Consider the following 84,733-nt stretch of genomic DNA (forward strand, 5'->3'; position numbering starts at 1 on the left):
TTCCTAGAATGGTTGTATTCATGAATAAAGTGGATATGGTTGATGATGAGGAATTATTGGAGCTTGTTGAAATGGAAATTAGAGACTTATTGTCTTTCTATGAATATGATGGAGACAATTGTCCAGTTATTCAAGGGTCTGCTCTTGGAGGATTGAATAATGATCCAGCTTGGGTACCAAAAATCATTGAATTAATGGAAGCTTGTGATACATGGATTGAAGAACCAATTCGTGATACGGCAAAACCATTCTTGATGCCAGTTGAAGATGTGTTTACAATTACTGGTCGTGGAACTGTTGCTACAGGTCGTATCGAAACTGGTATTGCTAATACAGGAGATGCTGTTGAAATCATTGGTATGGGAGCTGAAAAATTAACTTCTACTATTACAGGAGTTGAGATGTTCCGTAAAATCCTTGATAGAGGTGAAGCAGGAGATAACGTAGGTTTATTGTTGCGTGGTGTTGATAAAGAATCTATCAAAAGAGGAATGGTTATCATTAAGCCAGGTTCAGTTAAGCCACACGCTACTTTCAAAGCAGAGGTTTATATCTTGAAAAAAGAAGAAGGTGGTCGTCACACACCATTCCATAATAACTACCGTCCACAGTTTTACGTACGTACAACTGACGTAACAGGGGTTATTACTTTACCAGAAGGTGTAGAGATGGTAATGCCAGGAGACAACTTAACTATCAATGTTGCTTTGTTAAGCCCAATCGCAATGAGCGTTGGTTTACGTTTCGCTATCCGTGAAGGTGGTAGAACAGTAGGTGCTGGACAGGTAACTGAAATTGTAGGATAATCTACTAAAATAAATTCAAAAAATAGTGTCGTTTAACGATGACACTATTTTTTATTCTACGGGCGTAGTTCAAGGGTAGAATAGCGGTCTCCAAAACCGTTGATGGGGGTTCGAATCCCTCCGCCCGTGCAAAAAAAAATAAATCATAATGACAAAAGTTGTTAATTACATATCAGAAGCATTTGAGGAATTAAAGTCAAATGTGACTTGGCCAGCTTGGGCTGAGGTGCAACGTCTAACGATTGTTGTTGCTGTTTTTTCAGTATTATTCGCTTTGGCAACTTGGGGAGTAGATGAAATTTTCGCAAAAGCTTTGGCTGGATTTTTTAACTGGATAAAAGCATAATTTTTTTGTTATGGCAGATAATAATATTAAGAAGTGGTATGTCGTTAGAGCGGTAAGCGGGCAAGAAAATAAAGTGAAAGCTTATATTGAAACCGAAATTGCGCGACTAGGAATGGGAGATTATGTTTCGCAAGTTTTAGTGCCTACTGAAAAAGTAGTTACAGTAAAAGAGGGGAAAAAAATAATCAAAGACAAAGTTTATTTTCCTGGTTATGTTATGATTGAAGCTAATCTTATTGGAGAGATACCTCATATTATTAAGTCTATAACAAGTGTTATTGGTTTTCTAGGTGAAATCAAAGGTGGAGAGCCTGTGCCGTTGAGAATTTCAGAAGTAAACAGAATGTTAGGTAAAGTAGATGAGTTAGCTGTGAATACAGATACTCGTTCTATTCCTTTTAACATCGGTGAAACTATTAAGGTTGTTGACGGACCTTTTAATGGTTTTAACGGTACTGTTGAAAAAATTAATGAAGAAAAGCGTAAACTGGAAGTGATGGTTAAGATTTTCGGAAGAAAAACACCATTGGAATTGAGTTTTATGCAAGTTGAAAAAGTATAATTTTTTGTTACATCTATAATATCCATTACAATCGCTTCCAATGATTGTAGTGTTAAATTTTTTAAAAAATGGCTAAAGAAATTAGTAAGGTAGTTAAACTACAAGTTAAGGGAGGTGCTGCGAACCCGTCGCCACCGGTTGGACCTGCTTTAGGAGCTGCTGGGGTAAACATCATGGAATTCTGTAAGCAATTTAATGCTAGAACTCAAGATAAACCCGGCAAAATATGCCCAGTACAAATTACTGTGTATAAAGACAAATCATTTGATTTTGTTGTAAAAACTCCTCCAGCGGCAGTCCAGTTATTGGAAGCTGCAAAGCTAAAGTCCGGATCTGGTGAACCAAATCGTAAAAAAGTAGCTAGCGTTACTTGGGATGTTATTAGAACAATCGCCGACGACAAAATGGTAGATCTAAATGCATTCACAATCGAATCTGCTATGAGCATGATTGCTGGAACAGCTAGATCTATGGGTATAACTGTATCAGGAGATTCTCCTTTTTAATTAAGAGAAAGACATGGCAAAATTGACAAAAAAGCAAAAAGAGGCTGCTTCGAAAATTGAAAAGAACAAATTATACTCTTTAAAAGATGCTGCGGCATTGATAAAAGTTATTGCTTCTGCAAAATTTGATGAGTCTGTTGATATCGCAGTTCGATTGGGTGTAGATCCAAGAAAAGCGAATCAAATGGTAAGAGGTGTGGTAACATTACCTCATGGAACTGGTAAAGATGTTAAAGTATTAGCATTAGTTACTCCAGATAAAGAAGCGGAAGCTTTGGCAGCTGGTGCAGACTATGTTGGTCTTGATGATTACCTTCAAAAAATTAAAGACGGTTGGACAGATGTTGATGTTATCATCACTATGCCTGCTGTAATGGGTAAATTAGGTCCATTAGGTCGTATATTAGGACCTAGAGGTTTGATGCCAAACCCTAAAACAGGTACTGTAACTATGGATGTTGCTAAAGCTGTTGCAGAGGTTAAAGCTGGTAAAATTGACTTTAAAGTTGATAAAACTGGTATCGTACATGCAGGAATTGGTAAAGTTTCTTTTGGAGCTGAGCAAATTTATGACAATGCACACGAAATTATTCAAACATTAATCAAACTTAAACCAACTGCTGCTAAAGGTACCTATATTAAAGGGATTCACCTTACAAGCACGATGAGTCCTGCAATTGCATTGGACCCAAAAGCAGTATAATTGGTAGTTAATAATTTTTAGTATGACTAGAGAAGAAAAATCAATCGCGATTGAAGAATTAACTGCACAGTTAGCTGGTACAAATATCATTTATGTATCTGATATTTCTGGATTAAACGCAGAAACAACTTCAAACTTGAGAAGAGCTTGTTTTAAAGCAGGTATTAAATTAGAGGTAGTAAAAAACACTTTGCTTGCAAAAGCAATGGAAGTTTCAGATAATGATTATGGTGATTTACCTTCTGTATTGACAGGTAACAGTGCGATCTTTATTTCTGATATTGCAAACGCACCTGGAAAAATCATTAAAGATTTTAGAAAAAAATCTGACAAGCCTGTATTAAAAGGAGCTTATATTAACTCTGAAATTTACATCGGTGATGATCAATTAGATGCATTAGCAACTATTAAATCTAAAGAAGAGCTTATCGGCGAAATCATTGGATTGCTTCAATCACCAGCTCAAAGAGTTATTTCTGCACTTCAAAACCAATTCGCAAAAAGCGAAGAGGCTACAGAAGAAGTAGAAGCATAATAAAACCGACTTTATAGTCTAAGTTTTATTTTAAAAAGCGCACAATAAATAAATTATATTTTTACAAATCATTTTAAAACGATAGAAAAAATGGCAGATTTGAAACAATTCGCAGAACAATTAGTTAACCTAACGGTAAAAGAAGTTAACGAATTAGCAACAATATTAAAAGATGAGTACGGAATCGAACCAGCTGCTGCAGCTGTAGTGGTTTCAGGTGGTGGAGAAGCTGCTGCTGAAGAAGCTCAAACGGAGTTTACAGTTGTATTGAAAGAAGCTGGTGCTTCTAAATTAGCAGTTGTAAAATTAGTTAAAGAACTTACAGGTTTAGGTTTGAAAGAAGCTAAAGATGTAGTTGATAGCGCTCCAAGTAACGTTAAAGAAGGTGTAACTAAAGAAGAAGCTGAAGGGCTTAAAAAATCTTTAGAAGAAGCTGGAGCTGTTGTTGAGCTTAAATAGTTAAACTCAGTTTAAAGAATTAGGTTTAGGTCTTGGGTTTAGTCTCCCAATGACCTAAACCATTTTTCGTATAACAAAAGTCTACCTTGTATAATTACATAATAGTCTTTGAAAACAAATTCATTTTACCCATTACGAGGAAAAAAAATTAACAGATAATAAGAAAGTAGTTATCTTAAATTGGTTTTTAAAGATGTAATGGTTGTAAAAGAAAAGTATAAATAGATCAATATTTGTACAAAAAAATTACTTTTTTAATCAAAATTTTGTCCATTGATGATAACAAATCAGACCGAAAGATTGAATTTTGCCTCAACAAAAAATATTCCTGATTATCCAGATTTTCTAGATGTTCAGGTTAAATCGTTCAAAGATTTTTTTCAATTAGAAACTAAATCTGACGAAAGAGGCGACGAAGGGCTTTACAATACCTTCATGGAAAACTTCCCAATTACTGATACAAGAAATAACTTTGTATTGGAATTCCTTGATTATTTTGTAGATCCACCACGTTATACAATTCAAGAATGTATAGAAAGAGGTCTTACCTATAGTGTGCCTTTAAAAGCAAGGTTAAAACTATATTGTACAGATCCAGAACATGAAGATTTTGAAACTATTGTTCAAGATGTTTATCTTGGTACAATTCCTTATATGACGCCGAGCGGTACCTTTGTTATTAATGGTGCTGAGCGTGTAGTTGTTTCTCAATTACACAGATCTCCAGGTGTTTTCTTTGGTCAATCATTCCATGCAAATGGTACAAAATTGTATTCTGCCAGAGTAATTCCTTTTAAAGGTTCTTGGATAGAATTTTCTACAGATATTAATAGTGTAATGTACGCTTATATCGACAGAAAGAAAAAATTACCAGTTACCACTCTTTTTAGAGCAATTGGTTTTGAAAGAGATAAAGATATTCTAGAAATTTTTGATCTTGCTGAAGAAATTAAGGTTTCTAAAACAGGTCTAAAAAAATATATCGGTAGAAAATTAGCTGCCCGTGTATTGAATACATGGCATGAAGATTTCGTAGATGAAGACACTGGTGAAGTAGTTTCTATCGAACGTAACGAAATAATCCTTGATAGAGATACAATTATCGATAAAGATAATGTAGAGGAAATCATTGATTCTAACGTTAAATCTATTTTGCTGCATAAAGAAGATGCTAATCAAGGTGATTATGCGATCATTCATAATACGTTGCAAAAAGATCCAACAAACTCTGAAAAAGAGGCTGTTGAACATATCTACAGACAATTACGTAATGCTGAACCGCCTGATGAAGAAACGGCTCGTGGTATTATAGATAAATTATTCTTCTCTGACCAACGTTACAACTTAGGTGAAGTAGGTCGTTATAGAATAAATAAAAAATTAGGTTTAGATACTCCAATGGAAAAGCAAGTCTTGACCAAAGAAGATATCATAACTATTGTGAAATATTTGATCGAATTGATCAACTCTAAAGCAGAGATTGATGATATTGATCACTTATCAAACCGTCGTGTAAGAACAGTTGGAGAACAATTGTCGCAACAATTCGGTGTTGGTTTAGCGCGTATGGCGAGAACTATTCGTGAGAGAATGAACGTTAGAGATAACGAGGTGTTTACACCAATAGATTTGATTAATGCTAAAACATTATCATCTGTTATCAACTCTTTCTTTGGAACAAACCAGTTGTCTCAGTTTATGGATCAAACGAATCCACTTGCCGAGATTACGCACAAGAGAAGATTATCTGCACTAGGACCAGGTGGACTTTCGAGAGAAAGAGCAGGTTTTGAGGTACGTGACGTTCACTATACGCATTACGGACGTTTATGTCCAATTGAAACTCCTGAGGGACCAAACATTGGTTTGATTTCATCTCTTGGTGTTTATGCTAAAGTAAACGGAATGGGTTTCATCGAAACACCGTATCGTAAAGTAACAAACGGAACTGTAGATCTAGTGTCTACTCCAGTTTACTTAAGCGCAGAAGAAGAAGAAGGAATGATGATTGCTCAGGCAAATATTCAAATGGATGCTACAGGAAAAATTACTGCCGAAGACGTAATTGCGCGTCAAGAAGGTGATTTCCCAGTAATTGAACCAACAAAAGTTGATTATACGGATGTTGCTCCAAATCAAATTGCTTCTATCTCAGCTTCTTTGATTCCTTTCTTGGAACATGATGATGCGAATAGAGCCTTGATGGGATCTAACATGATGCGTCAGGCCGTACCATTAATTCGTCCTGAAGCTCCAATTGTTGGAACTGGTTTAGAGCGTCAAGTAGCTTCTGATTCTAGAGTATTAATTAATGCTGAAGGAGATGGAGTTATAGAATATGTAGATGCCAATATCATCACTATCAAATACGACCGTTCTGAGGAAGAAAGAATGGTAAGTTTTGAGTCGGATGAAAAAACATACAATCTAATTAAATTTAGAAAAACCAATCAAGGTACAAGTATCAACCTTAAACCTATCGTAAGAAAAGGGGATAGAGTGGTTCCTGGACAAGTATTATCTGAAGGATATGCGACTCAAAATGGTGAATTAGCTTTAGGTCGTAACCTAAAAGTTGCGTTTATGCCATGGAAAGGGTACAACTTCGAGGATGCGATTGTAATTTCTGAAAAAGTGGTTCGTGACGATATTTTTACCTCTATTCACGTGGATGATTATTCATTGGAAGTTAGAGATACTAAATTAGGTAACGAAGAATTAACGAACGATATACCGAACGTTTCTGAAGAAGCTACTAAAGATTTAGATGAAAATGGTATGATTAGAATTGGAGCCGAGGTTAAACCTGGTGACATTCTTATCGGAAAAATTACTCCAAAAGGGGAATCAGATCCTACTCCGGAAGAGAAATTGCTTCGTGCAATCTTCGGGGACAAAGCAGGTGATGTAAAAGATGCTTCATTAAAAGCCTCTCCTTCTTTACATGGTGTTGTTTTAGACAAAAAATTGTTCGCAAGAGCGGTAAAAGATAAACGTAAACGTACTCAGGATAAAGATGCTTTAGGAGCACTTGAAATGGAGTTTGAAGTTAAATTTGTTGAATTAAAAGACAAATTAGTGGAGAAACTTTTCTTGATCGTAAACGGAAAAACATCTCAAGGTGTAATGAATGATTTGGGTGAGGAAGTTTTACCAAAAGGTAAAAAATACACTCAAAAAATGCTTTATGCTGTTGAAGATTTTGCTCACTTAAGTAAAGGTCAATGGGTTGCAGATGATGCAACTAATAAAATGGTTAATGATTTAATTCATAACTATAAAATTAAATTGAACGATTTACAAGGTGCTTTACGTAGAGAGAAATTCACTATTACTGTTGGAGATGAATTGCCAGCAGGAATCTTGAAATTAGCGAAAGTATATATTGCCAAAAAACGTAAGTTGAAAGTTGGGGATAAAATGGCGGGACGTCACGGTAACAAAGGTATTGTTGCTCGTATCGTTCGTCATGAAGATATGCCTTTCTTGGAAGACGGAACGCCAGTTGATATCGTGTTGAACCCACTTGGTGTACCTTCACGTATGAACATTGGTCAAATTTATGAAACAGTTCTTGGTTGGGCAGGACAAAACTTGGGTAGAAAATTTGCTACACCAATTTTTGACGGAGCAACTTTAGATCAAATCAATGAATTGACTGACGAAGCTGGAATACCACGTTTTGGACATACACATTTATATGATGGTGGTACAGGAGAACGTTTCCACCAAGCTGCAACAGTAGGAGTTATCTACATGTTGAAACTTGGACACATGGTTGACGATAAAATGCACGCACGTTCTATAGGTCCATACTCGTTGATTACTCAACAACCATTGGGTGGTAAAGCTCAATTTGGAGGTCAGCGTTTTGGAGAGATGGAGGTTTGGGCACTTGAAGCTTATGGAGCATCAAGTACTCTTAGAGAAATCTTGACTGTGAAGTCTGATGATGTTATCGGTAGAGCAAAAACTTACGAAGCAATCGTAAAAGGTGAATCTATGCCAGAACCAGGATTACCTGAATCATTCAATGTATTGATGCATGAATTGAAAGGTCTTGGACTTGACATTCGTTTAGAAGAATAGTACTCAGTGATCAGTGATCAGTTGTCAGTTTCAAACTGAACACTGAACACTGATCACTTTTTTAAATTAGTTTTCAGGATTTATACCCGTAACCCGTTCCGATTTTTTATTTAGAGCCAAAAGGTTTTATAATTAGCACTTCAAAATTTTTATTTGAAGTTTAGAGAAGTAATTCGAGGTAATAGTTTAATGATTTAAATCTTTTTTTGAGCGATTCGCTTAAAAGTAAATCATAAATCTAAAATCAATTTTTAATTGCAAATAAATCAATAGTAAAAACTATGATGAATAATAGAAATAATAACAATAAAGATAAAAACCCTATAAAAAGGTTTAATAAAATCTCAATAGGACTTGCTTCTCCTGAATCTATCTTGAAAGAATCAAGAGGTGAAGTATTAAAGCCGGAAACAATCAACTACAGAACGCACAAGCCTGAGCGTGATGGTCTTTTCTGTGAACGTATTTTCGGACCAGTAAAAGATTTTGAATGTGCTTGTGGTAAGTATAAAAGAATACGTTACAAAGGTATTATCTGTGACCGTTGTGGTGTAGAAGTAACTGAGAAAAAAGTACGTAGAGACAGAGTAGGTCACATCAATCTTGTTGTGCCTATTGCTCATATCTGGTATTTCCGTTCACTTCCAAACAAAATTGGTTATATCCTTGGACTTCCATCTAAGAAATTAGACATGATTATCTACTACGAAAGATACGTAGTAATCCAAGCAGGTATCGCTAAAAATGCAGAAGGTGAATCAGTACAAAGATTAGACTTTTTGACAGAAGAAGAATATTTAAATATTTTAGACACTCTTCCTGTTGACAACCAATATCTTGATGATTTTGATCCTAATAAATTTGTTGCCAAAATGGGAGCAGAATGTATTATGGATTTATTGGCAAGAATTGATTTGGATCAATTGTCTTATCAATTGAGACACAATGCTAACAATGAAACGTCTAAACAACGTAAAACGGAAGCGTTAAAAAGATTACAAGTTGTTGAATCTTTCCGTGAGTCTAACTTGAACCGTGAGAATCGTCCTGAATGGATGATTATGAAAGTGGTACCAGTTATTCCACCAGAATTACGTCCACTTGTGCCACTTGATGGTGGTCGTTTTGCAACTTCAGATTTAAATGATTTATACCGTCGTGTAATTATACGTAACAACCGTTTGAAAAGATTAATGGAGATTAAAGCTCCGGAAGTTATCTTGAGAAACGAAAAACGTATGTTGCAGGAATCTGTAGATTCACTTTTCGATAATACTCGTAAGGCATCTGCAGTAAAAACAGAATCAAACAGACCATTAAAATCATTATCTGATTCCCTTAAAGGTAAACAAGGACGTTTCCGTCAAAATTTACTTGGAAAACGTGTGGATTATTCTGCTCGTTCGGTAATTGTTGTTGGACCTGAATTGAAATTATCTGAATGTGGTATCCCAAAAGATATGGCGGCAGAATTATACAAACCTTTCGTTATCCGTAAATTGATAGAAAGAGGAATTGTAAAAACGGTTAAATCTGCTAAGAAAATAATAGATAAGAAAGAGCCTGTAGTTTGGGATATCCTTGAAAATGTAATCAAAGGTCACCCAATATTACTGAATCGTGCTCCTACATTGCACAGATTAGGTATCCAAGCATTCCAGCCAAAATTAATTGAAGGAAAAGCAATCCAATTGCACCCTTTAGTTTGTACTGCATTTAATGCGGATTTTGATGGGGATCAAATGGCAGTTCACTTGCCGTTAGGACCAGAAGCTATTTTGGAAGCACAATTGTTAATGTTGGGTTCTCATAATATCTTGAATCCTGCTAATGGTGCTCCAATTACGGTACCTTCTCAGGATATGGTTTTGGGTCTATATTATATGACCAAAGAACGTTTATCTACGCCTGAGCTTAAAATTTTAGGAGAAGGAATCACTTTTTATTCTGCTGAAGAAGTAAATATTGCTTTGAATGAAGGTAGATTAGAATTGAATGCTTCTGTAAAAATTAGAGCAAAAGATTTTAATGAAGCAGGTGAGTTGGTTTACCAAATCATCAAAACAACTGCGGGTCGTGTATTATTTAATGAAGTAGTACCGGAAGCAGCTGGATATATCAATGATGTATTGACTAAGAAAAACCTTAGAGACATTATCGGTCACGTTTTAAGTTCTACTGATGTACCTACAACAGCGGCTTTCTTGGATAACATGAAAGACATGGGGTACAAATTTGCCTTCAAAGGTGGTTTGTCATTCTCTCTTGGGGATATTAGAATTCCAGATCAAAAACCAAAATTAATTGCAGACGCCAGAGAACAAGTTCAAGGTATTTCTGTAAATTATAATATGGGTCTTATTACCAATAACGAACGTTACAACCAAGTTATTGATGTATGGACTTCAGCAAATGCTCAATTGACAGAGTTAGCAATGAAAAACATTAGAGAAGACCAACAAGGTTTCAACTCAGTGTATATGATGCTTGATTCTGGAGCAAGGGGTTCCAAAGAACAAATTCGTCAGTTAACTGGTATGCGTGGTTTGATGGCCAAGCCAAAAAAATCTACTGCTGGTGGTGGTGAGATTATTGAAAACCCGATTCTTTCTAACTTTAAAGAAGGTCTTTCAATCCTTGAGTACTTTATCTCTACTCACGGGGCGCGTAAAGGTCTTGCGGATACGGCATTGAAAACTGCCGATGCAGGATATTTAACAAGAAGATTGCATGATGTATCTCAAGATGTTATTGTTAACATTGAAGATTGTGGTACTCTTAGAGGTGTTGAAGTTTCAGCATTGAAGAAAAATGAGGAAATTGTTGAATCATTAGGAGAAAGAATTTTAGGACGTGTTGTTTTACAAGACGTAGTTAATCCTTTAAACAATGAAGTTTTAATTCAATCTGGACAACAAATCACAGAAGTTATAATGAAAGCAATTGACGCTTCTCCAATCGAGAAAGTGGAAGTGCGTTCACCATTAACTTGTGAAGCGTTAAAAGGTATTTGTGCAAAATGTTACGGTAGAAATTTAGCTACTGGTAAAATGACACAAAGAGGAGAAGCAGTTGGTGTTATTGCAGCACAATCTATTGGAGAACCTGGTACACAGTTAACATTACGTACATTCCACGTTGGTGGGGTTGCGGGTGGTATTTCTGAAGAATCAAGCATCGTTACCAAATTTAATGGTAAACTTGAAATCGAAGATTTAAAAACTGTTAAAGGAGAAGATAGCGAAGGTAATGCAGTTGATATTGTTGTATCTCGTTCTACTGAATTGAAATTAATTGATGAAAGAACAGGTATCTTATTAAGTACAAATAATATTCCTTACGGTTCAAGTATTTTCGTTAAAGACGGTCAATCTGTCGCTAAAGGAGATGTGATTTGTAAATGGGATCCATATAATGGAGTTATCGTTTCTGAATTTACCGGTAAAATTGCTTACGAAGATTTAGAGCAAGGTCAATCATTCATGGTTGAAATTGATGAGCAAACTGGTTTCCAAGAAAAAGTAATTTCTGAATCTAGAGCTAAAAAATTAATTCCAACTTTATTGGTTTACGGTAAAGAAGGAGAACTAATTCGTTCTTATAACTTACCAGTTGGAGCCCACTTGATGGTTGAAAACGGTGAGAAAATTAAAGCAGGTAAAGTATTGGTGAAAATTCCACGTCGTTCTTCTAAATCAGGAGATATTACAGGAGGTTTACCTAGAATTACAGAGTTGTTAGAAGCTCGTAATCCTTCAAATCCAGCCGTTGTTTCTGAAATCGATGGTGTTGTTTCTTTTGGAAAAATCAAAAGAGGTAACCGTGAGATTGTTATCGAATCTAAATTTGGTGACGTTAGAAAATACTTGGTTAAATTATCAAGCCAAATTCTAGTTCAAGAAAATGACTTCGTAAGAGCAGGGGTGCCTTTATCTGATGGTGCAATTACTCCGGATGATATTTTAAGAATCCAAGGACCAGCCGCTGTTCAACAGTATTTGGTTAATGAAATTCAAGAAGTATACCGTTTGCAAGGGGTAAAAATCAACGACAAACACTTTGAAGTAGTAATACGTCAAATGATGCGTAAAGTAAGAGTACAAGATCCAGGTGATACTTTATTCTTAGAAGATCAATTGATTCACACTAAAGACTTTATCGTTCAAAACGATAAATTATATGGTATGAAAGTAGTTGAAGATGCTGGAGATTCTAGTGCTTTAAAAGAAGGTCAAATTATTACGCCTCGTGAGTTGCGTGATGAAAACTCTTTATTGAAACGTACAGATAAAAATCTTGTTGTAGCTCGTGATGTTGTTACTGCAACTGCAACACCAGTTTTACAAGGTATTACAAGAGCGTCGCTTCAAACTAAATCGTTTATTTCTGCTGCCTCTTTCCAAGAGACTACTAAAGTATTGAACGAAGCTGCTGTTGCAGGTAAAATCGATTACTTAGAAGGATTGAAAGAAAATGTAATTGTAGGACATAGAATCCCTGCCGGAACTGGTATGAGAGAATATGACAATACAATTGTAGGGTCAAAAGAAGATTATAACGATATGATGGCTAACAAAGAAGAATATATTTATTAAAATATGAGTAATTCTAATCAACAACAAGAGCAAATTAATATTGAGCTTGATGAAAAAATTGCTGAAGGAATTTATTCCAATTTGGCAATAATAAATCACTCTTCATCAGAGTTTGTTTTAGATTTTGTAAGCATCATGCCTGGTATTCCTAAAGCTAAGGTGAAATCAAGAATTGTCTTGACGCCACAACATGCTAAAAGATTGTTGAAAGCAATAGGAGAAAATATTCACCGTTTTGAAGTCGCTCATGGCGAAATAAAAGACACTGAACAAGCACCGATTCCGCTTAATTTTGGTCCTGCGGGACAAGCATAATATTCTTTAAAAGGCTCCAGAAATGGAGCCTTTTTTGTTTTATCAAATGCAAATTTGGATTTTATTATTTATTTTTTGAAAGCATTAATACTACAAATTTATACCGTTTTTTTTGGAGTCTCTAGTGTACGGTATCATAACTCACAATAAATTTTATTCACAAATTGATTATTAACTCACCATTAAATCTTATGCGTGAATAACAAATTTGTGCTTTAAACGAGTATTACGGTGCTTCATCGAAAATATTTTTTATTAAAAATTTAATGATTTAGTTTCGTCCAAGAATAAGGGAAACATATTATTAAATTTCTAATAAAAAACATAAAATGAATTATTTTTCAAAACATAATGACACTAAAAAGAGTAACAACACCTTTATGTTGTTAGTTATTATTTTATTGTCTAATGTTGCTGTTTTTGGTCAATCAACTGAAAATAATGTTGCTGCTAATGCTACTGAAGTTATTAGTGTTGCAAAACAAGAAAATATTTCAACAAGTACTTCTTCTTCAAGTAGTATGAATTTTGTGTTATGGTTTATGGGTTCGAAACAAGATCCAAACAGTACGATTTCTACACAAGGAACAAATACAAAAAAACAGGTTATCACTTCTGGAGCGGCTCCAAACCGTCTTTTGATAAAAACTTTTTTGAAAAAAGCAGTAAATTTGGAGAGTATGGTTGCTTAATCTTAAATTAATTTTATGATATAAAAAAAACGCTAATTTTTAAATTAGCGTTTTTTTATGCAACGTTTTATGAGAATATAATTTTACTCAAATTCTGAAGTAAAATATAATTTCACATTTGGATATTTATTCTGTGTCATTTGGATCGTAAAGTCAGAATCAGCTAAAAACACTAATTGTCCGTATTTATCATGCGCCAAGAATTTCTGTTTGATTCTTCTAAATTCTTTAAACTCATCGCTTTTTAGATCATTTGGTTTTACCCAACATGCTTTGTGTACCGGAAAGTTTTCATACGTACATTTTGCGCCATATTCATGTTCTAAACGGTATTGGATAACCTCGTATTGAAGTGCGCCAACCGTTCCAATGATTTTTCTGTTGTTCATTTCCAGCGTAAATAATTGTGCTACACCTTCGTCCATCAATTGATCGATTCCTTTGTCCAATTGCTTGGCTTTCATCGGATCAGCGTTGTTGATGTATCTGAAATGCTCCGGAGAGAAACTTGGAATTCCTTTGAAACTCATGATTTCTCCTTCGGTCAACGTATCACCAATTTTGAAATTTCCGGTATCATGCAAGCCTACAATATCACCTGGATAGGAGATGTCTACAATTTCTTTCTTTTCTGCAAAAAAGGCATTTGGACTGGAGAATTTTAAATTCTTCTTTTGACGAACGTGATAATACGGTTTATTTCTTTCGAAAGTTCCAGAAACAATTTTTATAAAGGCCAGACGGTCTCTGTGTTTTGGATCCATATTGGCATGGATTTTAAAAACAAATCCAGTCATTTTTTCTTCTTTGGGATCTACTAATCGTGTTTCAGAATCTTTAGGTCTTGGCGATGGAGCAATTTGTACAAAACAGTCCAGTAATTCTCTAACTCCAAAATTATTCAATGCTGAACCAAAAAATACAGGTTGCAGTTTTCCGTCTAAATAGTCCTGACGATCAAATTTTGGATATACTTCATCTATTAGTTCTAATTCTTCTCGTAATCTGTCAGCGGGTTTTTGACCGATAATTTTTTCTAATTCCGGATTTTTAACATCGGAGAAAGCGATAGTTTCTTCAATATTCTTGCGGCTGTCTCCACTAAATAAATTGATATTTTGTTCCCATAAATTATAAATTCCTTGAAAATCATAACCCATTCCTATTGGGAAACTTAATGGAGTAACTGTTAAACCCAGTTTTTGTTCCACTTCATCCATCAAGTCAAAAGCATCTTTTCCTTCTCTGTCTAATTTATTGATGAACACGATAATTGGAATTTTTCGCATTCTACAAACAGCCACTAATTTTTCTGTTTGTTCCTCCACACCTTTGGCAACGTCAATTACAACAATAACGCTGTCAACAGCGGTTAAGGTTCTAAAAGTATCCTCGGCAAAATCCTTGTGTCCGGGAGTATCTAGAATGTTTATTTTTTTGTCTTTATAATTGAATGCCAAAACCGAAGTAGAAACCGAAATCCCTCTCTGGCGCTCAATTTCCATAAAATCACTGGTAGCGCCTTTTTTGATTTTGTTATTTTTTACCGCACCCGCTTCTTGAATTGCACCACCAAAAAGGAGGAGTTTCTCAGTAAGTGTTGTTTTTCCGGCATCAGGATGTGAGATAATCCCGAAAGTTCTTCTGCGTTGTATTTCTTCTAAAAAGCCCATGTTTATATAAATAGTTTGCAAAAGTACTATTTATAAATGCCAATTAAAAAAATTGTATACTCTAAATGGAGTAGGCGAGTTTTGAAGTTACAATTCTGGGGGTTTTAAATCAATATTAGAATTGAGAATATTTAACAACTGATAAAAAAAGAAGGCTGTCTTTTTCAGACAGCCTTTATGATATTTATGTGTTACATGTTGATTGACCAAACAGAATATCCATTTGGCGGACACTGAATTTTAACCCATTTATCACCTTGTGTTGTAGGAAACCAAGTTGAATTTCCTGTGAAATCTTTGATTTGGGCATTAGCCCAATTTGTCTGGATCCATCTTTCTTGCCAAGTTGAAGAGTTATTAATGTAAACCACTAAACCAGGATTTCCATTATAGCCATTTCTTCTGGCGATATATTCATCAGTATCGGTGTATAAAATAGAAGTAGTTCCGGTTCCTTTATTGTTGTGAATCCAGATAAGATTATCCAGTTTCGCTTTATTCAACCATTCTTCATAATCTCTGTAAAAAATAGTTGGATATCCTTCGTGAGTTAAAATATAAGCGTACGCTAACTCTTTTTTCCAAATTTCATCGGTGTCATGATTGGAGACGAAAGTAACCGCTTTGTAAGGGTTTCTTTTCCACATCATGTCATCATTTAAAATATTTAGATTGTTTCCGTCAAATGCATCGTTCATTTTATAGTAACATGCAAAATCAAAAACAGAACTATTGGCATTATTCGCCCAATCATTCAGTATGTTTACGTTAGAATCCCATAACTCACCAACGGAGAATCCACCAACGTTTGCATTCCAATCTTTTATTACCCAAGGAGCAAAACCTTTCACGTAATCAAATCTCCAGCCATCAAACTTCATGGTGTTTTTATAATATTTCCCTACACCATCTGCTCTTTTCCAAAGCCAGTCTTGAACATTAGGCACAACATGAGCTAAGTCAGGAAAGCCTCCAAAAGCACCTTCATCGTTATTTCCGTATGAATTTTTGTAAAAATCAGCGCTGGTTCTTGGGAATTTCCCTGAAGCGACGCCAGTAAAGTTAGTATAGGTTTGTGTTCCTGTAAAAGGATTGTTTTCTAATTGTCCGCCGCTATTGTGATTTAATACCATATCAGCATATACTTGCATGTTTTCGGCGTGCACTTTAGTTATCAGACTTTCTAATTCTGTGCGGGAACCAAATCTGGTTTCTACAGTGCCATTTTGATTGTAATTTCCAAAATCGAAATAATCTGTAGGGTCGTAACCCATAGAAAATGGTCCATTTTGAGCTTTTGAAACCGGAGGAAGCCAGATGGAACCAATACCTGCATTTGACCAAGCAGTTATTTTGGCGTTAACAGTATTCCACCAGTTTCCGCCAGCAGGAACGTCCCAATAGAAAGCTTGCATCATGACGCCACCGCCAGGATTAGCAACGTATCTTCCGGTTGTTGAAGTAGTCGATTTTCCGGTACTGAATGGTTGTCCATCGTGATGTGTAACGTTGATTACTTTGAATTGTGAAGCTGCAGCAGCTGAATCTGTTAACAGATCGTCATTCGAATTGCACGAATACATACCAACTAATAATGCTGATAATAGATACGCTTTAAAATTTTGTTTTTTCATAAATGAATACATTAGGTTAGGTAATAGATTTTGGGGTAACAATTGAAAAATAGAAAGTGATATGATTTCTAGAAATTTAATTTTTATGGAGTGTTTTTTTAAGATTAGAAATAAAAACTCGTTTTATCAAAATCAAATAAATTAGTATAAATTTATTTTTATGTTTAATTTTTTGATAAAACATTACTTTTTTAGCTAATTTATGCAAATTCTTACGCGAGTAGCATGTGAATTTTTTTAACCCTTAACGAAAACGTTGTAGTGTTTACAACTTTTTGAATAGAGCGTTAAAAATGAGAATTTTAAGCCCTGTTTTTTTTGTTTTTAGGAGTGATTTTTTTAATTATAAGTTCATTTTGAATGAATGAAATATTAGAAAAAGGAAAAACAGTTCTCGCAAAAAAGTAGGATGTTTGAAAAAGCAAAATAAATTTATACTGGAATCATTCAATACTATACAATGAAGATTTTAATCTTTTTCACTTCTAACCTTCAGTTTCTTTACGATTTAGAAGCGAAACAGGACAATAAATAAATCCGTTTATAATTTTTTGTTAATAGTAGGTAGGAAACTTGTATTATGTAATTGAATTGTTATTTTTGTTCGTTTTAAATTTAAAGAATGCTAAGGAATTGTATTATAAATTCAATTCGCTTCTTGATTCTTAAAGTGTATATTTGCCAAGATTAACAGAACATTTATAGGACCAGATTTAAAAACAGGAAAATAACGATCTTACGATAAAAAATAAATTAAAAAAATGCCATTAAAAAAAATACAAATGAAATCCATTAATAATAAAATTGCACTTACTTTTTTTCTTTTGCTTTTTTCAACTGTTGTAGCAAGTGCGCAAGAAATTATTAAGGATAGTGTAGTTACTCCAGTTAAAAAAATACAAGCTACTGGAAAACAAAAAATTGATGGTGTTATTGCCACTGTAGGAGACTATATTGTATTAGATTCAGATATTGACAAGTCGTATCTTGAAATTTCTGCAGGGGGAGGTTCTGTAAAAGACATTACAAGATGTCAAATGCTAGGAAAATTACTCGAAGATAAATTATATGCGCACCAAGCAATACAAGATAGTATTGTAGTGACAGATGCTGAAGTTAAAGGCATGATGGAAGATCGTTTGAGCTATATGATAGAGCAAATAGGATCTTTGGACAAAGTAGTGAAATATTATAAAAAAGATTCTGAAGAAGAATTTAGAACTTATTTTTCTGATATTTTGAAAGAAGGTAGGTTAAGTACAGCAATGCGAAATAAAATTGTTGATGCTGTAGAAATTACTCCTGAAGAAGTCCGTAATTATTTTAAAACAATACCTACTGCAGATCTTCCTTTTTTTGGTGTAGAATTGGAAGTGGCTCAAATTGTGGTTGCTCCTAAAGTTTCGGATGCCGATAAACAAAAAGTAATTGATAGACTAAATGGTTTCAAAAAAGAAATAGAAGAAGGTTCTAGTTTTTCTACTAAAGCTGTTTTATATTCTCAGGATCCGGGTTCAAGATCAAATGGTGGGTTTTATAAAATGAATCGTAAAACACCATTTGTAAAAGAATTTAAGGATGTGGCTTTTAGTCTTGCTGAAGGAGAAATTTCGGCTCCTTTTGAAACAGATTTTGGTTTTCATATCATTTATGTTGAAAAAATTAAAGGGCAAGAAGTAGAATTGCGTCATATATTATTGACACCAACCGTAACTGAGGACGCATTGAATGAAGCTAAAGAAAAAATTACTTTGATCAAAAAAAGAATCGAAGATAAAGAAATCACTTTTGCGGAAGCGGCCAGAACACTATCTGATGAGAAAGAAACAAGAGTTAACGGCGGTGCTTTAATCAACCCTAAAACACAAGATACTCGTTTTGAGTTGACAAAAATGGATCCGGCTTTTTACAGCCAAGTATCTAATTTGAAAGAGGGTGAAGTTTCGGCTCCTATATTAGAACAAGGAGAAGAAGGAAAGAAAAAATTCAAATTAATTACCGTGACGAATAGGATAGATGAGCATGCGGCAGATTATGCTAAAGATTACATCAAGATAAAAGATTTGGCTTTAAAAAGCAAACAGATTACTGCTATTGGGAAATGGTTTGATGAAAAGATTAAAGAAACCTACATCAAAATCATTGGAGAATACAGGGATTGTGATTTTACAAACAATTGGCTTAAAAAATAGTATTCTTATTCCTTTACCAGATTAGAATTAGGAATAAAAATTTTCCGATAAATAAATAAAAAGAGTTAGTTTTATGATTTCATAACGCTAACTCTTTTTAATTTTAAATACTTAATACATGTCAGACGTAGCAGCAATACATAACTTAGTTCAAAAAAGGAATGAGCTAAAAACGGAGATAGCAAAAATCATTGTTGGTCAAGATGGCGTGGTAGATCAAATTTTGCTTTGTATATTTTCTGGGGGGCATGCATTATTAGTTGGAGTTCCTGGATTAGCCAAAACGTTGATGGTGAATACGCTTGCACAAGCACTGGGACTTGATTTCAAAAGAATTCAGTTTACTCCGGATTTGATGCCGTCAGATATACTTGGGAGTGAAATTCTTGATGAGAACCGTCATTTCAAATTTATAAAAGGACCCATTTTTTCGAATATTATTCTGGCCGATGAGATCAACAGAACGCCTCCAAAAACTCAAGCTGCTTTGCTGGAAGCCATGCAGGAACGTTCCGTTACCATTGCTGGTGAGAACTATAAATTAGACTTGCCTTATTTTGTTTTGGCAACTCAAAATCCTATTGAGCAGGAAGGAACGTATCCTTTACCTGAAGCGCAATTAGACCGATTTATGTTTGCCATAAAACTGGAATATCCTTCTTTTGAAGAAGAAGTTCAGGTAGTAAAAAGGACGACTTCAGTTTTGAATAATACGATTAATCCATTGTTTACAGCACAAGAAATTATTGATTTCCAGCAATTAATCCGTAGAATACCTGTCGCTGATAATGTAATCGAATATGCAGTAACATTGGTGAGCAAAACAAGACCGGACAATTCTTTGTCTAACGAGTTTGTAAAAAATTATCTGGATTGGGGAGCAGGACCAAGAGCTTCTCAAAATTTAATTTTGGCTGCTAAAGCGAACGCGGCTTTCAATGGAAAATTTTCTCCTGATATTGAAGATGTAAAAGCCGTGGCAACTGGAATTTTGCGTCATAGAATTATCAAAAATTACAAAGCTGATGCCGAAGGAATTACGGAAGAAATGATTATTGCGAAATTAATTTAATTGAGAAGGCTAATTTAGAAAGGTTCTTTATTCAATTGCGAATAAAGAACCTTTTTGTTTTTAGGAATGAATTTCGACTTTGTTGGAAAAAAGATCTTATATTATTGATTGTTTAGTTTTTTGATAAAAATCCGTGTTTTTATTAATATAGAGCAATAAAAACGATTATTTTACAATAATAATTTTTCAAAAGGCGACTTCTATTAAATTTTTTTTATTCTCATCTTTAATTATTAAATTTGCTCCACAAAATAAACTAATATCTATTTATTATGGCTTTTGATATTGAAATGATCAATGAAATCTGCCTTTAAAATTGAAAAGACTTCTATATATGAACACTTATAAGGATTACATCCAAGAGATTGAAGAACGAAAAGGCCAGGGGCTTAACCCGAAGCCAATTGATGGTGCTGAATTGCTAAGCGAAATCATCGAACAAATTAAAGATTTGAATAATGAGTACAGAGCGGATTCTCTTAATTTTTTTATTTATAATGTTGTACCCGGGACTACTAGCGCTGCTGGTGTAAAAGCTAAATTTTTAAAGGAAATTATTCTGGGGGAATCAGTAGTTGCTGAAATTAAGCCAGCTTTTGCTTTAGAGTTATTATCTCACATGAAGGGTGGAACTTCTATTGAGGTGTTACTTGATTTAGCTTTAGGTAATGATGTTGCTATTGCTAAAGAAGCAGCAGCCGTTTTGAAAACACAAGTTTATCTTTATGAGGCGGATACAGATCGTTTAGAAGCAGCATTCAAAAATGGTAATGAAATAGCTGCAGCTATTCTAGAGAGCTATGCTAAGGCTGAGTTCTTTACTAAATTATCAGACATACCAGAAGAAATTAAGGTAGTTACTTTTATTGCTGGTGAAGGGGATATCTCAACTGATTTACTTTCTCCAGGTAATCAGGCACACTCAAGATCTGATCGTGAACTTCATGGTAAATGTTTAATTTCTCCTGAAGCACAAGCTGAAATCAAAGCATTAGGAGAAGCGCATCCTGATAAGAGTGTGATGCTAATCGCTGAGAGAGGTACTATGGGTGTAGGATCATCAAGAATGTCAGGTGTAAACAACGTGGCATTATGGACAGGTAAACAAGCAAGTCCATATGTTCCATTTATCAATATTGCTCCAATCATTGCGGGTACAAACGGTATTTCACCGATTTTTCTAACGACTGTAGGGGTTACAGGTGGAATTGGAATTGATCTTAAAAACTGGGTAAAAAAGTTAGATGCACAAGGTAATGTTGTATTTGATGCAGCAGGAGAAGCAGTTCTTGAAGAAGTTTACTCTGTTGCTACTGGAACTGTTTTTACAATCAACACGAAAACGAAGAAACTTTATAATGGAGATAAGGAATTGATTGATATGTCATCTTCTTTAACTCCTCAAAAAGTTGAATTTATTAAAGCTGGTGGATCGTATGCTATTGTATTCGGTAAAAAACTACAGACATTTGCAGCAAAAACTTTAAATATAGATATACCTCAGGTATATGCTCCATCAAAAGAAATTTCTATCGATGGACAAGGTCTTACAGCAGTAGAAAAAATATTCAATAAAAACGCTGTTGGAACTACTCCAGGAAAAGTGTTGCACGCAGGTTCAGATGTACGTGTGGAGGTAAATATTGTAGGGTCTCAGGATACAACTGGTCTTATGACATCTCAGGAATTGGAGTCTATGGCTGCTACTGTGATTTCTCCAATAGTGGATGGTGCTTACCAATCAGGTTGTCATACTGCTTCAGTTTGGGATAATAAGTCTAAAGCAAATATTCCTAGATTAATGAAGTTTATGAACGACTTCGGTTTGATTACGGCTCGTGATCCTAAAGCAGGATATCATGCTATGACCGATGTAATTCACAAAGTATTGAACGATATTACCGTAGACGATTGGGCTATCATCATTGGTGGTGACTCTCATACAAGAATGTCTAAAGGTGTTGCTTTCGGCGCTGACTCAGGAACAGTTGCTCTTGCACTAGCTACAGGTGAAGCTACTATGCCAATCCCTCAATCAGTGAAGGTAACGTTCAAAGGGGAGATGAAGCATTACATGGATTTCCGTGATGTGGTTCATGCTACTCAAGCACAGATGCTTCATCAGTTTAAAGGAGAAAACGTATTCCAAGGTAGAGTTATTGAGGTGCATATCGGTACACTTAATGCGGATCAATCCTTTACATTTACGGATTGGACTGCCGAGATGAAAGCGAAAGCTTCTATCTGTATTTCTGAAGATGATACTTTGATTGAATCCTTAGAGATAGCAAAGAGTAGAATCCAGATCATGATTGATAAGGGGATGGATAATGCAAAACAAGTTCTTAAAGGTTTGATTGCGATAGCGGATAAGAGAATAACTGAGATCAAAACAGGTGTGAAACCAGCTTTGACTCCGGACGCAGATGCTAAGTATTATGCTGAAGTTGTTGTTGATCTTGATGTGATTGCTGAGCCAATGATTGCAGATCCAGACGTAAATAATATTGATGTTTCTAAGCGATATACTCACGACACCATCAGACCTCTTTCTTTTTATGGTGGAGATAAAAAAGTAGATCTTGGTTTCATTGGATCTTGTATGGTGCATAAAGGAGATATGAAAATTCTAGCTCAAATGCTTAAGAATATAGATGCGCAACAAGGTAAGGTGGAGTTCAAAGCACCACTAGTTGTGGCTCCTCCAACCTATAACATCGTAGATGAACTTAAAGCAGAAGGAGACTGGGAAATTTTACAAAAGTACTCTGGTTTTGAATTTGATGATAACGTACCTAAAGCAGTAGCGCGTACAGCATACGAAAAAATGTTGTATTTAGAGCGTCCAGGATGTAATCTATGTATGGGTAATCAGGAAAAAGCAGCAAAAGGAGATACTGTAATGGCGACTTCTACTCGTCTTTTCCAAGGAAGAGTTGTTGAGGATACTGAAGGTAAAAAAGGAGAGTCTTTGCTTTCGTCTACACCAGTTGTAGTTTTATCAACAATCTTAGGTAGAACTCCTACTATGGATGAGTACAAAGCTGCAGTAAAAGGGATCAACTTGACTAAGTTTGCACCGCCTCATAAGCAATTGGTAAGATAATTACAGATTGTTGTCAAATATAGTAAGAAGCCTGAGTAATAAACTCAGGCTTTTTTTATTAGCTATTCTATTTTTTGTATCTTGTAGTGTTCAAAATGAAATAACAAAAAAAAATATTATTATGGCATTTGATATTGAAATGATTAAAAAAGTGTACGACAACATGACAACTCGTGTTGATAAAGCACGTGAGATAGTTGGTCGCCCACTTACTTTAACAGAGAAAATTTTGTACAATCACCTTTGGGACGGATCTCCATCTGTCGCTTTTACAAGAGGTGCTGATTATGTTGATTTTGCTCCAGACAGAGTTGCTTGTCAAGATGCAACGGCTCAAATGGCATTATTGCAATTCATGCATGCAGGTAAATCTAAAGTAGCTGTTCCTACAACAGTACACTGCGATCACTTGATTCAAGCTAAAGTTGATGCTGCAACCGATTTGGCAAGAGCAAAAACGCAAAGCAATGAAGTATTTGAATTTCTTTCTTCAGTATCTAATAAATACGGAATTGGTTTCTGGAAACCGGGAGCGGGAATTATTCACCAAGTAGTTTTGGAAAACTATGCTTTCCCAGGTGGAATGATGATTGGTACCGATTCTCACACTGTAAATGCAGGTGGTTTAGGAATGGTAGCAATTGGTGTTGGTGGTGCTGATGCGGTTGATGTTATGTCAGGAATGGCTTGGGAATTGAAATTCCCTAAATTGATTGGAGTAAAATTGACTGGAAAACTTTCCGGTTGGACAGCTCCAAAAGATGTTATCCTTAAAGTAGCTGGAATTCTTACTGTAAAAGGTGGAACAGGTGCTATCGTTGAATATTTTGGTGAAGGTGCTACTTCTATGTCTTGTACAGGAAAAGGAACTATCTGTAATATGGGTGCCGAAATTGGTGCGACTACTTCTACATTTGGTTACGATGCTTCAATGGGACGTTATTTGCGTTCTACTAATAGAGCTGATGTAGCTGATGCTGCTGATAAAATTGCGCCTTACTTAACAGGTGATGCTGAAGTATATGCAAATCCGGAATTGTATTTCGACCAAGTTATCGAAATTAACTTAGACGAATTAGAGCCACATTTAAATGGACCATACACTCCAGATTTAGCTACTCCAATTTCTAAAATGAAAGAGGAAGCGATCAAAAACAACTGGCCTTTAAAAATTGATGTGGGTTTGATTGGTTCTTGTACGAACTCTTCTTACGAAGATATTGCTCGTGCAGCTTCTTTGGCTAAACAAGTTACCGATAAAAACTTAAAAATAAAATCTCAATTTACCATTACTCCGGGATCTGAAGTAGTGCGTTATACAATAGAACGTGACGGATTTATCGATATTTTCGATAAAATGGGAGCAACTGTTTTTGCTAACGCTTGCGGACCATGTATCGGAATGTGGGATAGAGAAGGTGCTGAGAAAGAAGAACGCAACACAATCGTTCACTCTTTCAACCGTAACTTTTCAAAACGTGCCGATGGGAATCCAAATACTATGGCTTTCGTAGGTTCGCCGGAATTAGTAACGGCGCTGGCAATTGCTGGAGATTTAGGTTTCAATCCGTTGACTGATACTTTAATCAATGAAAATGGAGAAGAAGTAAAATTAGACGCTCCAACAGGAAATGAATTGCCTCCAAAAGGTTTTGATGCGGAAGATCCAGGTTTTCAAGCGCCAGCCGAAGATGGTTCAGGTGTTCAAATCGCAGTTAGCGAAACTTCAGAAAGGTTGCAATTATTAGCTCCGTTCTTACCTTGGGATGGAAAAAACATCACAGGTGCTAAATTGCTTATCAAAGCTTTCGGAAAATGTACAACAGACCACATCTCTATGGCTGGTCCATGGTTGCGTTTCCGTGGACATTTAGATAATATTTCTAATAATATGTTGATTGGTGCTATCAATGCATTCAACCAAAAACCAAATACAGTTAAAAATCAGTTGACTGGTACGTACGATGCAGTTCCTGCTGTAGCGCGTGCTTATAAAGCAGCTGGTGTTCCTTCAATTGTTGTTGGGGATCACAATTACGGAGAAGGATCTTCTCGTGAACATGCGGCTATGGAACCTCGTTTCTTAGGTGTGAAAGCGGTATTGGTAAAATCATTTGCTCGTATCCACGAAACAAACCTTAAAAAACAAGGTCTTTTGGGATTGACATTTGCTACTGAAGCAGATTACGATAAAATCCAGGAAGATGACACCATCAACTTCACAGATTTAGTTGATTTTGCTCCAGGAAAACCGTTAACTCTAGAATTCGTTCATGCTGATGGAACCAAAGATATTATCTTGGCAAACCATACCTATAACGAAGGACAAATTGGTTGGTTCGTTGCAGGTTCGGCATTAAACTTGATTGCTGCCGCTGGAAAAGCATAAGTAAATTAAATATTTTATATTCAAAACTCTCAAGGTAACTTGGGAGTTTTTTTTGATTCATTCCAAATTTATTTTAGGAGCTATTTCCTGCTGTCCGTTTCAAGCTTTTTCGCGCAATTGCTTTTTTCCAAGATAAAAAAGGAGCTTCCGTTGGTCGCTCTTTTTTCTCAGGAAAAATAGGCAATTCCACTTCAAAAGGCTTTCCACTTTCATCAGGGCTAGAAATCAGAAGCAAAAATTTCAATCCATTTTATTTTTTTACACAGATTTACAATTTTAAAAGATTTCTCCAATAAATCGAATTCGCTTTTTCTTTAATCTGTGGAAACCCTTTATCCCGAAGCTTCGGGAGTGGTAAAAATTAGTACAGGGATTAGATACGGATAGTCGTAAAAAGGAAAGAGGTTTAAATCGAAAATAGGAACAAAATTCAAAAAACAGGGCGGAATTTTATTTTTTGAACGTTAAAATTTAAAAAAAGACGGTGTTTTTTGATTAAATCACTTATATTAGCTTTTTTGAAAAATTAAATTTTCAAAGAAGCTTTTTTCGATTGTTTCTAGAATCAACCTTCTTTAGAATTTTTATTTTCAACGCAACACTGCATTAGTAGTGTACGGCGTAACGGTTTCAGCTGCTTTTGCAACTGAAATAAAAAATCAACTAGAATTTAAAATGAACACATTCTGACTCTCTTTTTTTAAAAGAGATAAGGATTATTTTTACAATTTTTTAAATAGAATAGTAAAAAAGCAAACCATAGCGAGATTTAATAATTATATCCCGAAATCGCTGTGTAGAATAAAAAAGGGATACGTAATTTGAAATAAATGAATATGAGTTTAAGATTAATTGTAACATTGTTTTTATTGAATAGTATCGTTCTTTTTTCTCAGGAAAAAAGCATGAAACACACCATAGTAAAAGGAGAAACAATTTCTAGTATTGCTGAGAAATATGATGTAAAACAAAGTGCTATTTTCAAATTAAATCCAAACGCAAAAAATCTCTTAAAACTCAATTCCATTTTATTAATTCCTGTAGCAGCCTCAAAGAAAACAAATACTAAATCCAAGGTCGCAACAAATTCCTCCGCAAAAGAACACGAAGTACTTGCCAAAGAAACGCTTTACGGAATTGCCAAACAATACGGAATCTCCCTAAAAGAATTAAACGAACTCAATCCAACATTAGAATCTGCAGGATTGAAAATTGGTCAAAAAATTATAATTCCAGCGAACACATCTTCAACGGAAGTAGCTGTGACTCCTCAAACCAAAATGGGCTCCCAAAAAGCTGCATTAATAGTTGCTCCCCAGGTAATTGAAGCTGAAAAATCCACTACGGAACAAACCACAATAGAAGTACTGCCCAAAGAATCAAAATATTCTATCGCAAGAAAATACGGAATTATGGTTAAAGAATTAGACAAAGCCAATCCAACTTTAGGAACTAAAGCACTTAGAGTAGGTCAAAAAATAACTATTCCGGGAAATGGAATACCAGTAACTGAAGTAGCGGTTGTGCCACAACAAAGCAAAGAATTACCAAACGAAGCAGCTGTAGTTATTGCTGAACCCGTTACAATTGTACCGAAAATAGAAGAAGCGGTAGTTTTACAGCCAAAAATAAATTCGCCAAGTGAAGAATCAGTAGATATTGCTCAACCTGTTACAATTGTACCGAAAATAGCAGCAGCAGTAGTTTTACAGCCAAAAATAGATTTACCAAAATCAGAATTTACAGCTCTTCCTCAACCAAATGAAACGGTTAGCGCAACTTCAGAGAATATTGTTCGGGAAGTGTTGCCTAAAGAAACTAAATACGGTATTGCTAAACAATACGGAATTACGGTTCGGGAATTAGAAAAACAAAATCCAGAAATTAAAAACGGACTTCGTGTAGGATATAAATTGAACATTCGTGCGAATAATGTACCAGCAGAAAACAGTGCTGTTGTCAGCACTGATAGCGATAATACGACTACTATTGAAAACACTAAAATTGATTTTAGCAATTCAGTAAAACCTATTTTTAGCCATGCTCTTCTGGATCAATTGATAGAACGCGCTTCAGAAAATATAGGAACCAGATATCGTACTGGTGGAACTTCAAAAGAAGGATTTGACTGCTCCGGTTTAATGTGTACTACTTTTGGGGCATTCGACATTAAGTTACCAAGAACATCAAGAGAACAATCTGGTATTGGCACTAAAATAAATACCGAAGAAGCTCAAAAAGGCGATTTAATTTTCTTTAAAACGAATGGTAGACGCCAAATTAATCATGTGGGTATGGTGGTAGAAGTTTGCGAAGGAGAAATAAAATTCATTCACTCTTCAGTGAGTAATGGAGTTATTATTTCCTCAACTAAAGAGAAATACTATGAGAAAAATTTCTCCCAAATAAATAGAGTCCTACAATAATTCTAAATAGTAAAATTCAATAATAAAGAATAAAAAAAGCGAAACTCCTCAGGCAACTAAGGAGTTTCGCTTTTTTAGTTTAATGATGTTCTGCACTATTTATTTCAATCCAACATCATTTGAATACTTGAACGTATATTTGTTTGATTCCGTCTGCTCTTACGGTTATGGTGTCAAGTTTTCCTGGCCCATCAGATGTTATTGTATTTTAGTTTTTATTTTGCTAAAAAAGTATTTGTTGTTTTGTATTTAAAATTAATTCTTGCCAAGAATGGTATTTATAATCTTTATCCATTCATCAATAGTGCTAGTATTGGTGTTTATGGCCACACTATTATTGTTGTAAGGCAGGTACGTGCTTTGATTATTACGAGAAAATAGCCCAACAGTAGGTGTTTGCGCAGCACTGGCTAAATGCATAATTCCACTGTCTGCACCAATAAAAATGCGGGTATTTGCAATTACAGATCCAATTTCTCGAATATCTTTGCTGTAAAATGTTGGCGCTTTAAATCCTATTTTTGAAATATTTTCGACGGGCAAAACTTCTATAATAGTGTAGTCTTCATATTCCGTTTTTAATCTCTCATAAAATTCTTCCCACCAAGTTTCCGAGTAGCATTTATCATCAGTTGCATAGGTGAAAATGGAAATAGTTTTTTTGTCATTAAGGACTATTTTGTCTACTGTTTTTTTGCCTTCAGCCAGTTCAGAAAGGCTTAACTTAAGGTCTAAGGATGGAACTGGATTATCGTTTTCCTCGAATCCTAATTTGGTTAAAAAACTTCTGAATTCATACACCGGATATTTTGCAATGTGTTCGTAATCCTTGTGTTTCAATTGAATTGTTTCGTCTTCCTCGCCAAAAAATTTATATTTTGCATTAGCAAACTGCGCTGACAATCTCCCTGATGAAGAACCTTTGGCGACATTTATTGCAATGTCATAGCGTTGTCTTTTGATTTTTGTCCAAACTTGAAAATAACGTATTAAATGTTTAAAAGGTTTTTTGGGAAGTTCAATGATGTAATTGATGTTCGTGTAATTTTTAAATATAATAGGTGCTAAACCGCCTTTTACAAACAAATCAATTTTGCAATCAGGAAAAGTAGTTATTACATCTTGAACCAGTGGCGTAATTAATAACAGGTTTCCTAACCTGTGATTCGGTCTGGAAATTAAAATTCTTTTTATTTCAATTTTGTGAGTCAAATCTATTTTTTGCTCAAAGTGTGAACTGCCGATGTTTTTAGTCAAACTACGCGTTAAAATCCTTCGGAATACATTTACTTTTTTTAAGATACTCATACTTTTAAAAATATTAAATAGTTTTGAACCCGTTTTTGGTTAAAAAAAAGATTATGGATATTCATTATGTTGTAAAACATAAAGGAATCAAATCGTCTATAAGTAGGCTATGTATCAGACAAATGTACGATATTGATGGGATCATTCTGCCTGTATCATAAAATTAAAAGGAACAATGAATCAGAATTCAGTTTGTTGAGATTGCAAATTGTATTCTATGTTGTACGAAGTTTACGCTGAATTTTGCATTATCCTTTCTTTTGTGATCTGGTTCGGTTGGCTACTATTGCTTCATCATTTAAATTAATATAGAATTAATGTAAATTAGCTTTCTGTATCATAAAAAATAGCGCTATTGCTGAACGTTCAGCATATATTTTGCAATCTTTGAGCTCTAAAAAATTAAATAGCATTATGAGTAAGACGAAACTAACAATTAATCGCAACGGATCTATAAAAATAGAAGGTGATTTCGAAATAACAGATTGTGAAGGAAAAGTGTACGGATTAGAAGGAAGAACTGCCTTGGGTCTATGCCGTTGTGGATTATCAGTGAACAAACCTTTTTGTGATGGTTCACACCGCAACAATTTTGAACATGAATCAGCCGCATTTGACTTGCCGCCAATGAAAACCAATTAAAAACACATTTTCTCCATACATGTGAAAATGTACTAAGATTATGTAGATTGTTTTGTGTTTATAGGAATCTAATTTAAAGTACGATATAAAAAAGTTACATCTTCATGGGTGTAGCTTTTTTCTGTTTTTCTTGTCTGTCGTTGTGGGCACGGAAAAGATTTCCGCCTATCGAACCGAGAGCAATTATAGACATCCAAGTGAAAAAGAAACATGATGACTGAACTCTCAAGGCAACTTGGGAGTTTTTTTGGTTGTCAAGTTGGTATTAAGTTTTGATTGACCTGCAAGTTTTTAAACGTGCTGCGGAAAATCCGGAGACTTTGAGGAGGTGTTTCTCGGTCTCCGACCGATATGTTTAAATAATTTCATGATTTATTTGCGGTCGGGAGACCGTTTGTCGTTTCCTCAAAGTCGCAGACTTTGCGGAGCGGCTAACTCTTCGTAGAGCGGGAGCCGCTGTTATGCGAAAATTAAATCGTCTGTAGTCAATTTTATTTTTGGTTTATTCAATTTTGAAATAGCATTTTTCACTCTAATTTGTTCATTTTTAGGTAAGAAAACGGGAATTAATTCACTAATGTCAATTTTTAATAATCGATTAATTAGAATTAAATCTTTTAAAGAAAAAGGACTAATTCCGTTCATTAATTCTGACATGTGAGTTTTACTTTTATGCCCTAGAATAGATCCTAATTCTTGTTGATTTAGATTAAGATCTTTTAGTTTATTTTTGATTATAGTCTTCCTGTTTTCTATGAATTCTCTTTCTTTTTCGGCAATTAATTCTGCAATGTCACTTTCTTTAATTTTATCTTCATCAATTGCATTTTCATCAGACCAATTATTGGTTTCATATATTTCAATAATGTCTCTTAACTTTTTTCTTAAAGTTTTGAAATGAACTGATTCCCTGGAAAGAAGACGTAATTTTCTATCTGCGATTAAAGCTCTTTCAAAATCTAATTCATTTTCTATTTTACCTTTAAGAACAAATTCTTCAATGTCAAAATGTGTTTTCATGGCTATACGTGGTTTCGTGATTTTAACCATTTTTCAATAGTCTTTTTGTTGTTTTTAAATGTTCTTTCATAATCTTGATGGTCGCCTGTCCATATAATTGTTGCTTCTCCATCTTCATCAAACTCCAATAAAATCATTGTTCGATGTATTGCAATATCAAAAAAGTAAAATCCATCATTATGAACACAATCAGCATCGTTTCTAATGATCTTTAGTTCAGCCTCATTCTTCCAATTGTTATTTTCAATATCTGAAATTAATACATCAATTGCTGTACATAAAGATTTGCTTCCAAGATTCTTTACTTTTAGTTTCGTTAATCTGTTTTTTCCGATTAATCTCATAAGTATATACAAATATAAAAAAAAGTTCGGAATAAAACCAAACTTATATAATGAATTTCAATAAGTCTTTAATGTCCGAAGGCAGAATTTGTCGCAACGAGATTTTGTCACCAGAAATAATTTGGAAAATGTCGTATGGAGGTAGTTTCATTTTGTTAGTTATTTTGTAAATATAAATAAAAAAACTACAATGTAAATTGCGCTTTACTTTGTAGTTTTTTGTTTGGTGGCTTGTTGTTGTGGGGACGGAAAAAGTCTGGAGACTTTTATACGTTTACGAGTTTCAAGGCAATTTAAAAAAACGCAAAGTCTGAAGACTTTGCGGAGCGGCTAACTCTTCGTAGAGTTGGAACCCTGAAAATTCCCTTTCCACTTAATTTCGCTTCCTACTTTCCAATCCGAATGGGCTTCGCAATTAAACATAAATTGTTTAGTGTATTCCGGATTTGTTAATACCTCCCAAACTTTGTCTACCGTTGCGTTAAGTTTTAATTTGCGTATTATTAATTGATCTGAATTCATTTTGCTATTGATTTTTTTTCAATTAGTTCGTTTATCGATTGGTCGAAATACGCAATAATCTTTTCCTGATACACTTCCTTAAATTCAGATTTCATAATCATGGCGTGTTTTGCCTTTTCAATGGTCCATAATTCTGATTGCACATTACAGTTTAGATGCAATCTTTCTCCCATTGACACAGTTGTCCAATCATCCGTTAACGAATAAATGAATAGTATGGACTGGAGCTTCTTGACTTCTTTAATCCGGTCAATCATTCTGATTTTTTTTCTGTAACTAGGAAAGAAAACGTTGAGTATCTTTAGTGTTTTATGGGCAACCGGAAAATGCACCCAAAATTCATCTAGTGTTGTTGCGGCACTTTCAACGATTGCAAAATCATAATTATGCGATTCGTCTGCAAACGCGATAGTTGCCCATATTCCGCCTAAAGAAATGCCGTGATAGCCTATTGGCAAATCGGGTGTTAGTTTTTTAGCCTCCATGCCGATGGCAATAATATCATCGAAATACGAAAAATTACCATGGGCACTTTCCCCAAAACCGTTGATGTCAAAAAGCAGTACATTGTATCCGTGCGCTCTTAAAAGATTGGTGTATCCGTTTTTGATAAAATATCCTTTGGCCTCTTTGCCCATCGGGTGCCCCAATACGATTGTTGCTTTTGCATTTTCAGTTTTAGCTAAAGCAAATAATCCTGCGATAAGCCCGCCCGATTTACTTTGTACTTCAATTTGTTGCCATTCTTTTTTTTCTTCTTCGGATAACGGATTTACCCATTCGACCATAAAACGCCCAAAAAAAGGCTTTTTACATAATTTATAAAAATTCATATCGCAAATTTTAAACTTAGTGTATCTAAAAGTTTTCGGAGTTTAAGGAACGACCTTAAACTTCCTTTGCAAAGATGCTTAATCCAAATGGCTTTAAAAATAACCTATGTTAGGCAACGATAAATTTTCGAATACGGCTCAGACTTTCGGGATGAATTCCTAAATACTTGGCAATTTTATTTATGGATATTAACGAAACGATATCGGGTCTGTTTTGCAAGAGTTCTATGTAACGTTGTTCTGCAGTTTTTGTCAATAAGTCCTTCTCTCTTTTGGTATTATTTATAAACAACCGTTCGGTAACATACCTGCCTAATTGATTCGCCAGTAAAGAAGTTTTATAGGCATTTAGTATGTCTGCACCATCAATGACATCTAATTCAACCTTTGTCAAGGCAATTAATTGAACATCGGAAGGAAGCTTTGTCAAAAAGGAGGTATAGGAGTTGAGAAAACTGTTTTCGAAGAAAAAATCAAGTATTCTTTCATCATCATAATAAAGCAGTGAAACCTGTACGATACCCCTTTTCAAGAAGTAGACTTTAGTTTCAATTTCATCATAATTTGTAATTATTTGCCCTGCCTCTATTTCTTTTTCGGTAATTTTAAATGGAATCTCGTCATTGCTTTTTAGATCAATGTCAAGTAGCTGGTTTATATATTGCAGTGTGTTCATTTCAGTTGCAGGCAGCTGTTCCGCTGTTTTTAGAAGTTGGAAAGAATAGGACCAAAACTTCAATTAATCATTGATTTCAAAAGTACACAATAAACTTTAAACTAAACATGGAACACATTATTTAACAAAATAGCCTGCTTATTGTACAACTCAATTTCGTTAATTAAATCTGAAATTGTTGTTTTATTTATTCCGCTAGTATATCCACCTTTATAGAACAAAACTGAAATAATATACTATTTCACTTAGATGATTTGTCTTTGGTTAAAGTCTACAATTATTTATAAAAAAATCAAGTCAAATCCCTCTTTTAATTAAACTGCTTACCTATTTTTGTTTATGAATAAATAATTTACAAAACATGACAACAATAAAAAGAACAACTTCCTCAGCTATCGATTTCCAGAACCTTGTCGTTTTACTCGATAAAGATTTAAAGATAAAAGATGGCGAAGAACACGATTTTTATGCACAGTTTAATAAAATAGACAAAATCAAAAATGTTGTGGTTTATTACTCCAACAATGAAGCTGTTGGTTGCGGTGCATTCAAGGAATTTGATACCAATACCGTTGAAATTAAGAGAATGTTTGTTCATCCTGATTTTCGTGGGAAAGGAATAGCAGGATCGGTTTTAAAAGAATTGGAAAACTGGGCCGGGGAAATAAACTATACCGCATGCGTTCTGGAAACCGGAAAAAACAACCCAGAAGCTATTGGGCTTTATGCCAAATATGGCTATGAAATAATCCCGAACTATGGTCAATACGAGCATGTTGAGAATAGTGTTTGCATGAAAAAAATCAACAAACAATAGCATTCTATATGACTCCACGAATTGAAACTTTGTCTGAAAAGAAATTGATTGGCAAGCGAATTCAAATGTCGCTTATAGCTAATAAGACTTTCGAATTATGGAAAAGTTTTATGCCCAGACGAAAGGAGCCAAAACGCAAATTCCTATGAAGACTAATTTTATGGGTAAGGGAACTTGTGTTCAAAAGTGAAGAAAAACACGAAACCAAACCCAAAATACTTCTCAAAAAAAAGAGGACAGTAAATCCTCTTATAATTCTCTCTCATGATTTTACGAAAACTCCATAGTGTTAACGGACGTGCAATAGGTTCCGTTCAACACGAGTTTCATTGTTCGTGCTACGCACGCAACGAAACTCTAACTGTTATGTGTAGATTTTTTTAATTGTATATGAAATCATCAAAATGAATTATTGGTTTTATATCTTGAAATGTAGAAATGCAAATTCCATCAATTTCATTGTCAAGCATCTCTTCTTTCGTTTCATAAGGATTATAAATAAAATATGTAAAATGTAAATATTTTATTGGGCGATATTCTACAAATCTAGATGTTATTGAAGAATACATCCAACTTGCATACATTTGCTTCTCAAAATCTTCAGCGTTGTCAATTATATTTTGAGTTATTTTTGCTATCCCAAAAGGTTTTTCTTCATCAGCATAAGACACTCGACAATCTATAGGATGATTTTTATCTCCTTTAAATACCAATGATATGGAAACAATATTAGTGTCTTCTGAATCTGTTGTGAAAATTACAGTAGCATTTGAAAACTTATATTTATAATAGTGAAATTTATACTTTTCTTCAAGGTATTCTTTTTCTAAATAATCTGTTCCTTTTGCGATTGGTTGCCCAAAGTCTTCTATGATTTTTTGAATTGTTATTTCACCAGGGACATAATTGTAAAGAAAATCTTTAGCAAGAAATCTATTTTTAGATACACCTAACAATTCTTTATTTTTAGCTTCCTTATTTCTATTTATTTTATCGGCAATATATTGGATTAAGTAGATAACACCTCCTGATATTATTCCACTGATGATTCCTGTTACTACTGTTTCTTGAAAATTTGTCATCTTGTTTGGATAAATTTACGCACAACTTGCATATAGGCGAAACAAACCCTCGTATATACACCCAAATATGGGTAGATTGGCGAAGGTTTCTTTCGTTTTATGTTTTTCAAATATATTAAAATTTTCTTACAAATTTTCTTGAAATAAATGAATACCATTGTTATTGCGGTTTGCGTGAGGGAGGGTAGCGGCATCCTTTATTTTCTTTCTTTAAGAAAATAAAGATACAGCGTACAGCCCGACCCGAAGTTGCGAGGAGGAACGACGAAGCAATCTGCAGGGGCACGCCCAAACTAAAAACCTATTTGTCATTTTCTACTCCACTTTATGAAATTTCCAAAAAAAGTATATCTTTAGCCAACTAAAAACCAAAAATCCAATATATGGAAGACCAAAAACCAGAAGATTTTAAAAGAGAATTAGGATTACTTGACGGAACCATGCTTGTGGTGGGTTCTATGATAGGTTCCGGGATATTTATTGTAAGCTCAGATATGGTGCGCCAGTTGGGTTCGGCCGGTTGGCTGATTGCTATGTGGGTGCTTACGGGTGTAATTACGGTGATTGCCGCCGTGAGTTATGGCGAATTGAGTGCTATGTTTCCTAAAGCCGGAGGGCAGTATGTGTATATCAAAGAAGCCTACGGGAAACTGGTGGGTTTTCTATACGGTTGGAGTTTCTTTGCGGTGATTCAAACCGGGACAATTGCTGCCGTGGGTGTGGCTTTTGCTAAATTTGCTGCTTATTTGTACGCGCCTTTAAGCGATAAAAATATTTTGTATGAGATTGGCGATTTCAAACTCAATGCTGCTCAGATTGTTTCTATTTTTACCATTATTTTGTTGAGTTACATCAATAGCCGCGGGGTAAAAAACTCTAAGATCTTACAAACGGTTCTTACCGTAATCAAAATTCTGTCGTTGGCAGGTTTGATTATTTTTGGTTTCATGGCTGCAAAAGCAGAAGTGTGGGATGCCAACTGGACCAACGCTTGGGCTTCACAATCTATGGATGTGACTAACGGATCTTGGATGCCTATAAGCGGAACGGCAATGATTTCGGCAATTTCGGCAGCTTTAGTGGGTTCGTTGTTCTCGAGTGTGGCTTGGGAAGGGGTGACTTTTATTGCAGGTGAAATTAAAAACCCAAAACGCAATGTGGGATTGAGTTTGTTCTTAGGAACCTTAATCGTTAGTGTTATTTATATTGTGGCCAATATTATGTATTTGGCTGTTGTGCCTTTGCAAGGTATTGCCACGGCCGAGTCAGATCGTGTGGCGGTTGTAGCTTCACAAGTTATCTTTGGATCCGTTGGGACTTTGATTATTGCTGTGATGATTATGATTTCGACTTTTGCCTGTAACAACGGATTGATTATGGCAGGTGCCAGAGTCTACTATACGATGGCTCAAGACGGTGTTTTCTTTAAAAAAGCAGCCGAATTGAATAAAGCCAGTGTCCCGGCATGGTCTATTTGGGCGCAGTGTATCTGGGCTTCGGCTTTGTGTCTGACAGGGAAATATGGCGATTTATTGGATTTTGTGGTAATCATCGTTTTGATATTTTATATTCTGACCATCTTGGGAATATTTATTCTTCGCAAGAAAATGCCCGATGTAGAAAGACCGTATAAAGCTTTTGGATATCCGTTTTTACCGGGACTCTATATTGTTATTGCAAGTGCTATTTGTTTGGCGCTGTTATACACTAAAACAAGTACAAGCGGTTGGGGTGTTTTGATTATGCTGATTGGAATTCCGGTGTATTATTTGACAAAACCTAAGGAGTAGTTAGTTATGAATTATAAGTTATGAGTTTGCGGATGTATTAGTTTCATGACTTTTAAAAAATCCATGAAAATCGGATTGATCCGCATCATCTGCGAGCCATTACATTTACACATAAAAAAATCCGTCTCGTTTTCATAACGCGACGGATTTTCTATTTAATTCAGGTTGGGTTGCTGCTTTTTTCAATCTAAATCTAAAAACTAAAAAACTAAAAATTACAACCCGCAACCCACAACCTGTAAACGATATGCTAGTAATACGTAAAACGTCTTACTTTGGCAATGTATTTTGCTAATCGGATTACCTGGTGGCTGTATCCGTATTCGTTATCGTACCAAATGTATAACACGATATTTTTTCCGTCGGCAGAAACGATTGTGGCGTTACTGTCATAAATTGCAGGAGCTGATGTTCCCACGATATCCGAAGAAACCAATTCGTTATTCAAAGAATATTTGATTTGTTCTACCAATTCGCCTTCCAATGCATATTTTTTCATGATGGCATTGATTTCTAAAAGCGATGTTTCTCTGGAGACTTCAAGATTCAAGACTACCAATGAACCGTTAGGAACCGGTACCCGAATCGCATTTGATGTTAATTTTCCGGCAAGGCTTGGCAATGCTTTTGCAACAGCACTTCCGGCACCCGTTTCGGTAATGACCATATTCAAAGCAGCGGCTCTTCCACGACGGTATTTTTTGTGCATATTATCCACAAGATTCTGGTCGTTCGTATAGGCATGGATCGTTTCTAAATGTCCTTTTACAACTCCTAATGTGTCTTCAACAGCTTTCAATATTGGCGTAATTGCATTGGTAGTACACGACGCAGCCGAAAAAATGTTGATTTCGTCAGGATTGTATTCGTTTTGGTTTACGCCATGAACAATATTTGGAACTCCTTTTCCCGGAGCGGTAAGCAATACTTTATCCGCACCTTTAGAAACTAAATGTCTACTTAACGCTTCGTGTGTAGTAAAAGCGCCTGTGTTGTCAATTACCAACGCATTGTCGATTCCAAAATGAGTATAATCAATTTCTTCTGGTCCGTTGGCAGTAATGACGTGAACGGTTGTTCCGTTGATAATCAAAGCATTGTTTTCAGGGTCGGCAGTTACCGAGCCTTGAAAATCGCCGTGAATAGAATCGTATCGTAATAAGGACGCTCTTTTTTCAAGAGTAGTGGCGTCATTTTTATCACGTGTCACGATAGCGCGCAATCGCAATTGACTTCCTTTTCCTGTTTTGGACATTAATTCTCTAGCCAATAAGCGACCAATTCGACCAAAACCATACAGCACAACATCTTTCGGTTGGATTTCCTCAGAGTCTTTTGCGTATTTTAATTTATCAATAACAAAATATTTGGCGTCAGGGTATTTTTCATCTTCCAAACGATATTCGTAAGTCAGTTTGCCAATGTCGAGTTTAGAAGGCGGTAAATCCAATTCTAAAACAGCTCTGGCTATTTCTACAGAATCAAATACCGAAATAGGTTTGCTCACAAATTCTCCCGCATATTCATGTAGGTTGATGATGTCGCTTACATTTCTATCAATTAATTGATTTCTAAATAAGACCATTTCTATGGATTTATCATACCATAAATCGCTGATGATTTTAATCAATTCTACTCCTGCACGTCGCCTGTCGGCTTGAAAAGTAACTTCCTTTTCGTATAAAGTTGTGGTTGCCATGTTGAAAATTTAATGAAAATAAGTGATTGTATTTTTTACAAATTTTGCGCAAAAGTACCCATTTCAATCGATTTCGTAATACATTTTATGAATTATTTATAAAATAAAAAAGCCACCTTGTTTTTTCAAGATGGCTTTGGTTTTTTTAAAATTCGAATACCTTAGAGGATCACTCGGATTACCTCTCCGTTTTTATTAATCATTTCGATGCGTACCGTCTGGTTTTCCTCTTTTTTACTTAAAAGTTTAGAAACCGTTTCCACATCCGTAGCTTTTACATTGTCAATACTCAAGATAATATTTCCTATTAATTCCGCTTCGTATTGTTTCAAGTTTTCGCTGGTGATTGATTTAATTTTTACACCATAATCAATTTTGAATTTCTTTTTGTCAGCGGCCTCGATGTTTTCTAATTCGATGCCTTTAAATTCAGCATTGAAAAACTCATTTTTGCTCAAGATAACAGGAACCACTCTGGTTTTTCCATCTCTGATATAGGTAACCTGTATTTTGTCATTGGGTCTTTTCGTATTGATGTATCTGGAAAGATCAGCAAAAGTCGTCACACTTTGTTCGTCTAATTTGATGATGACATCGCCTTTTCCAAGTCCTGATTTTTCGGCACCGGAATTTTTGGTTACTTTATTAATGTAGAATCCTTGCGTTTGTGTTATTCCTAATTCTTTGGAAGTAATACTATTTAATTCGCCTCCTTCAACACCAAGAATTCCTCTTTGCACATTGCCAAATTCCATAAGATCTTCAATGATTTTTCGGGCAATATTTGAAGGAACCGCAAACGAATAGCCTACATAAGAACCCGTCATGGAGGAAATCATCGTGTTGATTCCTATCAGTTCACCACGCGTGTTGACTAAGGCGCCACCACTGTTTCCCGGGTTTACCGCAGCATCTGTTTGTATGAAAGACTGGATTCCGCTAGTGTCTAAATCTCTGGCTTTCGCCGAAACAATTCCGGCGGTTACCGTGGAAGTTAAATTATACGGATTTCCGACTGCCAAAACCCATTCGCCAATTTTCACCGAATCAGAATTGGCAAAAACGGTATATGGTAATTTCTCCTCTGCGTCAATTTTCAATAAGGCAATATCCATTTTAGAATCGGTTCCAATGAGTTTTGCCACATATGATTTTTTATTGTTTAGGGTAATTTCAATTTCTGATGCACCTTTGATTACGTGATTATTGGTCACAATATAACCGTCTTCAGAAATGATTACTCCGGAACCCGTTCCTACTTGCTCCTGGGATTGTCCTCCTTTATATCCATAAAAATATTCTAAAATGGGATTCGTAATGATTCTGCGGGAAACGTTTTTTACGTGCACAACCGTATGGATGGTTTTTTCTGCAGCCTCAGTAAAATCAAGTACATCCGATGATAATCCTACTTTCTTTCCGTAAGAATCGGATGCCGTTGTGACTCCTGAATTTTTATCATTAGAAAAATATCCATTGGTGTCAAATAATAATTTGTATGAACCCAGTGTTACTACTCCGCTCAACAGGGAAACCAAAAAAAGTGTTGAAAATTTTTTCATAATTAAATTCGTTTTTTTAGATATTTACTCGTAAAAATAAAACTAAATTAGCTTCGTAAAATGCAGTTTAACGCTCTTTAACAATGATTAACATTTCATTAATAGTTCGTACTTTTGTATAACTCAATTCAATTAAAATGCAACTAGAATTTTATAAATACCAAGGAACAGGAAATGATTTTGTCATGATTGATAATCGTTCATATTTTTTTCCAAAAGAGAATACTCAACTCATCGCGCATTTATGCGACAGACGTTTTGGAATAGGAGGCGATGGTCTTATTTTACTGGAAAATGACACGACTACTGATTTCAAAATGGTCTATTACAACTCTGATGGAAACCAAAGTTCCATGTGTGGTAACGGTGGAAGATGTTTAGTGGCTTTCGCCAAAAAGCTGAACGTAATCCAAAATGATACTACTTTTATTGCGACAGATGGTTTGCATCACGCAACAATTGGGGACGACGGATTGGTTTCACTACAAATGATTGATGTTGCTGAGGTAAAAGTAAGTTCAGATCATGTGTTTCTAAATACAGGTTCGCCACATCATGTACAATTGGTTGACGATTTAGAAAATTACAATATAAAGGAAAACGGAGCAGCTATTCGCTACGGAGATTTGTATGGAAAAGCAGGAAGCAACATCAATTTTGTAAAACAAATTGACGACACCACTTTTTCGTTAAGAACCTATGAAAGAGGTGTAGAAGATGAAACGCTTTCATGTGGAACAGGAGCGACAGCAGTTGCTATTGCGATGAATGTTTTAGGAAAAACGGATGCTTCGGCAATAGATTTGAATGTAGAAGGCGGAAAATTAGTCGTTTCTTTTGATAAAAAAGAAGGGCAGTTTACCCATGTTTTTCTGAAAGGACCTGCGGAATTTGTATTTAAAGGAGCAATTGAGATTTAAAAAATAATCACTCTGAAACTTGAGGAGTCAATTTGGCGTCTCAAGCCTTTAACCCCTAACCTATAACTTCTAACCCCTAACTTCCAAAATGAAAACATTAAAAGGCGAAAACATCTATATTCGTGCATTAGAACCCAATGATTTGGAGTTTGTTTATGCCATAGAAAACGACCAGAGCATTTGGGAAGTCAGTAATACGCATACGCCTTACAGCCGGTTTTTAGTCAAACAATATTTAGAAAATGCCCATCAGGATATTTATGAAGCCAAGCAATTGCGATTGGCTATTTGTCAAGATAAGGATTTTCCAGCCTTGGGTTTAATTGATTTATTTGATTTTGATCCAAAGAATAATAGGGCAGGAGTAGGTATCGTTATCCAAGACAACGAAAACCGAAAACAGAATATTGGTTCAGAAGCTTTGGGGTTATTAATCGAATATGCTTTTTGTAATCTTAATTTGCATCAATTATATGCAAATATAGGAACCGAAAATGAAGCTAGTAAAGCTCTTTTTACTAAATTTGGATTCGAAATGATAGGCGTAAAAAAAGATTGGACCTTTGTGAACGGCATTTATAAAGACGAAGCTATTTTTCAATTAATCAATACTAAATTTTAAATTTTTTAGTTTTGAATCAGTATCGTTTCAAAATCAAATAAATAGGAAGAATGATCGTGTCATGATTCCATGAAAAAAAAAATAATACCACCTATGAATATTAAGAAAATCATCACCATTGCTTCTGTTGTTTTAATATCAATATTAATGATTTATGGATTAATACTATTGAAACAGATTTTTTCTGCGAACACAAAATTTACGGATAAAGAAGTTTATATCTACGTTCCAACCGATTCTAAATACGAAGATGTCAAGAAGATAATCGCGCCGTACATAGAGAATATGGATCGTTTTGAAATGGTGGCAAATAAAAGAGGCTATTCTGATAATGTAATTCCGGGTCGTTTTCTATTCACAAAAGGAATGAACAGTTATGAATTGGTAAAAACCTTGAGACTTAATTCGCCTGTGAAATTGGCTTTCAATAATCAGGAGCGTGTGGAGAATTTGGCTGGACGTGTAGGTTCTCAAATAGAAGCCGACAGTTTATCATTATTAACTTCGTTTAAAGATTCTATTTTCCTGAAAGAAAACGGGTTCAATGAAGAAAATGTTTTGGTAATGTTTATTCCTAATACGTATGAGATTTATTGGAACACTACGGCTGAAAAGTTCCGCGATAAAATGATCAAAGAATACCGTAATTTTTGGAATAAAGAAAGAGTTGCCAAAGCGCAAAAACAAGGGTTAAGTCCAATTGAAGCAACGATTCTGGCTTCAATTGTACACAAAGAATCCGTTAAAAAAGACGAGAGACCTAGAATTGCAGGTGTGTATTTGAATCGTTTAAGAGCGGAAATGCCATTGCAAGCTGATCCAACAGTTATTTTTGCGATGAAAAAGAAATCGAATGATTTTGACCAAGTTATCAAAAGGGTTTTTTACAATGATTTGACGATGAGTCATCCCTACAATACGTATATGAACGTTGGACTTCCTCCGGGGCCTATCGCCATGCCTGATATTACAGCATTAGAAGCTGTTTTAGATCCTGAGAAAAATAATTTCATTTACTTCTGCGCCAGTGTGGAGCGTTTTGGATACCACGAGTTTGCAGCTACATTAGAGGAACACAATAAAAACGCCAAAAAATATTCGGATTGGATCAACAGTCAAGGCGTAAAAAGATAGTTTTGGGATTTAAAGTATTCCTTATATTTTTACTCTTTGTCGGATTTCAAATTGGCCATTCACAAAATACAGCGGATAGTTTCTTTAAATCCTCCGATTCTTTACACCTAAAAAGGCAAAATACAGTTATCATTTCTGAAGCTGTTTTGGCTACGGGGACTTTAATAGGTTTAAACCAAGTTTGGTACGCCGATTATCCCAAATCTGATTTTCATTTTATAAATGATAATTCAGAGTGGCTTCAAATGGATAAAGCCGGTCATGTATTTTCTTCGTATCATTTGGGTCGGTTTGGTGCCGAAATGCTACAATGGAGTGGTGCCAATACAAAAAATAAAATGCTGTATGGAGCGGGCTTAGGCTTTGCGTTTTTAACTGCAGTTGAGGTTTTAGATGGATATTCCTCTGAATGGGGCGCTTCATTAGGAGATGTTGTTGCTAATGCTTCCGGGACAGCTTTATATGTTTCACAAGAATTAATATGGAAGGAACAGCGTATTACCCCTAAATTTTCTTTTCATACTACAAAATATGCCGGCTACAGACCAGAGGTTTTAGGAAGTTCATTTACAGAGCAAATTCTAAAAGACTATAATGGACAAACATATTGGCTTTCGGTCAATTTACATTCTTTTGCTAACGGCTCAAAAATACCAAAATGGCTCAACTTGGCTTTGGGTTATGGGGCTGATGGTATGATAACTGGAAATAAAGAAGATACTCCCCCCGTTTTAACTTCGAATCCACAAAGATTCAGACAATTTTACCTGAGTTTGGATGTCGATTTGACAAAAATTAAGACCAAATCCCATTTTTTAAAAACCGTTTTTTCCGTTCTTAATACCGTTAAAATTCCTGCGCCGACAATCGAATTTGTGCGCTTTAACGATATAAAATACCACTTAATCTATTTTTAGAAAAGTTTAACTTGCTGATTATCAGTATAATTATTTTTATCGTATCTTTGCGCATAGAAATTTCTTAACGGGACAGCGTTTTGAAGAAAAACAATTTATGATAAAGAAGTGGTATTTTTACACTAGTCTGACTGTAATTACAGTTTTTTTAAGCTCAGGTTTTAAACCGTTTAACTTAGAAACCAGCCCTTGGTTTCTTATCAATGAAGAAGAGGGAACACACTACTTATTTCCTTCTGAAAAGCAAGAAGATTACATCAATCTGAACATCCCTTTTACTGGAAATTTTTTCGTTGGCTTTAAGGAAGCAATCGGATACAGAGAATCTGAAAGTAAATATAAAAAAATCAATTCTTTAGGATATTTAGGTAAATACCAATTTGGTATTGAGACCTTAAAGTCTGTTGGGGTTCGGAATAGTTCTACTTTTTTAAATAGCCCTGAATTACAGGAAAAAGCATTTATTGCACTTTTGGCTAAAAATAAATGGGAGTTGAAAAAGGAAATTGAAAAATACGAAGGAACAATACTCAACGGAATTCATGTTACTGAATCTGGGATTTTAGCTGCTGCTCATCTTGGCGGTGCAGGATCAGTAAAAAAGTACTTTAAAAATAAGGGTAAGCGTTATTTTAGAGATGCTTACGGAACTTCCATAAGAACTTATATGAAGCTATTTGGCGGTTACGATACTTCATCTATTGTTGCTGACGGCAATGCAAACGTAAAAAATATACAGATTTAATAGTTAATAAAACAAAAAAGGCTGTCTGAATTATTTTTGGCAGCCTTTTTTTTATTCTAAATCGAATTATTTCGCTTTAAGAATTTCCCCATTGGGACGCACCACTAATTTTATGGTTTCCTTATCTTTTTTGATTTTTATGTTATATTGTTTTTTGATTATATCCCCTTCTTCCTGTGAATAAAGAAAGCTGTCATTTACAATTGACCAACCGGGATATGTTCTGTAAATAGAATAGATAACCTCACTGGGAAGTCTTACATTTTTGAATTCTTCCACAACGCGTATTAATTTTCCGTTTTCATTATAAGTAGCGGTCAAAGAACCGTTTTTCACTTCCATTACCACAAGGTATTCTTCAAACCCTTCAGCATCTTTACCTAAATCATATGCGATAAATTTTTCTTCTACAACTCTCACCCTTTGGTCAGGATTATTATCAGGTATATAAACAGAAAAATCTGTTCCAACTCTTTTAATAACCACACCGGGTAATTCTTCGATTTTAATTTTACCTTTTTCAGTTACTTGGGAATATGATGCTATAGTAGTACATAAGAAAAGTAAAATAATAAGAGATTTCATGACATTTAGTTTTAAATTAATAAATGAGTTTCTATTATTCCAATAAACAAATAAATCATAAGGCATGTTGTTTTTGCTTCCCCTTTTATTTAGATTTAAATGCTTATGTATCAATGTTTTATAATTTATATTTTTAAAAAATAAATAAATATGCTTATGTAAATTTAGCTTTTTAATTTAGTTTTTAGCGTTAATGTATACCATAAGTTATGTTAATAAAATCAATTAAATTGCCTCTTTTTTAATAGGAATAGTATATTTTTAATCTGTAAAATAAAACAAAAAAGCACCAATCTTTTGATTAGTGCTTTAGATAGAATTGACAATTCTGTTGTTCTTTTTTATTCGAAACTGTCCATTAAAATTTCTAATATTTTAATGGCAGCTTCACTGATTTTTGTTCCAGGTCCAAATACGGCAACCGCACCGGCATCAAATAAAAACTGGTAATCTTGTGCAGGAATAACTCCGCCTACAACCACCATAATATCTTCCCGACCGTATTTTTTTAGCGCTGAAATTACTTGCGGGACAAGGGTTTTGTGTCCTGCCGCAAGAGAGGAAACCCCCAGAATATGAACGTCGTTTTCTACTGCTTGTTTGGCAGCTTCGGCTGGGGTTTGAAAAAGTGGACCAATGTCTACATCAAAACCTACATCAGCATAACCGGTAGCCACAACTTTTGCCCCACGATCGTGCCCGTCTTGTCCCATTTTGGCAATCATTATTCGAGGGCGACGTCCTTCTTGTTTAGCAAATTCATCTGCTAATTGTTTTGCTTTTTCAAAACTTTTGTCGTCTTTTATTTCTTTACTATACACACCGCTAAAGGATTTAATTTGTGCTTTGTATCTTCCAAAAACCGCTTCCAGTGCATCACTGATTTCTCCTAATGTTGTTCGGTTTCTAGCAGCCTCAACGGCAATTTCCAGTAAATTGCCTTCTCCTGTTTGCGCACAAAGGGTTAGTTTTTTTAGTGAATTTTGTACTTTTTCTGTATCTCGGGTCGCTTTGATTCGGTCTAATTGTTCCAATTGTTGCTTGCGAACCATTTGGTTATCCACATCCAGAATCTGTAAAGGATCTTCTTTGTCTAATCGGTATTGATTTACGCCCACAATAATATCCTGACCGCTGTCAATCCTGGCTTGTTTTCTGGCCGCCGCTTCCTCGATGCGCAATTTTGGAATTCCAGATTCAATGGCTTTGGTCATTCCGCCCAGTTCTTCCACTTCTTCAATAAGCTTCCAAGCATTTTCGGCAATTTCATTCGTCAAGCTTTCTACGTAATAGCTGCCTGCCCAGGGATCTACTGTTTTAGTGATTTTAGTTTCTTCTTGTAAATAAAGCTGTGTGTTTCTGGCAATTCTTGCCGAGAAATCCGTTGGTAAAGCTATGGCTTCATCCAAAGCATTGGTATGTAAAGATTGTGTTCCTCCAAAAGCGGCTGCGGCTGCTTCAATACAGGTTCTGGCTACATTGTTAAAAGGATCCTGCTCTGTTAAACTCCAACCCGAAGTTTGACAATGGGTTCGTAATGCTAAAGATTTATCGTCTTTTGGTTCGAATTGTTTCACCAATTTCGCCCATATCATTCTACCGGCACGCATTTTGGCAATTTCCATAAAATGGTTCATTCCAATCGCCCAGAAAAAAGATAATCTTGGAGCAAACTCATCAATTTTCATTCCGGTTGCTAATCCTGTTCTAATGTATTCCAATCCATCAGCCAGAGTGTAAGCCAATTCAATATCAGCAGTGGCTCCCGCTTCTTGCATGTGATATCCAGAAATAGAAATCGAGTTGAATTTGGGCATTTTTTTGCTGGTAAATTCAAAAATATCAGCAATGATTTTCATCGAAGGGGTTGGCGGATAAATATACGTATTACGCACCATGAATTCTTTCAGAATGTCATTTTGTATCGTCCCGGAAAGTAACTCAGGTTTTACGCCTTGTTCTTCGGCGGCAACAATATAGAAAGCCATAATAGGCAAAACAGCGCCATTCATCGTCATGGAAACTGACATTTCATCCAACGGAATCTGGTCGAATAATACTTTCATGTCTTCCACGGAGTCAATAGCAACTCCCGCTTTTCCGACATCGCCTACCACACGTTCATGATCGGAATCATAGCCGCGATGTGTCGGTAAATCAAAAGCGATGGAAAGTCCTTTTTGACCCGCAGCCAGGTTTCTTCTGTAAAAAGCATTGCTTTCTTCGGCAGTCGAAAATCCTGCATATTGACGCACAGTCCAAGGTCGGCGGACGTACATCGTAGCGTAAGGTCCACGTAAATTTGGTGCAAAACCAGCTCCAAAATCAAGATGCTTGAGATCATCAATATCTTGTTCCGAATACGTTGGTTTTAGTTCGATTCCCTCTGCGGTGAGAAATGCATCAGCCAAAGAATTTTCATTCTCCACTTTCAACGGTGTACTTTCTAATTTTATATGTTGTAAATCTTTTCTTTTCATTTGTTTTATCACAAAGATTATAGGTTTTTTGAAATTTTTAATTCCTTTCAATCCATATTTCAGTATTTCTAGATGTATGAAAAATAGCTTTAATTACAATTTTGTTATTGTAACTATTGAAATGAATTAAGTATGGAAAATTTTCAATCAAAGCCACTCTGGTATTGTCATATCTTATTTGAAACAGTAGCGGATTTAACTTAATTATTTTTAAACTTTCTCTAAAAGACTTGGTGAACCTCTCTCCTAGTTTAGGCTGAATGCTTTTGTACCAATCCAAAGTTGTTTTGAAATCAAGTTTAGCTTCCTCTACAATTACAATTTTATATTTCACCGTCAATTTCTTTTAGAAAATCATCAATGTCTTGAGCTGAAGAAGGATTTTTAAGATATTTCTCCGTTCTTTCTCTAACTTGGTCCATTTGCCATTGAGGGATTTCCACATTATTCGATTTAGGAAGAATAATCACTTCTACTTCATCAGCATTAAAATCATCGGGCAGTGTGATATTTATTTTGTGATTTTTCACCTTAACGATTTGTCTTATGGCTTCCATTATTTTGTTTTTTTAGTAAAGTAAATATACTCTTTTCCAATGGTATTAAAATCAAATAACAAAGTCTGACTGACTATTCAAGATCCAATCGTTCCTGTTCTATTTTTTCTGCCAGACGTTTTTCGATTATTGGTGTAATCAATGTTTTTCTTGGTTTGACTTTTACAAAAGGGAACAGCTCTAAATCATGTTTCATCTTATCCTGTTTGTTGGGATGTTTGTTTGTTCCCAATAAAATTTCTTTCCCAGTATCAAATAATTCCTGAGCTGTATCTGCACTTTCCTGAATTTTTCTTTTGATGATTCCATCATTAAGTTGTTTCAGGAAACCGCCATTAGCCTCAATATCTTTGAATAAAGCCAATGCTTTTTCAGCTAATTGATTGGTAAGATTTTCTATATAATAACTGCCGTCAGCCGGATTATTAACTTTGTCAAAGTAACTTTCATTTTTGAGAATCAACAATTGATTTCTCGCGATTCGATCCCCAAATTCATTGTCTTTATGATACAACGCATCGTAAGGTAAATTAGCAATAGCATCAGCTCCGCCAATAATCGCACTCATACATTCAGTTGTGGTACGCAACATGTTTACATTATAATCGTATAAGGTTTTGTTTCTTTTTGTAGGCGAAACGATGATGTTACAATCTAAGTTGTGGTTGTATTCTTTGGCAATCACATTAAAAAGTAATCGCAACGCGCGTAGTTTTGCAATTTCAAAAAAGTAATTTGTCCCAACGGCAACTTCAAAAACAATAGGTTTATTTATAGCTTCAATTCTATTAAAATATTCATTGGCCTGTCCTAAACTATAGGCAATTTGCTGCACCATGTTGGCACCGGCATTTTGATACAATGCAGCATTGATACTTATTAACGATACAGATGTTGTTGTTGCCGAAAGTAAATTCAGGGTGTCAAAATTGCTTTTTTCTTTGGTTGCAAACCAGTTTCCGTCTTTGGCTAATTGCCCAATCGGATCCAGATTACAGAAAATGGTAGTGTTGTTTTTCTTTGCAAAAGCATCAATTTTTTTGACGAAATCGATTGAGATAAAACTCAAATGAAAGTAAACGGTAACTTTTTCTAAAGGTAATTTCTCCAATAGATTGGTAACATCAATCGATTCGTTTTCTATTGTAAAACGAAGGCTGTCAGCACCGCGACTCAAGGAATCTAATGCTCTTTCGATTGATTTATCAATATCGTAAACAAATATGTTTTGGCAAATTCTGAAATTTGTCGCTTTTGTAGTTACCGAAAAAACTTTTGAGAACTCATCTTTGTGATAAAAAGGTTTCACCTGGATGTCTTCGGGAGAATTCCAAACTAAGGTTTCATTATAATCAGCTCCATTGAGTTCAAACTGAATTTTTTGTTTCCATTGTTTGGAGGAAATGGGATTGAAATCATCGAAAAGATTTGTTGTCATTTTGTTTATGGTTTTCCTAATCCCAGCCTTCTCCAAAGAAGAACGAACCGAAACTTGGTGTTTTATTTTTCAATCGTGTCGCCTTCGAATTCAATGATATAAATATCTTCACTATCTTTTTTCATATAGTATTTTTCTCGGGCGTATTTTTCTATCTGTTCTGAATTTTTTAATTGCTTGATATTCTCTTGGTCTTTTTTTATTTCTTCTTTATAATAATTTGCATTGTCTTCCAATTCGTTGATTTGTTTGTCTAAAACACGATGTCCGAAATAAGAATAGTTATCCAGAAAAATCATCCAAGTAGCAAAAAATAACAAGACCCAGACATATTTGTTACTTAAAAATTTAAACCAAGGTTTGTCTTTATACGGATTTGTCATTTTTTATTTTTTTTAGCCCCGATTACAGTGAAAATCCTTTTAGTAGGTGATGATGACGAAGGAAGATTCACATCCTAAAAGATTGAAACGGAAAGCGGGAAATAGCTCCTAATAATTATTACACTAAAATTACAACTAAATTATAGAATTTTTTGATTTATTACCGCACGAACTACATCAATGGCGACCGTATTGTATTTGTCGTTTGGTATAATAATGTCTGCAAATGCTTTGGTTGGTTCTATAAACTGTTCGTGCATTGGCTTCAATGTTGTTTGGTATCTGTTGATTACTTCATGCATATCTCGGCCACGTTCAGCGATATCGCGTTTCATACGTCGGATTAATCGTTCGTCAGAATCAGCATGAACGTATATTTTTACATCAAATAATTCCCTTAATTCGGGATTTGCCAAAATTAAAATCCCTTCCACAATCATCACTTTTCGGGGATGTGTGAAAACGGTATCGTCCGTTCTATTGTGCGTTACAAACGAATAAACGGGTTGATTAATGTTGTTTCCTTCTTTTAATTCTTTAAGGTGATTTACCAATAATTCGAAATCAATGGCACGCGGATGATCAAAATTAATTAATGCTCTTTCATCAAATGACAGTCCGTGATTTTCTTTATAATACGAGTCTTGCGAAATAATTCCTACTTCGGTTTCTGGTAATTCATTCATAATTTGATGTACAACGGTTGTTTTTCCGCTTCCTGTACCACCTGCAATTCCTATAATGAGCATAATTTTTTTGTTATGTATTTTATCCCGACAAAAATAGGAATTTAATTGGGAGTGGATTTTGTTTTTTGTGGAAATCTTGCTAATTTAATATATTTATTGGCGGTTATTAATTGACATTTTTTTCTATCTTTAGTTTCTAAAACAGACTGCTTTGTATTCACAAATCAATAAAAACATAAGTCGCTATGTCACTTTTGAACCGAAAGAATTAGAAATTTTTAATTCTTTATTGGAATATAAATCCGTTCCTAAGAAAACGATTTTGCTCCATGAAGGCGAGATGTGCAATTTTGAAGCTTTTGTTATCAAAGGTTGTGTCCGGAAATATTATATTGATGCGAATGGTTTTGAAGTTATTCTACAATTTGCCATCGAAAATGCCTGGGTGAGCGATATTTCTTTTAGTATTTATGAAGATAAACCGAGTCGGGTATATATTGAAACATTGGAAGATTGTGAATTTTTTATGTTTAGTCCAGACACAAAAGAAGAATTATTTGCCAAAGCACCCAAGTTTGAACGCGCTTTCCGGATCCTAATGCAACGCAATCTTGCGGTTACTCAAGAACGCTTATTCAATACCATTTCTAAAACTGCCACCGAGAAATATTTGGAGTTTCTCGACCATTATCCCACACTTTCACAGCGCGTTGCCCAGCATTACATTGCTTCCTATTTGGGTATTTCTGCCGAGTTTTTAAGTAAAATAAGAACCAGAATCACCAAACACTAAACTCTCGTTATTTTTCATTTCTTGTCCTAGTTCAATGCATGCGCCTTTTTTTTGACGCAACTTTGCATCATACTATTAAACAACAGAACAATGGAAAATACAGATAAAATAACAGACGGAACAATTACGCATTCCATTTTGCATAAAGCAAATACCCGTGGTCATGCTAATCACGGTTGGTTAGAATCCTATCATACTTTTAGTTTTGCAAATTATCAAAATCCGGAGCGTATGAATTTTGGCGTGCTGCGCGTTCTGAATGATGACAGAGTCAATCAGGGAATGGGTTTTGGGAAACATCCGCATGACAATATGGAAATTATTTCTATTCCGCTCGAAGGTGATTTAGAACATCAAGACAGTATGGGAAATACTACCATAATCAAAGAAGGGGAAATTCAGGCGATGAGCGCCGGTACCGGAATTTTTCACAGTGAGTACAATAAAAACAAAGATCAGTTGGTTAAATTTTTGCAGATTTGGATTTATCCAAATCAGAAAAATGTAACGCCTCGTTATGACCAAATCACTTTAGATTTAAATGATCGTCACAATAAATTACAGCAAATTTTATCTCCAGATCCAGAAGACGAAGGGGTTTGGATTCATCAGGATGCTTGGTTTCATATTGGGAAGTTTGACAATGGTTTTTCTACTTCGTATGAATTGAAAAAACCAGGAAATGGAATATATGCTTTTGTTTTAAAAGGGGATTTCACGATTGGAAACATCGCTTTAAATGAACGTGACGGATTAGGAATTTGGGATACCAATTCGATTAAAATTACCGCTAATTCAGCTAATGCCGAAATCCTATTGATGGAAGTACCGATGAAATTGTAATCAAATAAATGAATAATAGAATAACTAATAATAAATAAGAATACTATGTCAACAACAAAATGGGTAATTGACCCAGCACACTCAGAAATTGGTTTTAAAGTGAAACACATGATGTTCACTACTATTTCAGGTAAATTTTCAAAATTCGATGCAACGATTGAATCAGAAGACGATGATTTTGAAAATGCAAAAATTGAATTTACCGGAGCAATTGATTCCATAACAACAGGAAATGCAGATAGAGATACGCATTTATTGAGTCCGGATTTTTTTGATGCTGCACAATTTCCAGAAATTAAATTTAGTGCTACTTCTTTCACTAAAATTAATGAAGGTGAATATGAATTGGTTGGAGATTTAACCTTACACGGCGTTACAAAATCGGTAAAATTAGCTGCAGAATATGGAGGATTAATGAAAGATCCATGGGGAAATACCAAAATGGCTCTTTCATTAGAAGGAAAAATTAACAGAAAAGATTGGGGATTAAACTGGAATTCTGCTCTTGAAACAGGTGGTGTTTTAGTAAGCGAAGAAGTTCGTTTGAATATCGAATTGCAATTTTTGCAACAATAATTTAAAGTAAACAAACACAGATCTCAAAAGGTTATTTCTTTTGGGGTTTGTGTTTTTTAAAAGTGGAATGATGGAAACCATAAATATTTTATACATAGGAAGACATCTGGAAATTTTGGCAACTGTAGTTCGATTAATAAATGCAAACGAGAATTGGAATGGAGTAGGCGTTATGAATGATGAAGAAGCGAAGGATATTTTTCTAAAAAAATTTTTTTCCCTTGTATTGTTGGGTTCCGGAATTCAGGAAGAAAGCGAAACTAATTTATGTGCTTTTTTCAATAAGCAGAATCCAAATATAGTTATTGTTCAGCATTATGGCGGTGGGAGCGGCTTGCTGAAAAGTGAAATTTTACTTGCCTTGGAGAATAATGAAAATTAGCAGAAACAAAAAAGAGAGCCATGTGACTCTCTTTTGTTATTTTATAAAAAACTATTATTTATTCTTCTTTGCTTTGATCATCATTTCCAACTGATCCCAAAGTTCTTCAGGAATAGCCTCCAGAATATTAAATTGTCCGGCGCCTTTCAGCCATTCGCCACCGTCAATAACAACGACTTCCCCATTTACATACGCTGAAAAATCAGAAACTAAATAAGCCGCTAAATTGGCTAATTCCTGATGATCTCCTACACGTTTTAACGGTACTTTTTTAGCCATATCAAATTTCTCGGCTAAATCGCCTGGTAACAATCGGTCCCAAGCGCCTTTAGTAGGGAATGGTCCCGGTGCAATTGCATTAGAACGAATTCCGTATTTTGCCCATTCTACCGCAAGACTTCGTGTCATGGCCAAAACTCCAGCTTTTGCAGTAGCGCTAGGCACCACATAAGCAGAACCTGTCCAAGCGTAAGTCGTTACAATATTTAAAATGGTAGATGATTTTTGTTTGGTGTCAATCCAATGTTTTCCAAAAGCTAGTGTACAGTTTTTGGTACCTTTTAAAACAATATCAATTACAGTATCAAAAGCATTGGCAGATAATCTTTCGGTTGGAGAAATGAAATTTCCGGCAGCATTATTCAGTAAAACATCAACTTTGCCAAAAGCTTTTAAAACTTCTTGGAGCATATTTTCCACTTCTTCATAATGACGCACATCACATTGAATTGGAAGACATTTTCCGCCTGTTTCAGTTTCCAGTTCTGCAGCGGTGTTTTTTAGTTTTTCTAAATCTCTGGAAGTAATGGCAACATGTGCACCTAATTCCAGAAAATATTTAGTCATTGCTTTTCCTAAACCGCTTCCGCCTCCGGTTACTACAATCACTTTGCCTTTCAGGGCATCGTCACGTAACATTTTATCTGTATAACTCATATTTTGATATTTTTTTTATTGTAAATATAATAAATTAAATAGTATGCATGCATAATAAAAAAACAAAATCGTTTCTTTTAAATAACACACAATCTTTTAGCGGCTTCTTCCAGCGTTGTATTGTCTTTGGCAAAACAGAAACGTATTAATTTGAGGTCTTTTCCATCGGCATAAAAAGTAGAAATAGGAATTGCAGCCACGCCATGTTCAATAATGAGACGTTTGCAAAAATCAATATCATTCTCATTTGAAATAGTAGCATACGAAGCCACCTGAAAATAAGTTCCCTCGCACGGCATGAGTTCGAAGCGGCTGTCTTTTAATAATTGTCTAAAGTAATCCCGTTTTTCCTGATATAATTTCCCGATTTCAGCTATAGAAACGATGTCCAAATACTCGCTAATGGCAACCTGACAAATACTATTAACGCTAAAAACTAAAAACTGATGTACTTTTTTGATTTCCTTCATTAAGTATTCAGGAGCTACTAAATAGCCCACTTTCCATCCCGTAACATGGAATGATTTTCCAAAAGAGGAAACTATTACACTACGATTTAATAGTTTTTCCCGCGTATGAGCCGAAATATGTTTTTCCTCGAAAGTGATGTATTCATAAACTTCATCAGAAAGAAGTACGATATCAGGATATTTTTCCAACAGGATTTCCAAGGCTTCAAAATCGGAATCCGTTAAAATTTTTCCCGTTGGATTATGCGGATTATTAATGATAATCATTTTGGTTTTTGACGTACACGCTTTTTCGATAACTTCCCAATTTGGAGTATAATCATCGTTCAGTGCCACTCGAACCGGATTTGCGTTGCACAATAATACGGGTGCTTCATAGCAATCATAACTTGGATCTAAGATAATTACTTCATCATTATTTTTTACTAAAGCCGTTATAGTGGTGAAAATGGCTTGGGTGGCTCCGGCGGTAACTAACAATTCCGTTTCCGGTTGCATGGTTCTTCCGTAGGAGGTATTAACCAGTGTCGCTATTTTTGATAATAATGGCGCGTAACCAGACATTGGTGTGTATTGATGAACATTTTCTTTAGCCAGTTTGGCTACTATATCAGTCAATCTTTCGTCAACAGGAAAGTTTGGAAAACCTTGTGAAAGATTGATGGCGTTATATTCAGCTGCCATTTTTGACATAACCGTAAAAATACTCGTGCTGATATTGGGTAGTTTACTCATTAAAAATAACATTGATTACTTTTATAAAAGTACTGGTTTTATCCTAATTTTAATTTTTTACGGACTGATAATTATCAAAAATTTGAGTTCTTGCCTTTCTTATTTATTTGCTAAATCGTATTCTAAAGGAAAAGCTACCAATTCGGTAGCTTTTCCTTTATGGTTATTAGTAGTTTAATTTTCTTTAACAATTTCACCATCTGGTTTGACAATTAATTTACGAACTTCATTACCTTTCTTTATTTTAAGATTGTACTCTTTTTTAATGATATCACCTTCTTTTTGAGAATATAAATACTTGTCATTTACAATCTGCCAACCTGGATATGTTTTGTAAATGGAATAAATTACACTATTTGGAAGTTTTATATTTTTATAATTTTCAATAACACTAGTCAATTTACCATTTTCATTATATGTTGCAGTCAATGATCCTTTACTGGTTTCCATAATTACCAAATAATTTTCAAATCCTTCATAATCTCTCCCTAAATCATAGGCAATGAATTTTTCTTCAAGTGCTCTTACGCTTTTATCGGGGTTTCTATCAGGTAAGTATATGGAAAAATCTTTACCGGCACTTTTAATTACAACTCCTGGTAAATTTACCATTTTAATATTCCCTTGCCCTGAATCAATTACTTTATCCTGAGAATAAATGGTACTTATGCTTAAAAAAAATAAAACAATTATATATGATTTCATGATATTTTGCTTTTAAATTAATGATCTTATACACAATACATTAATGATTAAATGAACTGTTAAGGCTTAATTCATTTCTTCCCCTTTTTGTTTTTTGCAATTTATTTAAGTCATTATAATTCATAACATCAGTAGTTTTATTTTTTTTGAATTTTAAATCAAAAAACGACTGTGGGCAGTAGTAAAGTTACCTTTTTTTCATAGGTACACGGGTTAACTTTTTTGTAAATAATGTTAATGTAAACAGGGATTTTGTTCGAATTTTTTAGCAGGAAAATCCATTTGCAATATCGAAGAAATAACGAAGTATTTGCTATTTCGAAATAAAAATGAACCTTTTGGGAAGTAATCCTTTAGGTTATTTAATAAGCAGGAGGAAACCTTTCGAAAAGTTTAATTTTTAAATGAAATTGTAGCGCTAAAAAAGAAGTATTTTAGGGTTGTTTTGATAGCGATTGATCCCTAAATAAGATTTTGAACTCGGTTTTAAAGTCAAAAATCAGAAATATTACATTTTGTGAATGATGAAAATAGTAGGACGGTTGTGTAAATCCACTTTTGTTTTTTTCCAATCAGAAGCTCGCATGGTTTTGATATATTCTGAAGGTAAAGTAATATCAGTTGCAATACAAAGATGAGTTGCGGGATTTATAGCCTGTAAAATATCTTCCAGCATTTTATTATTTCGATACGGAGTCTCTATAAAAATTTGAGATTGGTTTTTATCCTGAGATAATTTTTCCAAATTTTTCAGAGCTGTCTTTTTTTCTCCTTTTTCAATAGGCAAGTAGCCATTAAACGTAAAACTTTGTCCATTCATTCCAGAAGCCATCATAGCCAAAAGAATAGAAGAAGGCCCAACTAACGGTACAACTTGGATTCCTTTTTCATGTGCCAATTTTACAATAACGGCACCGGGATCAGCAACACCAGGGCAGCCTGCTTCGCTCATTAATCCCATGTTTTTCCCTTCTAATAAAGGTTTTATGAAATCTAAATGCTCTTTGGTTTCGGTATGTTTGTTTAATACAAAAAGTTTTAGCTCCGATTGTTTCTTTTCAGGATTTACACCTTTAATGGATTTTCGGGCTGTTTTTTCATTTTCAACAATATAATAATCTATGAAATCAATACTTCTTTTTACGGTTTGAGGCAACACATCCATTGGATCGCAATCGCCCATTGTAGTAGGGATTAAGTATAGTTTTCCTAATAAAGTAGTTGTTTGCATTGCTGTAGTTTTACGTTTCTAGAGTAAATTTTTATTGATTTTTTCCTATGGAAATTTTTAAATCCAAAGGATTATTGATGTTTGTCTATTAATTTTTTTGCAATTATATCGCAAACTTCATCAAGCATGTTATAAACTATTTCAAATCCATTGGGTAAACCAAAATACGGATCTGGAACATCTACCTTTTCGTTGGGAAATAATTCATTTAAAATCAGTTGTACTTTTTGTTTTTGTTCTTGGGTTTCGGCAAGCTGAATAACATCGTCATAATTAGAATTATCCATTACATAGATGTAATCAAATGAATCGAAATCAGATTTACTGAATTGTCTTCCTTTTTGATCTGAAATACTTATTTTGTTTTTTTTTGCTACAGCAATGGATCGGTCATCCGGAGTATGGCCAACGTGCCAAGGTCCAGTTCCTGCTGAATCAACTTTGAATTTATTTTTTGGGAGCTTTGAGGCTAATATGCCTTCGGCTAAGGGTGATCGACAAATATTGCCCAAACAGACCATTAAAATTTTCACGGACATGATGCGTTTACAGCGTTAATTTTTTATTGATATCTTCAACAAATTTCTTGAATTGTTTGTCGGTAGCAACTAAATTATCAACGGTTTTACATGCGTGTAATACGGTAGCGTGATCTCTGTCCCCAATTTGAGAACCAATATTTGCTAAAGATGCTTTTGTGAATTTTTTTGCAAAAAACATTGCCAATTGTCTGGCTTGAACAACGTGTCTTTTTCTGGTTTTTGATTGCAATGTTTCTAAATCCAATTGGAAGTAATCCGAAACAATTTTTTGAATGTAATCGATAGAAATTTCTCGTTTTACATTTTTAACAAATTTTTCAACAACACTTTTAGCAAGTTCCAGCGTAACTTCTTTTTTATTAAATGAAGATTGCGCAATCAAGGAAATGATGGCTCCTTCCAGTTCTCTTACATTCGATTTGATGTTACGGGCAACATATTCTATTATTTCTTCAGGGATTTCAACACCATCTCTGTACAATATATTTTTTAGGATAGAAATTCTGGTTTCATAATCCGGTTGGTGCAATTCTGCAGACAATCCCCATTTGAAACGAGATAATAATCGTTGTTCAATATCTTGCATGTCAACTGGCGCCTTGTCAGATGTCAAGATTACCTGTTTGCCATTTTGATGTAAATAATTGAAAATATGGAAGAAAACATCCTGAGTTCCAGATTTTCCGGAAAGGAACTGAACATCATCAATAATTAAAACATCAATTAATTGATAGAAATGTATGAAATCATTTCGGTTGTTTTTCTTTACCGAGTCAATATATTGTTGCGTGAAAATCTCCGCTGAAATGTATAAAACAGTTTTTTCCGGGTATTTGTCTTTTATTTCCACACCAATAGCATGTGCTAAGTGTGTTTTTCCTAGACCAACTCCTCCAAAAATCAACAACGGATTAAAGGAAGTTCCTCCAGGTTTATTGGCAACAGCCATACCCGCAGAACGGGCTAATCTATTAGAATCTCCTTCTAAAAAATTATCAAAACTGTAATTTGCATTCAGTTGGGATTCGATTTTTAAATTTCGGATTCCCGGGATTACAAATGGATTTTTTAATTCTGGGTTTAAGTTTTTGAATGGAGCATCAACTTCTTGAGGCTTCATAGGAACTCTATTGGCACTTGGCAATTGTTCCGTAAACGGTTGTTTGTTGCCATAAGTGTTTTCCATTCTAATTTTATAAAGTAACTTAGCGTTTTTTCCAAGTTCTTTGGTAAGTGCCACTTTTAGTAATTTTACATAGTGTTCTTCTAACCATTCGTAGAAAAATTTACTTGGAACTTGAATATATAATGCGTTATCGGTTAGCTCAACTGATTTGATTGGTTCGAACCAAGTTTTGTAAGCTTGATCCTGAATGTTGTCTTTTATAAAAGACAAACAGTTTTCCCATACTGATTGAGCAGTTTTGTTCATATATTCTGTTAAATTATTTTTAATTGGTAATTGTTATCTTACAAAAAAAAAGATGTTTTCTTATTATTTATCGGGGTAACAAATATGTGAACAAATTTCTGTAAAAAAAAATATATTGGACAATAATTTTCCGAATTATTGTTGTAAGGAGCTTTTTAAATTTAAAAATTTTAATACATAATTAGTGAAAGATCATCAAATACAAGTTAGGGTACGCTACTCTGAAACGGATCAAATGGGCGTTGTATATCACGGAAATTACATCCCTTATTTTGAGATAGGAAGGGTGGAATGGCTTAGAGACAAAGGGATTTCCTATAAAAGCATGGAAGAAAGTGGGATTGCGCTTCCTATTGTTTCCATGAATATAAATTATAAAAAATCAGCTCGGTATGATGAGTTGCTTACGGTTCACACTGTTTTCAAAAGTCAGAGTTCTGTGAAGATAGAATTTGATTGCGCTATTTATAATGACTCTGATGAGTTATTAACAACTGCCCAATTTATTTTGGTTTTTGTGTCTTTAAAAACAGGTCGTCCTACCGCTCCGCCGGATTATATTTTAGAACTCTTAAAAACAATAGAATAAATTATAAAAAAAGCAATTTTTAGTAGAAATTAGAGTCGTTTTATGTCGATTTCAAACATTGAATTAAAAATGTCGAATACCATTTCGGCATTTTTTTTTCGGGTTTTTAGCTCTATTTTCCCCATTGGAAGTGCTGAAATTTCATTTATTTCCATTTCTTGACTTACAATTTCCAGCTTTTTTTCCTTGATTACCCGCATTACTTTATTCATATTTTTATAATCAAATGTGATTGTAAAATGAATATCTATCGTTTTTTCGACAATTTCACAGGTCTCAAGAACCATTTGTGCGGTCGTTTTATAAGCAGAGATTAATCCTCCAGCGCCTAATTTCACACCACCAAATATTCGGACTACAACAATAAGTAGATTGGTCACTGAAAAAGACTGAATTTGTCCATAAATAGGCATTCCTGCGCTATTGCTGGGTTCGCCATCATCATTTGCTCTATAAGTTACCGTATCAGCCCCTATTTGGTACGCATAACAAAAATGTCCTGCATTGGGATGTTGTTTTCGTAAGGTTTCGATTAGTGGTTTTACTTCTTCTTCAGATTGAATTGGAAATGCATAACCAAAAAATTTACTATTTTTTTCTTTGAATAATAATTCTTTAGAAGAAAATTCAATAGTGTTGTAGGTGTCTTTCAAGTTCAAGTTCAATGGCAATATCAATATCAATATCAATTTCAAAAATCAATTTCAATTTCAAAACGTCATTGTCATTGATTTTTTTAAATTATTTTTTCTAAATTATTTTTTTGTCAAATAAATGAACGACATCTTCTTTTCCCACTTGCAAATTCCAAACTTGAAATCCTAATGCAAGTGCCGCATCTGTATTTTCTTTTTTGTCATCAATAAATAAAGTGCGTTTTGGAGTTAACTCATGTTGCTTTACCAAGTAATTGAAAATTTCGGCTTCGGGTTTTCGCATACCTAACTCAAAAGAAAAATAAACTCTTTCAAAACATTGATAAAATTCTCTGTAAAAAGTTATTCCGGCTTTGTGCTGAAATCTATCGATGTGGATTGCATCCGTATTGCTTAACAGAAACAAACGGTATTTTTGCGAAAGCATTTGCAAAAATTCAAGTCTGTACAATGGAAAATCCAATAAAATGGTATTCCATGCATTCCTGATCTCATCTATTGAAGCTTTAGGCATATGTTTCTGGAAGCCTTCAATGAATTGAAGTTCAGAAATTTTTCCTTTTTCAAATGATAGGTTGAGTTGATCTAAATCCTCAGTCCATTCTTTTAAACCTAATTTAGAAAACTCGACAATAGGAGCTTCTTTGTCTAAATTGATAAAAATATCTCCAAAATCAAAAATTATAGTATTAATCATAGTTTCTAGATAGTATTAATTCATCATTACCAATCGATTGCTTTTTGAACTGGTTTTTATCTAGTATCGGGGCTTTAATTCCTTCCTTAAATTGTACGTTTCCAACAAATATTCTAGCTTCGTCCCAAAGATTGGCATCAATAAATGTCTGTAAGGTTTGTCGTCCTCCTTCAATAATAATGGATTGAATTTGATGTTGATATAGCGATTGTATTATTTGGGTTGCTATATTTTGTTCAAAATCAATATACTCAAAGATACTATTTTCTTTTTCAATAGGTTGTTTTGATTTAGAAAATAGGATAGTTTTAACGTGATTGTCAAATATATGATTGTCTTCAGGAATGCGATTATTTTGGTCTAAAACTACTCTAATCGGATTGTTTCCGGACCAATCCCGTGCATTTAATTTTGGATTATCATCAATGGCAGTTTGAGTTCCCACCAGAATGGCTTGCTCGTCTGTTCGCCATTTATGTACCAATTGTCTCGAATAAGAATTTGTAATCCAGACGGGTTTTTTTTCTGATTTTTCCTTAGGTGCGATAAAACCATCTTGACTTTCGGCCCATTTCAAAATAATATAAGGTCTTTTCTTTTCGTGAAATGTAAAGAACCTTTTATTAAGTTCATGACATTCCTCTTCAAGAATACCTACGGTAACATGTATTCCGGCTTCCATTAGTTTTTTGATTCCGTTTCCCGCCACTTTTACATTGGGGTCAACAGTTCCTATAACGACATTTGGAATTTTATTTTTTATAATCAAATCACAACAAGGCGGCGTTTTGCCAAAATGACTACACGGTTCTAAACTCACATAAATAGTCGCTTTTTTCAACAACGATTTGTCTTTTACGGAATTCACAGCGTTTACCTCGGCGTGTGGTTCTCCCGATTTTTTATGCCAGCCTTCGCCAATGATTTTGTCTTCATAAACAATGACACTGCCTACCAAAGGATTTGGATACGTTGTTCCCAAACCATTTTTGGCTAATTCGATGCATCGTCGGATGTATTTTTCATGTATTTTCACAACACAAAAGTAGTTATTTTGGGTTTAGCCCCGAAACTTCGGGATTAGTTTTGAAACTTTCTAAAATAACACTAAACAATTTCTACTTTTGCATATAAAATTAGTTTTTGATAAAAATGGAAAATTACAGCATTAGAAAAATAAAAAAAGAGGACAATCAAGCGGTTGCTGCATTGATAAGAGCAGTTTTTGACGAATTAAATATTCCAAAAGTAGGAACGGCCTATGAAGATCCATATTTGGATTTAATGTTTGAGGAATACAATAAACCTAAATCCGTTTATTATGTTGTAGAAAAGGACGGGAAAATTGTTGGTTCTGCCGGTGTTGCGCCACTTGAAAATGAAGCTGAAAGCATCTGCGAACTTCAAAAAATGTATTTTCTGCCGGAAACCAGAGGTCTTGGAATAGGTAGCCAAATGATGGACAAGTGTTTACAAAGTGCCAAAGATTTTGGTTTTGAAAAATGCTATTTGGAAACAATGCCTTTTATGCTTGATGCTCAAAAACTGTACAAGAAAGTAGGTTTTGAAAACATTTGTTCTCCAATGGGAAGCACTGGGCATACCAGTTGTCCTGTTTGGATGCTGAAAGAGTTATAAGTTTTGAATTGATTACTTTAATCCAGACAATCTACACCTTAAAATGAAAATTAAAGAATACAGAACCCAATTTATTCAAGAACTGACTCCAATTTATGATGCTGGAGAAGCGGAGAGTTTTTTCTATTTAATTTTAGAAGAAAAACATAAACTGAAAAGAATAGACTTGGCGTTGCATACTGATTTGGTTTTTTCGGAAGCGGAAATTGTAGTTTGGAATTCCATTTTAGAACAATTGAAACAGGAAATTCCAGTACAATATCTTTTAGGGAAAACGAGTTTTTATGGATTGGATTTTGAAGTCAATGAGAACGTTTTGATTCCAAGATCCGAAACCGAGGAATTGGTTGATTGGATTATATCTAATAATCTAATAATCCAAGAGTCTAATCCCGAAACTTCGGGACTAAGGATTCTGGACATTGGAACTGGAAGCGGTTGTATTGCCATTTCATTGGCAAAAAATCTTCCAAATGCTACAGTTTTTGCAATTGATGTTTCTGAAAAGGCTTTGGCTACAGCCCAAAAAAATGCCGAGATAAATGCCGTAAACGTTACTTTTATCAATCAAAACATTCTTGATGTTGTCTCCCTGGGCGATCTCGAAATTTCGGGAGAAAGGTTAGGGCAACAATTTGATATTATTGTTTCTAATCCGCCTTATGTTCGCAATTTAGAAAAAGAGGAAATCAAGAAAAATGTATTGGACAATGAACCGCATTTGGCGCTTTTTGTTGAAGACAATGACGCATTAATTTTTTATAGAAAAATAGCTGAATTGGCTCAGAAAAATCTATCTGAAAACGGACAATTGTATTTTGAAATCAATCAATATCTAGGCATAGAAATGATTGATTTACTTGAAAAAATGAATTTCAAAAACATCGAATTACGAAAAGATATTTACGGAAATGACAGAATGCTTAAGGGGGATAATTGAATTATAGTGCGGGTGCGGATTGCAAAATCGCATGTAGATATGTACGCGTTGTCTAGGGGTTTTATTAGTAAAAAATAAAAAGATATGGGATATTATAGTGGTTTAGATTTTGATTTTATAAAAGCAGGTAAAAACCCATTTATTGCCGATGTACTTGGTATTTCCTATGAAGAATTATTATTTTTAGAATGTGAATTCTTTATTGATACCTGTAAGAATGGACTAATCCAAACTTATAGAGTTGTATTTGATAAAGACTCATTGAAAGAAATTTTATTGAAGATTGACCGTTTAGAATCTGGATTTACTGCATATATCCAACCTTATGAATTGAAATTCGAGGATTATTATCAGAGTGAATACGAATCCATTTCTAAAAACAATAGACACTTAGAAAAATTTAATTTAGAAATTGACAATTTAAAAGAACTAAGTAAATTAAAAATAGAACCTACTAATCTTACAAATGTCTTACATCGGCAAATTTGTATTGGAGTTATTGGAACGATGGAAACTTTTCTTTCTGAAGTTTTTATTAACCTAACAATGAATAATCCAGATAATTTTCAAAGGTTTGTTGAAAATCATCCAGAATTTAAAAAAAGAAAGTTTGAATTACGTGAAATCTTTAATCAACAAGATAGAATTAAACAAACTGTTATGGAAGTAATGCTTGATACTATTTATCACAATTTACCTTCTGTTAAAAACATGTTCATCTCAACTTTCAAAATTAATTTTCCAAATATAGGAGAAGTTTATGAATATGTTATGATGCGACATGATTTAGTTCATAGAAATGGTAAAACCAAAGATGGTAAAAATGTAGTAACTGATGAGGATGCCATAGAAAATATGATTAGGTGTATTTCTGAATTTATTATTGAGATTAGCAAAGAATTAAATCTAGATTAGCCCTACCCTCTCTGCAAAGTTTTCTAAATTTTGCTCGTTTTTAAAAGTTTTCTATCTTTTTCTGTTAATGTCTTTAATAATTCTATTTGTTTCCAGAAGAATATGTTTTAAACGGAATGTGCGTGAGGGGTAGGAGCTAGTTACCTTGTAACGTGGATGACCCGACCGCATTAAGAAAAGGGGCAACTAGCACGTATGATTAGTTGCCCCTTTTTTTAATGGGGTCACGCCCAAATTGTTTTCGAAAATACTGAATGTGATTGCTTTGCTTCGTTCCGATAGCTATCGGAACTCGCAACTCCTCGTAATGACTTTGACCACTGCAATCTACTCATATCGCAATGCCTCAATTGGGTCCAGTTTCGCCGCTTTTACAGCTGGATATAAACCGGAAACGATTGCCACGATAAAACTGGTTATAAACGCGGACATAATGGCGCCCCACGGAATTACAAAATCGAAACTCATTGCTGTTGCAATACCAAAACCAATTAAGATTCCAAAAATTATACCCACCAATCCGCCTAATTGACCAATAAGTAAAGTTTCTATAAAAAACTGAAAAGCAATTGTCGTTTTTTTGGCTCCCAAGGCTTTTCGAACCCCTATTTCCCGTGTGCGCTCCGTTACAGAAACAATCATAATATTCATCAAGGCAATCGAAGATCCAAGAACGGTGATGATGCCGATAAGCCAAGATGCAAGCCCCAGATATTGTGTGATTCCAAGGATTTTGTTGATGAGGTCATCACTACGAACTACTCCAAAATTATTGTCTTTTACCGGACTTAATTTACGAACGCGGCGCATAGTACTTGTCGCGTTGTCTATTGCCTTATCTAAAAATTCTTTTTTAGAAACCATGACGCTCATGGTGTAATTTATGTTTGGTGCTGTAAACAAGGAACGTGCCACTTGAATAGGTATTAAAATCCTTAAATCTTGACTGTTCCCAAAGGTTGATCCTTTCTCTTTTAGGACTCCAATAACTTTAAATTTGGCTCCTCGAATCGAGATAATTTTATCAATAGGATTTACATCTTTTAATAATTCTTTTTCAAAATCAGAACCTACAATACACACATAAGCATTGTTATCGATGTCAAATCCAGTAAAATTACGTCCGGAGCTGATTTCTAATCCGGAGTTGGTGACAAAAAATTCATCGACACCAACAACCGTATTTTCGGGATCCGTTTTAGAAGATTCATATTTTACTTCGGCAGCAGTAGTTGCGGTAAAAGAAAGCGAAGTTTCAGTAAAAGGATATTTGTATTTGTTTTTAAAAGCGACCGCTTCAGGGTAAGAAATGATTGGATTTATTATTTCTCTTTCTCCGCCACCGCGATTTCGAGTTGTGTTTTCGTATTGATTGATATTAAAGGTATTGGCTCCCATTGATGCGAAATCAGAGGAAATAGTGTTTTCCAGAGCAGAAACAACAGTAAGAATACTAACTAAAGCCGTGATACCAATAGCGATAATCAACACGGTAAGAACGGTTCTCAACAATTGAGTTCTGATGGAACCGAATGCAATTCGAATATTTTCTTTGAATAATTTTAACATCATAGCAGTTTGACACGAAAATACAATTTTTGTTACAAGTTTGTTTTAGAAGAAGCATTATTTATTTTAAAAATAAGATATTTGCACCCAAATTTATGATTTACGTCCCGATAGTTATCGGGATTGATTTACGATTAGTTTTTTGAGCGTATTCGAAGATCTAAAAATCCAATAATCTAAAAATCCAAAAAAATGGCATCAAAACCGAGCATTCCAAAAGGAACCAGAGATTTTTCACCAACTGAGGTGGCAAAACGTCACTATATCATTCAGATTATAAAAAGTAATTTCGAGAAATTTGGTTTTCAACCGATAGAAACTCCTTCGTTCGAAAACTCCGAAACCTTAATGGGGAAATACGGAGAAGAAGGCGATCGTTTGATTTTTAAAATATTAAATTCAGGAGATTATTTGGCAAAAGCCAATGCGACTCATTTAGAAAATAAAGACAGCACTAAATTAACGTCAAGTATTTCCGAAAAAGCCTTGCGTTATGACTTAACCGTTCCGTTTGCCCGTTACGTAGTGCAACACCAAAATGATATAGAATTTCCATTCAAAAGATACCAAATTCAACCCGTTTGGAGAGCTGACCGCCCGCAGAAAGGACGTTTCAGAGAGTTTTTTCAATGTGATGCGGATGTGGTAGGTTCTAAATCGTTGTGGCAAGAAGTAGAATTGGTTCAGTTGTATGACACTGTTTTTTCTGCTTTAGGATTAGAAGGAGTAACCATCAAAATCAATAACCGAAAAATATTATCTGGTATTGCGGAAGTGATTGGCGCATCAGATAAATTAATAGATTTCACCGTTGCGTTAGACAAACTCGATAAAATAGGCGAGGACGGCGTGAAAAAAGAAATGATGGAGAAAGGAATTTCGGAGGAAGCGATTCTGAAAGTACAGCCGTTATTTAATTTCACAGGAACTATTTCAGAGAAAATGAATCAACTTTCGGTTTTGCTAGCTGAGTCTAATGAAGGAATGAAAGGAGTTGAAGAGTTGCGTTTTATTTGTGATAACGTTACGGAACTAGGATTGTCAACAGCAATTTTAGATTTGGATGTAACCTTGGCCAGAGGATTGAATTATTACACAGGCGCCATTTTTGAAGTGGCTCCGCCAAAATCAGTTGCCATGGGATCCATAGGCGGTGGTGGAAGATATGATGATTTGACCGGAATTTTCGGATTGAAAAACATGAGCGGAGTGGGAATTTCTTTTGGATTGGATCGAATTTATTTGGTAGTCGAAGAATTGAATTTATTTCCTGAAACCGTAACCGCAACATCCAAAGCGTTGTTTATTAATTATGGTGATACAGAAGCTTTTTACGCGATGAAAGCGATAAAAGAATTAAGGAATTCAGGTGTAAAAGTAGAATTGTATCCGGATAATGCGAAAGTGGCGAAGCAGTTTCAGCATGCTGATAAAAGAGGGATTCCTTTTGCGGTAATCGCAGGGGAACAAGAAATGGCTTCCAATTCTTTTTCTCTTAAAAATTTAGTGACTGGGGAACAGGTTTCAGTCGATTTTGAGGGTTTAAAAAACGCATTGTTATAGTTTTAGTTGTAAAAGCATAAAAAAAGCTCCGTTTTAGAAAACGGAGCTTTTTTTAATATAAGTCAATGGTGAATTAATAATTTTCAGGAGGTAATCTTTTTTTAACCTTAACAAAGCTAAATAATCTATATCGAGATAGTCTTAAAATTATATTAAAATTTTGAATCTATTAAAAACTTCTTTTTTGGTTTACAGATTAATATTTTTACTTTATTACATTCACGGCAAATGACAACGTCTGAACAAGATTAGTTTTATTATTGACTAATACATAGACATCTTTTCGCTGCCATCCTTGGAGATCTTTAGTATTGAATTTTGCTTTTATTATTCCTTGTCCACCAGTGGCTATCGCTTTTTTGGGTTTGTCAACCACGGTGCAATCACAACTTGTCGTAACGTTCGCGACAATCAATGGTTTATTGCCGGTGTTTTTAAAACGCCAACTCACTTCCACCTGTTTGCCTTCTTTTACGGTATCCAATTCTTTGTACATAGCGTCCATCCAACTAATGGTTGTGCAATTGGCAGGATCATTAATGTAGTTTCTCACTTTAGCAAACGCCAAAGAGTCCTTGGTCCAACTTTCGGTCTTTTTGGATTCCTTCTTTGAGCAGGCAAGCGGTAAAATGCCCAACATTATGAGTAGTAAATATCTCATGCTAATATTGTTATTTGCCTCTATAACCCGCCGGTAGACAAGAATCAGATTTTGGTGAACCTGGTAGAAAACCAAACATTACATTGAGTCTGGCGGAACATTCTGTCATTGAGCATGAAATAGGATGGGAAGAACAAAAGCGATTGCTATCAAATGGATCCGCTATTTCTCCAGGAAGAACTACAAGAGGTGCTCCTCCATAACATTTTCTTTCAAAGGCTACTTTACAATCTGGCCCAACAAGCATAGTTGTTGCAGCTATTTTTGTGGCTGCTTGATTTTTTTTGGGAGGCATTATAGATTCATTTTCTTTGAAACTTGGACTGGTCAATACCCCTAGGGCAAGACAAATAAATAGTATTGTTTTCATTTTGTTAAAGGATTTAATGGGTTTCATGATTTTCAATCTTTTTATTCTATTGACGTTTTTATCAGTACTATTTTCGTTTAAATAATTTACTAATAATTCCGTTAGATATCAAATTGATGCTAATTGGCATCAAAACCAGATAAAAAAAATTATCTTCTTAGATATGGGGCGAAATGTTTTTATTGATAAAAGTAGGTTGCTGTACGGGATACTGTATGATATAATCCCGGATGATAGTTATTGTATTTACCTGGGGAAGGTTGATAAATAGTGAATTAAAACATTGCTTTTTTAATTTAAAATGCTGTAATACAATACTTTGTTTTAAATTTTAAGATATAAAATTATTGAGATATTAACGAAATAGTCTTAAAATTATATTAAAATTTTTGTGTTATCCATTTTGTCATTTCGAAGAAAGAGAAACGTAAGTTCAGCGGAGCTAAATCATAATCAAAAGATTCAGATTACAAGACTTCTCCTTCGAAATGACAAAACAATGGGCAATGCTTGTTCATGAAATAATAGTATCGGCTTAGAAATAGTATTAGTTATAAGCTGATTTTCTAAAAAAAGGTGACAATTTGACATTTTAAAAGAATTGGCAGTACTTTTGCAATCCAAAGAAAAGAATAAAAATGAAGTTTAAGAATATTTTTAAAAATACAAGCAATATGACTACTGAAAATACAGAAATCGATCAAGAAATAGATGAGGCAACATTAGAGAATAATGCCAATGGAGAGCAACTTATTATTGAGGAATTGGGTGTAGAAGAGCAATTAACACAAGACTTAGCCAAAGAGAAAGACAAGTATTTACGATTATTTGCTGAATTTGAAAATTACAAACGAAGAACTACAAAAGAACGCATCGAGTTATTTAAAACGGCTAATCAAGAAGTTTTGCTTGCTATGTTGCCTGTTTTAGATGATTTCGACAGAGCGATTGTAGAAATAAGCAAATCAGAAGATGAACTGTTGCTAAAAGGAGTGGAGCTTATTCATGAAAAATTAAAAAACACTTTAGTTTCTAAAGGATTAGAGCAAGTTGAGGTAAAGGCTGGAGACGCTTTTGATGCGGATTTTGCTGAAGCAATAACTCAAATTCCTGCGCCGTCAGACAAAATGAAAGGTAAAATTGTCGATGTTCTTGAAAAAGGATATAAATTAGGAGACAAGATCATTCGTTTTCCAAAAGTAGTTATCGGTCAATAATAGATCCTGAATTAATACTGTCTTTATATTACGCGTAGAGGCGCCTTGTAGTGTGTCTTTATAAAAGAAAAAATAAAAATGAAAAAAGATTTTTACGAAATATTAGGCATTTCAAAGAATGCTGATGCTGCTGAAATTAAAAAAGCATACCGAAAAAACGCACTACAGTTTCATCCTGACAAAAATCCTGGAGACAAATCGGCAGAAGATAAATTTAAATTGGCTGCTGAAGCTTACGAAGTATTAAGCGATCCTCAGAAAAAAGCAAAATACGACCAATATGGTCACCAAGCTTTTGATGGTTCAGGCGGTTTTGGCGGAGGTGGTCACGGCGGAATGAATATGGATGACATTTTCAGTCAGTTTGGTGATATTTTCGGAGGCGGTTTTGGTGGTTTCGGAGGCGGTGGAGGCGGCGGAGTTCGTCGTGCTAAAGGAAGCAACCTTCGTATCAAAGTAAAATTAACATTGGAAGAAATTGCCAATGGCGTGGAGAAAAAAGTAAAAGTAAAACGTAAAGTTCAAGCACCTGGAGTTACCTATAAAACATGTTCTACATGTAACGGTCAAGGACAAGTGATGCGCGTTACGAATACAATTTTGGGCAGAATGCAATCGGCTTCTACATGTCCAACATGTAGTGGTTCGGGTCAAATTTTAGATAGAAAACCATCAGAAGCAGATTCACAAGGAATGATTCTTGAAGACGAAACGGTTTCGATAAAAATACCTGCGGGTGTGGTTGACGGAATGCAATTGAAAGTTTCTAATAAAGGAAACGATGCTCCGGGAAACAGTATTCCGGGAGATTTGATTGTTGCTATTGAGGAATTGGAGCATGAGTTCTTGAAACGTGAAGGGGAGAATTTGCATTACGATTTATACATCAGTTTTGCTGAAGCTGTTCTTGGGATTTCGAAAGACATCGAAGCTATAAACGGAAAAGTGAGAATCAAACTGGAAGAAGGAATTCAATCGGGTAAGATTCTGAGATTAAAAGGAAAAGGAATTCCTAGTATCAATGGTTACGGAAACGGCGATTTATTGGTGCATGTGAATGTTTGGACTCCAAAAACGTTGAACAAAGACCAAAAACAGTTTTTCGAAAAAAATCTTACGGATGAAAATTTTATTCCAAATCCGGAAAAATCAGACAAGTCATTTTTCGAGAAAGTGAAAGACATGTTTTCATAATAAAAAGTTAGATGCTATTTATCGCGTCTAATTTAAAAAATATATTCCCCATCCTTGTTAAAATAAGGATGGGTTTTTTATGTAACTATTCTAAGTATTTCGGTACTAATTATTTACTTTTACACCAATTAAAAAATGAGCATGAGTAATATTCTTGAAGTGAATAAAGTTGTCAAGCAATACGGTGATTATGTGGCGCTTAACGAGGTTTCATTAATGGTTCCCAAAGGAAGTATCTACGGACTTTTAGGTCCAAATGGAGCCGGAAAAACATCACTTATCCGAATTATAAATCAAATTACATTGCCTGACAGTGGTGAAATTATTTTGGATGGTGAAAAACTGCAACCCAAACACGTTCAATATATAGGCTATTTACCGGAAGAAAGAGGATTGTACAACACGATGAAAGTGGGAGAACAATGCTTGTATTTGGCTCAAATGAAAGGACTTTCTAAGGCTGAAGCCAAAAAACAACTGGAGTATTGGTTCGAAAGATTAGAAATTCAAGGCTGGTGGAACAAGAAAATCCAAGAACTTTCTAAAGGAATGGCGCAGAAAATTCAGTTTGTGGTATGCGTTTTGCACAAGCCAAAGCTGTTGATTTTTGACGAACCTTTTTCTGGTTTTGACCCCGTAAATGCCAATATTATCAAAGATGAAATTCTGGCGTTGAGAGAAGAAGGAGCTACCATAATTTTTTCGACACACCGCATGGAAAGCGTAGAAGAATTATGTGATCATATTGCGCTGATTCACAAATCCAATAAACTGATTGAAGGAAAACTGGACGATGTAAAAAGACAATTTAAAACCAATAGTTTTGAAGTGGGTATTTTATCGGAGAATGTAGAAGGTTTGATGTATGCTATTACGCAGCAATTTACCGTTGGTCCAGCTAATTTTAAATCACTGAACAACGAATTAAAACTGGAAATTCAACTCGGAAATGCCACGCCAAACGAATTGTTGAATATCCTGACACAATGCGGTCAGGTAACGCATTTTGTAGAAAAAATCCCAAGTGTCAATGATATTTTCATTCAAACAGTAACACAATAGATGGTTAGACTTCTTAGATTGTTAGACTTTTTACAGTCTTCTAATCTAATCGTTCTAAAAAATCTAAGTAATCTAAAAATCTAAGCAGTCTAAAAAATGAGCATCATATCATTAATTATAAAAAGAGAGTTTATTGCCAAAGTTCGTAATAAATCTTTTATTGTTATGACTTTTTTAAGTCCGTTACTATTTGTGGGAATAGCCGTTTTTGTGGCCTATTTAAGTTCCATGAAAGCAGATACCAAAAGAATCGCTATTCATGATGAATCGGGTATGTTTGTAAAGGAATTTACGTCGCAAAACAATAAAAATAAAGCGTACAAATACCTTGATTTGTCTTTAATAGATTTAAAATTCCTTAAAGACAGTATCACAAATGAAAGCTATGAAGGATTGTTATACATTCCAAAAGCGAGTAATTCCAAGGATTTCGAAAGTAAAATCCAGTTTATTTCAAACAGCAGTCCCAGTATGTCATTCATTGAAAATGTTCAGGATGTAATAGCAAGTAAACTGACCAAAAACAATTTAGAAAAAGCACATTTAGATACATTGGCTATTAAAAATGCCCAGTCAAAAGTGAATATCAGCTTGACAAAAGCATCTGGTGAAGAAAGCGTCAAAGGGCTTAACGAAATCAAAATAGGCATCGGCGGCGCATTTGGATATCTTATTATGATGTTCATAATCATCTACGGAAACATGGTGATGCGAAGCGTCATCGAAGAAAAAACCAGCCGAATAGTAGAAATCATAATTTCCTCGGTGAAACCCTTTCAATTGATGATGGGTAAAATCATAGGAACTTCATTAGCAGGATTGCTGCAATTCTTTATTTGGGCAATAATCGGAATGTCATTAATGTTTGCTGCCTCCGTATTTTTTGGGGTAAATGTGGGACCAACAGCCAGCGTTTCACCTGAATTGATGCATACTGCACAGCAGGAAATGACCGGAACTGCCCAAATGTATATTAAGGAATTATGGAATTTACCCATTATAAGTATCCTTGTTGGCTTTGTGATTTATTTCATTGGCGGTTATTTTCTGTACAGTTCCTTTTATGCGGCAATTGGCGCTGCAGTTGATAATCAAACGGATTCGCAGCAGTTTCTTCTGCCTATCATTATGCCGTTAATGTTGAGCGTTTACGTTGGATTTTTCACTGTTATCAATGATCCGCACGGGACAATTGCAGTCGTTTTTTCAATGATTCCGCTTACCTCACCAATCGTAATGCTCATGCGAATTCCGTTTGGCGTACCTTTGTGGCAAATTGCAATATCAGTAACATTATTATTCGGAAGCTTCTTTTTTGTAGTTTGGTTTGCCGCAAAAATATACCGAATAGGAATACTCATGTACGGCAAAAAACCAACGTGGAGTGAAATGTACCGCTGGTTGAAATATTAAATTTAGATTAATTCGGTTATTTGGTTATTCGTTTAATCGATTAAACAAATAACCAAATTAACGATTAAACAAATTATTAAAATATGTCAAAAATACTAATCATAGAAGACGAAGCCGCAATTCGAAGAGTACTTACAAAAATACTCTCTGAAGAAAACGACACCTATCAGGTTGAAGAAGCCGAAGATGGTGTTGCAGGTTTTGAAAAAATAAAAAACAACGATTACGATTTGGTTTTGTGCGACATCAAAATGCCCAAAATGGATGGCGTTGAGGTTCTGGAAGCAGTCAAAAAAATCAAACCCGAAATCCCAATGGTTATGATCTCTGGTCATGGCGATATGGAAACGGCAATCAATACGATGCGTTTGGGTGCGTTTGATTACATTTCAAAACCACCGGATTTAAATCGATTGTTGAATACGGTTCGCAACGCTTTAGACAAAAAACAACTCGTAGTAGAGAATAAAATTCTGAAGAAAAAAGTCAGCAAAAACTACGAAATGGTTGGCGAAAGCGAAGCCATTAATCACATTAAACTGATGATTGACAAGGTTGCCCAAACGGAAGCCCGAGTTTTAATCACGGGACCAAACGGAACCGGAAAAGAATTGGTTGCGCATCAATTGCATGAAAGAAGTGAAAGAGCTAACTTTCCTTTAATTGAAGTGAACTGCGCTGCTATTCCATCTGAATTAATAGAAAGCGAATTATTTGGTCATGTAAAAGGGGCCTTTACATCGGCAGTGAAAGATCGTGCTGGAAAATTTGAAGCCGCTGATAAAGGAACTATTTTCTTGGATGAAATTGGGGACATGAGCCTTTCGGCACAAGCCAAAGTATTGCGTGCTTTACAAGAGAGCATGATTACCAGAGTGGGAGCGGATAAAGACATTAAAGTTGATGTTCGTGTCGTAGCGGCAACGAATAAAGATTTGAAAAAGGAAATTGCCGAAGGTCGTTTCCGTGAAGATTTATACCATCGTTTGGCAGTAATTTTGATAAAAGTTCCTGCGTTGAATGATAGAAGAGAAGATATTCCGATGTTGATTTCGCATTTTGCTGATAAAATTGCCTCGGAGCAAGGAAATGCAGTCAAAAAATTCTCAAAAGAAGCGATTAATTTATTGAAGGAATACGATTGGACGGGAAACATCCGTGAATTACGAAATGTAGTGGAACGCTTGATTATCCTTGGCGGAAGCGAAATTTCCGAAAATGATGTAAAGTTATTCGCAAGTAAGTAAATAGTTATAGGTTATAAGTTGTAGGTTATTTGTTTAACCTTATATCTTATATCTTATAACGTACAACTAAAAATATGAAACTAAAAAAAATAAACGAAGAGTTACAACAAGCCCTAATTGAAAACGGTTTGACTGAGGCCAATGCGATGCAAAAAGAAACATTTTCGACAATGAAAAGTGGTTCGGATTGTATTATTATTGCACCAAAAGGAAGCGGGAAATCGACAACAATTGTGCTGAATGTAATTCAGAAATTGGCAGGCGCAAACGAAGAATCACCAAGAGCTTTAATTATTGTTGAAGACAAAGCTAAAGTATTGGAAATGGAATCACTTTTTGAAAAATACGGAAAGAATTCTAATTTAGAAGTCTATGGTGTTCATGATAAAGGGGATATGGAATACGATAAAAATTATATTTCTAGCGGAATTGACGTGTTGATTGGGACTCCAAATAAGTTAAGTGAAATGTTTACCACAGCTGGATTTAATGTAAACCGATTGAAAATGTTTATTTTGGATGATGCAGACCCAATTTTGAAATTGCGTCATGAAACTAAAATCATGCGTATTTCGAATAGCATTGTTAGAACCCAACGTATTATATTCTCGGAACAATTTACAGATCGAATAGAAATCCTTGCTGAAAAAATGCTAGTGGAGCCTTTTGAATTCGATTTTGATGGAACCGAAGAGGATGAGGACGAAGATTTTGAAGAGGAAGAAAACTTTGAGGCAGATCAAGATGAAGATTTTGAGGAGCAAGAAGGTGATGAGGAAAACGGGAATAAATAATTAAAAATACAATACGATGGGATTAATGAAAGTGTTTTCGGGAAGTGAAATTTTAGCAATGGCGTTGAAAGAAAAAATTGAAGCAATTGGTGTAGAAACCGTTTTGAAAAATAATATACAATCGGCTCGATTGGCAGGTTTTGGAACTTCGGGACAAGCAGTGGAATTATTCGTTCAAGAAACCGAGTTTGCAAAAGTGAATCCAGTTATTGAAGAATTTAGAATGAGTATTTAACGCATTCGCAAAAAAAATTAGATGAAATATAAAATGTTGGTTTTGGACATGGACGACACTTTGTTGACCGATGACCATACCATTTCAAACGAGAATAAAGAAATGTTGTTTAAGGCACAGGAATTGGGGGTTTATGTTATTCTGGCATCCGGAAGACCAACGCCTGCAATGACTGCTTATGCCAAAGAATTACAACTAGATGATTCGTATATGATATCGTATAATGGCGCTGTCATTACGGATTTAAAGCAAGATAAAGTCATTTTTGAGCAAACGTTAACCCAAGAACAAATTCATGAATTGTATGATTACAGTTTAAAAAGTAATACACATATTATTACTTACGTTGATGGGAAAATTGTGAGTGAAACGGATTCTGAATTTATCGAAATTGAAAAGAACATCACAGGTTTAGAACATAATAAAGTACTTAGTTTTAAAGATGAGGTTCAGTCTTCAGCTGTAAAATGTATTTTATTAGAGGAGCCAAGCTATTTAAAAGAAGTAGAAAAAGATTTGAAAGCCGCTATGCCACATCTTAGTGTCAGCATGTCAAAGCCTTTTTTTCTTGAGGTAGCACAAAATGGAATTGATAAAGGAGCCAGTATCAAATTTTTGGCAGAAAAACTGGATATACATCAAAGTGAAATTATAGCTGTTGGAAACGCAGGGAATGATTTAACCATGATTGAATATGCAGGATTGGGGGTTTGGGTCGATAATGTAGATCCTGAATTGAGAGATAAAGGAGATTTTATTGTAGCTTCCAATAACGATCACGGTGTGGCTGAAGTTGTGAGCAGGTTTATTTTGAATTAATTTTTAATCAGTTAATAGTTAAATCCGAAAAATAAAAAATAGCCGATATTTTACATTATAAACTGTGTAAAATATCGGCTATTTTTGTTTGTGTGATATGCAAAATATCCTTTCTACTCAAAATTGTCTTAATTTACCTTTGGAATTTTGGTAGTAGGAAAAAATGGATTTATTATTAAAAACTTATAAGAAGTTAGATATATTTATTGGTTTTCAATCAGGATATTCTATTAATCCATCGTGATTTAAGTTTGTTATTAATCTTGTAAATATAGCCTTCATTTCAAAACATATTTTCCAATTTATTAATAAAGACTCTTCTTGAATAACAAGTTCTTTACCTTTTGCAAAAATAAATTTTGATCCAAAATATTCTTTTTCATGTCCGTTTTTATTAAAAATCCCATTGTTATGGATAAGACAGTTTCTGTAATCTGAAATAAATTCAATAAAGGTTAAATCGTTTTCCCTTTCTTCATAACATCCCATTTTTTTTGTTATAAAACGTATTTTTTTATGAAGCGAAATATCTGGTGTCAATTTTTTAATTATTGCCTCTTTTTGGGCATTACTAAAATCATTATTATTTATAAATGAATTTTCGTCCTTTATTTTCTTTGCTACATATGTATTAAATTCATCTTTGTTGCAAAGTTTTTCAAAAATTAGATTGATACAAGTTTCAAAAGTAGCAAAGCTTCGTAAAATCAAATTACCATTTAAATTTCTTTGATATGTTTCTTTGGGTTTTGCATCTTGAATAAAAAATAGTTTTTCAATATGATTTTTTTTAAATTCATCTAAATTTTCATCGAAATACAATTTGTATATTTTTTTTGAGTCTACTTCTTCAAAGAAAAAAAGAATATTCCATCCTAAGTAATATTGATTTACAGTATTTTGAAACAGCCCATAAAAATAATATCTAACATCATATTCTAAAAAATTCAAATCAAAAGATAATTTTTTTGCTTCTATTGGAATATTAAAAACGTCTAATTTAAATTTATCCAATATTTCTACTTTTGTCATTTTTTATTTTTTCTATCTTAACAAATTTAAGGGATTTATATTAACTCTTAAGTTTTTGTTCGTAAATTTGCGCACTTAAATTTTTTGACAACGATTTCATTAGTTTAAGATAAATTATGGAAAATAGAAAAAAAGTTGCTTTTTATACGCTGGGTTGTAAGCTGAATTTTTCGGAAACTTCAACGATTGCCCGTAATTTACAGGATGAGGGTTTTGATCGCGTCGATTTTGAGGAAGTGGCTGATATGTATGTAATTAACACGTGTTCAGTGACGGAAAATGCAGATAAGCAGTTCAAGCAAGTCGTGCGAAAAGCAATGAAATTGAATGATAAAGCATTTGTTGCAGCAGTAGGTTGTTATGCGCAATTGAAACCGGAAGAATTAGCGAGTGTAGATGGAGTGGATTTAGTTCTTGGAGCAACTGAAAAATTTAAATTGGCGGATTATATTAATGATTTGTCTAAAAATGATTTTGGTGAAGTGCATTCCTGTGAGATTGCCGAAGCTGATTTTTATGTGGGAAGTTATTCGATAGGAGACAGAACGCGTGCTTTCTTGAAAGTTCAGGACGGTTGTGATTACAAATGTACCTATTGTACCATTCCGTTAGCAAGAGGAATTTCGAGAAGTGATGAACTGGAAAATGTATTGAAAAATGCCTCTGAAATTTCGAAACAAAATATTAAAGAAATTGTTCTTACTGGAGTAAATATTGGTGATTACGGAAAAGGGGAATTTGGAAATAAAAAACACGAACATACCTTTTTAGAATTAGTTCAGGAATTGGATAAAGTAGAAGGAATCGAAAGATTGCGAATTTCGTCTATTGAACCGAATTTATTGAAAAATGAAACGATAGAATTTGTATCGAAAAGCAGAACTTTTGTACCGCATTTTCATATTCCGTTGCAATCCGGAAGTAATGATCTTTTGAAGTTAATGAAGCGTCGTTATTTGCGTGAAGTCTATACGGAAAGAGTAAATAAAATTCGGGAAGTGATGCCACATGCTTGTATTGGTGTGGATGTGATTGTTGGTTTTCCTGGCGAAACAGACGAACATTTTCTGGAAACCTATCATTTCTTGAATGATATGGAGATTTCATATTTGCATGTTTTCACGTATTCAGAGCGTGATAATACCGAAGCTGCTGACATGAGCGGAGTTGTTCCTACCAATGTTCGTGCAAAACGCAGTAAAATGTTACGAGGATTGTCGGTTAAAAAACGTCGTGCTTTTTATGAAAGTCAATTGGGAACCAATAGAACCGTTTTATTTGAAAGTGAAAATAAAGAAGGGTACATTCACGGTTTTACCGAAAACTATGTGAAAGTAAAAACACCTTGGAATCCAGAATTAGTAAACACCTTGCATGAAATCAATTTGACAAAAATCGATGAAGACGGAAGTGTGCGAATGGATTTTGTTTCGACTTTGGTTTAAATCAATTATTAAACATATAAGTCATTTAAGTTTTTAGGACTAACAAGGACTTTAATAAACAAAGAGATTAGGAGAATAAGAGTGATATTTAAGTAAGTAACTCGAAAGTTTTTTAAACCATTAAGAGATTAAGAAAATTAAGCGCAAAACTTAATGAAACTTAATTTCTTAATGGTTTTTATATTTTAAGCTTATATGCCTTATATGTTTAAAAACAAAAACAAAAACAAATTACGGATTCGTAGACCAAATACTGCTGTTTTTGATAAATACGCGTCGGTTTAGTTTGAGTTGTGCGATGATTAATTCGGCCATGTCTTCTGCCTGCATGACTTTTTCCGGATTTCCATCAGTCAGTTTTAAATCTTTTGCCATATCAGTGGCAACAGTACTTGGTGTTAATGCCGTTACACGAATATTATGTTTGCGTACTTCCTGCATCAACGATTCCGTTAATCCTAAAACAGCAAATTTTGAAGCGCTATAAGCACTCGTTAACGCATTTCCGCTTAATCCGGCTGTTGAAGAGATATTGATGATATCGCCAGTTTGTCTTTCAATCATATTAGGTAACACGGCACGGGTCACATAATACGTTCCCATAAGGTTTACCTGAATGATGCGTTCCCAATCGGTTGGTTCTAATTCTAAGAATTTTCCAAAAGCGGCTATTCCGGCATTATTAATTAAAATATCAATAGTTCCAAATTCAGCTAATGCTTTGGCAACGGCAGCATTTACCGAATTGATATCAGCAACATCAGCGGTTATTGCCAGTGCTTTTACTCTTAACGAACGCACTTTTGCCGCTACACTGTCTATTTCGTCCTGTGTTCGTGCTACCAAAATTATGTTTACGCCTTCTTTGGCTAAGGCCAAAGCAATCGCTTTTCCAATTCCTTTTCCTGCGCCGGTGATTAGGGCATTTTTATTTTTTAAATCTGTCATTTTATGAATTATTTGATGCCTATAAAAGGCTGATTTTACTGTAAAAGTAGTGTGTTTTGCATTTGAAATCTATTTTGATTTTCTATTTAATCTAAATTTAACGTTCTGTTATTTTGGATGAAATGAACATCATTTTTTGTCCAAAGTCAATTTATAAATAGCTGTTTCTAAGATTTCGGTGTCTTTGTCTTCACAAAGCAGGAACTCTATTTTTTCTTTTGAATTGGTGTATAAAGTCAATCCTTCGAATTTATGGGTACTGCTAATTTTTTGAGTGAAATCGATTTTCATGGTTTTCAGATTGATTCTCCCTATAAGACTTCCTAAAACTTCGCCATCATCATAAGTAGATTCGGTATCTTCGGCTGTGGCCAAAAAATAAATGCTGTTGTCAACTAAAACGGCATCCGTAAAACTACTGCGCACTCCTTTTATTTTTGGGAGTTTGTAGGCGTTAGAAAGAATAGTGAAATCGTTGGTCAGGTTTTTTCCTTCGATGGTGAAAAGAACATTTTTATTGGAACTGCCGTTGCCGCGATTCAATAAAAACCAACTTTCGCCATTATAGATGGCGCCTTCGATGTTGAAATCTTCGGGTTTTATTTCTCCAAAATTTTGCATTACTGCATACAAATCGGCGATGTCATTTGTGGCAATTATCTTTTTATCGCTGGAGTTGAGTTGTATCATTTTGTTCCTTTTTTCGGTGGAACCGGAGCCAAAAACATACAAACTATCATCAAAATGGGTTATGGCTTCAAAATCAGCTTTGTCTTTTTTTAGTGTGTTTTCGGTGGGGTTTTCCAGTAACGGATGGCGTTTTAAATCCTGGGAATCTATGTGGTATTCGTAAAGAAAACCGCTGTTGTCCCCAATAATCAGTAGGGAATTGTCTTTGTAAATGAGTCCTGATGCTGAACCAATGCCGATGATTTGAAAGAGTAATTCGAGTGTGAATTTTTCCATTGTATTTGTTTTGAAAACGAGTGCCTAGCCCTGATGGTCGAATTACTCTTGCAATTCCCTTTTCCTTTTTTTCTTTAAAAAAGGAAAAGATACAAGTGTACAGCAGGAAAATGCTCCTGAAATTCATCAGGATTAATCCTCATTATTTGTTATATTTGAGTTCACAAAGATAAAATATTTCTTATGAAGTCTATAAATCCCGACGATTTTAAAGTGATTGGCAAAATTGATTTGTCCAACATTCCTACGAACCTATTTAATGGAAATAGTGATGATGAAAAGGAAGATAAATTAGATAAAGTGCAAGTAAAATTGAGTGAAATACAGGATGTGATGTATGCGCACAATCGCTATGGCGTTTTGATTTGTTTGCAAGGTATGGACACATCGGGAAAGGATAGTTTGATTCGGGAAGTTTTCAAAGAGTTTAATTCCCGTGGTGTGGTGGTGCATAGTTTTAAAACGCCGAATTCAACGGAGTTGGAACATGATTATTTGTGGAGACATTATTTGGTTTTGCCTGAAAAGGGAAAATTTACGGTTTTTAACAGATCGCATTATGAAAATGTTTTGGTCACCAGAGTGCATCCTGAATATATTATGAATGAAAATTTGCCAGGTATTGAAACCGTAGACGATATTACACCACAGTTTTGGGAAAATAGAATGCAGCAAATAAATAATTTTGAGAAGCACATTACGCAAAACGGGACTATTATGTTGAAATTCTTTTTACACATGAGTAAAGAAGAACAAAGACAGCGCTTGTTACGCCGACTGGAAGAACAAAAACACAATTGGAAATTCTCGACAGGCGATTTGAAAGAAAGGGATCGATGGGATGATTATATGCATTATTACGAGGAAGCAATTAACAATACAAGTTCAGAATATGCACCTTGGTATGTCATTCCTGCTGATGATAAGGAAATGGCGCGGTATATTGTTGCCAAAATTATTTGGGAAGAAATGCAAAAACACACTGATATTCAAGAGCCTGAAATGGATGAGAAAGTTAAGGGAAACATCGAAATGTATAAAGAGATGTTGAAGAAAGAGTCTTAAAGTCAAAAACTAAAATCAGTAAAATAGCACTCAATAGCTTAAAAGATTTTTTGAATGTTTGTGAGAAAAATCAATATCTTTGAGAAATGTGAAATGAAAAAAACCTTCGCCAATCTGTCCTGATTTGGGTGTATAGGCGAAGTTTTTTTTCGTTTATAGAATAGTAGACAAACAGCTTAGGGAAATTGTAAAAAAAAATATAAATGGCAGAAATTAAGCAATCTGAAAAGTTAATGATTGAAAAAATATTAGGAATGGATAGCGGTTATGTTCTAAGTTTTTCAAACACTTCTTTTCAAGAAATTATATTTAATCTTACAAAAATAGATATTTATCAAAGTAAATTTGAAATTTATGGAGATTCAAAAGCGAAAAGATTAAGAGCTTTTTGGCAACTTGAATCAAATATTAATGTTGGAAACGTTATTAAAGAACTAATTGAATGTTGGAAAACTCAAAAATTATTAAACAATCATCAAATAGAAAATAATGAAGATTTACTGGCAAAAGAATGTATGAAAATTGCAAATCGTTTGTTAGGAGTTAAAAATGAAGAAATAAAAAACGAAACAACGACAATAAATGAATTTCTTAACAAAGAGTTTAAAGAAATTTCTTTGTACAAATTAAATATCGACAATACTGTAACCGAAATTTTAAACAAAAGATTGATTGAAATCAATAAAAGTATCCAAAATGAAGCACCTTTATCTGTAATAATAATGTGTGGAAGTGTCCTCGAAGGAATTTTATTAGGTGTAGCAACTTCCAAAATGCGAGAATTTAACCAAAGTAATTCAAGTCCCAAAAATAAAGAAACGGGTAAAGTATTACCATTTCACGATTGGACGTTGAGTAATTTTATTGATGTATCACATAGTATTGGAATTTTAGGACTGGATGTAAAAAAAATACAGTCATAGTTTAAGAGATTTTAGAAATTATATTCATCCTTATGAACAAATGAGTAGTGGCTTTAATCCAGATATTGATACAGCAAAAATATCGTGGCAAGTTTTAAAAGCTGGGATTACTGATTTAACCAAAAATATAAATAAATAGCCCGGTCTACTAACAGGTGTTTTGCATGACTGGGAATTTAGTGGCTTAAGTTGTTTTCTTACGAAAGTTATTTGAAGTTTATCATTACGATACGATTAGGACGTGAAATTATTGTTTTTTATAATGTTCCTGAAAAACAATCCCTTAAAAAATAAAATTCAACAATTCGAATTGTATTTGTATCTTTGTATGGAAACAAAAAGTAAATTGAATGAATAAATTTGAAGTTGTTTTTTTGACAGAGGCTAGAGAATTCCTTCTTGAATTAGACGAAAAAAGTCGAGACAAGATTATTTTCAATATAGACAAATCAAAAATTAAAAACGACAACGAACTGTTTAAAAAACTAAAAGGTGAAATTTGGGAATTTAGAACTTTGTATAACAAAACTTATTTCAGAATTTTTGCGTTTTGGGATAAAACCGAAAAAACTGAAACATTAGTTTTAGCAACACACGGAATAATTAAGAAAACGGGCAAAACACCTGAAAAAGAAATTGAAAAAGCCGAAAATATAAGGTTGAAATACTTTGAAATAAAAATTAAGCGAAATGAAAAATAAAGAAAAAGAATTAGAAATGTTCACTTTTGACCAAATTAAGAATGAATTTATTGGTGAAATTGGAGGTGTAAAAAGAACGCTTTATGAACAAGAACTTCAAATGGAAATTTTAGGAGACTTAATCAAAAAAGTTCGCCTTGAAAGAAATATGACCCAAGAAGAGTTAGGGAAATTAATTGGTGTTCAAAGAGCCCAAATTTCAAAACTTGAGAATAACACAACGAATGTGACGGTTGAAACAATATTAAGAGTTTTCAGTGCATTAAAAGCAAAAGTAAATTTCAATGTTGAATTACTGAACAGTAACATAAAGATTGCGTAATAAAGCTACTTCTGCTAACAGCTAATTTTTTCGTTGCACAAGCCCTAAAAAATACAAATCGGTAGAAAATAGCATGAAAAAAACAACCTCGTTTTGCACTGCCCCCAAAAAGTTAGACACTATTTGGGGTATTTTTATGGAAAGAAAATCAAAATATGATTATGCATTTAAGAAAGAATGTGTTGAGTTAGTTTTAAATAATGGCTATTCAAGTAGACGTGTTTCTAAATTGAAAGGTCCAG

80 protein-coding genes and 1 tRNA gene (1 of these 81 cut by a window edge) are annotated in these 84,733 nt (G+C 34.5%); 47 read left to right on the forward strand and 34 right to left on the reverse strand.

The features are described 5' to 3' along the window. From tuf to ACNQGX_RS02590, 12 genes are all read left to right on the forward strand, one after another. Positions 1-806 carry the 3' portion of an elongation factor Tu gene (gene tuf / locus ACNQGX_RS02535; protein ID WP_131916706.1) on the forward strand. It extends 382 nt beyond the left edge of the window, so only the last 806 of its 1,188 coding nucleotides appear in the window; its start codon lies off the left edge, out of view; the stop codon is at positions 804-806. A gap of 58 nt (positions 807-864) precedes the next feature. Next, a tRNA-Trp gene (locus ACNQGX_RS02540) sits at positions 865-935 on the forward strand. Between the two features lie 19 nt (positions 936-954). Further along, positions 955-1,152, forward strand: coding sequence for a preprotein translocase subunit SecE (gene secE / locus ACNQGX_RS02545; RefSeq protein ID WP_039109059.1), 198 nt, complete (start codon positions 955-957; stop codon positions 1,150-1,152). Between the two features lie 10 nt (positions 1,153-1,162). After that, positions 1,163-1,714, forward strand: coding sequence for a transcription termination/antitermination protein NusG (nusG, locus tag ACNQGX_RS02550; RefSeq protein ID WP_126455879.1), 552 nt, complete (start codon positions 1,163-1,165; stop codon positions 1,712-1,714). A gap of 68 nt (positions 1,715-1,782) precedes the next feature. Then, entirely contained in the window at positions 1,783-2,220 is a 438-nt protein-coding gene (rplK, locus tag ACNQGX_RS02555) for a 50S ribosomal protein L11 (protein ID WP_131992152.1), read from the forward strand. Positions 2,221-2,233: 13 nt separating this feature from the next. After that, entirely contained in the window at positions 2,234-2,923 is a 690-nt protein-coding gene (rplA, locus tag ACNQGX_RS02560; protein ID WP_072944426.1) for a 50S ribosomal protein L1, read from the forward strand. A 22-nt stretch (positions 2,924-2,945) separates the two neighbouring features. Beyond that, positions 2,946-3,458 carry a 50S ribosomal protein L10 gene (gene rplJ / locus ACNQGX_RS02565; RefSeq protein ID WP_417973733.1) on the forward strand — a complete coding sequence of 171 codons (513 nt, stop codon included), beginning with the start codon at positions 2,946-2,948 and terminating at the stop codon, positions 3,456-3,458. Between the two features lie 90 nt (positions 3,459-3,548). After that, positions 3,549-3,917: a 50S ribosomal protein L7/L12 gene (rplL, locus tag ACNQGX_RS02570; protein WP_077370834.1), complete on the forward strand. Its 369-nt coding sequence runs from the start codon at positions 3,549-3,551 to the stop codon at positions 3,915-3,917. 276 nt (positions 3,918-4,193) lie between these two features. Further along, the gene (rpoB, locus tag ACNQGX_RS02575; protein ID WP_417973735.1) at positions 4,194-8,006 is read left to right on the forward strand and encodes a DNA-directed RNA polymerase subunit beta; all 3,813 of its coding nucleotides are present in this window, start codon (positions 4,194-4,196) and stop codon (positions 8,004-8,006) included. A gap of 281 nt (positions 8,007-8,287) precedes the next feature. Further along, positions 8,288-12,601 carry a DNA-directed RNA polymerase subunit beta' gene (rpoC, locus tag ACNQGX_RS02580; protein ID WP_417973737.1) on the forward strand — a complete coding sequence of 1,438 codons (4,314 nt, stop codon included), beginning with the start codon at positions 8,288-8,290 and terminating at the stop codon, positions 12,599-12,601. 3 nt (positions 12,602-12,604) lie between these two features. Continuing rightward, positions 12,605-12,916, forward strand: a complete 312-nt coding sequence (locus ACNQGX_RS02585; RefSeq protein ID WP_073354716.1) for a DUF3467 domain-containing protein — start codon at positions 12,605-12,607, stop codon at positions 12,914-12,916. 329 nt (positions 12,917-13,245) lie between these two features. Next, positions 13,246-13,608, forward strand: a complete 363-nt coding sequence (locus ACNQGX_RS02590; RefSeq protein ID WP_417973739.1) for a hypothetical protein — start codon at positions 13,246-13,248, stop codon at positions 13,606-13,608. 83 nt (positions 13,609-13,691) lie between these two features. Here the strand turns inward: ACNQGX_RS02590 and ACNQGX_RS02595 are convergent, their stop codons facing one another. After that, on the reverse strand, positions 13,692-15,281 hold the full coding sequence (locus ACNQGX_RS02595; protein WP_131916701.1) for a peptide chain release factor 3: 1,590 nt from the start codon (positions 15,279-15,281) through the stop codon (positions 13,692-13,694). Positions 15,282-15,472: 191 nt separating this feature from the next. Next, positions 15,473-16,915 carry an alpha-amylase gene (locus ACNQGX_RS02600; protein ID WP_417973741.1) on the reverse strand — a complete coding sequence of 481 codons (1,443 nt, stop codon included), beginning with the start codon at positions 16,913-16,915 and terminating at the stop codon, positions 15,473-15,475. A 761-nt stretch (positions 16,916-17,676) separates the two neighbouring features. On the opposite strand from ACNQGX_RS02600, the gene ACNQGX_RS02605 reads away from it, so the two are divergent. From ACNQGX_RS02605 to ACNQGX_RS02620, 4 genes are all read left to right on the forward strand, one after another. Further along, positions 17,677-19,107, forward strand: a complete 1,431-nt coding sequence (locus ACNQGX_RS02605; RefSeq protein ID WP_417973743.1) for a peptidylprolyl isomerase — start codon at positions 17,677-17,679, stop codon at positions 19,105-19,107. Positions 19,108-19,225: 118 nt separating this feature from the next. Next, entirely contained in the window at positions 19,226-20,179 is a 954-nt protein-coding gene (locus tag ACNQGX_RS02610; RefSeq protein ID WP_417973745.1) for an AAA family ATPase, read from the forward strand. 334 nt (positions 20,180-20,513) lie between these two features. Further along, positions 20,514-23,285 carry a bifunctional aconitate hydratase 2/2-methylisocitrate dehydratase gene (locus ACNQGX_RS02615; protein WP_417973747.1) on the forward strand — a complete coding sequence of 924 codons (2,772 nt, stop codon included), beginning with the start codon at positions 20,514-20,516 and terminating at the stop codon, positions 23,283-23,285. Between the two features lie 121 nt (positions 23,286-23,406). Continuing rightward, on the forward strand, positions 23,407-25,674 hold the full coding sequence (locus ACNQGX_RS02620; protein WP_417973749.1) for an aconitate hydratase: 2,268 nt from the start codon (positions 23,407-23,409) through the stop codon (positions 25,672-25,674). A gap of 73 nt (positions 25,675-25,747) precedes the next feature. Here ACNQGX_RS02620 and ACNQGX_RS02625 read toward each other — a convergent pair whose 3' ends face one another. Then, positions 25,748-25,918, reverse strand: a complete 171-nt coding sequence (locus ACNQGX_RS02625) for a hypothetical protein (RefSeq protein ID WP_417973751.1) — start codon at positions 25,916-25,918, stop codon at positions 25,748-25,750. 592 nt (positions 25,919-26,510) lie between these two features. Here ACNQGX_RS02625 and ACNQGX_RS02630 point away from each other — a divergent pair. Continuing rightward, on the forward strand, positions 26,511-28,100 hold the full coding sequence (locus tag ACNQGX_RS02630) for a LysM peptidoglycan-binding domain-containing protein (protein ID WP_417973753.1): 1,590 nt from the start codon (positions 26,511-26,513) through the stop codon (positions 28,098-28,100). Between the two features lie 255 nt (positions 28,101-28,355). Here the strand turns inward: ACNQGX_RS02630 and ACNQGX_RS02635 are convergent, their stop codons facing one another. Beyond that, positions 28,356-29,408: a glycosyltransferase family 9 protein gene (locus tag ACNQGX_RS02635; RefSeq protein WP_417973755.1), complete on the reverse strand. Its 1,053-nt coding sequence runs from the start codon at positions 29,406-29,408 to the stop codon at positions 28,356-28,358. A gap of 414 nt (positions 29,409-29,822) precedes the next feature. Between ACNQGX_RS02635 and ACNQGX_RS02640 the strand changes: the two genes are divergently transcribed. Further along, complete coding sequence (locus ACNQGX_RS02640) at positions 29,823-30,050, forward strand: CDGSH iron-sulfur domain-containing protein (RefSeq protein ID WP_131916695.1); 228 nt, start codon at positions 29,823-29,825, stop codon at positions 30,048-30,050. Positions 30,051-30,509: 459 nt separating this feature from the next. Here ACNQGX_RS02640 and ACNQGX_RS02645 read toward each other — a convergent pair whose 3' ends face one another. The 5 genes from ACNQGX_RS02645 to ACNQGX_RS02665 all read right to left on the reverse strand — a co-directional run bounded on the left by ACNQGX_RS02645 (position 30,510) and on the right by ACNQGX_RS02665 (position 33,445). Next, a complete protein-coding gene (locus ACNQGX_RS02645) occupies positions 30,510-31,070 on the reverse strand; it encodes a helix-turn-helix domain-containing protein (RefSeq protein WP_417973758.1) in 561 nt (186 codons plus the stop codon). 2 nt (positions 31,071-31,072) lie between these two features. After that, the gene (locus ACNQGX_RS02650; protein ID WP_417973760.1) at positions 31,073-31,414 is read right to left on the reverse strand and encodes a type II toxin-antitoxin system HigB family toxin; all 342 of its coding nucleotides are present in this window, start codon (positions 31,412-31,414) and stop codon (positions 31,073-31,075) included. 330 nt (positions 31,415-31,744) lie between these two features. Continuing rightward, positions 31,745-31,936 (reverse strand): SRPBCC domain-containing protein, encoded by a 192-nt coding sequence (locus ACNQGX_RS02655; protein ID WP_417973762.1) that lies wholly within the window; start codon positions 31,934-31,936, stop codon positions 31,745-31,747. After that, positions 31,933-32,769: an alpha/beta hydrolase gene (locus tag ACNQGX_RS02660; protein ID WP_417973764.1), complete on the reverse strand. Its 837-nt coding sequence runs from the start codon at positions 32,767-32,769 to the stop codon at positions 31,933-31,935. The genes ACNQGX_RS02655 and ACNQGX_RS02660 overlap by 4 nt, the downstream gene beginning before the upstream one ends. Before the next feature lie 109 nt (positions 32,770-32,878). Next, positions 32,879-33,445: a Crp/Fnr family transcriptional regulator gene (locus tag ACNQGX_RS02665; RefSeq protein WP_417973766.1), complete on the reverse strand. Its 567-nt coding sequence runs from the start codon at positions 33,443-33,445 to the stop codon at positions 32,879-32,881. A gap of 361 nt (positions 33,446-33,806) precedes the next feature. Here ACNQGX_RS02665 and ACNQGX_RS02670 point away from each other — a divergent pair, with 361 nt between their 5' ends. Further along, positions 33,807-34,262 (forward strand): GNAT family N-acetyltransferase, encoded by a 456-nt coding sequence (locus ACNQGX_RS02670; RefSeq protein ID WP_417973768.1) that lies wholly within the window; start codon positions 33,807-33,809, stop codon positions 34,260-34,262. A gap of 380 nt (positions 34,263-34,642) precedes the next feature. Here the strand turns inward: ACNQGX_RS02670 and ACNQGX_RS02675 are convergent, their stop codons facing one another. Beyond that, positions 34,643-35,344 carry a hypothetical protein gene (locus ACNQGX_RS02675; RefSeq protein ID WP_417973770.1) on the reverse strand — a complete coding sequence of 234 codons (702 nt, stop codon included), beginning with the start codon at positions 35,342-35,344 and terminating at the stop codon, positions 34,643-34,645. Between the two features lie 383 nt (positions 35,345-35,727). Between ACNQGX_RS02675 and ACNQGX_RS02680 the strand changes: the two genes are divergently transcribed. Beyond that, positions 35,728-37,134, forward strand: a complete 1,407-nt coding sequence (locus ACNQGX_RS02680; protein ID WP_417973772.1) for an APC family permease — start codon at positions 35,728-35,730, stop codon at positions 37,132-37,134. A gap of 250 nt (positions 37,135-37,384) precedes the next feature. Here the strand turns inward: ACNQGX_RS02680 and ACNQGX_RS02685 are convergent, their stop codons facing one another. Beyond that, positions 37,385-38,833 (reverse strand): glyceraldehyde-3-phosphate dehydrogenase, encoded by a 1,449-nt coding sequence (locus ACNQGX_RS02685; protein WP_417973774.1) that lies wholly within the window; start codon positions 38,831-38,833, stop codon positions 37,385-37,387. Positions 38,834-38,994: 161 nt separating this feature from the next. Next, positions 38,995-40,395 (reverse strand): trypsin-like peptidase domain-containing protein, encoded by a 1,401-nt coding sequence (locus ACNQGX_RS02690; protein ID WP_417973776.1) that lies wholly within the window; start codon positions 40,393-40,395, stop codon positions 38,995-38,997. Positions 40,396-40,532: 137 nt separating this feature from the next. Between ACNQGX_RS02690 and dapF the strand changes: the two genes are divergently transcribed. The 5 genes from dapF to ACNQGX_RS02715 all read left to right on the forward strand — a co-directional run bounded on the left by dapF (position 40,533) and on the right by ACNQGX_RS02715 (position 44,733). After that, the gene (gene dapF / locus ACNQGX_RS02695; protein WP_417973778.1) at positions 40,533-41,315 is read left to right on the forward strand and encodes a diaminopimelate epimerase; all 783 of its coding nucleotides are present in this window, start codon (positions 40,533-40,535) and stop codon (positions 41,313-41,315) included. An 88-nt stretch (positions 41,316-41,403) separates the two neighbouring features. Beyond that, complete coding sequence (locus ACNQGX_RS02700) at positions 41,404-41,937, forward strand: GNAT family N-acetyltransferase (protein WP_417973780.1); 534 nt, start codon at positions 41,404-41,406, stop codon at positions 41,935-41,937. Between the two features lie 93 nt (positions 41,938-42,030). Further along, positions 42,031-43,071 carry an endolytic transglycosylase MltG gene (gene mltG / locus ACNQGX_RS02705; RefSeq protein ID WP_131992218.1) on the forward strand — a complete coding sequence of 347 codons (1,041 nt, stop codon included), beginning with the start codon at positions 42,031-42,033 and terminating at the stop codon, positions 43,069-43,071. A 2-nt stretch (positions 43,072-43,073) separates the two neighbouring features. After that, on the forward strand, positions 43,074-43,988 hold the full coding sequence (locus tag ACNQGX_RS02710; RefSeq protein ID WP_417973782.1) for a DUF2279 domain-containing protein: 915 nt from the start codon (positions 43,074-43,076) through the stop codon (positions 43,986-43,988). A gap of 97 nt (positions 43,989-44,085) precedes the next feature. After that, positions 44,086-44,733 carry a peptidoglycan-binding protein LysM gene (locus tag ACNQGX_RS02715; RefSeq protein WP_131917134.1) on the forward strand — a complete coding sequence of 216 codons (648 nt, stop codon included), beginning with the start codon at positions 44,086-44,088 and terminating at the stop codon, positions 44,731-44,733. Between the two features lie 66 nt (positions 44,734-44,799). On the opposite strand, the gene ACNQGX_RS02720 is transcribed toward ACNQGX_RS02715, so the two are convergent. From ACNQGX_RS02720 to udk, 7 genes are all read right to left on the reverse strand, one after another. Continuing rightward, positions 44,800-45,318, reverse strand: coding sequence for a hypothetical protein (locus ACNQGX_RS02720; RefSeq protein ID WP_417973784.1), 519 nt, complete (start codon positions 45,316-45,318; stop codon positions 44,800-44,802). 341 nt (positions 45,319-45,659) lie between these two features. Further along, positions 45,660-47,798, reverse strand: coding sequence for a methylmalonyl-CoA mutase (gene scpA, locus ACNQGX_RS02725; protein ID WP_417973786.1), 2,139 nt, complete (start codon positions 47,796-47,798; stop codon positions 45,660-45,662). A 37-nt stretch (positions 47,799-47,835) separates the two neighbouring features. Next, positions 47,836-48,132 carry a type II toxin-antitoxin system RelE/ParE family toxin gene (locus tag ACNQGX_RS02730; protein WP_131917119.1) on the reverse strand — a complete coding sequence of 99 codons (297 nt, stop codon included), beginning with the start codon at positions 48,130-48,132 and terminating at the stop codon, positions 47,836-47,838. Next, a complete protein-coding gene (locus ACNQGX_RS02735) occupies positions 48,122-48,355 on the reverse strand; it encodes a hypothetical protein (RefSeq protein WP_417973788.1) in 234 nt (77 codons plus the stop codon). The genes ACNQGX_RS02730 and ACNQGX_RS02735 overlap by 11 nt, the downstream gene beginning before the upstream one ends. A gap of 73 nt (positions 48,356-48,428) precedes the next feature. After that, on the reverse strand, positions 48,429-49,793 hold the full coding sequence (locus ACNQGX_RS02740) for a methylmalonyl-CoA mutase subunit beta (protein ID WP_417973790.1): 1,365 nt from the start codon (positions 49,791-49,793) through the stop codon (positions 48,429-48,431). 62 nt (positions 49,794-49,855) lie between these two features. Next, complete coding sequence (locus tag ACNQGX_RS02745; RefSeq protein ID WP_099714581.1) at positions 49,856-50,176, reverse strand: FtsB family cell division protein; 321 nt, start codon at positions 50,174-50,176, stop codon at positions 49,856-49,858. 140 nt (positions 50,177-50,316) lie between these two features. Next, complete coding sequence (gene udk / locus ACNQGX_RS02750; protein WP_417973792.1) at positions 50,317-50,925, reverse strand: uridine kinase; 609 nt, start codon at positions 50,923-50,925, stop codon at positions 50,317-50,319. Between the two features lie 151 nt (positions 50,926-51,076). Here udk and ACNQGX_RS02755 point away from each other — a divergent pair, with 151 nt between their 5' ends. From ACNQGX_RS02755 to ACNQGX_RS02770, 4 genes are all read left to right on the forward strand, one after another. After that, entirely contained in the window at positions 51,077-51,658 is a 582-nt protein-coding gene (locus ACNQGX_RS02755; protein WP_417973794.1) for a Crp/Fnr family transcriptional regulator, read from the forward strand. A 90-nt stretch (positions 51,659-51,748) separates the two neighbouring features. Continuing rightward, positions 51,749-52,501: a pirin family protein gene (locus tag ACNQGX_RS02760; RefSeq protein WP_417973796.1), complete on the forward strand. Its 753-nt coding sequence runs from the start codon at positions 51,749-51,751 to the stop codon at positions 52,499-52,501. Positions 52,502-52,546: 45 nt separating this feature from the next. Beyond that, positions 52,547-53,077, forward strand: coding sequence for a YceI family protein (locus ACNQGX_RS02765; protein WP_417973798.1), 531 nt, complete (start codon positions 52,547-52,549; stop codon positions 53,075-53,077). Positions 53,078-53,147: 70 nt separating this feature from the next. Then, positions 53,148-53,459: a hypothetical protein gene (locus ACNQGX_RS02770; RefSeq protein WP_417973800.1), complete on the forward strand. Its 312-nt coding sequence runs from the start codon at positions 53,148-53,150 to the stop codon at positions 53,457-53,459. Between the two features lie 54 nt (positions 53,460-53,513). Here the strand turns inward: ACNQGX_RS02770 and ACNQGX_RS02775 are convergent, their stop codons facing one another. The 6 genes from ACNQGX_RS02775 to dnaA all read right to left on the reverse strand — a co-directional run bounded on the left by ACNQGX_RS02775 (position 53,514) and on the right by dnaA (position 59,510). After that, a complete protein-coding gene (locus ACNQGX_RS02775; protein ID WP_417973802.1) occupies positions 53,514-54,395 on the reverse strand; it encodes an SDR family oxidoreductase in 882 nt (293 codons plus the stop codon). A 77-nt stretch (positions 54,396-54,472) separates the two neighbouring features. Next, the gene (locus ACNQGX_RS02780; protein WP_417973804.1) at positions 54,473-55,600 is read right to left on the reverse strand and encodes a methionine aminotransferase; all 1,128 of its coding nucleotides are present in this window, start codon (positions 55,598-55,600) and stop codon (positions 54,473-54,475) included. A gap of 174 nt (positions 55,601-55,774) precedes the next feature. Further along, positions 55,775-56,305: a hypothetical protein gene (locus ACNQGX_RS02785; protein WP_417973806.1), complete on the reverse strand. Its 531-nt coding sequence runs from the start codon at positions 56,303-56,305 to the stop codon at positions 55,775-55,777. Between the two features lie 508 nt (positions 56,306-56,813). Further along, positions 56,814-57,536 (reverse strand): SAM-dependent methyltransferase, encoded by a 723-nt coding sequence (locus ACNQGX_RS02790; RefSeq protein ID WP_417973808.1) that lies wholly within the window; start codon positions 57,534-57,536, stop codon positions 56,814-56,816. A gap of 71 nt (positions 57,537-57,607) precedes the next feature. After that, positions 57,608-58,075, reverse strand: a complete 468-nt coding sequence (locus ACNQGX_RS02795; RefSeq protein ID WP_131917108.1) for a low molecular weight protein-tyrosine-phosphatase — start codon at positions 58,073-58,075, stop codon at positions 57,608-57,610. 7 nt (positions 58,076-58,082) lie between these two features. Beyond that, positions 58,083-59,510, reverse strand: coding sequence for a chromosomal replication initiator protein DnaA (gene dnaA / locus ACNQGX_RS02800; RefSeq protein ID WP_035674283.1), 1,428 nt, complete (start codon positions 59,508-59,510; stop codon positions 58,083-58,085). Between the two features lie 184 nt (positions 59,511-59,694). On the opposite strand from dnaA, the gene ACNQGX_RS02805 reads away from it, so the two are divergent. Further along, a complete protein-coding gene (locus ACNQGX_RS02805) occupies positions 59,695-60,099 on the forward strand; it encodes an acyl-CoA thioesterase (RefSeq protein WP_417973811.1) in 405 nt (134 codons plus the stop codon). A gap of 29 nt (positions 60,100-60,128) precedes the next feature. Here the strand turns inward: ACNQGX_RS02805 and ACNQGX_RS02810 are convergent, their stop codons facing one another. From ACNQGX_RS02810 to ribD, 3 genes are all read right to left on the reverse strand, one after another. Next, positions 60,129-60,758 (reverse strand): IMPACT family protein, encoded by a 630-nt coding sequence (locus ACNQGX_RS02810; RefSeq protein ID WP_417973865.1) that lies wholly within the window; start codon positions 60,756-60,758, stop codon positions 60,129-60,131. A gap of 91 nt (positions 60,759-60,849) precedes the next feature. After that, complete coding sequence (locus ACNQGX_RS02815) at positions 60,850-61,452, reverse strand: HAD family hydrolase (RefSeq protein WP_417973814.1); 603 nt, start codon at positions 61,450-61,452, stop codon at positions 60,850-60,852. Next, on the reverse strand, positions 61,445-62,488 hold the full coding sequence (ribD, locus tag ACNQGX_RS02820; RefSeq protein ID WP_417973816.1) for a bifunctional diaminohydroxyphosphoribosylaminopyrimidine deaminase/5-amino-6-(5-phosphoribosylamino)uracil reductase RibD: 1,044 nt from the start codon (positions 62,486-62,488) through the stop codon (positions 61,445-61,447). Before ribD ends, ACNQGX_RS02815 begins: the two co-directional genes overlap by 8 nt. Positions 62,489-62,604: 116 nt before the next feature. Between ribD and ACNQGX_RS02825 the strand changes: the two genes are divergently transcribed. The 3 genes from ACNQGX_RS02825 (at position 62,605) to ACNQGX_RS02835 (ending at position 64,945) form a co-directional block, all read left to right on the forward strand. Then, positions 62,605-63,090 (forward strand): GNAT family N-acetyltransferase, encoded by a 486-nt coding sequence (locus ACNQGX_RS02825; RefSeq protein ID WP_417973818.1) that lies wholly within the window; start codon positions 62,605-62,607, stop codon positions 63,088-63,090. A gap of 43 nt (positions 63,091-63,133) precedes the next feature. Then, the gene (prmC, locus tag ACNQGX_RS02830) at positions 63,134-64,030 is read left to right on the forward strand and encodes a peptide chain release factor N(5)-glutamine methyltransferase (RefSeq protein WP_417973820.1); all 897 of its coding nucleotides are present in this window, start codon (positions 63,134-63,136) and stop codon (positions 64,028-64,030) included. Between the two features lie 84 nt (positions 64,031-64,114). Next, the gene (locus tag ACNQGX_RS02835; RefSeq protein ID WP_417973822.1) at positions 64,115-64,945 is read left to right on the forward strand and encodes a hypothetical protein; all 831 of its coding nucleotides are present in this window, start codon (positions 64,115-64,117) and stop codon (positions 64,943-64,945) included. A gap of 327 nt (positions 64,946-65,272) precedes the next feature. Here ACNQGX_RS02835 and ACNQGX_RS02840 read toward each other — a convergent pair whose 3' ends face one another. Then, on the reverse strand, positions 65,273-66,517 hold the full coding sequence (locus ACNQGX_RS02840) for an ABC transporter permease (protein WP_417973824.1): 1,245 nt from the start codon (positions 66,515-66,517) through the stop codon (positions 65,273-65,275). A gap of 189 nt (positions 66,518-66,706) precedes the next feature. Between ACNQGX_RS02840 and hisS the strand changes: the two genes are divergently transcribed. After that, positions 66,707-68,077, forward strand: coding sequence for a histidine--tRNA ligase (hisS, locus tag ACNQGX_RS02845; protein WP_417973826.1), 1,371 nt, complete (start codon positions 66,707-66,709; stop codon positions 68,075-68,077). A 205-nt stretch (positions 68,078-68,282) separates the two neighbouring features. Here the strand turns inward: hisS and ACNQGX_RS02850 are convergent, their stop codons facing one another. Then, the gene (locus ACNQGX_RS02850; protein WP_417973828.1) at positions 68,283-68,738 is read right to left on the reverse strand and encodes a DUF1573 domain-containing protein; all 456 of its coding nucleotides are present in this window, start codon (positions 68,736-68,738) and stop codon (positions 68,283-68,285) included. A 10-nt stretch (positions 68,739-68,748) separates the two neighbouring features. Next, positions 68,749-69,108 carry a hypothetical protein gene (locus tag ACNQGX_RS02855; protein ID WP_417973830.1) on the reverse strand — a complete coding sequence of 120 codons (360 nt, stop codon included), beginning with the start codon at positions 69,106-69,108 and terminating at the stop codon, positions 68,749-68,751. A gap of 638 nt (positions 69,109-69,746) precedes the next feature. Between ACNQGX_RS02855 and ACNQGX_RS02860 the strand changes: the two genes are divergently transcribed. The 8 genes from ACNQGX_RS02860 to ACNQGX_RS02895 all read left to right on the forward strand — a co-directional run bounded on the left by ACNQGX_RS02860 (position 69,747) and on the right by ACNQGX_RS02895 (position 77,089). Continuing rightward, complete coding sequence (locus ACNQGX_RS02860) at positions 69,747-70,325, forward strand: nucleotide exchange factor GrpE (RefSeq protein WP_417973832.1); 579 nt, start codon at positions 69,747-69,749, stop codon at positions 70,323-70,325. A gap of 78 nt (positions 70,326-70,403) precedes the next feature. Continuing rightward, on the forward strand, positions 70,404-71,519 hold the full coding sequence (dnaJ, locus tag ACNQGX_RS02865; protein ID WP_131917100.1) for a molecular chaperone DnaJ: 1,116 nt from the start codon (positions 70,404-70,406) through the stop codon (positions 71,517-71,519). Between the two features lie 141 nt (positions 71,520-71,660). Continuing rightward, positions 71,661-72,581 carry an ABC transporter ATP-binding protein gene (locus ACNQGX_RS02870; protein WP_417973835.1) on the forward strand — a complete coding sequence of 307 codons (921 nt, stop codon included), beginning with the start codon at positions 71,661-71,663 and terminating at the stop codon, positions 72,579-72,581. A 96-nt stretch (positions 72,582-72,677) separates the two neighbouring features. Further along, the gene (locus ACNQGX_RS02875) at positions 72,678-73,994 is read left to right on the forward strand and encodes an ABC transporter permease (protein ID WP_417973837.1); all 1,317 of its coding nucleotides are present in this window, start codon (positions 72,678-72,680) and stop codon (positions 73,992-73,994) included. Positions 73,995-74,077: 83 nt separating this feature from the next. After that, positions 74,078-75,241, forward strand: a complete 1,164-nt coding sequence (locus ACNQGX_RS02880; protein ID WP_417973839.1) for a sigma-54-dependent transcriptional regulator — start codon at positions 74,078-74,080, stop codon at positions 75,239-75,241. Between the two features lie 74 nt (positions 75,242-75,315). After that, a complete protein-coding gene (locus ACNQGX_RS02885; protein WP_417973841.1) occupies positions 75,316-76,035 on the forward strand; it encodes a DEAD/DEAH box helicase in 720 nt (239 codons plus the stop codon). A 16-nt stretch (positions 76,036-76,051) separates the two neighbouring features. Beyond that, positions 76,052-76,270, forward strand: coding sequence for a DUF2007 domain-containing protein (locus tag ACNQGX_RS02890; protein ID WP_131917096.1), 219 nt, complete (start codon positions 76,052-76,054; stop codon positions 76,268-76,270). A gap of 21 nt (positions 76,271-76,291) precedes the next feature. Continuing rightward, positions 76,292-77,089 (forward strand): Cof-type HAD-IIB family hydrolase, encoded by a 798-nt coding sequence (locus ACNQGX_RS02895; protein ID WP_417973843.1) that lies wholly within the window; start codon positions 76,292-76,294, stop codon positions 77,087-77,089. A 213-nt stretch (positions 77,090-77,302) separates the two neighbouring features. Here ACNQGX_RS02895 and ACNQGX_RS02900 read toward each other — a convergent pair whose 3' ends face one another. Further along, a complete protein-coding gene (locus ACNQGX_RS02900; RefSeq protein ID WP_417973845.1) occupies positions 77,303-78,121 on the reverse strand; it encodes a hypothetical protein in 819 nt (272 codons plus the stop codon). Positions 78,122-78,237: 116 nt separating this feature from the next. Here ACNQGX_RS02900 and mtaB point away from each other — a divergent pair, with 116 nt between their 5' ends. Next, positions 78,238-79,566: a tRNA (N(6)-L-threonylcarbamoyladenosine(37)-C(2))-methylthiotransferase MtaB gene (mtaB, locus tag ACNQGX_RS02905; protein WP_417973847.1), complete on the forward strand. Its 1,329-nt coding sequence runs from the start codon at positions 78,238-78,240 to the stop codon at positions 79,564-79,566. 231 nt (positions 79,567-79,797) lie between these two features. Here the strand turns inward: mtaB and ACNQGX_RS02910 are convergent, their stop codons facing one another. Together ACNQGX_RS02910 and ACNQGX_RS02915 are read right to left on the reverse strand one after the other, a co-directional pair. Then, positions 79,798-80,514 carry a 3-ketoacyl-ACP reductase gene (locus ACNQGX_RS02910; RefSeq protein ID WP_417973849.1) on the reverse strand — a complete coding sequence of 239 codons (717 nt, stop codon included), beginning with the start codon at positions 80,512-80,514 and terminating at the stop codon, positions 79,798-79,800. A gap of 129 nt (positions 80,515-80,643) precedes the next feature. After that, a complete protein-coding gene (locus ACNQGX_RS02915) occupies positions 80,644-81,480 on the reverse strand; it encodes a DUF6929 family protein (RefSeq protein WP_417973851.1) in 837 nt (278 codons plus the stop codon). A 183-nt stretch (positions 81,481-81,663) separates the two neighbouring features. Here ACNQGX_RS02915 and ACNQGX_RS02920 point away from each other — a divergent pair, with 183 nt between their 5' ends. From ACNQGX_RS02920 to ACNQGX_RS02935, 4 genes are all read left to right on the forward strand, one after another. Further along, positions 81,664-82,545, forward strand: a complete 882-nt coding sequence (locus ACNQGX_RS02920; protein WP_417973853.1) for a PPK2 family polyphosphate kinase — start codon at positions 81,664-81,666, stop codon at positions 82,543-82,545. Between the two features lie 203 nt (positions 82,546-82,748). Then, positions 82,749-83,468 carry a hypothetical protein gene (locus ACNQGX_RS02925; RefSeq protein WP_417973855.1) on the forward strand — a complete coding sequence of 240 codons (720 nt, stop codon included), beginning with the start codon at positions 82,749-82,751 and terminating at the stop codon, positions 83,466-83,468. A gap of 350 nt (positions 83,469-83,818) precedes the next feature. Then, the gene (locus ACNQGX_RS02930; RefSeq protein ID WP_417973857.1) at positions 83,819-84,169 is read left to right on the forward strand and encodes a type II toxin-antitoxin system RelE/ParE family toxin; all 351 of its coding nucleotides are present in this window, start codon (positions 83,819-83,821) and stop codon (positions 84,167-84,169) included. Further along, positions 84,159-84,491 carry a helix-turn-helix domain-containing protein gene (locus ACNQGX_RS02935; RefSeq protein ID WP_417973859.1) on the forward strand — a complete coding sequence of 111 codons (333 nt, stop codon included), beginning with the start codon at positions 84,159-84,161 and terminating at the stop codon, positions 84,489-84,491. Before ACNQGX_RS02930 ends, ACNQGX_RS02935 begins: the two co-directional genes overlap by 11 nt. Positions 84,492-84,733 lie beyond the last annotated feature (242 nt).

This window comes from Flavobacterium glycogeni, assembly GCF_048286775.1.
GTDB lineage: Bacteria > Bacteroidota > Bacteroidia > Flavobacteriales > Flavobacteriaceae > Flavobacterium.

What these genes read in the sequence shown, in the direction of transcription:
- ACNQGX_RS02935 (WP_417973859.1), top strand. Translation starts at nt 84,159, where the DNA reads ATGAAAAATAAAGAAAAAGAATTAGAAATGTTCACTTTTGACCAAATT.
- ACNQGX_RS02590 (WP_417973739.1), top strand. Translation starts at nt 13,246, where the DNA reads ATGAATTATTTTTCAAAACATAATGACACTAAAAAGAGTAACAACACC.
- ACNQGX_RS02670 (WP_417973768.1), top strand. Translation starts at nt 33,807, where the DNA reads ATGACAACAATAAAAAGAACAACTTCCTCAGCTATCGATTTCCAGAAC.
- nusG (WP_126455879.1), top strand. Translation starts at nt 1,163, where the DNA reads ATGGCAGATAATAATATTAAGAAGTGGTATGTCGTTAGAGCGGTAAGC.
- ACNQGX_RS02635 (WP_417973755.1), bottom strand. Translation starts at nt 29,408, where the DNA reads ATGAGTATCTTAAAAAAAGTAAATGTATTCCGAAGGATTTTAACGCGT.
- ACNQGX_RS02790 (WP_417973808.1), bottom strand. Translation starts at nt 57,536, where the DNA reads ATGCAAACAACTACTTTATTAGGAAAACTATACTTAATCCCTACTACA.
- scpA (WP_417973786.1), bottom strand. Translation starts at nt 47,798, where the DNA reads ATGAAAAGAAAAGATTTACAACATATAAAATTAGAAAGTACACCGTTG.
- ACNQGX_RS02595 (WP_131916701.1), bottom strand. Translation starts at nt 15,281, where the DNA reads ATGGGCTTTTTAGAAGAAATACAACGCAGAAGAACTTTCGGGATTATC.
- secE (WP_039109059.1), top strand. Translation starts at nt 955, where the DNA reads ATGACAAAAGTTGTTAATTACATATCAGAAGCATTTGAGGAATTAAAG.
- rpoC (WP_417973737.1), top strand. Translation starts at nt 8,288, where the DNA reads ATGATGAATAATAGAAATAATAACAATAAAGATAAAAACCCTATAAAA.
- ACNQGX_RS02675 (WP_417973770.1), bottom strand. Translation starts at nt 35,344, where the DNA reads ATGACAAATTTTCAAGAAACAGTAGTAACAGGAATCATCAGTGGAATA.
- ACNQGX_RS02685 (WP_417973774.1), bottom strand. Translation starts at nt 38,833, where the DNA reads ATGGCAACCACAACTTTATACGAAAAGGAAGTTACTTTTCAAGCCGAC.
- ACNQGX_RS02720 (WP_417973784.1), bottom strand. Translation starts at nt 45,318, where the DNA reads ATGAAATCTCTTATTATTTTACTTTTCTTATGTACTACTATAGCATCA.
- ACNQGX_RS02925 (WP_417973855.1), top strand. Translation starts at nt 82,749, where the DNA reads ATGGCAGAAATTAAGCAATCTGAAAAGTTAATGATTGAAAAAATATTA.
- ACNQGX_RS02605 (WP_417973743.1), top strand. Translation starts at nt 17,677, where the DNA reads ATGCCATTAAAAAAAATACAAATGAAATCCATTAATAATAAAATTGCA.
- ACNQGX_RS02930 (WP_417973857.1), top strand. Translation starts at nt 83,819, where the DNA reads ATGAATAAATTTGAAGTTGTTTTTTTGACAGAGGCTAGAGAATTCCTT.
- ACNQGX_RS02915 (WP_417973851.1), bottom strand. Translation starts at nt 81,480, where the DNA reads ATGGAAAAATTCACACTCGAATTACTCTTTCAAATCATCGGCATTGGT.
- ACNQGX_RS02600 (WP_417973741.1), bottom strand. Translation starts at nt 16,915, where the DNA reads ATGAAAAAACAAAATTTTAAAGCGTATCTATTATCAGCATTATTAGTT.
- ACNQGX_RS02690 (WP_417973776.1), bottom strand. Translation starts at nt 40,395, where the DNA reads ATGAAAAAATTTTCAACACTTTTTTTGGTTTCCCTGTTGAGCGGAGTA.
- rplJ (WP_417973733.1), top strand. Translation starts at nt 2,946, where the DNA reads ATGACTAGAGAAGAAAAATCAATCGCGATTGAAGAATTAACTGCACAG.
- ACNQGX_RS02875 (WP_417973837.1), top strand. Translation starts at nt 72,678, where the DNA reads ATGAGCATCATATCATTAATTATAAAAAGAGAGTTTATTGCCAAAGTT.
- udk (WP_417973792.1), bottom strand. Translation starts at nt 50,925, where the DNA reads ATGCTCATTATAGGAATTGCAGGTGGTACAGGAAGCGGAAAAACAACC.
- ACNQGX_RS02835 (WP_417973822.1), top strand. Translation starts at nt 64,115, where the DNA reads ATGGGATATTATAGTGGTTTAGATTTTGATTTTATAAAAGCAGGTAAA.
- ACNQGX_RS02650 (WP_417973760.1), bottom strand. Translation starts at nt 31,414, where the DNA reads ATGAGATTAATCGGAAAAAACAGATTAACGAAACTAAAAGTAAAGAAT.
- ACNQGX_RS02870 (WP_417973835.1), top strand. Translation starts at nt 71,661, where the DNA reads ATGAGTAATATTCTTGAAGTGAATAAAGTTGTCAAGCAATACGGTGAT.
- dapF (WP_417973778.1), top strand. Translation starts at nt 40,533, where the DNA reads ATGCAACTAGAATTTTATAAATACCAAGGAACAGGAAATGATTTTGTC.
- ACNQGX_RS02785 (WP_417973806.1), bottom strand. Translation starts at nt 56,305, where the DNA reads ATGAAATCATATATAATTGTTTTATTTTTTTTAAGCATAAGTACCATT.
- ACNQGX_RS02620 (WP_417973749.1), top strand. Translation starts at nt 23,407, where the DNA reads ATGGCATTTGATATTGAAATGATTAAAAAAGTGTACGACAACATGACA.
- ACNQGX_RS02780 (WP_417973804.1), bottom strand. Translation starts at nt 55,600, where the DNA reads ATGAGTAAACTACCCAATATCAGCACGAGTATTTTTACGGTTATGTCA.
- rplA (WP_072944426.1), top strand. Translation starts at nt 2,234, where the DNA reads ATGGCAAAATTGACAAAAAAGCAAAAAGAGGCTGCTTCGAAAATTGAA.
- rplK (WP_131992152.1), top strand. Translation starts at nt 1,783, where the DNA reads ATGGCTAAAGAAATTAGTAAGGTAGTTAAACTACAAGTTAAGGGAGGT.
- ACNQGX_RS02735 (WP_417973788.1), bottom strand. Translation starts at nt 48,355, where the DNA reads ATGGAAGCCATAAGACAAATCGTTAAGGTGAAAAATCACAAAATAAAT.
- rpoB (WP_417973735.1), top strand. Translation starts at nt 4,194, where the DNA reads ATGATAACAAATCAGACCGAAAGATTGAATTTTGCCTCAACAAAAAAT.
- ACNQGX_RS02760 (WP_417973796.1), top strand. Translation starts at nt 51,749, where the DNA reads ATGGAAAATACAGATAAAATAACAGACGGAACAATTACGCATTCCATT.
- ACNQGX_RS02880 (WP_417973839.1), top strand. Translation starts at nt 74,078, where the DNA reads ATGTCAAAAATACTAATCATAGAAGACGAAGCCGCAATTCGAAGAGTA.
- prmC (WP_417973820.1), top strand. Translation starts at nt 63,134, where the DNA reads ATGAAAATTAAAGAATACAGAACCCAATTTATTCAAGAACTGACTCCA.
- ACNQGX_RS02855 (WP_417973830.1), bottom strand. Translation starts at nt 69,108, where the DNA reads ATGAAAACAATACTATTTATTTGTCTTGCCCTAGGGGTATTGACCAGT.
- ACNQGX_RS02630 (WP_417973753.1), top strand. Translation starts at nt 26,511, where the DNA reads ATGAGTTTAAGATTAATTGTAACATTGTTTTTATTGAATAGTATCGTT.
- ACNQGX_RS02585 (WP_073354716.1), top strand. Translation starts at nt 12,605, where the DNA reads ATGAGTAATTCTAATCAACAACAAGAGCAAATTAATATTGAGCTTGAT.
- ACNQGX_RS02890 (WP_131917096.1), top strand. Translation starts at nt 76,052, where the DNA reads ATGGGATTAATGAAAGTGTTTTCGGGAAGTGAAATTTTAGCAATGGCG.
- mtaB (WP_417973847.1), top strand. Translation starts at nt 78,238, where the DNA reads ATGGAAAATAGAAAAAAAGTTGCTTTTTATACGCTGGGTTGTAAGCTG.
- ACNQGX_RS02770 (WP_417973800.1), top strand. Translation starts at nt 53,148, where the DNA reads ATGGAAACCATAAATATTTTATACATAGGAAGACATCTGGAAATTTTG.
- ACNQGX_RS02775 (WP_417973802.1), bottom strand. Translation starts at nt 54,395, where the DNA reads ATGAGTTATACAGATAAAATGTTACGTGACGATGCCCTGAAAGGCAAA.
- ACNQGX_RS02910 (WP_417973849.1), bottom strand. Translation starts at nt 80,514, where the DNA reads ATGACAGATTTAAAAAATAAAAATGCCCTAATCACCGGCGCAGGAAAA.
- ACNQGX_RS02860 (WP_417973832.1), top strand. Translation starts at nt 69,747, where the DNA reads ATGAAGTTTAAGAATATTTTTAAAAATACAAGCAATATGACTACTGAA.
- ACNQGX_RS02920 (WP_417973853.1), top strand. Translation starts at nt 81,664, where the DNA reads ATGAAGTCTATAAATCCCGACGATTTTAAAGTGATTGGCAAAATTGAT.
- ACNQGX_RS02680 (WP_417973772.1), top strand. Translation starts at nt 35,728, where the DNA reads ATGGAAGACCAAAAACCAGAAGATTTTAAAAGAGAATTAGGATTACTT.
- ACNQGX_RS02610 (WP_417973745.1), top strand. Translation starts at nt 19,226, where the DNA reads ATGTCAGACGTAGCAGCAATACATAACTTAGTTCAAAAAAGGAATGAG.
- ACNQGX_RS02895 (WP_417973843.1), top strand. Translation starts at nt 76,292, where the DNA reads ATGAAATATAAAATGTTGGTTTTGGACATGGACGACACTTTGTTGACC.
- mltG (WP_131992218.1), top strand. Translation starts at nt 42,031, where the DNA reads ATGAATATTAAGAAAATCATCACCATTGCTTCTGTTGTTTTAATATCA.
- ACNQGX_RS02615 (WP_417973747.1), top strand. Translation starts at nt 20,514, where the DNA reads ATGAACACTTATAAGGATTACATCCAAGAGATTGAAGAACGAAAAGGC.
- ACNQGX_RS02815 (WP_417973814.1), bottom strand. Translation starts at nt 61,452, where the DNA reads ATGATTAATACTATAATTTTTGATTTTGGAGATATTTTTATCAATTTA.
- ACNQGX_RS02740 (WP_417973790.1), bottom strand. Translation starts at nt 49,793, where the DNA reads ATGACAACAAATCTTTTCGATGATTTCAATCCCATTTCCTCCAAACAA.
- dnaA (WP_035674283.1), bottom strand. Translation starts at nt 59,510, where the DNA reads ATGAACAAAACTGCTCAATCAGTATGGGAAAACTGTTTGTCTTTTATA.
- dnaJ (WP_131917100.1), top strand. Translation starts at nt 70,404, where the DNA reads ATGAAAAAAGATTTTTACGAAATATTAGGCATTTCAAAGAATGCTGAT.
- ACNQGX_RS02640 (WP_131916695.1), top strand. Translation starts at nt 29,823, where the DNA reads ATGAGTAAGACGAAACTAACAATTAATCGCAACGGATCTATAAAAATA.
- rplL (WP_077370834.1), top strand. Translation starts at nt 3,549, where the DNA reads ATGGCAGATTTGAAACAATTCGCAGAACAATTAGTTAACCTAACGGTA.
- hisS (WP_417973826.1), top strand. Translation starts at nt 66,707, where the DNA reads ATGGCATCAAAACCGAGCATTCCAAAAGGAACCAGAGATTTTTCACCA.
- ACNQGX_RS02900 (WP_417973845.1), bottom strand. Translation starts at nt 78,121, where the DNA reads ATGACAAAAGTAGAAATATTGGATAAATTTAAATTAGACGTTTTTAAT.
- ACNQGX_RS02655 (WP_417973762.1), bottom strand. Translation starts at nt 31,936, where the DNA reads ATGAATTCAGATCAATTAATAATACGCAAATTAAAACTTAACGCAACG.
- ACNQGX_RS02825 (WP_417973818.1), top strand. Translation starts at nt 62,605, where the DNA reads ATGGAAAATTACAGCATTAGAAAAATAAAAAAAGAGGACAATCAAGCG.
- ACNQGX_RS02795 (WP_131917108.1), bottom strand. Translation starts at nt 58,075, where the DNA reads ATGTCCGTGAAAATTTTAATGGTCTGTTTGGGCAATATTTGTCGATCA.
- ACNQGX_RS02645 (WP_417973758.1), bottom strand. Translation starts at nt 31,070, where the DNA reads ATGAAAACACATTTTGACATTGAAGAATTTGTTCTTAAAGGTAAAATA.
- ACNQGX_RS02660 (WP_417973764.1), bottom strand. Translation starts at nt 32,769, where the DNA reads ATGAATTTTTATAAATTATGTAAAAAGCCTTTTTTTGGGCGTTTTATG.
- ACNQGX_RS02700 (WP_417973780.1), top strand. Translation starts at nt 41,404, where the DNA reads ATGAAAACATTAAAAGGCGAAAACATCTATATTCGTGCATTAGAACCC.
- ACNQGX_RS02765 (WP_417973798.1), top strand. Translation starts at nt 52,547, where the DNA reads ATGTCAACAACAAAATGGGTAATTGACCCAGCACACTCAGAAATTGGT.
- ACNQGX_RS02745 (WP_099714581.1), bottom strand. Translation starts at nt 50,176, where the DNA reads ATGACAAATCCGTATAAAGACAAACCTTGGTTTAAATTTTTAAGTAAC.
- ACNQGX_RS02665 (WP_417973766.1), bottom strand. Translation starts at nt 33,445, where the DNA reads ATGAACACACTGCAATATATAAACCAGCTACTTGACATTGATCTAAAA.
- ACNQGX_RS02840 (WP_417973824.1), bottom strand. Translation starts at nt 66,517, where the DNA reads ATGATGTTAAAATTATTCAAAGAAAATATTCGAATTGCATTCGGTTCC.
- ACNQGX_RS02885 (WP_417973841.1), top strand. Translation starts at nt 75,316, where the DNA reads ATGAAACTAAAAAAAATAAACGAAGAGTTACAACAAGCCCTAATTGAA.
- ACNQGX_RS02715 (WP_131917134.1), top strand. Translation starts at nt 44,086, where the DNA reads ATGATAAAGAAGTGGTATTTTTACACTAGTCTGACTGTAATTACAGTT.
- ACNQGX_RS02850 (WP_417973828.1), bottom strand. Translation starts at nt 68,738, where the DNA reads ATGAGATATTTACTACTCATAATGTTGGGCATTTTACCGCTTGCCTGC.